91 protein-coding genes and 1 pseudogene are annotated in these 104,215 nt (G+C 74.8%); 48 read left to right on the forward strand and 44 right to left on the reverse strand.

Annotation, left to right across the window (positions count from 1 at the left end; genetic code table 11):
- Positions 1-94 (forward strand): annotated as a pseudogene (locus AB0E83_RS08670) (TetR/AcrR family transcriptional regulator); the annotation flags it as partial.
- 15 nt (positions 95-109) lie between these two features.
- On the opposite strand, the gene AB0E83_RS08675 reads toward AB0E83_RS08670, so the two are convergent.
- Complete coding sequence (locus AB0E83_RS08675; RefSeq protein WP_030222399.1) at positions 110-436, reverse strand: plasmid stabilization protein; 327 nt, start codon at positions 434-436, stop codon at positions 110-112.
- A 252-nt stretch (positions 437-688) separates the two neighbouring features.
- Between AB0E83_RS08675 and AB0E83_RS08680 the strand changes: the two genes are divergently transcribed.
- From AB0E83_RS08680 to AB0E83_RS08695, 4 genes are all read left to right on the forward strand, one after another.
- Positions 689-937, forward strand: coding sequence for a DUF5133 domain-containing protein (locus AB0E83_RS08680; protein ID WP_362107960.1), 249 nt, complete (start codon positions 689-691; stop codon positions 935-937).
- A 23-nt stretch (positions 938-960) separates the two neighbouring features.
- Positions 961-1,425 (forward strand): DUF6098 family protein, encoded by a 465-nt coding sequence (locus AB0E83_RS08685; protein ID WP_362107963.1) that lies wholly within the window; start codon positions 961-963, stop codon positions 1,423-1,425.
- Between the two features lie 247 nt (positions 1,426-1,672).
- A complete protein-coding gene (locus AB0E83_RS08690) occupies positions 1,673-1,873 on the forward strand; it encodes a hypothetical protein (RefSeq protein ID WP_362107966.1) in 201 nt (66 codons plus the stop codon).
- A gap of 569 nt (positions 1,874-2,442) precedes the next feature.
- A complete protein-coding gene (locus AB0E83_RS08695; protein ID WP_362107969.1) occupies positions 2,443-2,901 on the forward strand; it encodes an alcohol dehydrogenase catalytic domain-containing protein in 459 nt (152 codons plus the stop codon).
- Here the strand turns inward: AB0E83_RS08695 and AB0E83_RS08700 are convergent.
- Positions 2,855-3,403, reverse strand: coding sequence for a winged helix-turn-helix domain-containing protein (locus AB0E83_RS08700; protein ID WP_362107972.1), 549 nt, complete (start codon positions 3,401-3,403; stop codon positions 2,855-2,857). The genes AB0E83_RS08695 and AB0E83_RS08700 overlap by 47 nt on opposite strands.
- A gap of 484 nt (positions 3,404-3,887) precedes the next feature.
- Between AB0E83_RS08700 and AB0E83_RS08705 the strand changes: the two genes are divergently transcribed.
- Both AB0E83_RS08705 and AB0E83_RS08710 read left to right on the forward strand, forming a co-directional pair.
- Positions 3,888-4,346, forward strand: a complete 459-nt coding sequence (locus AB0E83_RS08705) for an Rrf2 family transcriptional regulator (RefSeq protein WP_362107975.1) — start codon at positions 3,888-3,890, stop codon at positions 4,344-4,346.
- Positions 4,347-5,317: 971 nt separating this feature from the next.
- Positions 5,318-6,424, forward strand: coding sequence for an ABC transporter substrate-binding protein (locus AB0E83_RS08710; protein WP_362107977.1), 1,107 nt, complete (start codon positions 5,318-5,320; stop codon positions 6,422-6,424).
- A gap of 199 nt (positions 6,425-6,623) precedes the next feature.
- On the opposite strand, the gene AB0E83_RS08715 is transcribed toward AB0E83_RS08710, so the two are convergent.
- The 5 genes from AB0E83_RS08715 to AB0E83_RS08735 all read right to left on the reverse strand — a co-directional run bounded on the left by AB0E83_RS08715 (position 6,624) and on the right by AB0E83_RS08735 (position 11,091).
- Complete coding sequence (locus AB0E83_RS08715) at positions 6,624-7,691, reverse strand: LLM class flavin-dependent oxidoreductase (protein ID WP_362107980.1); 1,068 nt, start codon at positions 7,689-7,691, stop codon at positions 6,624-6,626.
- A gap of 15 nt (positions 7,692-7,706) precedes the next feature.
- Positions 7,707-7,913 (reverse strand): hypothetical protein, encoded by a 207-nt coding sequence (locus AB0E83_RS08720; RefSeq protein ID WP_362107983.1) that lies wholly within the window; start codon positions 7,911-7,913, stop codon positions 7,707-7,709.
- 45 nt (positions 7,914-7,958) lie between these two features.
- Complete coding sequence (locus AB0E83_RS08725; protein WP_362107986.1) at positions 7,959-8,726, reverse strand: amino acid ABC transporter ATP-binding protein; 768 nt, start codon at positions 8,724-8,726, stop codon at positions 7,959-7,961.
- A complete protein-coding gene (locus AB0E83_RS08730; RefSeq protein ID WP_362108175.1) occupies positions 8,723-9,661 on the reverse strand; it encodes an ABC transporter substrate-binding protein in 939 nt (312 codons plus the stop codon). The genes AB0E83_RS08725 and AB0E83_RS08730 overlap by 4 nt, the downstream gene beginning before the upstream one ends.
- Positions 9,662-9,963: 302 nt before the next feature.
- A complete protein-coding gene (locus AB0E83_RS08735) occupies positions 9,964-11,091 on the reverse strand; it encodes an LLM class flavin-dependent oxidoreductase (protein ID WP_362107989.1) in 1,128 nt (375 codons plus the stop codon).
- Positions 11,092-11,664: 573 nt separating this feature from the next.
- Here AB0E83_RS08735 and AB0E83_RS08740 point away from each other — a divergent pair.
- The 13 genes from AB0E83_RS08740 (at position 11,665) to AB0E83_RS08800 (ending at position 26,478) form a co-directional block, all read left to right on the forward strand.
- A complete protein-coding gene (locus AB0E83_RS08740; protein ID WP_362107992.1) occupies positions 11,665-12,663 on the forward strand; it encodes an amino acid ABC transporter permease in 999 nt (332 codons plus the stop codon).
- Positions 12,660-14,699 (forward strand): FAD/NAD(P)-binding protein, encoded by a 2,040-nt coding sequence (locus AB0E83_RS08745; protein ID WP_362107994.1) that lies wholly within the window; start codon positions 12,660-12,662, stop codon positions 14,697-14,699. Before AB0E83_RS08740 ends, AB0E83_RS08745 begins: the two co-directional genes overlap by 4 nt.
- Positions 14,700-14,865: 166 nt before the next feature.
- Positions 14,866-15,633 (forward strand): GntR family transcriptional regulator, encoded by a 768-nt coding sequence (locus AB0E83_RS08750; protein ID WP_362107997.1) that lies wholly within the window; start codon positions 14,866-14,868, stop codon positions 15,631-15,633.
- A gap of 82 nt (positions 15,634-15,715) precedes the next feature.
- Positions 15,716-15,943: a ferredoxin family protein gene (locus tag AB0E83_RS08755; RefSeq protein WP_362108000.1), complete on the forward strand. Its 228-nt coding sequence runs from the start codon at positions 15,716-15,718 to the stop codon at positions 15,941-15,943.
- 13 nt (positions 15,944-15,956) lie between these two features.
- Positions 15,957-17,297: an ABC transporter substrate-binding protein gene (locus tag AB0E83_RS08760; RefSeq protein ID WP_362108003.1), complete on the forward strand. Its 1,341-nt coding sequence runs from the start codon at positions 15,957-15,959 to the stop codon at positions 17,295-17,297.
- Positions 17,294-18,193: an ABC transporter permease gene (locus AB0E83_RS08765; RefSeq protein ID WP_362108006.1), complete on the forward strand. Its 900-nt coding sequence runs from the start codon at positions 17,294-17,296 to the stop codon at positions 18,191-18,193. The genes AB0E83_RS08760 and AB0E83_RS08765 overlap by 4 nt, the downstream gene beginning before the upstream one ends.
- A complete protein-coding gene (locus AB0E83_RS08770) occupies positions 18,190-18,945 on the forward strand; it encodes an ABC transporter ATP-binding protein (RefSeq protein WP_362108009.1) in 756 nt (251 codons plus the stop codon). Before AB0E83_RS08765 ends, AB0E83_RS08770 begins: the two co-directional genes overlap by 4 nt.
- A gap of 12 nt (positions 18,946-18,957) precedes the next feature.
- Positions 18,958-21,702 (forward strand): fumarate reductase/succinate dehydrogenase flavoprotein subunit, encoded by a 2,745-nt coding sequence (locus AB0E83_RS08775; protein WP_362108012.1) that lies wholly within the window; start codon positions 18,958-18,960, stop codon positions 21,700-21,702.
- 146 nt (positions 21,703-21,848) lie between these two features.
- Positions 21,849-22,979 carry a PIG-L deacetylase family protein gene (locus AB0E83_RS08780; RefSeq protein ID WP_362108014.1) on the forward strand — a complete coding sequence of 377 codons (1,131 nt, stop codon included), beginning with the start codon at positions 21,849-21,851 and terminating at the stop codon, positions 22,977-22,979.
- Between the two features lie 10 nt (positions 22,980-22,989).
- Entirely contained in the window at positions 22,990-24,039 is a 1,050-nt protein-coding gene (locus tag AB0E83_RS08785) for an ATP-grasp domain-containing protein (RefSeq protein ID WP_362108016.1), read from the forward strand.
- Complete coding sequence (locus AB0E83_RS08790; RefSeq protein WP_362108018.1) at positions 24,036-24,830, forward strand: PHP domain-containing protein; 795 nt, start codon at positions 24,036-24,038, stop codon at positions 24,828-24,830. The genes AB0E83_RS08785 and AB0E83_RS08790 overlap by 4 nt, the downstream gene beginning before the upstream one ends.
- The gene (locus tag AB0E83_RS08795) at positions 24,818-26,311 is read left to right on the forward strand and encodes a glycosyltransferase family 2 protein (protein WP_362108021.1); all 1,494 of its coding nucleotides are present in this window, start codon (positions 24,818-24,820) and stop codon (positions 26,309-26,311) included. The genes AB0E83_RS08790 and AB0E83_RS08795 overlap by 13 nt, the downstream gene beginning before the upstream one ends.
- Positions 26,308-26,478, forward strand: a complete 171-nt coding sequence (locus AB0E83_RS08800) for a hypothetical protein (protein WP_362108024.1) — start codon at positions 26,308-26,310, stop codon at positions 26,476-26,478. The genes AB0E83_RS08795 and AB0E83_RS08800 overlap by 4 nt, the downstream gene beginning before the upstream one ends.
- 4 nt (positions 26,479-26,482) lie before the next feature.
- On the opposite strand, the gene AB0E83_RS08805 is transcribed toward AB0E83_RS08800, so the two are convergent.
- On the reverse strand, positions 26,483-27,682 hold the full coding sequence (locus AB0E83_RS08805; protein WP_362108027.1) for a hypothetical protein: 1,200 nt from the start codon (positions 27,680-27,682) through the stop codon (positions 26,483-26,485).
- A 263-nt stretch (positions 27,683-27,945) separates the two neighbouring features.
- Between AB0E83_RS08805 and AB0E83_RS08810 the strand changes: the two genes are divergently transcribed.
- The 4 genes from AB0E83_RS08810 (at position 27,946) to AB0E83_RS08825 (ending at position 38,230) form a co-directional block, all read left to right on the forward strand.
- Positions 27,946-30,501, forward strand: coding sequence for a S8 family serine peptidase (locus AB0E83_RS08810; RefSeq protein WP_362108177.1), 2,556 nt, complete (start codon positions 27,946-27,948; stop codon positions 30,499-30,501).
- On the forward strand, positions 30,498-33,431 hold the full coding sequence (locus AB0E83_RS08815) for a VCBS repeat-containing protein (RefSeq protein ID WP_362108030.1): 2,934 nt from the start codon (positions 30,498-30,500) through the stop codon (positions 33,429-33,431). The genes AB0E83_RS08810 and AB0E83_RS08815 overlap by 4 nt, the downstream gene beginning before the upstream one ends.
- Before the next feature lie 152 nt (positions 33,432-33,583).
- Entirely contained in the window at positions 33,584-36,922 is a 3,339-nt protein-coding gene (locus tag AB0E83_RS08820; RefSeq protein WP_362108033.1) for an AAA family ATPase, read from the forward strand.
- 129 nt (positions 36,923-37,051) lie between these two features.
- A complete protein-coding gene (locus AB0E83_RS08825; protein ID WP_362108036.1) occupies positions 37,052-38,230 on the forward strand; it encodes a glutamate--cysteine ligase in 1,179 nt (392 codons plus the stop codon).
- A 17-nt stretch (positions 38,231-38,247) separates the two neighbouring features.
- Here AB0E83_RS08825 and pntB read toward each other — a convergent pair whose 3' ends face one another.
- Positions 38,248-39,666, reverse strand: a complete 1,419-nt coding sequence (pntB, locus tag AB0E83_RS08830) for a Re/Si-specific NAD(P)(+) transhydrogenase subunit beta (protein ID WP_362108038.1) — start codon at positions 39,664-39,666, stop codon at positions 38,248-38,250.
- A 1-nt stretch (position 39,667) separates the two neighbouring features.
- The gene (locus tag AB0E83_RS08835; protein WP_362108041.1) at positions 39,668-41,191 is read right to left on the reverse strand and encodes a Re/Si-specific NAD(P)(+) transhydrogenase subunit alpha; all 1,524 of its coding nucleotides are present in this window, start codon (positions 41,189-41,191) and stop codon (positions 39,668-39,670) included.
- A gap of 275 nt (positions 41,192-41,466) precedes the next feature.
- Here AB0E83_RS08835 and AB0E83_RS08840 point away from each other — a divergent pair, with 275 nt between their 5' ends.
- The 3 genes from AB0E83_RS08840 to AB0E83_RS08850 all read left to right on the forward strand — a co-directional run bounded on the left by AB0E83_RS08840 (position 41,467) and on the right by AB0E83_RS08850 (position 44,923).
- A complete protein-coding gene (locus tag AB0E83_RS08840; protein ID WP_362108044.1) occupies positions 41,467-42,441 on the forward strand; it encodes an acetylxylan esterase in 975 nt (324 codons plus the stop codon).
- A gap of 49 nt (positions 42,442-42,490) precedes the next feature.
- Positions 42,491-43,420: a LysR family transcriptional regulator gene (locus AB0E83_RS08845; protein ID WP_362108046.1), complete on the forward strand. Its 930-nt coding sequence runs from the start codon at positions 42,491-42,493 to the stop codon at positions 43,418-43,420.
- A 132-nt stretch (positions 43,421-43,552) separates the two neighbouring features.
- On the forward strand, positions 43,553-44,923 hold the full coding sequence (locus AB0E83_RS08850) for a carbohydrate-binding protein (RefSeq protein WP_362108049.1): 1,371 nt from the start codon (positions 43,553-43,555) through the stop codon (positions 44,921-44,923).
- A 66-nt stretch (positions 44,924-44,989) separates the two neighbouring features.
- On the opposite strand, the gene AB0E83_RS08855 is transcribed toward AB0E83_RS08850, so the two are convergent.
- Genes AB0E83_RS08855 through AB0E83_RS08865 form a run of 3 tightly spaced genes read right to left on the reverse strand, consistent with a single transcriptional unit; the run spans position 44,990 to position 46,912 of the window.
- Positions 44,990-45,331 (reverse strand): VOC family protein, encoded by a 342-nt coding sequence (locus tag AB0E83_RS08855; protein ID WP_362108052.1) that lies wholly within the window; start codon positions 45,329-45,331, stop codon positions 44,990-44,992.
- Between the two features lie 40 nt (positions 45,332-45,371).
- Positions 45,372-46,286 carry a glucose-6-phosphate dehydrogenase assembly protein OpcA gene (opcA, locus tag AB0E83_RS08860; protein ID WP_362108055.1) on the reverse strand — a complete coding sequence of 305 codons (915 nt, stop codon included), beginning with the start codon at positions 46,284-46,286 and terminating at the stop codon, positions 45,372-45,374.
- A gap of 50 nt (positions 46,287-46,336) precedes the next feature.
- Positions 46,337-46,912: a DoxX family protein gene (locus AB0E83_RS08865; protein ID WP_362108058.1), complete on the reverse strand. Its 576-nt coding sequence runs from the start codon at positions 46,910-46,912 to the stop codon at positions 46,337-46,339.
- A gap of 277 nt (positions 46,913-47,189) precedes the next feature.
- Between AB0E83_RS08865 and AB0E83_RS08870 the strand changes: the two genes are divergently transcribed.
- Both AB0E83_RS08870 and AB0E83_RS08875 read left to right on the forward strand, forming a co-directional pair.
- Positions 47,190-47,804 (forward strand): HdeD family acid-resistance protein, encoded by a 615-nt coding sequence (locus AB0E83_RS08870; protein ID WP_362108061.1) that lies wholly within the window; start codon positions 47,190-47,192, stop codon positions 47,802-47,804.
- 144 nt (positions 47,805-47,948) lie between these two features.
- On the forward strand, positions 47,949-48,371 hold the full coding sequence (locus AB0E83_RS08875) for a DUF350 domain-containing protein (RefSeq protein ID WP_362108064.1): 423 nt from the start codon (positions 47,949-47,951) through the stop codon (positions 48,369-48,371).
- Between the two features lie 47 nt (positions 48,372-48,418).
- Here the strand turns inward: AB0E83_RS08875 and AB0E83_RS08880 are convergent, their stop codons facing one another.
- The 5 genes from AB0E83_RS08880 to AB0E83_RS08900 form a co-directional block, all read right to left on the reverse strand.
- Positions 48,419-48,913 carry a hypothetical protein gene (locus tag AB0E83_RS08880; RefSeq protein ID WP_362108067.1) on the reverse strand — a complete coding sequence of 165 codons (495 nt, stop codon included), beginning with the start codon at positions 48,911-48,913 and terminating at the stop codon, positions 48,419-48,421.
- Complete coding sequence (locus AB0E83_RS08885) at positions 48,910-50,361, reverse strand: WGR domain-containing protein (protein WP_362108070.1); 1,452 nt, start codon at positions 50,359-50,361, stop codon at positions 48,910-48,912. The genes AB0E83_RS08880 and AB0E83_RS08885 overlap by 4 nt, the downstream gene beginning before the upstream one ends.
- Positions 50,362-50,481: 120 nt before the next feature.
- Positions 50,482-51,183, reverse strand: coding sequence for an ABC transporter ATP-binding protein (locus AB0E83_RS08890; protein ID WP_362108073.1), 702 nt, complete (start codon positions 51,181-51,183; stop codon positions 50,482-50,484).
- 79 nt (positions 51,184-51,262) lie between these two features.
- Positions 51,263-52,726, reverse strand: a complete 1,464-nt coding sequence (locus AB0E83_RS08895) for an ABC transporter permease (RefSeq protein ID WP_362108076.1) — start codon at positions 52,724-52,726, stop codon at positions 51,263-51,265.
- Between the two features lie 106 nt (positions 52,727-52,832).
- On the reverse strand, positions 52,833-53,528 hold the full coding sequence (locus AB0E83_RS08900; RefSeq protein WP_362108078.1) for a type 1 glutamine amidotransferase domain-containing protein: 696 nt from the start codon (positions 53,526-53,528) through the stop codon (positions 52,833-52,835).
- 119 nt (positions 53,529-53,647) lie between these two features.
- Here AB0E83_RS08900 and AB0E83_RS08905 point away from each other — a divergent pair, with 119 nt between their 5' ends.
- Entirely contained in the window at positions 53,648-54,610 is a 963-nt protein-coding gene (locus tag AB0E83_RS08905) for a LysR family transcriptional regulator (RefSeq protein ID WP_362108081.1), read from the forward strand.
- A 13-nt stretch (positions 54,611-54,623) separates the two neighbouring features.
- Here the strand turns inward: AB0E83_RS08905 and AB0E83_RS08910 are convergent, their stop codons facing one another.
- The gene (locus AB0E83_RS08910; protein ID WP_362108084.1) at positions 54,624-55,709 is read right to left on the reverse strand and encodes a S66 peptidase family protein; all 1,086 of its coding nucleotides are present in this window, start codon (positions 55,707-55,709) and stop codon (positions 54,624-54,626) included.
- 60 nt (positions 55,710-55,769) lie between these two features.
- Positions 55,770-56,966 carry an ROK family transcriptional regulator gene (locus AB0E83_RS08915; protein WP_362108087.1) on the reverse strand — a complete coding sequence of 399 codons (1,197 nt, stop codon included), beginning with the start codon at positions 56,964-56,966 and terminating at the stop codon, positions 55,770-55,772.
- A gap of 357 nt (positions 56,967-57,323) precedes the next feature.
- On the opposite strand from AB0E83_RS08915, the gene AB0E83_RS08920 reads away from it, so the two are divergent.
- Both AB0E83_RS08920 and AB0E83_RS08925 read left to right on the forward strand, forming a co-directional pair.
- Positions 57,324-57,968, forward strand: a complete 645-nt coding sequence (locus AB0E83_RS08920; RefSeq protein ID WP_362108090.1) for a phosphoribosylanthranilate isomerase — start codon at positions 57,324-57,326, stop codon at positions 57,966-57,968.
- Positions 57,965-58,204, forward strand: coding sequence for a hypothetical protein (locus tag AB0E83_RS08925; protein WP_362108093.1), 240 nt, complete (start codon positions 57,965-57,967; stop codon positions 58,202-58,204). The genes AB0E83_RS08920 and AB0E83_RS08925 overlap by 4 nt, the downstream gene beginning before the upstream one ends.
- Positions 58,205-58,445: 241 nt before the next feature.
- Here the strand turns inward: AB0E83_RS08925 and xylB are convergent, their stop codons facing one another.
- Complete coding sequence (gene xylB, locus AB0E83_RS08930; RefSeq protein WP_362108096.1) at positions 58,446-59,930, reverse strand: xylulokinase; 1,485 nt, start codon at positions 59,928-59,930, stop codon at positions 58,446-58,448.
- Positions 59,931-60,051: 121 nt separating this feature from the next.
- Here xylB and xylA point away from each other — a divergent pair, with 121 nt between their 5' ends.
- Entirely contained in the window at positions 60,052-61,221 is a 1,170-nt protein-coding gene (gene xylA / locus AB0E83_RS08935; protein WP_362108098.1) for a xylose isomerase, read from the forward strand.
- A gap of 21 nt (positions 61,222-61,242) precedes the next feature.
- On the opposite strand, the gene AB0E83_RS08940 is transcribed toward xylA, so the two are convergent.
- Together AB0E83_RS08940 and AB0E83_RS08945 are read right to left on the reverse strand one after the other, a co-directional pair.
- The gene (locus AB0E83_RS08940; RefSeq protein ID WP_362108179.1) at positions 61,243-62,271 is read right to left on the reverse strand and encodes a LacI family DNA-binding transcriptional regulator; all 1,029 of its coding nucleotides are present in this window, start codon (positions 62,269-62,271) and stop codon (positions 61,243-61,245) included.
- A 95-nt stretch (positions 62,272-62,366) separates the two neighbouring features.
- Positions 62,367-62,687 (reverse strand): L-rhamnose mutarotase, encoded by a 321-nt coding sequence (locus tag AB0E83_RS08945; RefSeq protein WP_362108101.1) that lies wholly within the window; start codon positions 62,685-62,687, stop codon positions 62,367-62,369.
- Positions 62,688-62,880: 193 nt separating this feature from the next.
- Between AB0E83_RS08945 and rhaI the strand changes: the two genes are divergently transcribed.
- The 6 genes from rhaI to AB0E83_RS08975 all read left to right on the forward strand — a co-directional run bounded on the left by rhaI (position 62,881) and on the right by AB0E83_RS08975 (position 70,525).
- A complete protein-coding gene (gene rhaI, locus AB0E83_RS08950) occupies positions 62,881-64,047 on the forward strand; it encodes an L-rhamnose isomerase (protein ID WP_362108181.1) in 1,167 nt (388 codons plus the stop codon).
- A 155-nt stretch (positions 64,048-64,202) separates the two neighbouring features.
- Positions 64,203-66,248 carry a bifunctional aldolase/short-chain dehydrogenase gene (locus AB0E83_RS08955; protein ID WP_362108104.1) on the forward strand — a complete coding sequence of 682 codons (2,046 nt, stop codon included), beginning with the start codon at positions 64,203-64,205 and terminating at the stop codon, positions 66,246-66,248.
- The gene (locus AB0E83_RS08960; RefSeq protein ID WP_362108107.1) at positions 66,245-67,729 is read left to right on the forward strand and encodes a rhamnulokinase family protein; all 1,485 of its coding nucleotides are present in this window, start codon (positions 66,245-66,247) and stop codon (positions 67,727-67,729) included. The genes AB0E83_RS08955 and AB0E83_RS08960 overlap by 4 nt, the downstream gene beginning before the upstream one ends.
- Positions 67,729-68,445: a (Fe-S)-binding protein gene (locus tag AB0E83_RS08965; protein WP_362108110.1), complete on the forward strand. Its 717-nt coding sequence runs from the start codon at positions 67,729-67,731 to the stop codon at positions 68,443-68,445. Before AB0E83_RS08960 ends, AB0E83_RS08965 begins: the two co-directional genes overlap by 1 nt.
- Entirely contained in the window at positions 68,442-69,890 is a 1,449-nt protein-coding gene (locus AB0E83_RS08970; protein ID WP_362108113.1) for a LutB/LldF family L-lactate oxidation iron-sulfur protein, read from the forward strand. The genes AB0E83_RS08965 and AB0E83_RS08970 overlap by 4 nt, the downstream gene beginning before the upstream one ends.
- Positions 69,887-70,525, forward strand: a complete 639-nt coding sequence (locus AB0E83_RS08975; RefSeq protein WP_362108115.1) for an LUD domain-containing protein — start codon at positions 69,887-69,889, stop codon at positions 70,523-70,525. The genes AB0E83_RS08970 and AB0E83_RS08975 overlap by 4 nt, the downstream gene beginning before the upstream one ends.
- Positions 70,526-70,540: 15 nt before the next feature.
- Here the strand turns inward: AB0E83_RS08975 and AB0E83_RS08980 are convergent, their stop codons facing one another.
- The 4 genes from AB0E83_RS08980 to AB0E83_RS08995 are packed head-to-tail and all read right to left on the reverse strand — an operon-like array spanning position 70,541 to position 74,848.
- The gene (locus tag AB0E83_RS08980) at positions 70,541-71,566 is read right to left on the reverse strand and encodes a LacI family DNA-binding transcriptional regulator (RefSeq protein WP_362108117.1); all 1,026 of its coding nucleotides are present in this window, start codon (positions 71,564-71,566) and stop codon (positions 70,541-70,543) included.
- Between the two features lie 29 nt (positions 71,567-71,595).
- Positions 71,596-72,504 carry a carbohydrate ABC transporter permease gene (locus AB0E83_RS08985; protein WP_362108119.1) on the reverse strand — a complete coding sequence of 303 codons (909 nt, stop codon included), beginning with the start codon at positions 72,502-72,504 and terminating at the stop codon, positions 71,596-71,598.
- Complete coding sequence (locus AB0E83_RS08990; RefSeq protein ID WP_362108121.1) at positions 72,501-73,535, reverse strand: sugar ABC transporter permease; 1,035 nt, start codon at positions 73,533-73,535, stop codon at positions 72,501-72,503. The genes AB0E83_RS08985 and AB0E83_RS08990 overlap by 4 nt, the downstream gene beginning before the upstream one ends.
- On the reverse strand, positions 73,532-74,848 hold the full coding sequence (locus AB0E83_RS08995) for an extracellular solute-binding protein (RefSeq protein ID WP_362108123.1): 1,317 nt from the start codon (positions 74,846-74,848) through the stop codon (positions 73,532-73,534). The genes AB0E83_RS08990 and AB0E83_RS08995 overlap by 4 nt, the downstream gene beginning before the upstream one ends.
- 197 nt (positions 74,849-75,045) lie before the next feature.
- Between AB0E83_RS08995 and AB0E83_RS09000 the strand changes: the two genes are divergently transcribed.
- Both AB0E83_RS09000 and AB0E83_RS09005 read left to right on the forward strand, forming a co-directional pair.
- On the forward strand, positions 75,046-77,067 hold the full coding sequence (locus tag AB0E83_RS09000) for a beta-galactosidase (protein ID WP_362108125.1): 2,022 nt from the start codon (positions 75,046-75,048) through the stop codon (positions 77,065-77,067).
- A 163-nt stretch (positions 77,068-77,230) separates the two neighbouring features.
- Complete coding sequence (locus AB0E83_RS09005) at positions 77,231-78,811, forward strand: arabinogalactan endo-1,4-beta-galactosidase (protein WP_362108127.1); 1,581 nt, start codon at positions 77,231-77,233, stop codon at positions 78,809-78,811.
- A gap of 63 nt (positions 78,812-78,874) precedes the next feature.
- Here the strand turns inward: AB0E83_RS09005 and dgoD are convergent, their stop codons facing one another.
- The 5 genes from dgoD to AB0E83_RS09030 are packed head-to-tail and all read right to left on the reverse strand — an operon-like array spanning position 78,875 to position 83,362.
- Positions 78,875-80,020 (reverse strand): galactonate dehydratase, encoded by a 1,146-nt coding sequence (dgoD, locus tag AB0E83_RS09010; protein ID WP_362108129.1) that lies wholly within the window; start codon positions 80,018-80,020, stop codon positions 78,875-78,877.
- Between the two features lie 34 nt (positions 80,021-80,054).
- Positions 80,055-80,807 (reverse strand): SDR family oxidoreductase, encoded by a 753-nt coding sequence (locus tag AB0E83_RS09015; RefSeq protein WP_362108131.1) that lies wholly within the window; start codon positions 80,805-80,807, stop codon positions 80,055-80,057.
- A 25-nt stretch (positions 80,808-80,832) separates the two neighbouring features.
- Positions 80,833-81,798, reverse strand: a complete 966-nt coding sequence (locus AB0E83_RS09020; RefSeq protein ID WP_362108133.1) for a sugar kinase — start codon at positions 81,796-81,798, stop codon at positions 80,833-80,835.
- A complete protein-coding gene (locus AB0E83_RS09025; RefSeq protein ID WP_362108135.1) occupies positions 81,795-82,436 on the reverse strand; it encodes a bifunctional 4-hydroxy-2-oxoglutarate aldolase/2-dehydro-3-deoxy-phosphogluconate aldolase in 642 nt (213 codons plus the stop codon). The genes AB0E83_RS09020 and AB0E83_RS09025 overlap by 4 nt, the downstream gene beginning before the upstream one ends.
- A gap of 20 nt (positions 82,437-82,456) precedes the next feature.
- The gene (locus AB0E83_RS09030) at positions 82,457-83,362 is read right to left on the reverse strand and encodes an SMP-30/gluconolactonase/LRE family protein (protein WP_362108137.1); all 906 of its coding nucleotides are present in this window, start codon (positions 83,360-83,362) and stop codon (positions 82,457-82,459) included.
- 210 nt (positions 83,363-83,572) lie between these two features.
- On the opposite strand from AB0E83_RS09030, the gene AB0E83_RS09035 reads away from it, so the two are divergent.
- A complete protein-coding gene (locus AB0E83_RS09035; protein ID WP_362108139.1) occupies positions 83,573-84,829 on the forward strand; it encodes an ROK family protein in 1,257 nt (418 codons plus the stop codon).
- 18 nt (positions 84,830-84,847) lie between these two features.
- Here the strand turns inward: AB0E83_RS09035 and AB0E83_RS09040 are convergent, their stop codons facing one another.
- Complete coding sequence (locus tag AB0E83_RS09040) at positions 84,848-85,621, reverse strand: IclR family transcriptional regulator (protein ID WP_362108141.1); 774 nt, start codon at positions 85,619-85,621, stop codon at positions 84,848-84,850.
- A gap of 104 nt (positions 85,622-85,725) precedes the next feature.
- Here AB0E83_RS09040 and AB0E83_RS09045 point away from each other — a divergent pair, with 104 nt between their 5' ends.
- Entirely contained in the window at positions 85,726-85,947 is a 222-nt protein-coding gene (locus tag AB0E83_RS09045; protein ID WP_362108143.1) for a hypothetical protein, read from the forward strand.
- 271 nt (positions 85,948-86,218) lie between these two features.
- Complete coding sequence (locus AB0E83_RS09050) at positions 86,219-87,250, forward strand: LacI family DNA-binding transcriptional regulator (protein ID WP_362108145.1); 1,032 nt, start codon at positions 86,219-86,221, stop codon at positions 87,248-87,250.
- On the opposite strand, the gene AB0E83_RS09055 is transcribed toward AB0E83_RS09050, so the two are convergent.
- The 5 genes from AB0E83_RS09055 to AB0E83_RS09075 are packed head-to-tail and all read right to left on the reverse strand — an operon-like array spanning position 87,240 to position 95,083.
- Positions 87,240-89,447, reverse strand: coding sequence for a glycoside hydrolase N-terminal domain-containing protein (locus tag AB0E83_RS09055; protein ID WP_362108147.1), 2,208 nt, complete (start codon positions 89,445-89,447; stop codon positions 87,240-87,242). The two genes, AB0E83_RS09050 and AB0E83_RS09055, sit on opposite strands and share 11 nt — an antisense overlap.
- The gene (locus AB0E83_RS09060; RefSeq protein WP_362108149.1) at positions 89,444-91,441 is read right to left on the reverse strand and encodes a beta-galactosidase; all 1,998 of its coding nucleotides are present in this window, start codon (positions 91,439-91,441) and stop codon (positions 89,444-89,446) included. Before AB0E83_RS09060 ends, AB0E83_RS09055 begins: the two co-directional genes overlap by 4 nt.
- 29 nt (positions 91,442-91,470) lie before the next feature.
- Positions 91,471-92,427, reverse strand: a complete 957-nt coding sequence (locus AB0E83_RS09065) for a carbohydrate ABC transporter permease (protein ID WP_362108151.1) — start codon at positions 92,425-92,427, stop codon at positions 91,471-91,473.
- The gene (locus AB0E83_RS09070; RefSeq protein ID WP_362108153.1) at positions 92,424-93,383 is read right to left on the reverse strand and encodes an ABC transporter permease subunit; all 960 of its coding nucleotides are present in this window, start codon (positions 93,381-93,383) and stop codon (positions 92,424-92,426) included. The genes AB0E83_RS09065 and AB0E83_RS09070 overlap by 4 nt, the downstream gene beginning before the upstream one ends.
- Positions 93,380-95,083 carry an extracellular solute-binding protein gene (locus tag AB0E83_RS09075; RefSeq protein ID WP_362108155.1) on the reverse strand — a complete coding sequence of 568 codons (1,704 nt, stop codon included), beginning with the start codon at positions 95,081-95,083 and terminating at the stop codon, positions 93,380-93,382. The genes AB0E83_RS09070 and AB0E83_RS09075 overlap by 4 nt, the downstream gene beginning before the upstream one ends.
- A 396-nt stretch (positions 95,084-95,479) precedes the next feature.
- Between AB0E83_RS09075 and AB0E83_RS09080 the strand changes: the two genes are divergently transcribed.
- A complete protein-coding gene (locus tag AB0E83_RS09080; RefSeq protein ID WP_362108157.1) occupies positions 95,480-98,332 on the forward strand; it encodes a glycoside hydrolase family 3 C-terminal domain-containing protein in 2,853 nt (950 codons plus the stop codon).
- Positions 98,333-98,481: 149 nt separating this feature from the next.
- Positions 98,482-99,027: a hypothetical protein gene (locus tag AB0E83_RS09085; protein WP_362108159.1), complete on the forward strand. Its 546-nt coding sequence runs from the start codon at positions 98,482-98,484 to the stop codon at positions 99,025-99,027.
- Here AB0E83_RS09085 and AB0E83_RS09090 read toward each other — a convergent pair.
- The 5 genes from AB0E83_RS09090 to AB0E83_RS09110 form a co-directional block, all read right to left on the reverse strand.
- The gene (locus AB0E83_RS09090; protein ID WP_362108183.1) at positions 98,987-100,132 is read right to left on the reverse strand and encodes a Cmx/CmrA family chloramphenicol efflux MFS transporter; all 1,146 of its coding nucleotides are present in this window, start codon (positions 100,130-100,132) and stop codon (positions 98,987-98,989) included. The genes AB0E83_RS09085 and AB0E83_RS09090 overlap by 41 nt on opposite strands.
- A gap of 435 nt (positions 100,133-100,567) precedes the next feature.
- A complete protein-coding gene (locus AB0E83_RS09095; protein ID WP_362108161.1) occupies positions 100,568-101,413 on the reverse strand; it encodes a hypothetical protein in 846 nt (281 codons plus the stop codon).
- 109 nt (positions 101,414-101,522) lie between these two features.
- A complete protein-coding gene (locus AB0E83_RS09100) occupies positions 101,523-101,969 on the reverse strand; it encodes a pyridoxamine 5'-phosphate oxidase family protein (RefSeq protein ID WP_362108163.1) in 447 nt (148 codons plus the stop codon).
- Complete coding sequence (locus tag AB0E83_RS09105; protein ID WP_362108165.1) at positions 101,966-102,139, reverse strand: DUF397 domain-containing protein; 174 nt, start codon at positions 102,137-102,139, stop codon at positions 101,966-101,968. The genes AB0E83_RS09100 and AB0E83_RS09105 overlap by 4 nt, the downstream gene beginning before the upstream one ends.
- Positions 102,136-102,975 (reverse strand): helix-turn-helix transcriptional regulator, encoded by an 840-nt coding sequence (locus AB0E83_RS09110; RefSeq protein WP_362108167.1) that lies wholly within the window; start codon positions 102,973-102,975, stop codon positions 102,136-102,138. The genes AB0E83_RS09105 and AB0E83_RS09110 overlap by 4 nt, the downstream gene beginning before the upstream one ends.
- 101 nt (positions 102,976-103,076) lie before the next feature.
- On the opposite strand from AB0E83_RS09110, the gene AB0E83_RS09115 reads away from it, so the two are divergent.
- Positions 103,077-103,514, forward strand: coding sequence for a hypothetical protein (locus AB0E83_RS09115; RefSeq protein WP_362108169.1), 438 nt, complete (start codon positions 103,077-103,079; stop codon positions 103,512-103,514).
- The gene (locus AB0E83_RS09120; RefSeq protein WP_362108171.1) at positions 103,511-103,774 is read left to right on the forward strand and encodes a hypothetical protein; all 264 of its coding nucleotides are present in this window, start codon (positions 103,511-103,513) and stop codon (positions 103,772-103,774) included. The genes AB0E83_RS09115 and AB0E83_RS09120 overlap by 4 nt, the downstream gene beginning before the upstream one ends.
- A gap of 58 nt (positions 103,775-103,832) precedes the next feature.
- Here the strand turns inward: AB0E83_RS09120 and AB0E83_RS09125 are convergent, their stop codons facing one another.
- Positions 103,833-104,120 carry a hypothetical protein gene (locus tag AB0E83_RS09125; RefSeq protein WP_362108173.1) on the reverse strand — a complete coding sequence of 96 codons (288 nt, stop codon included), beginning with the start codon at positions 104,118-104,120 and terminating at the stop codon, positions 103,833-103,835.
- Between the last annotated feature and the right edge of the window lie 95 nt (positions 104,121-104,215).

The following is a 104,215-nucleotide window of genomic DNA, read 5'->3' on the forward strand; positions in this document are numbered from 1 at the left end:
GCGGATCTCCGCCCGCTTCGCGAGCGCCCCGGCCCTCGACGCGCGCGGCGCGATCGACGGCGTCCTCGACGAGTTCCTCGCGATGAAGCGGAGCGCGGCCGGGCCGGGTTCAGCGGCCGAGGGCCTTCTTGAGCTCCTGCTTGTTCATGGACGAGCGGCCCTCGACCCCGCGCTTCTTCGCCTCGGCGTAGAGCTGGTCCTTCGTCGGCCCCTGGGAGCCGCTGTGCGAGCGCTCCCCGCCGCGCTGCGAAGCCGACTTCCGGTCCCGCGTGGAGGTCTTGCTCGCGGTCGCGGACTCGCCGGAACGGGCCCGCTCCTTGTTCACGGTGCGCGCGGCGATCTCCTTCGCCCGCTTCTCGGAGGCGCCGCGCTTCTCGGCACCCTCCTTGATGTGCTCGTACTGGCGCTCGCGCTTCGCGTTCGATCCTGCCGGCATCACATGTCCCTTTCCGTGGGTCGCGGCCCGTCCGGCCGCACGTGCCCGTCCGGCTACCCGGCGGCCGGTGCCTCACCCGGCACCGTTCCCATCCCACCCGAAGTCCCCGCACCGCGCGAACGGGAGCGGGAGGTGCGCGGCACGGAGAGACGCGGGGCGCCGCGGTCGCGAGCCGCGTGATTGCCGTGGTGAGGCCGGGGCAGACGAGCGGCACGGGACACGTGCCCCCTGTTCGGAGCAAGGAGACGGCTGATGCTGATGCCCCGCCCCGCGGTACCGAGGGACCTCGTCGAACAGTACGAGGCGCTGCTCCCGCACGCGGGGGACGGTTCGACCGGGGCCCATAGGCGGCTGGAAGGCGTCGCCTCCACGCTGTGCGTGTCCACCGGCACCCGTGACGTCGAGACCGCGCCGGCCACCGCCCGCCGTCAGCTGTCCGGCACCCGGTCCGGCCCCGGAACCGGCGCCGCGACCGAGAGCGGTTTCGCGCTCGCCCGCTGACCCACGAACTCCGCAGGACACCCATGAGCACCACCCGCATGGCGTCTCTCTCCCGTCTGGACGACCTCGTCCGCCTGGTGGCCGACCGCCGCGACCTCTATGTGCGCTGGTCGCGTGGACCGGATCCGGATCTCCGGAGCACCTCCAGCGCGGACGACCTGACAGGCGTCCGTCTGCCGGGTCTGTCGGCCAGCGCACTCGGCGTCGAGGACTGGTGGGGGGAACGCCCGGCCCGCCTGTGGATCGCCCGGCGCCTGTACGACTACTGCCACCTCCCCCGGCTGAAGGACCCGGGCACGAGGCCCTGGGTGCTCCGCGGGAGAGAGGTGGGCAGGGGCCCGGACAACGAACCTCTGGTCACGGGCGTGGAGCCGCTCGCCTGGATCGGCGACGACGTCATCGCCGAAGCCGTCGGCCTCGTAGAGCGGCAGCCCGGACGCTGGGGAACGCTGGATCGCCGCGGAACCCCCGAGCAGCGGCGGAGGTGAGGGCCTCCCTCTCGTGCGCCGACACGGCGCGCACCGGCCCGGTGAGCGCCGTGTCCCATGACCCTCCCGCCCACCGCGTCCGGCAAACGGCTTTCGACAGGGCGCGGGACGACCCGTCCGTACGGCGCTCCTTCACGGAACGAAGCGAGTGCGTCCGGCGAGGACCTCCTGTCCAGTTTTGCGCGTCGGGGGGTGGGCACGCGCCGGGCGACGGCATGCGACGACGAACCGAGAGAGGTGGCCCGTCATGCCCGAACCCGGAAGCAAGAAGTACGACACCCGGCGTGCCAGATTGCGGAAGGACGCCGAGCAGGGGGGCGTACCGGACGCGAAGGCGAACGACGAAGCCAACGAGTCGCTGCAGGAGGACCCCCAGTGGCGCAGCAGCGGTCCGCGGACCGAGCGTGGCCTCGGCCCGAAGGGCGAGAGGCGGAAGGAGGCCGAATGACCCGGTGGCGGCTGCGGGAGAGTTCGGCGGCCGGCCGGACCACCTCGCGGCGCACCGCTCGGTGACCGGTGCGCCGGAAGCGCCCGGCGGCCCGCGCGAAACGCCGGAGGGGTTCGTCCGCCGGCCTCGGTGGAGGCGGACGGACACCGGGGCGGCCGACTTCGCCCGCCGGCTGCGGCGGCACGACGACCGTCTCCCGGACGACGACCGCGCCGGCTTCTTCGGCCCCGGCGTCCAGAGGCGTCCAGAGCCTGTGGGAGTCCCTGCACGCGCACGACCGGGCCCATCGGCGTCGTCCACCCCCGGGCCGCGAGCGCTGGGGCGATCACCGCCGTTTGAGCCCGCCTCGGGAGGAGAGCCGCACCAGAGGACGAGATCCGAAGCCCGGCCGCCGTCGGCACGCACGGCGACCGGACGCGGAGCTCCGAAGTCCCGGCAGCAGGCCGCGCCCGGGCCGGAACGGCGTGACGTCCGGAAGCCGGCAGCGGCGCCCGGGCGGAGCGGCTCGCGTCTCCGGCCGCGGCGCACCGGAACGGATCCCCCGGGTCATCCACCGAAGGAGCGTCCACATGAAAGCCGTCGTCTGGCGCGGAATCGGAGACATCGGTGTCGAGGATGTCCCTGAGCCGACGGTCGAGGACCCGTACGACGCGATCGTACGGATCACGACGTCCGCCATCTGCGGCACCGATCTCCACTTCGTCCGCGGCACCATGCCCGGCATGCGAGAAGGCCGCGTCCTCGGTCACGAAGCGGTCGGGGTCGTGGAGGAGGTCGGGCCCGGGGTGCGCAACCTCCGCCCCGGCGACCGCGTGGTCGTGCCTTCCACGTACGTGCCGGACTGCTCGGCAGTCACCGCCGGGGCACCGGCCGGGGCGGCGACCGCACGTTCGCCTCGCGGTCGGCCCGCCCCTCGCCGCCCCGGGTGGCGGAGGCGCCAGCCTGCCCGTCGCCCCTTGGAGGAACGGGAGAGGAGAGGGGCTACCGGTGGTCGGGGACGTACTTGTAGCCGACCCTGCGGATGGTGACGATCCGGTCCCGGTAGGCGGGGCCGAGCTTGCGGCGCAGCCGGGCGACGTGGACGTCGACGGTCCGGCCGTCGCCGATGTGGTCGTAGCCCCAGATGGTGGCCATGAGGGCTTCGCGCGTGTGCACGGCGTGGGGGTGCGTCAGGAGGTGGGCGATGAGCTCGAACTCCAGGTACGTGAGGTCGAGTTCGCGTCCGTCGACCTCGATGGTCCGGCGCGTCCCGTCGATGCGGAGGCCGTCGGCCGGGTCCGGGGCCGCGCCGGGAGCGGGCTCCGGTTCGGGGGCCGGGCGGGGTGGTGTCCGCGCGACGAGCGGATACACCTCCGGCCGCACGCCGTGGGTACGGAGCAGTGCCACGGGGTCGACGGTCTCCGGCAGGTACACGAGGTACCCGACCGTTCCGGAGCCGGGCGTGGCGGGCGCGATCCTCGGTCGGTCGCCGACGAGGCGGAGACGCGGTTCGGGAACGGGACGCGTGGGGGTGGGAACGGCGGTGGTCACGGGAAGCCCCTTCGGCTGGTCAGGGTGGAGTGCGATCGGACACCGGGAACATCGGGCCCGCCCGCGGCGCACAGGCGCGGCGGCGCACGGGGCGCGGCGGCGGCGTCGGCATCGGCGGCGACGCGTGAGGGTCGAGCCCGTGCCGCCTCGCGGGAGGCCGGCCGGTCACGAAAGGAGAAGGAGAAGAGAGGGGCGCAGGGAAGGCGGACGCGGCGGAAGCTCTGCCGCGCGCGGGGCGGACACCCCGGCGAGAAGCCCTGGCGAAGAAACCCTAGCCGCGCCGGCAGGCCGCACTGGCCACGAGACGGAAGTCAACGTGCCTGCGGCGTACGAGCAACGGCTGCGACGGGGACATGCCGCAATCGTGGTGCGCGTGACGGCAACCCGTCAAGAGTTTCCTACAGATTTCATGGGAAAAGGAGCCCGCATGCGCCCGGACCTGCGGGAAGCGGTGCGGGACGGTGCGGTACGGGATAATGCCCGCATGCGGATCTCAGCCCGAGCGGACTACGCGGTACGCGCAGCCCTCCTCCTCGCCGGCGCCCAGGAGGACACCCCCCTGAAGGCGGAGTTCCTCGCCGAGACGCAGGAGATCCCGCACAAGTTCCTGGAGAGCATCCTCAACGACATGCGGCGTGACGGGCTGGTGATGAGCCAGCGCGGCGCCCGCGGCGGGTACCGGCTGGCGAAAGCACCGGAGGACATCTCGGTCGCCGACGTGGTGCGCGCGGTCGAGGGACCACTCGTCTCGGTGCGGGGCGTGCGCCCGCCGGACCTGACGTACCAAGGCCCCGCCGAGGCGCTGCTCCCGTTGTGGATCGCCCTGCGGGCGAACGTCCGCCAGATCCTCGAAGGGGTCTCGCTCGCGGACATCGCCTCGGGCCGGCTGCCCGATTTCGTCCACACCCTGGCGGACGACCCCGCCGCCTGGTCCAATCCCTGAGACGTCGGCCGGCTCGGCACGCCCCGGGTCCCGCATCGCGAGGCGGGACCGTCCGACATGTGATCAGGCCCCGGTCGGCCGGAACCTCCGTCGAGCGGTCTTCCCGCTCATCCGACGCGGCCGACGCCGACGCCCGCGACCAGGCGGGGAAACCACCTGACGACGAGACCGCCGGGCTGCGCGGGGCCGGCGTCCCGGCACCCCTGACCCCGTGGAGTCGGCGACGACGGTGGCAGGCTGAAGCGCCGTCGACGCACGTCGCTCCGCGACCCGCGACCGGGGACATCCCGGCCGTCCGCGTTCCGCGCGCCCTTGATGGGCTGAGCCCCGCACCGGCTCGGGTCGCGCCGAACGTGACCACCCGAGTGCCGGAACTCGCCGACGACCCGTGCTCGGAGCGGTTCTGACGTGGCGTCCTAGCCCTGAACGCCCGCGGCTCGCCTGTCGGCCGGTTGCGCGCCGCCGGGGACCGCACCTCGACGGTCCCCCCACCGCGCGATGGCCGCGGCCTGCCCCTGAGGGGCGTCACGCGCGAGGGGAACGCGCTCCGATCCGACCCGCGCATATCAAGAAGCGAGACGCCTTCGTCCACCATTCGAACAGCCTCTTGGGGCGGCAGCCTCTTTCTGCCACGATCCCTATCAACCGACTGGGAAAGCTAGGGATTGCGAGGGAGTCATGCGAACGGCGCATCACCCGGCCCTCCCCCGTCTCACGTCGCGTCGCCACATCGACCTCGGCCACACGTCCAGCGCCATCTGTCAGCGCGCCTGAGACCGCCCCACGGAACCGGCACCCGCCCCAGCCCGTGCCCCACGCCTTCGGGCGGGGCATGGGGTGGCCCTGGCGTGCGCGACGTCCGCGCCCTGCCGTTCCCGCCGGCTTTCCCCGCTCTCCCGCATTTCCCGCATTTCCTGCATTTCCTGCATTTTCCATACCTGCCGATCGCCTCATCCTCGAGAGGACACCCCGTGTCTGCCGCAAGACCGCTCTCCACCCTGCGCGCCCTCGCCGCCCTGTCCGCCCTCCCCCTGCTCCTGACCGCCTGCGGCTACGGAACCGCGTCCACGGACGACGACAAGAAGACCGAGGTCGCGGCAGGCGGCAAGAAGCTCTCCGCCGACGAGGTGCGGCTCGGCTACTTCCCCAACCTCACGCACGCCACCGCCCTGATCGGCGACCAGCAGGGCATCTTCCAGAAGGAGCTCGGCGGCACCCGGCTGAAGGTCTCCACCTTCAACGCCGGCCCGTCCGAGATCGAGGCGCTCAACGCCGACTCGATCGACATCGGCTTCATCGGCCCCTCCCCCGCGATCAACGGCTACACCAAGTCCAAGGGCAAGAACCTGCGCATCATCGGCGGTTCGGCCTCCGGCGGGGTGAAACTGGTCGTGAACCCCGACAAGATCAAGACCCTGGACGACGTCAAGGGCAAGAAGATCGCCACGCCGCAGCTCGGCAACACCCAGGACGTCGCCTTCCTCAACTGGGTCTCCGAGAAGGGCTGGAAGGTCGACGCCCAGAGCGGCAAGGGCGACGTCTCCGTGGTCCGCACGGACAACAAGGTGACCCCGAACGCCTACAAGTCCGGCTCCATCGACGGTGCCTGGGTGCCGGAGCCGACCGCGTCCAAGCTGGTCAGCGAGGGCGCGAAGGTGCTCCTCGACGAGTCCGACCTGTGGCCGGACAAGAAGTTCGTCATCACCAACATCATCGTGTCGCAGAAGTTCCTCAAGGAGCACCCGGACGTCGTCGAGGCGGTCCTGCGCGGCTCGGTGAAGACCAACTCCTGGATCAACGCCAACCCGGAGAAGGCGAAGACCGCCGCCAACGCCAAGCTGAAGGAACTCACCGGCAAGCCGCTCGGCGACGCGGTGATCAACGGCGCCTGGCCGTCCATCACCTTCCTCGACGACCCGCTGGCCGCCACCCTCGACGCACAGGCACAGCACGCCGTGAAGGCCGGCCTGCTCAAGCAGCCGGAGCTGAAGGGGATCTACGACCTCAGCACGCTCAACAAGGTCCTCAAGGCCGAGGGCAAGGCCGAGATCGGCGACGCCGGCCTCGGCGTGAAGTAGCTTGCCGAGCAAGCGAATTCCCTGAGGGTGACGACACGTTCGTCACCCTCAGGGCGTGCCCGGGCCGCGGCCGGGTTCTCGTCGGCCGGAGCGCTCTTCGAGCGGGGCGAAGCGTTCGAGGACCCGTCGGCCCGCGTGCTCGGCCGACGGCGGCCATGGGCGGACCTCTCGGCGCCGGGCGGGAGTCGCGGACGGGGATTCACTGCTGCTGCCACAGAGTGGTGGGGGCCTCGCGCCGCACCACCGGGGCGATCTCCTCGGCGAATCGGCGCAGTTGGTCGATCTGCTCGGCCGGCGAAAGGCCCGAGCCGTCGACGGTGATGGACTGAAGGTCGTGGCGGTACGCCTGGTGGAAGCCCAGGATCTTGTCGATGATCTGCTGCGGACTGCCGATGAGATGAGGGCCGTCCGCGACGGCCTCCTCGATGGTGCGGAAGGGTGTGTTGTAGCCGGGCTTGCCCTCCAGCCGCGGCTTGTAGGTCTGCCGGACCCTGGCCTCGTAGAAGTCCTTGAAGCGGGCGATCGCCTCCTGGGTGGTGTCGGCGACGAACAGTCCTCCCGATCCCGCGCCGACGTGGGCGGTACGCGGGTCGTGACCGTACGCCTCGAAGCGTTCGCGGTAGTGCCCGATGAGCCGGGTGTACGCCTCGCGGGGCTGGACGGCGTTGGCGCTGAACAGCGGGTCGCCGTGCCTGGCGGCCAGCTCCGGGGAGTGGAGACTGGTGGCCGAGCCGTGCCAGACGCGCGGCGGGCGGCCTTCGTAGGGTCGGGGCACGGTGGTCGTGTCCGTCAGCGGCGGGCGGAACTCGCCCCGCCAGGTGACCTTCTCCTCCCGCCAGAGCCTGCGCAGCAACTCGTACTTCTCGGCCTGGTACTCCCACTGGAGGCCCTCGTCGAGGCCGAAGAGGTCGAAGTGGCCCGCTTCCGCGCCCTTGCCGATGACGAGTTCGAGCCGGCCGCGGGAGAGCTGGTGCAGAGTGGCGTAGTCCTCGGCGACGCGCACCGGGTCCGCGATGGCCAGGACGGTGACGCCGGTGAGCAGCCGGATGCGGGAGGTGCGGGCGGCGAGGGCGCCGAGCAGCGCCGTGGGGCTGGACGACAGGAACGCCCCGGCGTGCCGTTCACCGACCGCGTACGCGTCGAAGCCGAGCTCCTCGGCGGCGACGCCCGTCTCCACGACCTCCGCCAACCGGTCCGCGGCGGAGCCGAGTTCACCGGTCAGCGGGTGGGGGGCGTGGCCGACGAGGGTGAGGACCTGGAATCTCATCGAAGCCTCCCTCGCCTACTCGCCGGTCCTGGGCGGGCCGGGCGGGCCGGGCGGGCTGATCCGGGACGAGGTCACGGCCTCGCCGGAGGGGCCCCACCGCTCCGGGGCCTCGGCGTACGTGCCGTTCTCGATGATCTGCTCCAGGGCGTCGGCGAGCGGCTCGGCCAGGCCGTCGCCCTTCTTCGTGGTGGCGACGGTGCGGCGGGCGAGGGTGGTGGACACGGTGGTTCTCCTTGCGTGGCGTGGTGGCGCGTCGGTGGTCGCCGGTCAGAGGACCTTGGAGAGGAAGGCGCGGGTGCGTGCGTGCCGCGGGTCGTCCAGGACGGCCGCGGGCGGGCCCTGCTCCACGACGGTCCCGCCGTCCATGAACACGACCGTGTCGGCGGCCTCGCGGGCGAAGCCGATCTCGTGGGTGACGACGATCATGGTGGTGCCGGTGCGGGCCAGGTCCTTGATGACGTCGAGGACCTCACCGACGAGTTCCGGGTCGAGCGCCGAGGTGGGCTCGTCGAAGAGCAGCACCTTCGGTTCGAGCGCGAGGGCGCGGGCGATGGCGACGCGCTGCTGCTGGCCGCCGGAGAGCTGCCGGGGGTAGGCGTCGGCCTTGTCGGCGAGGCCGACCCGCGCGAGGAGCCGGCGGGCGGTCTCCTCCGCCTCCTTGCGCGGGCGGCGCAGTGCGGAGACGGGGGCCTCGACCAGGTTGTCCAGCACGTCCAGGTGCGGGAAGAGGTGGAAGTTCTGGAAGACGAACCCGATGCGGGTGCGCTGTTCGAGGACGTCCTTCTCCTTCAGCTCGTACAGCCTGTCGCCGTGGCGGCGGTAGCCGATGAGCTCGCCGTCGACGCTGATCCAGCCCCGGTCGACCTTCTCCAGGTGGTTGATGGTGCGCAGCAGGGTGGACTTGCCGGAGCCGGACGGGCCGAGGATCACGGTGACCTCTCCGGCGCGTACCCGGAGGTCGACGCCGCGCAGCACCTCCAGCGGGCCGAAACTCTTGTGGACGGAGCGGACGTCCACCATCACGTCGGTGCTCATCGGTTGTGCTCGGGCGGGTTGATCCTCGACGCGTCGATCGCGGAGGCGGTGGTTCCCCACTTCTTCAGGATCCGGGCGTAGGTGCCGTCCTCGATCAGCCGGTCGACCGCGGCCCGGAAGGCCGGGGTGAGCGGGGAGCCCTTCTTGAAGGCGAAGCCGACGTCGAGCCGGTGGTACTCGCCGAGGAAGACGGTCTGGGCGGCGGGCTGGGCCGCCTGGTACCGCAGGCCGTTGATGGTCGACATCACGACGTCGATGCGGCCCTGCTGGAGCGCGGTGAGGGTGGCCGCGTTCTCCGAGTAGACCTTCACCTCGTACGGCTCCTTGCCGGACTCGGCGCAGACCCCCTTGCGGGCGGTGAGGGTGGCCTCGAAGGTCGTGCCGGCGCCCGTGCCGATCGTGAGCCCGCACAGCTGGGTCAGGTCGGTGACCCTGCCGCCGAGCGCCGCACGGCCCTTCTTCACGGCGAAGCCCTGGCCGTCGTTGATGTAGGTGACGAAGTCGATCGTCTTCAGGCGCTCGGTGGTGACGCCGAAGTTGCCGGTGCCGACGTCGTACTTGCCGCTGGCGAGGGCGGGCAGGATCGTCTCGAAGGAGGCGTCCTGTCGTTCCAGCCTCACGCCGAGGACCTTCGCCACCGCGTCGGCGAGGTCGATGTCCTGGCCGGCGGGCGCCTTGTCCGTGCCGTCGGGGTAGTACGCGCCGGGCGGGAAGCCGATCGAGCTGCCGACCCTCAGCACACCTGCCTCGCGGACGTCCGCGGGCAGCAGGGCGGCGACGGCGTCCGCCTTCCGTACGCCGGCGACCGGGTCGTCGGCCGTCGCGGCGGGTGCCTGGGCCCCCGCCGTCACCGTGCCGCCGGAGCCGCAGGCGGTCAGGGCCAGGAGCGGCAGCAGGGCGAGGGCGGCCGCGGCGCGCAGGCGGTCGATGGTCACGGGTTTCACAGGTCGGCGCCCCTTCCTGTACGTGCTCGGGCTCGGCTTCGGCTCGGCCGTCGCCGTGTCGTACCGGCGGAAGGCGCCGCCCGCGACGGCCCGGCCGCGCTCCAGGAGGAGGAGCGGGGCGCCCCCGTGCGGAGCGGTGAACTCCTCGTCGGGGTGACGGGCGAGTGCGGCGCGGGCGCCCTCGCCGTAGCGGGTGGTGCACTCGTCGCCGAGTTCCCGCAGCGGGGGCTCCACACGGGGGCCGGAGACCGGGACGTGGATGACCGTCGGCCCGGGGAGCGGTGCCGCGGGGCTCACTCGCCCACCGCCGCGAGGGTCCGGGGGCCGCGTGCCGCCCGCTCGGCGTCGCGCTTGGCGACCTCCTCGCGGACGAGGGGGATCACGTACCGGCCGAAGTCGATCGCGTCGTCCAGCAGGTCGTAGCCGCGGGCGGAGAGGATGTCGACGCCGAGGTCGTAGTAGTCGAGCAGCGCCTGGGCGACCGTCTCGGGAGTGCCGACCAGGGCGTTGGAATTGCCGGCTCCGCCGGTCGCGGCGGCGGTCGGGGTCCACAGGGCGCGGTCGTAGCGCTCCCCCGCCTCGGCGATGGCGATCAGCCGCTGCGACCCGGTGTTCTCGGGGACGTCGCCGCGGTGATGTCGGACGAGTCCCGTCCCGCGCCGCTCCCGGATGGCGCCGACCGTGCAGTGGGCCTTCTCCCACGCCAGGTCCTCGGTCGGGGCGATGATCGGGCGGAAGGCCACCTGGATGCGCGGCACGTCGGTCCGCCCGGCCGCCCGGGCCGCGGCCTTCACGGCCTCGATCTGCTCGGCGGTCTTCGCCAGCGGCTCCCCCCACAGGCAGTAGACGTCGGCCTCGGCGCCTCCGGCGGCGTACGCGGCGGGTGAGGATCCGCCGAACGAGACGCCGGGGCGGGGCTGTTGGAAGGGGAAGACGTCGCTGACGAAGTCGTGGAAGCGGTAGTGCTCGCCCTCGTGGTCGAAGGGCTCGTGAGTGGTCCAGATCTTCTTGACGAGCCGGATGTACTCGCGGGTGCGGGCGTACCGCTCGTCCTTGGTGAGGGTGTCGCCCTCGCGGCCCTGCTCGTGGTCGTTGCCGCCGGTGATGAAGTGCACGGTGAGCCGGCCCTCGCTGATCTGGTCGAGGGTGGCGAAGGTCTTGGCGGCGAAGGTCGGGTAGGAGACGTTGGGCCGGTGGGCGAGCAGGATCTGCAGCCGCTCGGTCCGGCTCGCGACGTACGCGGCGGCCGGAGCGGGGTCCGGGGAACCGGAGCCGTAGGCGAACAGCACCCGGTCCCAGCCGTGGTGCTCGTGCGCCAGGGCGAGCCGGAGCGTGTACTCCTTGTCGAAGGCGGCGCCGGAGCGGGGGGTCGTTTCGGATCCGTCGTTGGTGGCGGCGATGCCGAGGAACTCCACGGGCATGACAGAGGGGCCTTTCGGAAGCGTTGCCGGACGCGAGCAGGGCGAAGCGGCCTGACGCGGGGCACGGGTGATGGACCGTCAGGAAGACGGGGACGACGGTGAGCGGGCGTGACGACGGAGGGCGTCGGGGTCAGCGGGGCCGCGGCAGCGCGCGTGCGGGGAGGGATCGGCCCGCGACGGGGTCACCGGGGGAGGGAAGGGCCGGTCGGACGGCCCGCTGCCGAGTCAGGCGGGACAGGAGGCGGACCACACCCGACCGAAGTCGATGTGGTCGCGCGAGACCAAGCGCTGCTGGGCGTCCATGCGATTACTTGAGCAGCACACCGTGCGTTCCGTCAACCGCCGGCCGGACGGCGGAGCGGTGTTCACAGGCCCGTCATGCGCGGTTGACAGAGCGCCGGCCGGCCGCGCGTACGATCGGCGCAGGACGGGCTCCGCTGCGCGCGTGGCCCCGTCCGGCCGCGTTGAGGGGCGCGGCGAGCGTGACGACACCGTTCCCGGCGCACCGTACCCGCGTACGGGTGCCCGCATGATCACCCACGCACGCACCTCCCTTCCCCGGAGCGCCTCACCATGGTCACGTCCACCGGAACCCCCGTTCAGAAGCCTCCGAAGACCGCCGGCCCGCGCGGAGCCGACCTGCCGCGGATCGTGCCGCGCCGCCGCGTCGGCCGCTGGGCGGCCACCGCCGTGGCGTTGTCGCTCTTCGCCATGGTGCTCGACTCCGTCGTCCGCAACGACGCGTTCCAATGGGACGTGGTCGGACGGTACTTCACCACCGCCGCCGTGCTCGACGGACTGCTGCTGACGCTGTGGCTGACCGCCGTGGTGATGGTGCTCGGCTTTCTGCTCGGCATCCCGCTCGCGGTCATGCGGCTGTCCGGCAACCCCGTTCTCCGCACGCTCGGTTGGGGTTACGTGTGGATCTTCCGGTCCACGCCGCTGCTGGTGCAGCTGCTGTTCTGGTTCAACATCGGCGCCCTCTATCCGACGCTCGGCCTCGGCATCCCGTACGGGCCGCAGTTCCTCACCGTCCAGACGGTGAACCTGCTCGGTCCCTCCCTCACCGCCGTCATCGGCCTGACCCTGCACGAGGCCGCGTACGCCGCCGAGGTCGTGCGCGGCGGCATCCTCTCCGTGGACCCGGGCCAGACCGAGGCCGCCCAGGCGCTCGGCCTGAGCAGGGCCCGTACGCTGCGCCGGATCGTCATCCCGCAGGCGATGCGCTCCATCGTCCCGACCGCCGGAAACATGCTGATCGGCACGCTCAAGGGCACCAGCATCGTCAGTGTCCTGGCCGTGCACGACCTGCTGTACTCGGTGCAACTGGTCTACAACCAGACCTACCAGGTGATCCCCCTGCTGATGGTCGCCACGCTCTGGTACGTCGCGGTGACCTCCGTGCTCGGCGTCGGGCAGTACTACGTGGAGCGGCACTACGCCCGGGGCTCCGCGCGCGGGCTTCCGCCCACCCCGCCGGAGCGGCTGCGCGCCCGTGTCACCGCCCTGCGCGCACGGCCGCGCCGGACGGCGTCCGCCGGCGCCCGTCCCGCCCTCGGCGGTGACCGGTGAGCACGGGGTCCCCCGCCGTCCTGGTCGTCGTCGGGGCGGGACCGCGCGCCACCGGGCTGCTGGAACGCATCGCCGCCAACGCCCCCGAGCTGTGGCGGGGCGACAGGGAGGTGCGCATCCACCTCGTCGACCCGCATCCTCCCGGCCCGGGGCGGATCTGGCGGCACGAGCAGTCCCCGCTGCTGCGGATGAACTCCATGGCCGAGGACGTCACCCTGTTCACCGACGAGACGTCCACCCTCGACGGCCCCGTGCGGCCGGGACCCTCCTTGGCGGAGTGGGCCGCCCAGTTCGCCGACCCGCGCAACCCGCGCTTCGCGCCGTACGCGGAACCGGCCGACCGGCAGGTCCTGGCCGAGCTGCGCACGCTCACCGGGACCGACTTCCCCACCCGGCGGGCCCAGGGCGCCTACCTCGACTGGGTGTTCCGGCGGGTGCTGGCCGAGCTCCCCGCGTCGGTCACCGTCACATGGCACCGCACGACCGCCACCTCCGTCACGGGCCCTCCGGACGGCCCCCAGCACGTCCACCTGGCCGATCGGGCCACCCCCCTCCGTGCCGACCTGGTGGTCCTCGCCCAGGGCCACCTGGCGTCCGCGCCGGGCCCCGCGCACCGCGCCCGCGCGGCCTTCGCCCGCCGGCACGGCCTCTTCCACCTCCCGCCGGACTTCTCCGCCGACGCCGACCTGTCCGCGCTGCGGCCCGGCGAACACGTCGTCCTGCGCGGATTCGGGCTCGCCTTCATCGACCTGATGGTCCTGCTCACCGAGGGCCGGGGCGGCGCCTACCGCACGGAGCCCGACGGCACGCTGACCTACCTCCCCTCCGGCCGCGAGCCGATCCTGCACGTCGGATCACGGCGCGGAGTCCCCTACCACGCCAAGACCGGCTACCGGCTCCAAGGCCCTCGGCCTCCGCTGCCCCGGTACTTCGGCCCCGGGACGATCGACGCCCTGGGCGCGGAAGGGCGTGCGCTGGACCTCGGCCACGACGTGTGGCCGCTGATGGCCAAGGAGATCGGCTTCGGCCACTACCACGAGCTGTTCCACGCCCACCCGGAGCGAACGGCGATGCCCTGGGACGAGTTCCTGATCGCCTACGACCGCCTCGACTGGTACTCCGGCGCGATGACGGACCTGGTCGCCGCCGCGGTCCCCGACCCGGCGGACCGCCTGGACTTCGAGGCCCTGGACCGTCCCCTGGACGGACTCGTCTTCCCCCATACGGACGCCTTCCAGGCCCATCTGCGCGACCGCGTCGCCCAGGACGTCGCCCGCCGCCAGGACGCCGGGTTCAGCGCCGACCTCGGGGCGTTCCTCGCCCTGCTCTCGGTGTACGGGCAGCTGCCGCGGCTCGTCTCCACGGGCCGGCTCACGGCCCGCTCGCTCGGCGAGGGCCTCGACGGCTGGTGGCACGGCTTCTTCAGCTTCCTCGCCTCCGGCCCGCCCGGCTTCCGGCTGCGCCAGCTCCTCGCCCTCTCCCGTGCGGGGATCGTCCGCTTCCTCGGCGCCGGCCTCCGCGTCGCCGTCGACGAGGCCACGGGCACGTTCCGCGCGACGAGCCCCACGGTGCCCGGCCACACGGTCCGCGCCACGGCGTTGATCGAGGCGTACCTGCCCGGCCCGGACCTCGACGGCACCGAGGATCCGCTGCTCCGGCGTCTGCACCGCGCGGGCGCGCTCGCGGAGGAGGTCGTCACCGATCCGGACCACACCCACCGCTCCGGGCGCTTCGCCGTCACCCCCGCGGACGCCCGCGTCATCGACCCGGGACTCGGCGGCCCCCACCCCCGCCGCCTCGCCCTCGGCGCCCCCACCGACCACCGCGCCGTGGCCGCCTTCGCCCGCCCCCGCACCGATGCCCCCGCCTTCCGCCAGAACGACGCGGTCGCCCGCGCCCTGCTGCGGGCGCTCGCCGCGGATCCGCTCCCCGGCCCCGAGGGAAGCGGACCGGACGCCGGACACCGCCGTCAGGGGGAGACGGCCCGGTCCGGCGCCGACCGCGTGCTGACCACGCACCGGCCGCCAGGGCTCTGACCGGCGCACCCGCCCCTCGCCGGGCCGTCCACATGGTGGGCGGCCCGGTGGCGTTTCTCGCTCCTCTTCCTTCGAAACCGCAGGTCAGACCCGGTACGTGCGGTCCATCAGGTGGCGCAATACTGCGGCAACACCGTGGGGACCGCCGAGCCGCTACGTTCCTGTCATGCCCTCCGAATCCGCCCCCGCCGCCCTCCCGGTCGCCGCCGCGCGCCGCCGTCGGCTGCGTGCGGACCGGGCCCGGCAGCTCGCCGACCTCCTGCGCCACCAGATCCTGGCGGGCGGCTTCCCCGGCGGGGTCCTGCCCCTGGAGGACGTGATCGCCACCGACTACCGGGCCAGCCGCAACACCGTCCGGCAGGCCCTGGACCTGCTGCGCGGCGAGCAGCTCATCGACCGGCACCCGGGCGTCGGCACCGTGGTGGTCTGCGAGAAGTACCCCCACGGCCTGGACCGCCTCCAGGGACTGGCCGAGACCCTGCACGAGCACGGCCGGGTCACGAACGAGGTCCGTACCGTCGGTCCGGTGACCGCCCCGGGCCCGGTGGCGCACCGGCTGGGCCTGCCGGAGCACGCCGATGTGCTCTGCATCGAGCGGCTGCGTCGCCTCAACGGCCTGCCGCTCTCCCTCGACTCGTCCTACCTGCCCATGGACGTGGGCGGTGAGCTGCTCGGCTGCGACCTCGAGAACACGGACGTGTTCCGGCTCCTGGAGTCCCTGACCGGCGGCCCGCTGGGCCACGCCGAGATCACACTCGAGGCGGTCAACGCCGACGCGCACTCCGCCGCGGTGCTCCAGGCCCCGCGCGGGGCCGCCGTGCTGATGCTCGAACGGCTGACCCATCTGCCCGACGGGCGGCCGGTGGACCTGGAGTTCATCCGGTTCCGCGGCGACCGCATCACCATGAGCGGCGTGCTGCGCCGCTCCCTCTGAGCACTGAGCTCCCCCCTTCCTCCCCTTCCTCCCCTTCCCCCCTTTCTCCCTTCCCCGCCCCTCCGGACCCTTGGAGCCGGCCATGCCTCTTGTTCCCCAGCGCGCCGACGTGCCCGTGACCATCGACGAGTCCCGGTGCATCGACGGCTGCACGCTCTGCGTCGACATGTGTCCGCTCGACTCGCTCGCGATCCGCGAGGACGACGGCAAGGCGTACATGCACGTGGACGAGTGCTGGTACTGCGGCCCGTGCGCCGCGCGCTGTCCCACCGGCGCGGTCACCGTCAACATGCCCTACCTGCTCCGGTGAAAGGCCCCTTCTCATGCGTCGCGGAATCATCTCCCCCGCCGTCACCGTCGCCCTGCTCCTCCCCCTGGCCACCGCCTGCGCCGGCGACGGCGGGGCGGGCGGAGCGCCGAGGACGGTCACGGTGACCGTCGGCTACCAGTCCAGGACCATCAACACCGTCACCGCCGGCACCCTGCTGCGCTCCCTCGGTTACTTCGAGGAGGAGCTGGCGGCGCGCGGCGAGAAGGAGGGCGTGACGTACAGGGTCGACTGGCAGGACTACGCGACCGGCGCCCCCATCACGGCCCAGATGACCGCGGGGAAGGTCGACATCGGTTCGATGGGCGACTTCCCGCTGCTGATCAACGCCGCCCGGGGCGAGGAACTGAAGCAGCCGACCCGGCTGGTCTCGGTCACCGGTTACAACCTGCGCGGCGGCCTCAACACCGTGGTGACCGCGCCGGACTCCCCCCTGGAGTCGCTGGCCGACCTGCGCGGCAGGAAGGTGTCCACCAGCGTGGGCTCCGCCGCCGACGGGACGCTCGTACGGGCCCTGCGACGCGCGGGAATCGACCCCGACAAGGACGTCCGGAAGCTCAACCAGCAACCCAGCGTGGGCGCTTCCGCCCTGCAGGCGGGCAGCGCGGACGCCCTGTCGCAGTTCGTGGCCTGGCCCGGCCAGTTGGCCTTCGAGGGCCGGGCGAAGGCTCTGTACGACGGGGCCGAGCTGAACCTGCCGACCTTCCACGGAGTGACCGTGCGGAAGAAGTTCGCCGACGAACGGCCGGGTGTGCTCGACGACTTCCTGAAGGCGCAGAGGCGGGCGACCGACCACCTGCGGGCGAAGCCGGTGGCGGCCGCCGAGTCGGTGGCGAAGGAGACCGGGCTGCCGCCCGAAGTGGTCTACCTCTACAACGGCGCGAACGGCATCGCCACCTTCGACCCGGCCCTGCGCCCGGAGCTGATCGCCGCGCTGAAGGAGGACGTGCCGGTGCTGAAGGCCGCCGGGCTGGTGGGTGACGTCGACGTGGACGCCTTCGTCGACCCGGCGCCGCTGAAGCGGGCCGTGCGGGCCGCCGCGTACCCGAAGGCGGGCGCCGCCAAGCCCGAACTGTGGCTGAAGGGCCGGGCCACCACGCGCACCTTCGACAGTCCCGAGGACCTGCTGAGGGCCGCCGGGGGCGCGGACGTGCGGGCCGCCTACGTGCCGGACGCGCTGACGGGCACCCTGTGGTTCGCCGACAGGGCGGTGTGGGTGGCGGACGGCGCCGAGCTGCGCGCCTTCGTCACTCCGGCCAGTGCCGAGAGGTACGTCGACGGTCACGCCGGGGCGCGGATCATCCGCTACGCGGAAGCCGTGGAGCTCGCGTCATGAGCGCGGGCCGCCGGCTGATCCGCGCCGCCTCGCCGGCCGTGGCCCTCGGGCTCTGGCAGCTGCTGACCTCGCTGGACGTCAACGCGTGGCTGCGGTTCGAGCAGTTCCCGACGGTCGACGAGGTGGCCTCCGCCTTCGCCGACCGCCTCGGCACCGGTCCGTACTGGCAGGACCTCGGCCACAGCCTCCGCCGGATCGCGGTCGGCTTTCTGCTGGCCGCGGTGGCGGGGGTGGCCGTCGGTACCGCGATCGCCCGGTCCCGGTGGGCCGCCGACCTGCTGGGCCCGCTGGTGGAGGCGGTGCGGCCGGTGCCGGCCATCGCCCTGGTACCGGTCGCCATCCTGCTCCTGCCCACCAACGAGCAGGGCATCGTGTTCATCACCTTCGCCGCCGCCTTCTTCCCGGTGGTGGTCTCGACCCGGCACGCGGTCCGTGCCCTCGCCCCGGCCTGGGAGGAGGCCGTGCTCACCATGGGCGGCGGCCGGCTGCGGGTGCTGTTCTCGGTGGTCCTGCCCGGCGCCCTGCCGGGCGTCTTCGGCGGCCTCTCGGTGGGCATCGGCGTCTCGTGGATCTGCGTGATCTCCGCGGAGATGATCTCCGGCGAGTACGGGGTGGGCTACCGCACCTGGCAGGACTACACGATCCTCGACTACCGGGGCGTCTTCGTCGGCATGGCCACCATCGGAGCCCTGGGGTGGCTCACCTCGACCGCGGTGGAGCTGCTGGGCCGCCGCGCCACCGCCTGGCTGCCCCGCCCGGCCGCACGGGGAGCCGCCGGAGCGCGGCGTCCGGCGTTCCGCGGGGCCGGCCGCACCCCCGAGCGGACCGGTTCCGGACGGGCCGCCGGGCCCGCCCCGGCGGTCACCGCCGTCCCCCGGAAGGAGCCCGTCCCATGAGTACCGCGACCCTGTCCACCACCCCCGCCCGGCCGGGCGCCGAACTCGCCCTGCACGGCGTGCGGCTCGGCCACCCGGACGGCGCGGCGCTGCCGGGCGAGGTCACGCTGCGCATCGCGCCGGGGGAGCTGCTGGCCGTGGTCGGACCGTCCGGCTGCGGGAAGTCCACCCTGCTGCGCACCCTCGCCGGCCTGCTGCCCCCGCTGGAGGGGCGGGTCACCCAGGACGGTGAGCCGGTCGCCCGGCCCGGCGCCGACCGGGCGCTGGTCTTCCAGCACGACGCCCTCCTGCCCTGGCGCACGGTCCGCGCCAACGTGGAACTGCCGCTGGCGATCCGCCGGATCCCCCGGGCCGAGCGGCGGCGCACCGCGGCCGGGTGGCTGGACCGGGTCGGGCTGGCCGAGCACGCCCACAAGCTGCCGCACCGGCTGTCCGGCGGTCAGCGGCAACGGGTCCAGCTGGCCCGCGCGCTGGCCGGCCGGCCCCGCGCGGTCCTCATGGACGAACCCTTCGGCGCACTCGACGCGCACACCCGCGCCGGGATGCAGGACCTGCTGGTGGACATCCTGCGGGACACGGGCGCGACCGTCGTCTTCGTCACCCACGACGTGGACGAGGCCCTGCACCTCGGCGACCGGGTCGCCCTGCTGGGCTCCGGCCGGGTGCTGGACGTCCCGCACCCGCGCCTGCGCGACGCCCAGCACGCCCCCGCGACCGCCGCACTGCGCCGCCGCATCCTCGAATCCCTCTGAAAGGCACTTCCCGTGGAGACCCTGGTGGACACTCCCCTGCCCGTTCCCGCCCTCGCCGACGCGACCGAGCTGTCCTGTGACGTCCTCGTCATCGGCGGCGGGACCGCCGGCACGATGGCCGCGCTGACCGCGGCCGGACGCGGTGCGCGGGTCCTGCTGCTGGAGAAGGCGCACGTACGGCACTCCGGCGCGCTCGCCATGGGCATGGACGGGGTCAACAACGCGATCGTCCCGGGCCGTGCCGAACCCGACGACTACGTCGCCGAGATCACCCGCGCCAACGACGGCGTCGTCGACCAGTCCACCGTGCGCCAGACCGCGACCCGCGGCTTCGCGATGGTCCAGCGCCTGGAGTCGTACGGGGTGAAGTTCGAGAAGGACGAGCACGGCGAGTACGCGGTCCGCCAAGTGCACCGGTCCGGGTCCTACGTCCTGCCCATGCCGGAGGGGAAGGACGTCAAGAAGGTCCTCTACCGGCAGCTGCGGCGGCGCGAGATGCGGGAACGGATCCGCATCGAGAACCGGGTCATGCCGGTCAGGGTGCTCACCCACCCGGACGACGGCCGGGCCGTCGGCGCGGCGGGGTTCCACACCCGCACCGGGGCGTTCGTCGTCGTCCGGGCGGGCGCGGTGATCCTGGCCACCGGAGCCTGCGGCCGGCTCGGCCTGCCCGCCTCCGGCTACCTGTACGGGACGTACGAGAACCCGACGAACGCGGGCGACGGCTACGCCATGGCCTACCACGCGGGGGCCGCGCTCACCGGCATCGAATGCTTCCAGATCAACCCGCTGATCAAGGACTACAACGGGCCCGCCTGCGCGTACGTCGCCAACCCGTTCGGCGGCTACCAGGTCAACCGGCACGGCGAGCGGTTCGTGGAGTCGGACTACTGGTCCGGGCGGATGATGGCGGAGTTCGCGGAGGAACTCGCCTCCGACCGGGGCCCGGTGTACCTGAAGCTGAGCCACCTCCCCGAGGAGACGATCGGCGCCGTCGAGACGATCCTGCACTCGACGGAACGGCCCACCCGCGGCACCTTCCACGCGAACCGCGGCCACGACTACCGCACCCACGACGTCGAGATGCACATCTCGGAGATCGGACTGTGCGGAGGGCACTCCGCCTCCGGCGTACGGGTGGACGCGCACGCGCGCACCACCGTGCCCCGGCTGTACGCGGCCGGCGACCTGGCCTGCGTGCCGCACAACTACATGATCGGCGCGTTCGTCTTCGGCGACCTGGCCGGGGAGGACGCCGCGCAGTACCGGGCGTACGAGGGCGTACTGCCACCGGACCAGGTGGCCGCCGCCCACGAGCTCGTCTACCGGCCGCTGCGCCATCCCGACGGGCCGCCCCAGCCCCAGGTGGAGTACAAGCTGCGGCGGTTCGTCAACGACTACGTGGCGCCGCCGAAGTCGGGGGCGAAGCTCTCCCTCGCCGTGGAGGCGTTCACCCGCATGTCGCGGGAGATCGCCGGGATGGGCGCGCGCACGCCGCACGAGCTGATGCGGTGCGCGGAGGTCACCTTCATCCGGGACTGCGCGGAGATGGCCGCCCGGGCCTCGCTGGCCCGGACCGAGTCCCGGTGGGGCCTGTACCACGAGCGGACGGACCACCCGGAGCGCGACGACGCGGGCTGGCTGCACCACCTCGACCTGCGCAAGTCGCCTTCCGGGGCGATGGAGTTCACCGCCCGGCCGGTGGAGCCGTACGTGGTCCCGGTGCCGGAGTTCGCGCCGGCGCCGGGGCCGGAGCGCCCTCTGGGCGAGGTCGCGCTGGTGCCGGTGGCCACGGCCGGTCCGCGCGACGCCGCCCCCGCCGCCCGCCGGGCGGAGCCCGCGGCGGAGCCCGCCCCGGCCCCGGTCCCGGAGGCCCTCGCGGCCGGCCCGTCCCTGCTCCGCCTCCTCGCCCTCGCCGAGGAGTCCCCCGACCTGGACGCGCTCCGCCCCTACCTGGCCGATGCCGATCCCGGGGTGCGGGCGGCGGCGGTGGCCGTGCTCAGCGAGACCACGCCCGCCGGCGCCGGCCCCGCGCTCGCCGCGTGTCTGCGGGACACCGCGCCACGGGTCCGGGCGGCCGCCGCGGCCGCGCTGCGCGAGCTCGTCGAAGTGCTTCCCGCCGAGCCGGAGTCGGGGGCCGCGCTGCGGGCGGCGCTGGACGTCGCCGACCCGGTCGTCCGCGCCGCCGCGCTCGACGTGCTGCGGGCGCTGCGGCTGGGCGACGCCGGGGTGTACGCCGCCGCGCTCGCCGACACCGACGTCGAGGTCCGCACCACCGCCGTCCGCGCCCTCGTCTCGGTGGACGCGGTGCCGGAACTGGCGGCGGCGACCGCCGACCCGGCCCGTGAGGTCCGGGTCGCGCTGGCCCGCGGCCTCGCGGCCGTGCAGGACCCGGCACCGGGTCCGCTCGATCCGCTCCTCGACGACGCCGACCCGCTGGTCCGGGGCGCCGCCCTGGCGGCGCTGGCCGCCACCGGCTGCCCGCCCCGCTACGCCGCGCGGGCCGTGGCGGCGCTCGCCGACCCCGCGTGGCAGGTCCGGTCCGGCGCCGCGACCGCCCTGCGGGCGGCGCCGCCCGCCGAGGCGGTCCCCGCCCTCGCCGGGACCTTGGCCGACCCGAACCCGGACGTCCGCAAGGCCGCCGTCCTGTCCCTCCTCCGCCACCGCGCCGACCCCGGAGCACGCGCCGCCCTCGCCACGGTCACCGCGGACCCCGACGCCGACGTCCGCGCCTACGCGTCGCGCGCGGCCGGCTGACCCCCGCGGCGGCAGGGCCGGCGCCTCCTCCACGGAGGCCGGCCGCCGGGCCCCGGTCCCGAACGGAGCGCGGCTCCGCCGCAGGTGAGGGGGGGTGGTGGCGGTCGAGCCGGTGGGGTGCCGCACGAGCCGATAGAGTACCCGTTATGTCTGAAATGTCGGATCTTGGTGAGGGTGATCCGGACCGCCACGGCATCGGGGCGGAGGCCGGTGGCGGGCTCGTGGGGGCGCACGTCCTGCTCGGCGAGCGGGAACCGGACGCCGCCCGGCGGATCGCCCGGGTCCTGCGGGCGCACGGGGCGGCCACCGTGTACGCCGTCGACTCGCCGGCCGGCTTCCTGCGGGCCGGGGCCGACCCGCCGCCACCCGTGAGGTTCTGGGACGCGGCGGTCTGGGACGCGGGGCTGAGCGAGGACGACGCCGCGCTGACCGAGGTCCTCGGCCGGTGGCGGGCCCAGCGCCCGGGCGTCCCCGTCGTGGTGACCGACGACGCGCCCAGTGCCCGCCTCGCGGTCGCCGCGCTGCGCGGGCGCGCCGCCGACCTGGTCGAGCGCGCCGACCCCGAGGGACTGGCCGGCGTCGTGGCCCGGGTCATCGCCGAACGCGCCGACCCCCTGGGCGTCGAGGGGGCCGGGCGGAGCGCCCTGCGCATGCTGGTCGTCGGCGCCCACCCCGACGACGTCGAGATCGGCGCCGGCGGCACCATCCACCGCCGCACCCGCGGCGGCTGGGACGTCACCGTCCTGACCATGTCCCGGGGCGGGGGCGGCGGCGACCCGGCCCGGCGCCGCAAGGAGGCGCACCGCGCCGCCGAGGTGCTGGGGGCCCGGCTCCTCATGGAGGACCTGCCCGACGGCTCCATGGCGGACGACCGCGCCACGGTGCAGGTCGTGGAGCGCGCGGTCGCCGAGGTGGAGCCGGACGTGGTCTTCGTCCACTCCGAGAGCGACACGCACCAGGACCACCGGGCGGTCCACCGGGCCACGCTCGTGGCCTGCCGCAAGGTGGCCCGGCTCGCCTGCTACCAGTCGCCCTCCGCCACCGTCTCCTACCGGCCGAACCGTTTCGTCGAGCTGAGCGAGGCCGACGTGGAGGCGAAGCTCGCGGCCATCGCGGCCCACCGCTCGCAGGCGTCGAGCCGCTGGTACCTCGACGAGGACCTGCTGCGCTCCACCGCCCGCTACTGGGGCCGCTTCTCCCAGACCCGCTACGCCGAACCCCTGGAGCTCGTCCATGACAGCACCCCTCTCGGCTACTACCACGCCGACTACTCCTGAGCGCTCCCCCGTGCCGGACCTCGCGCTGCCCCTCGGCAGACCGCCCCGGGTGCTGGTCACGGGCGCCGGCGGACCGTCCGGGGTGTGCTTCCTGCGCGCCCTCGACGGGGTGGCGGAGCGGTACGCGGCGGACCTCGACCCCAACGGCGCGGGCCTGTACCTCGTCCCGCGCGCGTACCGGATGCTGGTGCCGCCCGGCATCGTCCCCGGGTACGCGGAGGCCGTGCTGCGCCTGTGCGAGCGGCACGAGATCGACGTCCTGGTGCCGACGGTGGACGTCGAGCTGGTGGCGCTGTCCCGCGCGGCCGGCGCCTTCGAGGCCGCCGGGATCCGGGTGCTGGTCTCCCCCGCCGACGCCCTGGAGGCCTGTCTGGACAAGTGGCGGCTCGCGGAGGCCTGCCAGGGCGCGGTGCGGCTGCCGGACACCCGGCTCGTCGGCGCCGGCGAGCCGCCGGAGGTGGAGGGCGGCTTCCCCGCCGTCGCCAAGCCGCGCAGCGGTTCCGGCTCGCGCGGCATCGTCGTCATCCGCTCGGCGGACGAGGTGGCCGGGCTCCCGCGGGACGGCTCGTACCTGCTCCAGGAGTTCCTGCCGGGCACCGAGTACTCCGTCGACGTGCTCACCGACGGGAACGGCAGGGTCGTGGCCGCGGTCCCCCGGGCCCGGGACAAGACCGACTCCGGCGTCGTCGTGGCCGGCCGGGTCCTGGACCTGCCGGAGCTGTCCGGGCTCGCCGGGGACACCGTCCGCACCCTCGGGCTGCGCGGGGTCCTCAACGTCCAGGTCCGCGAGAACAGGGCCGGGAAGGCCGCCCTCCTGGAGGTCAATCCGCGCCCGCCCGGCGGCATGTCGCTGACGGTCGCCGCCGGGGTGGACATGCCGAAGTGGGCGGTGGCGGCGCTGCTCGGCCTGCCGCTGCCGGAGCGGATCGCGCACCGCGAGACCGCCGTCGTCCGGCACTGGCAGGACGTCGTCCTCGCCCCGCGCGAACTCGGCGACATGGGCGACGCCACCGAGGCGGCCCGCCGCGGCGCCGAGGGGGACCGGGAGACGGCGGGGTGACCGGCCCGTCGTCCACCCCCGGGGGCCCCCGCCCCCCGGAAGCGGGGCCGGGGCCCGGGCCGGATCCGCTCCGCACCGACCTCCACGCGCACACCGACTTCTCCGACGGGCACGACCCGCTCGGCGCCGTCGTCGAGGCGGCCGCGACCGCCGGTCTCGGCACGCTCGTGGTCACCGACCACGTCCGCGCCGACACCACCTACCTCCCGGCCTACACCGCCGCCGTCCGCGCGGCCCGCGCCACCGCGCCCCTCGGCCTGGTCTGCGGGGTCGAGGCGAAGATCCTCGACACGGAGGGCCGGATCGACCTCCCCGGGGACCTGACGGGCGTCGAGCACATCGCCCTGGCCGACCACCGGTTCCCGCTGCCCGACGGGCCCGCCCACCCCGACACCGTACGGGCCCTGCTCGACGAGGGACGGCTCGCGCCGGACGAGGCCCTGCGGCTGCTCGTCCGCGCGACCGCCCGGGCCGTGGCGCGGGTCCCGGCGGGCCGGACCGCCCACGTGGCGCACCTGTTCAGCGTGCTGCCCAAGGCGGGGCTCGACGAGGACGCCGTGGACGCGGCCCTGCTCGCGCCGCTGGCGCGGGTCTGCCGGGAGCGCGGCGTGGCGGTGGAGCTGAACGAGAAGTGGCGGTGCCCCTCCGTCCGTACGGCCCGGCTGCTGCACCGCGCCGGGGTCCGGATCGCGGCCGGCAGCGACGCCCACCGCGCCGGAGCGGTGGGCCGCTTCCGCTGGGTCGCCAGGGCGCTCGCCGAGGCGACGACGGAGGCACGGTGCACGTCCTGAACCAGATCCTGCACGTCGTGGCGACCGTCCTCGTCTTCCTCGGCGCGGTGCCCCTCGTGGTCGCCATCGTCCAGTTCCTGCTGGTCGGCCTCCAGCGGTTCCGGCACCTGTACGAGGACCGCCCGCCGTGCGTGCCCCGCACGGCCGTCCTCATCCCGGCCTGGAACGAGGCGCCGGTGCTCGCCTCGTCCGTCGAGGGGCTGCTCGCCATGCGCTACCCGCCGGACCGCATCCGGGTCGTGGTCGTGGACGACGCCAGTACCGACGCGACGCCGGAGGTGATGCGGGAGCTGATGGCCCGTCACCCCGGTCAGGTGGTGCACCTGCGCCGGGAGGACGGCGGGCAGGGCAAGGCCCACACCCTCAACCACGGCCTCGCCCACGTCCTGGACGACGACTGGGCCGAGGCCGTGCTCGTGATGGACGCCGACGTGGTCTTCGACCGCGACGCCCTGCTGCGGATGACCCGTCACCTCGCCGATCCCGGGGTCGGCGCCGTCACCGCGTACATCAAGGAGGGCAGCGGGAGGCAGGGCAACTACCTGACCCGCTACATCGCCTTCGAGTACATCACCGCGCAGGCCGCCGCCCGGCGCGCGCAGAACGTCCTCGGCGTCGTGGCCTGCCTGGCCGGCGGGGCACAGCTGCACAGCCGGGCGAGCCTGGAGGCGATCGGCGGCCGGATCGACACCTCGACCCTGGCCGAGGACACCGTCACCACCTTCGAGACCCAGCTCGCCGGCCGCCGGGTCGTCTTCGACGGGTACGCCACCGTGCTCGCCGAGGAGCCGGGCGACCTGGCCGGGCTGTGGAAGCAGCGGCTGCGCTGGGCGCGCGGCAACCTGCAGGTGACCCACCGCTACCGCCACCTGTGGTTCCGCCCCTGGAAGCGGCGGGAGGGGCACCGGCTCGGCTCGGTCCTCTTCGGCCTGATCTGGTACTCGCTGCTCGCGACCCCGGTGCTGCTGACGGTCTGTTCGGCCGCGCTGCTCTTCCTCTACTTCACCGACTCGGACCGCTCGTGGGAGCTCTTCCACTGGCTGTGGGTGATCAACCTCGTCTGCTACCTGCTGATCATCCTGATGGCGGCGGCCGTGGACCCGGGGACCTTCCGGCGGTGCTGGCGGGAGGCGCTGCTCTACCCGGGGATCGTCTCCGCCTGCATCCTCGTGGTCACCGCTCTGCCCGGCATCTTCCTGCCGCTCCTGGAGCGGGCCGGGCTGTTCACGGACGACGGCTCGCCGCAGCTCCTGATGATCGCGGTCTACGCCTGGACGGTCCTCGCCCTGCCCCTCGCCTGGCTCGCGAAGCTGCTCACCGGAACCCGGATGCGGTTCCTCGCGCCGGTGCTGCTGCACCTGGTGGGGTACGGCTCGCTGCTCGCGGCCTGCCTGGTGGCGGCCTGGGCGCAGGAGCGGCGGAACGCGGAACTGACCTGGGACAAGACCGAGAAGACCGGGAAGGTGGCGGCGGGGCGATGAGGGCGGCGGACCCCGGGGAGCCGGGCGCGGACGAGGACCTGGCGCGGCACGTGGCGGAGCTGACCGCCGAGGACCGGCGGCACGACCGGCGGCTGCTGTGGTGGGAGCTGCTGGCGGTGCTGCTCGTCGCCGCGCTGCTGACGGTCCGCGCCCTCTGGCTGACCTGACCCCTCACTCCAGGAGGAAGGGGTCGGCGCCCTGCGCGGCGAGCGCGAACCACGCCGTCGTGCCGGTGTGGAGGCTGGCGTACAGGGTGTCGCCGTCGCCGGTGCGGAGCCCGTCCGAGGAGGCCGAGACGATGCCGTACCCGTCGGCGTTCGGGGCGTGGGCCTGGGCCGCGCGGAGGGTGGCGAGGAGGTCGCCGGCCCGCTCGCCGTCGCCGTCGCCGGCCCGGCGGCGGAGGGCCGCCGCCATGTGGGCGGTGCCCTCGAACCACACCTTGGAGGTGTCGGCGTCGCTCACCGACACGCCGGCGAACCCTCCGTCCTCGGCGGCCAGGTGGTCGAGCGCCCAGTCCAGCGAACCGGCGTGCCGGGCGTCCCCGGTCGCCAGGTAGGACCAGCTCTGCGGGTCCTCCGGGACCGGCGAACGGTTGACGGTGGCGCCGTCGGTGCCGGTGCCGGTCCAGAAGGCGCCGGCGTCCGCGTCCCACAGGGCGTCGAGGAAGCCGGTCGCGACCGCCGCCCGGTCGGACCAGGCCGGGTCGCCGGTGACGCCGGCGAGGCGGCGGAAGAGGGCGGCGACGTCGATGTTGTGCTCGGTGGACTTCCAGGTGAGGGCGGCGCCGGAGGCGGGGACGCCACCGGTGTAGCCCGGGATGCCGCGGGCCCCCTCGGCGTGGTCCTGGATCCACCGGGCGAGCCGCAGCGCGCCGTCCCGGTACCCCGTCCCGCCCGTCGCCCGGTGGACGTGGAGGAGGGCCAGCCCGGTCCAGGCCTGCGCGCCGGTGAAGGCGTCGGCGGCGGCCACGGCGGGCAGCCCGTCCGCCGCGGTGACCTTCCCGGAGGCGTACGACTGGCGGATCCGGCCGTCGCCCGCCGCGTCGCCGTCCTGGAGGGCGAGCAGGGTCCCGGCCAGGGCGCGGGCCCGTCCCAGGTCGGCGTCGCTCCCGCGGGCGCAGTACGCGATGACGGTGAGCGCCACGTCGTAGGTGAAAGCCACGGTGGAGTGGTGGGTCTCCATCCGGCCGCCGGTGTAGCTGCGCGGCAGCCCCTGCCGGACGCCGCCCGCCGCCTCGTCCACCCGCCGGTCGAGGAAGACGTACGCCCGCTCGACCGCCTCCTCCTCCCCCACGCCGGGGCCCGGGCCCCCGGACGCCTCCGGCGAGCAGCCGCCGGCCGCCGCCGCCGTGCCGCCCGCCAGGAGAGCCACGAACGCCCGGCGGCTGAACGCTTCCCGGGGAAGACCCCCGTGCCTCGACACCATCAGGCCATCCTGGATCACCCGCGCGGACGGCGGGCGGCGACGCGCGGAACGCGCCCGCTCCGCGGTCGGCCGGGGGACGGCCCCCTCGGAAAGCCCGGTAATGCCCTGGTAACGCGCTCCTCCTAGCGTGTGGCACCGCCCGGTCCGTGCCGGTGAGAACCACTCGGCCGACTGGCGGTCCCCCCGTCATGAGAAGCGAGTTCCCCTTGATGAATGTCTCCCGCACACCACGGCGCCGGGGCGGTGCCTGGGCGGCGGTCGCCCTCGCCGCCGTGCTCGGCGGTTCGGCCGTCGCGCTCCCCCCGTCCGCCGCCGCCACCTCCCCCCGGCAGGCGCGGGTCGACGCCGCCGTGCTCGACGCCGTCGCGAACGGCGAGGAGTCGCGGTTCTTCGTCGTCCTGAAGGACCGGGCCGACCTCTCCGCCGCGAAGAGGGCGAAGGGCCACGGCGCCCGGGCGAAGGCCGCCTTCGAGGCGCTGCGGACGGAGGCGGCGGACAGCCAGAAGCCGCTGCGTTCGTTCCTGGACCGCGAGAAGGTCGGGTACGAGTCCTACTGGATCGCCAACGCCCTGCTGGTGACCACCGCCGACCGGAGCGTCGTCGAGGAGCTCGCCGCCCGCTCCGACGTGGCCCGCATCGTCGAGGAGCGGGAGTACGCGCTCGACGAGGTGGAGGCCGCCTCGGCGGCGGACAGCGCCGCCGACGTCACGACCGCTCCGGAGTGGGGCGTCGCCGACATCAAGGCCGACCAGGTCTGGGACCAGTACGGCGACCGCGGCGAGGGCGTCGTCATCGCCAACATCGACTCCGGCGTGCAGTACGACCACCCGGCGCTCGTCGGCAACTACCGCGGCAACCTGGGCGGCGGCGCCTTCAGCCACGACTACAACTGGTACGACCCGACCGGGCAGTGCGGCACCTCCGGCACCCCGTGCGACAACAACGGCCACGGCACCCACACCATGGGCACCATGGTCGCCTCCGGCGGCATCGGCGTCGCCCCCGGAGCCACCTGGATAGCGGCCAAGGGGTGCGAGTCCTCCGCCTGTTCGGACGCCTCGCTGCTCGCCGCGGGCCAGTGGATCCTCGCGCCGACGGACCGCGACGGGCGGAACCCGCGCCCGGACCTCGCGCCGGACATCGTCAACAACTCCTGGGGCGGCGGCGACACCACCTTCTACCAGGACATCGTCGAGGCGTGGAACTCCGCCGGCATCTTCGAGGCCTTCGCCGCCGGCAACGACGGCGACGGCGTGACCTGCTCCACCGCCCACGCCCCGGGCGCCCAGGCCCCCTCCTACGGCGTCGGCGCCTACGACGCCGCCGGGAAGATCGCCTCCTTCTCCGGCTTCGGCCCGTCCCTGGTCGACGGCTCGGCGAAGCCGGACATCTCCGCCCCGGGCGTCGACATCCGCTCCACCTGGCCCGGTTCGGCGTACAAGGCCCTCAACGGCACGTCGATGGCCACCCCGCACGTCGCGGGCGCCGTCGCCCTGCTCTGGTCCGAGGCCCCCTCCCTCATCGGTGACATCGACACCACCCGCGCGCTCCTGAACGGTTCCGCCCGCGACGTGGACGACACCCACTGCGGCGGCACCGCCGGGATGAACAACGTCTGGGGCGAGGGCAGGCTCGACGTCCTCGGCGCCGTCGACGCCGCCCCGCACACCGCGGCCGTCGTCACCGGCCGCGTCACCGACGGGGCCACCGGCGCGGGCCTCGGCGGCATCACCGTCAAGGCCGCCGGCGACACCGTCACCCGCACCGTCACCACCACCGCGGAGGGCTCCTACCGGCTGACCCTGCCCGCGGGCCGCTACGCCCTGACCCTCGGCGGCTACGGCTACGCCGGCGCCGGCGTGACCGGGTACGAGGTCGCCGCGGGCGGCGACGCGACGAAGGACTTCGCGCTCGACGCCGTACCGCACCACGCCGTCACCGGCACCGTCCTCGACGTCACCGGCAAGCCGCTGCCCGGCGCCACCGTGAAGGTCGCGGGCACCCCGGTCGCCGCCGTCACCACCGACGCCGCCGGCCGCTTCACCGTCCCGGACGTCGCCGAGGGCTCCTTCACCCTCACCGCCGACCCCGCCGCACCGGTCCGCTGCGACGGCCCCGCCGCCCGGCCCCTGACGGTCGACGGGGACGAGACCGCCACCGTGCGGCTGCCGAACCGCACCGACGCCGCCGGCACGTACAGCTGCGCGCCGGTCGCCTCCTCCTGGATCGCGGGCCGCACCAAGGTGGCCCTCACCGGCGACGAGGACGCGACCACCGTCGCGCTGCCCTTCCCGGTGCGCTTCTACGGCGCCGAGTACACCAGCGCCTCGGTCACCACCAACGGCCTGATCGGCTTCCTGGAGCCGCGCCTGGGCGACTACGAGAACGGCGCCCTGCCCGGCACCACCCGGCCGGACGGCGTCGTCGCCGCCTTCTGGGACGACCTGGTCCTGGACAAGAGGTCCGGCGTCCAGACCGCCACCACCGGCACCCCCGGCGCCCGCCGCTTCGCGATCGTCTGGAACGACGCGGCCTTCGTCGCCGCCCCCACGGTCCGGATCTCCTTCGAGGCCGTCTTCGACGAGGCGACCGGCGCGATCACCCTCCAGTACGAGGGCGCCGGCCCGCACCCGCTCCAGCGGGGCGCGTCGGCCACCACCGGCATCGAGAACCAGGCCGGCACCGACGGCCTCGGCCACTCCTTCGACTCGGCCGTCCTCTCCGACGGCACCGCGATCCGCTTCACCCCGAAGGACGCACGATGAACAGCACCGACCGACGGGGCCTGCGCCTCGCCTCCGCCCTGATGGCCGCCGGTCTGGTCCTCGGCGCCGCCCCGGCCGCCGCCCGGGCCGACGACAGCGGGCTCCTGGCCCTCACCGACGCCCAGGCCGGAGCGCTGGCCGGACGCTTCCAGCCCGACGTGTACGGCGACGGGGCCCACGGCCTCGACGCGCTGGACACCGCCCGGGCCGCGCGGGAGGCCGCCGGCACGGCCGGCGAGACCGGTACGGAGACGGCCGGCACCACCGCCGGCACCGACGCCCTCAAGCTGACGAACCGCTCGGCCGTCGAAGGCGTCCAGGGCGCCGCCCGGACGATCGCGGTCGGCGGCACCGACGGCGACTACTTCACCGTCCACGCGCTGGGCGTCCTCCAGCGCATGAGCGCCGACGGCGAGCGGCGGTGGAAGCGGGACTCGGCCTCGCTGCACGCCGACTGGCAGGTCACCCCGGCCCCCCGGGCGGCGAAGGAGCCGTACCCCGCGGCGGTCGTCATGGGCTTCAACGCCGTCAGCCCCTTCGACGCCTCCTCCGACGACGGCTACGCGACCGGGGACCTGACCGGCGACGGCGTCGACGACCTCGTCTTCACCGCCAAGGTCGGCGTGTTCCCCTACCGGCCCTTCACCTCGCCGGGCTCGACCCTGCCCAACGGCACCTTCGTGACGGTGCTCGACGGCTCCACCGGCACGACGCTGTGGTCGAAGCTCTACGCCGCCGCGTACAACGTCGAACTGGTCGGCAGGACCCTCGTGGTCGCGGACTCGGCGTTCTACAACCTCAACTCCCCGGCCGGTTCGAGGACCACGCTCCACGGCATCCGCTTCTCCCACGCCGACGGCAGGCTCACCCCGGCCGAGACGTGGACGTACGACGCGGGCACCTACACCGGCGTCGCCTGGGGCTCCCTGGAGCCCCTCGGCGACGGCCTGCTCGCCGCCTCCTGGAACCAGTCCCGCCGCTACGCCCCCGGCCTCACCCCCAGCGGCCACACCCTGGTGATCGACACCGAGGACGGCGGCCTCCGGTGGGAGAAGTCGGGCCGGAACTACGTCCGCCAGCTGCGCCTCGACGCCTCCCGCGGCCGGGTCGTCGCCCTGGAGCAGTCGGACTACAGCGAGGGCATGCGGTACGAGATCGCCGCGTACGCCCTCGGCGACGGCGGCCGCACCGGCCTCGGCACCCGCGTCAACGCCGTCGCCACCGCGCTGGAGATCGGCGACCTCCGGGGCGACGCCGAGCCGGAGTACACCGTCGCCGAAGCCACGCTCTCCGCCTCGGGCCCGTTCCTCGACTCCAGCAGCGTGCGCGCGCTGAACGGCGACGACGCGTCCCCCCTGTGGGCCCGCACCGTCAAGCCGTCCGAGAACGCCGGCTCCGACGCGAGCGTCCCGTGGGACCTGCGGGCCGTCGACGGCAGGATCGTCGCCTCCTACCTCGACGACCGGGACTCCGCCGTCGCCGCCAACCGCGGCGGCGCCCACCACGCCCGCCTCGCGGTCCTCGCCGGCAACAACGGCGCCGTGAAGTGGGAGAAGCGCGGGATCGTCGGCGCGCAGATCGGCGCGCAGGTGTTCGCGAAGGACGGCGGTCGGCGCCTGCGGACCGTCGACACCCACCACAACGTCCACGTCTACCACCTCGCCAACGGCAAGGAGGAGAGCCTCACCCCGCTGCAGGGCCCGGTCTCCTCGGCCGTGGCGCTCGACCTCACCGGCGACCGGAAGCAGGACGTCGTCGTCGGCGGCGTCTCCCGGGGCCTGTTCGCCTACGACGGCCCGTCGACGGTCGCGGGCACGCCGAAGCCGCTGTGGACGGCCACCCTGCCCGGACAGGTCCACCGGATCGTCAAGGCCGACACCGACGGCGACGGCGACGACGAACTCGTCGTCGCCGCCGACACGGCGGCCGCGATCGTGGACGCCGCCACGGGCGAGGTGCTCACCACCATCGACGGCGGCGGCGCGTACGTCCGCGACGTGGTCGCCTCCGACCTCGACGGCGACGGCGCCGCCGAGGTGGCCGTGGCCACCGACAAGGTCCGCGCGTACGAGGGCACCGGCGCCCTGAAGTGGGAGTGGGCCGCACCCGCGGAGATCGGCACCCCGGCCTTCGCCGACCTGTCGGCCTCCGAGGGCAAGGTCTACGCCCAGTACCAGACCCGGGGCATGGGCCCGGCGAGCCCCGCCGTCCCCGTGGGCGGGGTCGGGCTGAACGGCGCGGACGGTTCGGTCGCCTGGTCGTTCGCCCAGAAGGCGCCCGCCACCGGCACCACCGGCGCCGTCCTGGGCATCCCGCTGCGCGCCGGCACCTTCGCCGGCCCGGGCATCCCCTACGCCGGCGGCCACGCGGTCGTCTTCACCTACGTGGTCCGCGGCGACTCCGCCCAGACCCCGCCGAACCAGCTGGCCACCATGGTCCAGATCCGCGACAGCCGCACCGGCGAGGTGCTGCACGAGTCCAAGGCGGGCGGCTACGCCACCCTGGCCAACTGGTACACGGCTCCCGAGGGCCTGATCGGCAGCAGCCTCGTCTCCCTGCGCGCCTACACCGGAGACCCGACGGCCTTTCAGCAGGTCCTCACGCTCGCCGAGATCCGCAGCAGCGCCCTGGTCACGGGCCCGGACGGCCGGCGCCTCGTCGTGGCGGGCGGCGAGACCTTCGCGTCCGTCTACGACGCGTCGATCCTCACGTCCGGCGCCCGCTACCCGGCGGCCGCCGCCACCCACAACGCCCTGGGCGCCCGCGAGTTCCTCGCCGCCGACCTCGACGGCGACGGGCGCGAGGAGGTCGTCCTGCTGAACTGGGACGGCTACGGCGCGGACCGCGCCGCCGCGCTCACCGGCAGCGCGGTGAGCGGCTCGTACACCGCGCTCCGGTCGATGATCACGCTGACCGTCGACAAGGCCTGATCCGGCGGGACCGCCCCGTACGCCCGCCGTCCCCTTCCCGTGAGCGCGAAGGGGACGGCGGGCGTGCGGCGGAGCCCGTCGCGCGCGGGACCCGAGCCGGACGCGGGCCCGCGTCCGGGCGCACAGGAGCGGGCGTTAGTCTGTTGCGCCTCATGCACACGGCACACCCACCCAGCACCACCGGCCCGGCCGCTCCGGCCCCGCTGCTCCGTCTGCACCTGCTCGGCGGCTTCCGGGTGACCCGTGACGGCGGCCCGCCGCTCGCCGACCGCTGGCCCCGGCCCAGTGCCCGGGCCCTGGTCAAACTGCTCGCGGTCGCGCCCGGCCACCGGCTCCACCGCGACCAGGCGATGGAGGCGTGCTGGCCCGGCGCGGACCGGAAGGCGGCCCTCGGGAGCCTGCGCGTGGCCCTGCACGCCGCCCGGCGCGCGCTGGAGCCGGAGCTGGCGCCGCGCGCCGCCTCCTCGTACCTCACCGGCGACGGCGCCATGCTCCGGCTGGAGCCGGACACCGTGTGGGTCGACGCCGACCACGCCGAGCGGCTCGCCGCCGAGGCCCTGGAGCGGGGGCGCGCCGACGGGCTCGCCGAGGCCCTCGCCGCGTTCACCGGCGAGCTGCTGCCCGAGGACCGGTACGCCGACTGGGCCGGGGAGCGCCGGCGGCGGATCGGCGAGCTCCGCGACCGGCTGCGGCTGGCGCACGGGACCGCGCTGCTGGAGAAGGGCGCCGCCGAGGAGGCGGCCGACGCGGCCCGGGAGGTCCTCGCCGCCAGTCCCGCCGAGGAACGCGCCCACCAGCTGCTGATCGGCGCCTATCTGCGGCAGGGGCTGCGGCGCCAGGCGATCGCGCAGTTCCACGCCTGCCGCGAGGCCCTCGACGCCGAGCTGGGCATCCGGCCCGGTCCGCGGACCGAACGGCTGCATCTGCTCGCCCTCGACGGGCCGGGCGGCGGGGCGTGGACCGCCCGGCCGTCCGGCACCGCCCTGCCCCCCGCGCTCCGCACGCCGCCGCCCGGTCCGCTGCACGGCCGCGCGAGCGCCCTCGCGGAACTCCTCTCCCCCGACGCGTGCCCCGTGCAGCTCCTCGGCGGGGAGGCGGGCCTCGGCAAGACCCGGCTGGTCACGGAGGCCGCGCGGCGCGCCGCCGAGGAGGGTGCCGCGGTGCTGTGGGGCGCCGGTCACGACGCCGAGGGGCACACCCCGTACGGGGCGTTCGTCGAGGCGCTCGACGGCTGGCTCGCGGACCGGCCGGCCGCCGAACGCGCCCGCGCCGGCGCCGACTACCCGGAGCTCGCCGCGCTCCTGCCGTCCCTCGGCCGCACCGGCTCGGACGCCGCCCGCAGCCCCGAGGAGGAGCGCGACCGCCTCTTCGCCGCCACCGCCGCCCTGCTGCGCGACCTGGCCGCCACCGCGCCCGTGCTCGTCGTCCTCGACGACCTGCACGCCGCCGACGCGGGCTCCTTCCACCTGCTCGGCCATCTCGCCCGGCGCTCGGCCGGCGCCCTGCGCTTCGCCGTGACCTACCGCCCGGAGGAGCTGCCCGAGGACGATCCCCGCCGTGCCGTGCTCGCCTCCCTGCGGCGCGCGGGTCTGGCCCGGGACGTCGCTCTGGACCGGCTCGTACGGGACGACTGCCTGGCCCTCGCGGCCGGCGTGCTCGGTCTGCCGCCGGGGGCGCCGGTGCCGGAACGGGTGTGGGACCTGTCGCTGGGCAACCCGCTCTTCGCGCTGGAGCTGGCCCGCGAGCTGAGGGACGGCGGGGGGAGCGGGACGCCCCGGGGCGTGCGGGAGCTCGTCGCGGCGCGGCTGTCCCGGCTCGCGCCCGCCGCGCGGGGCGTCGTCGAGGTCGTCGCCGTCGCCGGGGGGCACGCGGCGCTCTCCGAGGTCCTGGACGTCGCCTCCTCCCCCGCGCTCTCCCCGGGGGGCGGGCTCACCGCCGCCGAGGCCGCCGCCGGAGCGGAGGCCGCGGTCTCCGCGGCGGTCCTCACCGAGCGCGACATCGTTGTCGACGGCCGCACCGTGGACGGTCTCGCCTTCCGTCATCCGCTCGTCCGGCTGACCTGCCGCGAGCGGCTCACCGCCGCCCGCCGCCGGGTGCTGCACGCCGCCTACGCGGACGCCGTGCGCAGTCGCCGTCCCGACGCCGTCGACACGCTCGCCGCGCACCTCACCCGGGCCGGTGACCCGCGCGCCACCGCGTATCTGCGGCAGGCCGCCGAGCGGGCCGCGGCGCTCTACGCCAACGACACCGCCGACCGCTACTACACGGAGCTGACCGACCGGCTGGACTCGCTGGCCGCCGAGGCCGCCTGGGCGCGCATCGACCGCGGGGCCGTACTGCGGCGGATGGGCCGCTTCGAGGAGGCGGCGGCCGTGCTGCGCGAGGCCGTGGCGGACCTCCGGCGGCGCGGCGACGAGGACGGCCTGGTCCTGGCCACCGGGCGCCTCGCGGAGGTGCTCGTCGGCCTGCGGAAGGCCCGGGAGGGCCTGGACCTGCTCGGCGCGCGGCCGCCGGCCGCCGGCGTCCGGCCCGAGTCCGCCGCCGCCCACCACGGCAGCCGGGCCCTGGCCCTGCTGGTGCTGGGCCGTTACGAGGAGGCGAGGGACGCGGCCGGGGTGGCGACCGCGTACGCGGATCAGGTCGTGAGCGCCGAGCGACGGGCCCTGCTGGCCCGCGGCCTGTCCCTGCGGGCGACCTCGCTCGCGCTGGCCGGGCGGTTCGCCGAGGCGGGGCCGGTGGCCGAGGAGGCGCTTCCGCACGCCGAGGCGTTCGGCGAGCCATGGCTGCTGGGGTCGGTGCTGTCCGTGCTGCGCGAGCAGGCCCGCCGGTCCGGCCGGCTGCGCGAGGCCGTCGCCACCGGCCGGCGCGCGCTGGCCCTCTCCGAGCGGACCGGCGACCGGTCGGGCGTCGCCTTCGAGCAGGCCAACCTCTCCGAGCTGCACCTCATGCTGGAGGAGACGGCCGAGGCCGCCGAGCTGGCCCGGGCGGCCGTACGCGCTCCGTCCGGCCGGTCGACCCCGTACGCCCAGGTGGCCCTGGCCCGGGTCCTGATGCGCGGCGGGGACGGCGATCCCGGGGAGCTGTGCCGGTCCGCCCTCGCCGCGGCGCGGGACAACGCCGACCGGCAGGCCGAGAACGAGGCGCGCACCGCGCAGGCCGAGTGGTCGGTCCGCTCCGGCCGGCCCGACGAGGCGCTGGTGCTGCTCGGCCGGGTCACGGGCCACACCCACGTCACCGCGTGGGCGCACCTGGCGGCCGGCCGGTGGGACCGGGCGGTGGCGCTGGCCCGGGCGGAGGCCGAGCGCGCGGCCCGGACGGGGGAGCGGATCGCGGAGACCGAGGCCCGTACCGTCCACGCCGCCGCGCTCGCCGCGCGCGGTGACGCCGCCCGGGCGGAGGAGGCGTTCGCGAAGGCCGCGCGCCTGGCCGAATCGCTTCCCTACCCGGCGGCCGTCCGCAGGCTCCAGGAGGTCCGGGCGCTCGGCGGCTGACCCCGGCCGCCGGGGGTCCCGGCCCCGCGCGGGCTTCTCCCGCCGCACGGCGGCGCGGGCCGCGATCGCGCCGAGGATGCCGCTTTCGCGCCGTACCGCGCCGTCACCGGCCGTGACAGCATGGTCACCATGACGAGCAGCGGTCCCTCACCGTCCGGCGCACGCCCCCTCGCCACCGGCCCCGGCCGGGCCCGGCCCCGCTCCGCCGCTCCGCTGACCGTGGGGGCCGAGGAGGAGTACCTGCTCGTCGATCCCGTCTCCCGCGAGGTGAGCGCCGACGCCGAGAAGGTGGTGGCCGAGGCCGCGCGCGAGCTCGGCGACCGGGTGGGGCCGGAGCTCACCCGGTACCAGGTCGAGACCCGCACCGACCCGCACACCGGTCTGTCCGACCTCGCCGACCAGCTCCGCGGGACGCGGCACGCCGTCGCGCGCGCCGCCGCGCGCCGGGGTCTGCGCGTCGTCTCCACCGGGACCCCCGTCCTCGCGCCGCCCGGTCCGCCGCCGCTGACCGACGACCCCCGCTACGCCCGGAGCGCCGCGACGTTCCGCGCCCTGGACGACGAGCAGGTCGCCTGTGCCTGCCACATCCACGTCGGGGTCCCCGACCTGGCCACCGCGCTGCGGGTCAGCAACCACCTGCGCCCGTGGCTCCCGCTCCTGATCGCCCTCACGGCCAACTCCCCGTACTGGGCGGGGCGGGACACCGGTTACGCGAGCTGGCGCACCACGCTCTGGGGCCGCTGGCCGGTCGCCGGTCCCCCGCCGTACTTCGAGTCCCCCGCCCACTTCGAGGACCTCGTGGCCGGTTTCCTCGCCACCGGCTCCGTCATGGACCGCGGCGGCCTGTACTGGGACATCAGGCCCTCCCACCACCTGCCCACCCTGGAGGTCCGGGCGGCCGACGCCACCGCCACCGCCGACGACACCGTGCTCCTCGCGGGCCTCGTGCGCGCCCTGGTCGCCACCGCCCTGACGGCCGACGCCGCGGGGGAACCCGCGCCCCGGCCGCGCCCCGAGGAGCTGCGGGCCGCCTGCTGGCGCGCGGCCCGCGACGGCCTCGCCGGCCGGGCCGTCGACCTGTCCACCGGCCGTCTGGCACCGGCCGCCGCCCAGGTCGACGAGCTCCTGGCCCGTCTCCGGCCCGCCCTCGACGACCACGGCGACACCGCGCTCGTCCACGCCCTCTGGGCGCGGCTGCGCGCCCGGGGCGGCCGCGCCGACGCCCAGCGCGCCGCCTACCGGCGCCGCGCCCGCCTCACCGACGTCGTCGACCACCTGATCTCCGTCACCGCCGGCGGTGACGCCTGACGCGGCCGGCGGGCCGGTCACAGGGCGCTGACGATGTCCTCCACGCGGTCCCTGGCGTCGCCGAAGAGCATGGCGGTGTTGGGGCGGAAGAAGAGGGGGTTGGGGACGCCGGCGTAACCGGAGGCCATCGAGCGTTTGAAGACGATGACCTGGTCGGCCTCCCAGACGGTGAGGACGGGCATGCCGGCGAGGGGGCTGGCCGGGTCCTCGGCGGCGGCCGGGTTGACGGTGTCGTTGGCGCCGATCACGAGGACGACGTCGGTGTCGGCGAAGTCGCCGTTGATCTCGTCCATCTCCAGGACGATGTCGTACGGCACCTTGGCCTCGGCGAGGAGGACGTTCATGTGGCCGGGGAGGCGGCCGGCGACGGGGTGGATGCCGAAGCGGACGTCGACGCCCTTGGCGCGGAGCTTGGAGACAAGTTCGGCCACCGGGTACTGGGCCTGGGCGACGGCCATGCCGTAGCCGGGGGTGATGACGACCGAGCGGGCGGCGCCGAGGAGTTCGGCGGCGGCCCGGGCGGTGATCTCCTGGTGCTCGCCGAGGTCGGCGGCGGAGCCGGCCGGGGCCTCGACGCCGAAGCCGCCGGCGAGGACGGCGAGGAAGGAGCGGTTCATCGCCTTGCACATGAGGTAGCTGAGGTAGGCGCCGGAGGAGCCGACGAGGGCGCCGGTGACGATCAGCAGGTCGTTGCCGAGGAGGAAGCCGGAGGCGGCGGCCGCCCATCCGGAGTAGCTGTTGAGCATCGACACGACGACGGGCATGTCGCCGCCGCCGATGGAGGCGACCAGGTGCCAGCCGAGCGCCAGCGCGAGGACCGTCGCCGCGACGAGCGGCCAGAGGGCGGGCGCGGCGGTGAACCGGACGGCCAGGGCGGCGAGGAGGACGAGCGCGCCGAGGTTGAGGACGTTCCTGCCGGGGAGCATGAGCGGCCTGGAGGCGATCCGGGCGGCGAGCTTGAGGTAGGCCACGATCGAGCCGGTGAAGGTGACCGCGCCGATGAAGACGCCGATGAGGACCTCGGCGTGGTGGATGCCGAGGAGGCCGACGGCGTCGAGGGCGGCGGCCTCGGGGCCGTCGGGGCGGTGCTCCACCTCCAGGTAGCCGTTCCAGCCGACGAGGACGGCGGCGAGGCCGACGAAGGAGTGGAGCAGCGCGATCAGTTCGGGCATGCCGGTCATCTCGACGCCCCGGGCGCGCCACAGGCCGATGAGCGCGCCGGCGAGCAGGGCGGCGGCGAGCAGGCCGGCGGCGCCGGCGCCGATGCCCCGGTCGGCGGCGAGGACGAGGGTGGCGACGAGGGCGACGCCCATGCCGAGCATGCCGAAGGCGTTGCCGAGGCGGGCCGATTCGTGCTTCGAGAGGCCGGCGAGGGCGAGGATGAACAGCAGGGCGGCGACGAGGTAGGCCGCCTGTGCGGCGTGGGTGGCGGACATGTCAGCTCCTGGTGAACATTCCGAGCATGCGGCGCGTCACCGCGAAGCCGCCGAAGACGTTGATGCCCGCGAGCAGGACGGCGACGGCCGCGAGCACGGTGACGAGGGTGCCGCCGTGGCCGATCTGGAGCAGCGCGCCGACGACGATGATCCCGGAGATCGCGTTGGTCACCGACATCAGCGGGGTGTGCAGGGCGTGGTGCACGTGCCCGATCACGTAGTAGCCGATCACGACGGCGAGGACGAAGACCGTGACGTGGGGCAGGAGCGCGGCGGGGGCGAGGGCGACGGCGAGGAAGAGCGCGAGGGCGGCGAGGGCGACGCCGGTGAAGCGGCGCCCCGCCGTCATGGGCTCCTTCGCCGGCGGGACGGGCCGCGGGGAGGCGGCGGTGGCCGCGGGGGCGGCGGAGACCGGGACGGGCGGCGGCGGCCAGGACGGCTCGCCGTCGCGCACGACGGTGATCGAGCGCTGCACGGGGTCGTCCTGATCGAGGATCAGGACGCCGTCCTTGCCGGGGGTCAGCAGCGCGAGGAGGTTGAGGAGGTTGGTGCCGTAGAGCTGGGAGGCCTGGGCGGGCAGGCGGCCGGCGAGGTCGGTGTAGCCGAGGATCGTCACGCCGTTCTCCGTGACGGTCCGCTCCCCCGGTACGGTGCCGGCCACGTTGCCGCCGTTGGCGGCGGCCATGTCCACGATGACCGAGCCCGGCTTCATGGAGGCCACCATCCCGGCGGTGATCAGGCGGGGGGCGGGGCGGCCGGGGATCAGGGCGGTGGTGACGACGATGTCGGCGGCGCGGCACTCCTCGGCGTAGAGGGCGGCCTCGCGCGCCTTGTAGTCGTCGCCCATCTCCTTGGCGTAGCCGGTCGCCGAGACCTCGGTCTCGGGGGACTCGATCGCCAGGTACTCGCCCCCCAGCGAGCGGACCTGGTCGGCCACTTCGGGGCGGGGGTCGGTGGCCCGGACGACGGCGCCGAGCGAGCCGGCGGTGCCGATCGCGGCGAGGCCGGCGACGCCCGCGCCGACGACGAGGACCCTGGCCGGCGGCACCTTGCCGGCGGCGGTCACCTGGCCGGTGAAGAACCGGCCGAACTCGTGGGCCGCCTCCACGACGGCCCGGTAGCCCGCGATGTTCGCCATCGACGACAGGACGTCCATCGACTGGGCGCGGCTGATGCGGGGCACCGCGTCCATGGACAGGACGGTGAGCGGGCGCCGGCCCAGCTCCTCGACCGCCGCCGGGTCGGTGGCGGGGGCGAACATCGCGATCACGGTGGTCCCGGGCCTCATCCGGTCCAGCCGCCGCGCCTCCGGGGCGTTCACCCCGAGCACCACGTCCGCCGCCGTCGCCTCGCCGACGCGCGCCCCGGCCTCCTCGTAGGCGCGGTCGGTGAAGCCCGCCGCTGCGCCCGCGCCGGGGTCGACGACGACGTCGTACCCGAGTCCGCGGATCCTCTCCACCGTGGCGGGCGTGGCCGCCACCCGTCGTTCGCCGGTCCGTGTCTCCCTGAGGACTCCGACCTTCACCAGGCTCCTCCGTTCGCCGCTCTCGCCCCCACCTTGGCCCCCGCGGGCGACTCCGGGAAGAAGGCTCGCGCGCGGTCGTCCTTATGCTGCCCGCCGGGACGGCGGAGCGGTTGCGGGGGCGGCCGGTGCGCCGGGCCGGGGGGCGGGTCCGCTTCCGTGGGGGAGGACGAAGGTTGTTCACGTATATGAATGTGGCGGGTGGGCGGGCTAGGGTGGGGCGGACCGGCGCGGGCCGGTCGGGATTTCGGACGTGAAGATCTGACCTGGCGGTGTACATGACCCTGTTCGACATGCCCCTCGACCGGCTCCGTGAGTACCGGAGCGGGTCGGTGGAGCCGGAGGACTTCGACGCGTTCTGGGCGAAGACGCTGGGCGAGGCGCGGGAGCACGGGCTGGACGCGCGGTTCGAGCGGGTGGCGACGGGGCTCTCGACGGTGGAGACGTACGACGTGACGTTCTCCGGGTTCGGCGGGCAGCCGGTCAAGGGGTGGTTCGTCGTCCCGGCCGGGGTCACCGAGCCGGTGCCGGTGGTCGTGGAGTTCCTGGGGTACGGCGGCGGGCGCGGGCTGGCGCACAGTCACCTGCTGTGGGCCTCGGCCGGGTTCGCGCACTTCGTGATGGACACCCGCGGGCAGGGCAGCGGCTGGGCGCCGGGCGACACCGCGGACCCGGTGGGCAGCGCGCCGGCGTTCCCGGGGTTCATGACGCGGGGCGTGGAGGCCCCGGAGACGTACTACTACCGCCGGCTGTACACGGACGCGGTGCGCGCGGTGGAGGCGGCCCGGTCGCATCCGCTGGCGGACGCGGCCCGCACCGCGGTCACCGGGATCAGCCAGGGCGGCGGCATCACGATCGCCGTCTCGGGGCTGGTGCCGGACCTGGCGGCGGTCGCGCCGGACGTGCCGTTCCTCTGCGACTTCCCGCGCGCGACGACGGTCACCGACCGCACGCCCTACCGGGAGATCGGCAACTACCTGAAGACGCACCGGGGCCGGCTGGAGAGGGTGCGGGAGACGCTCGCCTACTTCGACGGGGTGCACTTCGCGTCCCGGGCGACCGCGCCCGCGCTGTTCTCCACCGCGCTGGAGGACCAGACGTGCCCGCCGTCGACGGTGTTCGCCGCGTTCAACGCGTACGCGCACGAGGACAAGGCGATCGAGGTCTACGACTTCAACGACCACGAGGGCGGCGGCGCGTTCCAGCAGGCCGCGCAGTTGCGCTGGCTTCCGGAGCGGCTCCGCGCCCGATAACCCCTCCCTTGGTCTGGACCTGTCACGCGGAGGGCGTCAAGCTGGGCGCATGGACTTGGAGTTGCGGCATCTGAAGACGGTCCGGGCCATCGCGGAGGCGGGCAGCCTCACCCGCGCGGCCACCGCCCTCGGACTGGCGCAGCCCGCCCTGAGCGCCCAGCTCAAGCGGATCGAACGGGCCCTGGGCGGGCCCCTGTTCACGCGCGGCCGGGACGGCGTGCGGGCCACCGCCCTGGGCGATCTGGTCCTGGACCGGGCCCGGGTGGTGCTGCCCGCCGTCTGCGAACTCCAGGAGGAGGCCGTCCGGTTCGCCCGGGACGGCGCCGCGGGGTACCGGCTCGGCGGGACCCACGGGCCGCTCCTCGGCGGCCTCGTGGACCGGCTCGCCCGGGCCGAGCCGGACGTGCGGGTGACCACGTACACCTCCTGGTCGGAGCGGGAGGTGGCCTGCGGGGTGGTGGCCGGGCGGCTCGACTTCGCGCTCGTCGGCGTCTGCGGCGAGAGCCCGCCGCCCGAGGCGGGGCGGCTCGCCTGGACGGAGGTGGCCCGCGACCCGGTGTACGTGATGCTGGCGACCGGCCATCCGCTGGCCTCCCGCCCGCAGGTCGCGCTCGCCGAACTCGCCGCCGAGGACTGGGCGGACGTGCCCGGCGACGGCTGCTTCGGCGACTGCTTCGCCGCCGCGTGCGTGCGGGCCGGCTTCACCCCGGCCCGGGTGTACGAGACGGACACCGCCTCCTGCGTCCACCTGGTCCAGGTGGGCCGGGCGGTGGGCCTGTGCCGGGCGACCTTCCCGGCCACCCCCGGCGTCGTGACCCGCCCCCTGGCCGGCGCCCCGCTCCTCTGGCGCCACCTCCTCGGCTGGCACCCGGAGGGCCGCGCGGCCGGCCGCGCCGCGGCCGTGCTCGCCCACGCGCGCGACGCCCACGCGGAGGCCCTGGCCCGCAGCGCGGGCCGGACGGCGGACGCGGCCGTCTGAGGCCCCGCCCCCGGCGGTCCGGGGACGCGGGGCCATAACGCGGGGGAAGGGGCCGTCCGGGAGCTCCCCCGGAGGCGGCGCCGTTCCTACGGTTCTCGGCAGATCCCCCACCGAGAACCGAGGAGACTCCCCATGCTCCGACGACACGCCCGCGCGGCGTGTACCGCGCTGGCCGCCGCCGGGATGGTGCTGGCCGGGCTTCAGACCGGATCCGCCACCGCCGCGCAGCCCTCCCCCGGCACCGGGCCCGCCGTCCAGAGCGCCGCCCGGGCGCTCGGGGCGGACGGGGCCCGGCCCGAGCTGCTCGCCGCCATGGGCCGCGACCTGGGGCTGACCCGGGCGCAGGCCGAGCGCCGCCTCGTGAACGAGGCCGAGGCGGGCGCCACCGCCGCCCGGCTGCGCGACCGGCTCGGCGGCTCCTTCGCCGGCGCCTGGGTCGCGGGCGCCGAGTCCGGCTCCCTGACCGTGGCCACCACCCGCGCCGCCGACCTCGCCGCGATCCGGGAGGCCGGGGCGACGGCCCGGCTCGTCCGGCACGACCTGGCCGCGCTGGAACGGGCCAAGGAGGCCCTGGACCGGGCGGCGACCGCCGACGCGCCGGTGCGGTACGTGGACGTGCGCGCCAACGCGCTGGTCGTCGAGGAGACCAGGGCCGGTGCCGGCGCGCGGCTCGCGGCGGAGACCGGCGTGGCGCGGGAGCTGGTGCGGGTGGTGCGGTCCGCCGAGGCGCCGCGCCCGCTCTACGACATCCGGGGCGGCGACGCGTACTACATGGGCGGCGGCGGGCGCTGCTCGGTCGGCTTCGCGGTGACCCGGGGCACCACCCAGGGCTTCGCGACGGCGGGCCACTGCGGCCGGGCCGGCCAGTCCACCAGCGGCTACAACCAGGTCGCGCAGGGCACGTTCCAGGCGTCCGTCTTCCCGGGCAACGACATGGCGTGGGTCGCGGCCAACAGCAGCTGGACCGCGACGCCGTACGTCAAGGGCGCCGGCGGCGCCAACGTGCAGGTGACGGGCTCGGTGCTGCAGCCGGTCGGTTCCTCGGTGTGCCGCTCCGGCTCGACGACGGGCTGGCACTGCGGCACGATCCAGCAGCACAACACGAGCGTCACCTACCCGGAGGGCACGATCAGCGGGGTGACCCGGACGACCGTGTGCGCCGAGCCGGGCGACTCGGGCGGCTCGTACATCTCCGGCAGCCAGGCGCAGGGCGTGACCTCGGGCGGCTCGGGCAACTGCTCCAGCGGCGGCACCACCTACTTCCAGCCGCTGAACCCGATCCTGTCGGCCTACGGCCTGACGCTGAAGACGACCGGCACCGACCCGGGCCCCGGCCCCGGCCCGGGCGAGCCGGAGCCGGGCGGCACGTGGAAGGCGGGCACGGTGTACGCGGCCGGCGCCACCGTCACGTACGGCGGCTCCACCTACCGCTGCCTCCAGGCCCACCAGGCCCAGGCCGGCTGGGAGCCGCCGAACGTCCCGGCGCTCTGGCAGCGGGTCTGACACCGGGAGCGTCCGCGTCCCCGGCGCCCCGGAAGGGGGCGCCGGGGACGGTCGTCCTTCGGTCCCTCAGGCCCCGACGTACTCGAACACCCCGCCCTGGGGGTGCCGGAGGACCGCGCGGCGGCCGTTCGGGGCGGGCGACGGGGGCGCCACGACCTCCGCGCCCGCCGCCACCGCCTCCGCGACGGCCGCGTCGAGGTCGGGCACGGTCAGGGTGGCCGCCACCCCCGCGACCCGCCGGACGGCCTCGTCCGGACCGCTGAACAGCAGGAAGGGGCCGACGCCCGCCAGGTCGACGCCGGCGAAGGAGAAGCGGGAGGCGCCGCTTCCCGTCAGCTTCTCGTAGAAGGGCACGGCGGCGTCCAGATCCTCGACGCGCTGTCGTATCACCACGGATTCGATCGTCATGACCCCATCCTCCCCCGGGCGCGCGGAGGGTGACGGCGGATCAGGAGGAACGGCCCTCCAGGGCCGCCGCGTAGGCGTCGTCGGGGTCGAGGTGGCGGAGCTCCTCGGCGATGAGTTCCGCGGTCGTGCGGACCTTGAGGGCCATGACGCGGCTCGGCTGACCGGGGATGGCGAGGTGGGCCACCGGGCCCTCGGGGCGGTCGATGCGGACCTCGCCCTGCGGGGTGCCCATCCGGACGGCGGTGACGACCGGGCCCTCGGAGACGATCCGCTCCACCGGGACGCCGAGCCGGACCTCGAACCAGCGGGCCAGCAGCTCGGCGCTGGGGTTGGCCTCCTCGGCCTCCACCGCGGCCGAGACGACGTCCGTCCCGGCCTGGTCGAGGGCGGCGGCCAGCATGGAACGCCAGGGGGTGAGCCGGGTCCAGGCGAGGTCGGTGTCCCCGGGGGCGTACGAGGCGGCCCGGGCGCTCAGCGCGCCGAGCGGGTCCTCGACCGCGTACGCGTCGGTGATCCGCCGCTGGGCGAGGGCGCCGAGCGGGTCCTTGGAGGGGACGGCCGGCGCGTCCACCGGCCACCACACGACGACGGGGGCGTCGGGCAGCAGCAGCGGCAGCACCACGGAGTCGGCACGGGCGCCGAGTTCGCCGTGGAGGCGGAGCAGCACCGTCTCGCCGGAGCCGGCGTCGGTGCCGAGGCGGACCTCGGCGTCGAGCCGGGTCACGTGGCGCTCGCGGGGCGAGAGCGCCCGGCGCCGGATGACCACGAGGGTGCGCGAGGGGTGTTCCTTCGACGCCTCGTTGGCGGCCCGCACGGAGTCGTAGGCGTTCTCCTCGTCGGTGACGATCACCAGGGTGAGGACGACGCCGACGGCGGGGGTGCCGACGGCCCTCCGGCCCTCCAGGATCGCCTTGTTGATCGCGCTGGAGTTGGTGTCCGTGAGATCGATCTTCATTGCCCCGCGTCCGTCCCTTCCTCTGTGACGAGCCTATCGCCCCCGCGGGTTCACCGGTCGTCCGGCTCCTCGGTGCCGTCGCCCGCCGGGGACAGGTCGGCCTCGGTGGCGGCGGCCGCCGCCGCCCGGTTCTGGGCGCGGCGTCCGACCACGGCCGCGGCGGCGATCGCCGTGCCGGCGAAGGCGACGGCCACCACCCAGGGGCGGTCGAGGACGTGGCCGGTGGCGTGGTCCAGGGAGTAGCGGCCGGCGCCGGTGATGCCGATGGCGGCGGCGGTGAAGCCGAGGAAGGCCGGGTACTCGTAGCCGCCGGCCTGGGCGAAGAAGCCGGCCGGGGCGTGCACCGAGACGGCGCCCGCCATGGCTCCGGCGGCCGCCGCGCCGGCGGCGGGGGTGGCGAGGCCGAGGGCGAGCAGCACGCCGCCGCCCGCCTCGCCGAGGCCCGCGGCGACGGCGGACTCGCGGGGCGGGTGGAAGCCCATGGCCTCCATCGCCTTGCTGGTGCCCTCGATCCCTCCGCCGCCGAACCAGCCGAGGAGCTTCTGGGTGCCGTGCGCGGCGAGCACGGCACCGGTGCCGACCCTCAGCACGAGCAGCCCGAGGTCGCGCCGGTTGGGGTGAGCCATGACGTTCTCCAGATGCGGGAGGGGACGCGTACCCCTCCACTGTCGGCGCGCGGCGCCTCTCCCGCCGCCCGGGACGCCGCCCGCTACTCCCCTTGAGTCATCTTTTGCGGCGTTTGCCCGGCATTGCTTGACTGGCGTCGACCCTCCGGGGTCGAGCGGACGGCACGGGCCGAGGCGCTCTTCCCCGGCTCCCGCGCCGGGGCGTTCGCGCGCGGCGGCGGGCGGAAGGGGACGGACGGAAGGTGACAGGCCCCATGAACCGAAGGAGACGGACCCCATGACGCGGACACAGGACAGGCCGCACGACCGATCCGTGCGGAGCGACGTGCCGCCCGGCCCGCTGGGGACGCTCGCCGGGGCGGCCTGGCAGGCCCTGCTGCTGGCCGGGATCGCGGCCCTCGTGCTCGGCGTGCTGGTGCTGGTGTGGCCGGGCGCCTCGCTGGTCGCGGCCGGTGTGCTCTTCGGCCTCTACCTGCTCTTCAGCGGCGTGACGCAACTGGTCGCCGCCTTCGGCACGCACGCCACCACCTCGCTGCGGGTGATGGCCTTCATCAGCGGCGCCCTGTCGATCCTGCTGGGCCTGTTCTGCTTCCGGGGCGCGACGCAGTCGATCCTGCTGCTGGCGCTGTGGATCGGCATCGGCTGGCTCTTCCGCGGCATCACGCAGACCGTGGCGGCGGCCTCCGACCCGGCGATGCCGGCCCGGGGCTGGCAGGTCTTCCTCGGCCTCGTCAGCGCCCTCGCCGGAGTGGTGCTGATCGTCTCCCCGCTGGAGTCGGTCGCGGTGCTGACCCTGCTCGGCGGGATCTGGCTGCTGGCGGTCGGCGCGGCCGAGATCGTCACCGCCCTCATGGTCCGCTCCCGGGCCGGGGACCTGCCGCCCGGCGCCTGATCCGCCCGCTGTGCTCCCGCTCGTCCGGTCCGCCGTCCGCCCGATCTCCGGGCGGACGGCGGACCGGCTCGATCCGTGCGCTAGATTTTGCCGGTCCATGACCGTCGATCGCTCGCGATCACCACTCTCCGGAGCCGGCTTCCCATGACCGACATCGTCAACGGCCTCGGCCGTGCCACCGCCTACGGCGCCCTCGGCGTGGTCCTGCTGATCCTCGGCATCGTCCTGGTGGACGTCCTGACCCCGGGCAAGCTGGGCCGGCAGATATGGGAGGACCGCAACCGCAACGCGGCCGTCCTGCTGAGCTCCGCCCTGCTCGGCATCGGCGGGATCGTCTTCACCTCCATCTGGACCACCTACGACAACTTCGGCAAGGGCCTGGCCTCCACGGCCGCCTTCGGCCTCCTGGGCCTGGTGATGATGGCCGTCGCGTTCCTGGTGGTGGACCTGGTGACGCCCGGCAAGCTGGGCGCCACGCTGGTGGACCCGGAGCCGCACCCGGCGGTCTGGGTGACCGCCTCCTGCAACATCGCCGTCTCCGCGATCGTCTCCGCCTCGATCGCCTGACGCGCCCGGCCGCGCCCGCGGCCCCCGCCGGCCCGGTGTCCGTCCGCTCAGGACGGGCCCGGGCCGGCGGCCGTTCCGGCCGGTTCCACCTCCAGGAAGCGGCGGCCGCGGGGCCCCTTGTAGAGGAGCGCCTCCCAGCCGAGCCGGGCGAGCGCCGCGGCACACGCCTCCAGGGCCCCGGTCTCCTGTCCGGCGGCGCCGGAGCCGGGCGGTCCGAGCCACTCGACCACGGCGGTGGCCGGCCGCTCCCCCGCCCGCACCCGGTACCCGGTCGCCGTCCGCGCCCCGGCCGCGTCCACCGCCGACGGGGAGAGCCCGCCGGCCTCCAGGGCCAGGGCCACCGCCCGTACCGGCTGCCGGCGCTCCCACAGCGCCGGTACGTCCCCGGCGGCGCCCGGGGCGCCGGTCAGCCGGCGGATCTGCCGCAGCCCGTCGAGCGCGGACCGCACCTCGCGGGAGCGCTGCTCGGCGTCGCCCGTGAACGGCGGCCCGTCGCCCGTCGCCGCCTCGAACGCGCCCTCGCCGGCCGGGCCCCGGCTCACAGCAGCCGCCGGATCTCGCCGCGGACCCGGTAGAAGCCGCCCGCCGCCGGGTGCAGCGCCTCCACCACGAACCGCGCGCCGGGCTCCCGGATGGCGCGGGGGAACTGCACGTTCCACGACGGCTCGTAGCCGGGGCTGACCACCCGGACCCGGCTGCGGCCGCCCTCCAGGGCGCACTCGACCACGATCGAGCCGGCCGGGGCCTCGCCCGCGGCGCCGACGGAGGCGACGGAAGCGACGGCGGAGACGGTGGTCGCCGGGGTGTACGTGGGCAGCGCGGCGGCCAGCTTGACGTCGCGGACGACCGGGACGCTGCCCTGCTGGGCGGCCTCGATCGCCGCCTCGCTCGCGTCCACGCAGACGAGCGAGCCGTCGGTGGTCACCAGGTACAGCCGCTCGTCGCGGTACTGCATGGAGAGCGCGGAGCCGCCGCCGGTGCCCAGCTTCCACAGCCGGGTGCCGTCCTCGGCGAAGCAGTAGACGGAGGAGGCCGAGTCGCCCGCGAAGACGAAGCGCCCACCGGGCGAGGTGGCGCACGAGTACACCGTCGCGTCGCAGCCGTAGACGGCTTCGATCCGGCCGTCGCGCTTCGCCAGCCGCTGCACCTTGCGGTGGCCGGTGCCCGCGTAGACAGCGGTCTCCTCCTGCCAGCCGAAGAGCACCGCGCCGTCGGCGCGGGTGTGCCACAGCTCGCCCGAGCCGTCCGCGGCGTACGCGGTCACGCCGCTCGTGTCGCCGTAGTAGACCGCGCGGGCGTCCGCCCGGACCATCCAGGCGTACTCGCCGCGGCCGGAGCGGGACCACTGGTGCTCGTCCTCGTGGTCGATGACGGTGAGCCGGCCGGAGCGGTCGGCCACGTCGAGGACGCCCTCGTGGATGTCGAGCCAGAAGATGTCGACGTCGGCGGTGATGTCGTAGGCGGCGAACGGCAGCTTGGAGGAGAGGTCGTAGACCTTGCCGTCGTCACAGCCCGCGTAGATCCAGAAGTCGTCGGCGACCAGGCACTTCACGCCGTCCGGCAGGCTGAAGCGGGCCAGCACCTCGCCGCCGTGGGCCAGGGTGAAGACGTCCCCCGCCTGGTTGCCCACCCAGATGCGGTCCTCGTCCACGTGGATGCCGAAGGCGGCGGAGCCGGTGCGGAAGCGCCACAGGACGGGGGCGACCGCCCGGGCCGTGGAGGGCGCGGAGCTGACCGCCCGGCGGGTGACGGGCCGGGCGGCGCGCTGCCCGGGGACCGCCGGGGCGTAGCCCTTGCGGACCTTCTCGCCGATCTTCTTCGCCGCCGCGGCGTGGGCCTTCTCGGCGGTCGCGAAGGAGGAGCGCTGGGTCTGCCCGGCCGCCCCGATGCGGCCGTAACGGACCGCCACCTCCAGACCGTCGACGGTCACTTCGTAGAACTTGTGGGCACCGCCGCCGTCCTGCGACAGCTCCAGATAGGTCGTCGTCATGTTCCGAACGGTAGGCGCCGCCACTGACAACGGCCCGCCGCGGCGTCACGGCCGGGGGCGACGGGCCGGGTGACCGGTCCGCACCCGCGCTTCGCGGTGCGGACCGGTCCGTCCTCCGGCTCACGCCTCCGCGGGGGCGGCGGGCTCCGGGCGCTCGGTCAGCGCGATCCGGCCCTTGCGGAGGGTGGCGAGGCGCGGGGCCCGGCGGGCGAGGGCGCTGTCGTGGGTGACCATGACGAAGGTCAGGCCGTGTTCCCGCCAGATCCCTTCGAGGAGGTCGGCGATCTCGTCGCGGGTGGACTCGTCGAGGTTGCCGGTGGGTTCGTCGGCGAGGAGCACCTGCGGCCGCTTGACCAGCGCGCGGGCGATGGCGACGCGCTGCTGCTGGCCGCCGGAGAGTTCGGAGGGCAGGTGGCCGGCGCGCTCGCCGAGACCGACCGACTCCAGCGCCTCGGCGGCCCGGCGGCGGCGCTCGGCGGCCTTGACGCCGAGCGGGACGAGCGCGGTCTCCACGTTCTCCTGGGCGGTGAGCGTGGGGATGAGGTTGAAGCTCTGGAAGACGAAGCCGATGCGGCGGCCGCGGACGGCGGTGAGCCGGCTCTCGGAGAGCGTGGCGAGGTCGGTGCCGTCGAGGAGGACGCTGCCGGCGGTGGGGCGGTCGAGGCCGCCGAGCATCTGGAGCAGGGTGGACTTGCCGCCGCCGGTCGGGCCCTGGATGACGAGGCGGTCGCCCTGCGCGATCTTCAGGTCGATCCCCGCGAGGGCGTCGACCCTCGCCCGGCCGCGCCGGTACTCCTTGGTGACGCCGATGAGTTCGTACATGGATGGCACTCCTGGGGTGCGGGAGGTGGGACTCCCGCGGTACGGGAAGGGGGGCTTCGGTACGGGGCGGGCGGGGCCGCTACTCGACGCGGCGCAGCGCGTCGGCGGGGCGCAGCCGGGCGGCGCGCCAGGCGCCGAAGGCTCCGGCGACGAGGCCGCCGGCGAGGGCGAGGAGGACGGCGAGGCCCACCGTGGCGAGGCTGACGGGGGCGGTGAGCGCGATGTCGAGGCTGCGGCCGGTGGCGGTGCGCGCCAGGCCCGGCCCGCCGGGTCCGCCGCCGAGGACCATGCCGCCGCGTCCGCCGAACCCGCCGTCGGCGACGCCGAGTTCGGCGGTGAGGGTGGGGCCGGCGGCGGTGACGGCGTAGGCGCCGGCGAGACCGGCCGCGATGCCGAGGGCGCCGCCGACGACGCCGTTGACGAAGGCCTCGCCGACGACCTGGCGGGTGACGCGGCCGCTCTTCCAGCCGAGCGCCTTGAGGGTGCCGAACTCGCGGACGCGGCGGCTGACGGCGGAGGAGGTGAGGAGGCCGGCGACGAGGACGGCGGCGAGCAGGACGGCGTACGAGAGCCACCTGCCGACGCCGGCGGCGAGCCCCGCGGCGGTGTCGAGGGAGCCGGAGACCGTCCGGGCGAGGTCGGCGGAGGTGGTGACGGTGGTGCCGGGGACGTTCTTCTGGACGGCTGCCTTGACGGCGTCGATCTTCGTCGAGTCGGTGGCCCGGACGTAGACGGTGGTGACCTTGCCGGCCGAGCCGGAGAGGGTCTGCGCCCGCTTCAGCGGGAGGTAGACCTGGGCGGCGGACTGGCCGCTGTCGGCGGTGACGATGCCGATGACCTCGAACGTCACGCCCTTGACGGTGAGTTCGTCGCCGACGGCGAGGCCCTGCTGCTGGGCGTAGGCGCTGTCGACCACGACGACGGCGGCGTCGGTCTCGGTGGTCCTGAAGGTGCGGCCCCCGCTGAGGGTGGAGGTGGTGAGGGGGCCGAGGTCGGGGGCGGTGACGTCGGTGCCGTAGAGGGTGAAGGAGTCGACGTCGAAGGCGGCGCCGCCGCCGGTGACGGTGTCGCCGGGGCCGCCCGGGCCGGAGCCCTGCCCCTGCGTCCGGCCTTCGCCGCGCTGGATCTCGCCGCGCCGGAACTCGCCGTCGATCTTCAGGTTGACGAGGCTGAGGCCGCCCACCGCCCGGTCGACGCCGGGCTGCCGCGCGACGGTGGCGACGGTGGAGTCGGCGAGGGTCTGGAGGCCCTGGACCATGAGCCGGTCGCTGCTCTGCTCCTCGCCGTCGCCCCGGCCCTGGAACTCGAACCGGGGCCGGGCCGGCCGCGCGCCCTCGGCGGGCCGCTCCTGGGCCTTGGTCACCGTGAGGTCCGTGCCGAGTCCGTAGAGGGATTCGAGGACCTTGCCCTGGGCCTGCTTCATGCCGGCGGAGATCGAGGTCACGACGATGACCAGCGCGATGCCGAGCGCCAGGCCGGAGGCGACGACGAGCGCCGCCTTTCTGCGGCGGCGCAGTTCGCGCCGGAGGTAGGTGAGGAACATGGCGCGAAGGTAGGGGCGCCGTGTGAGGCCGGGATAAGGCCCGCGTGAGAGGGGGATGAGAGCGCCGGTCCCGGCACCGTCACGGGTGCCGGGACCGGGGGCGGTCTCAGGCCAGCTTCTTCAGGACCTCGGCCGCCAGGGGGGCGGAGGAGGCGGGGTTCTGGCCGGTGATCAGGTTGCGGTCGACGACGACGTTCGGGACCCACGGCTCGCCGGCCCGGACGTCCACGCCGGCTTCGCGCAGCCGGGTCTCCAGGAGCCACTTCGCCCGGTCGGCGAGGCCGGCCTGCTTCTCCTCGGCGTCCGTGAAGGCGGCGACGCGGTAGCCGGCGAAGGCGTTGGCGCCGTCCTCCCGCACGGCGGCGAGGAGGGCGGCGGGGCCGTGGCAGACGACGGCGAGCGGCTTGCCGGAGGCGAGGGCGTCGACGAGCAGGCGGCCGGAGACGGCGTCCACGGCCAGGTCCTCCATCGGGCCGTGGCCGCCCGGGTAGAAGACCGCCGCGTACTCGGCGAGGTCGACGTCCTCCAGGCGGATCGGGGCGCGCAGCGCGGCGAAGGCGTCGAGGGTGGCGGCGACGCGGTCGGCGCCCTCCCGGCCGCCGTTGGCCTCGGGGGCGAGGCTGCCGCGGTCGACGGTGGGGACGACGCCGCCGGGGGTGGCGACGACGACCTCGTGGCCGGCCGCGGTGAACGCCTCGTAGGGGGCGGCGGCCTCCTCGGCCCAGAAGCCGGTGGGGTGGCGGGTGCCGTCGGCGAGGGTCCAGTGGTCGGCGCCGGTCAGCACGAAAAGGATCTTCGACATGGGGTGCGGGGCCTCTCGGTCGCGGGAGCGGGTGGCCGCGCCGGCCCCGGGAGGGGCCGTGGCGGCGATGATCCGACCGTAGGCGCCGCGACCCCCGGGATTCCAATAGGCTCGGGCATGTGGACGATAGGAATGCCGATGGGTCGCCGGGAATACCGGCGGGGCCGGGCGCCGGGCCGCCGGACCTGAACCTGCTGCGCACCTTCCTCGCCGTGTACCGGGCCGGGGCCTTCACCGCGGGCGCCCGCGTCCTGGGCCTGTCGCAGCCGACGGTGACCGCGCAGATCCGGGCCCTGGAGGGCCGGCTCGGGCGGGAGCTGTTCGAGCGGCGGCCGCGCGGGGCGGCGCCGACGCCGTTCGCGGACGACCTGGCGGCGCGGGTCGCGGAGCCGCTGGACGCGCTGGGCGCCGTCGCCGGCGCCGTGGCCGGGGCGCCGGACGGGGACGGCCCGGCGGAGCCGGTCCACCTGGCGGGCCCGGCCGAGTACCTGTCGGTCGCCGTGCTGCCGACGCTGGCGCCGCTGGTGGAGCGCGGGGTGCGGCTGCGGATCGCCTTCGGCCTCACCGACGGCCTCCTCGACGAGCTGCGGGCGGGCCGGCACGACCTGGTGGTGTCGACGGTGCGTCCCCGGGGCCGCAGCCTCGCCTGGCTGCCGCTCTCCGACGAGGAGTTCGTGCTGGTCGCGGCGCCGGTGTGGGCGGAGCGGATCGGCGGCCGGGTCGCCGCGGAGGGGCCGGCCGCGCTGCGGGACGCGCCGCTCGTCTCGTACGCCGAGGACCTGCCGATCCTGCGCCGCTACTGGCGGCACGTCTTCGGCCGGCGGCTGACGGCCGTGCCCGCGGTGACCGTGCCGGACCTGCGGGCGGTGCGGGCGGCGGTGGCGGGCGGCGCCGGGGTGAGCGTACTGCCCCGCTACCTGTGCGCCGCGGAGCTGGCCTCGGGCGCCCTGGTCCCGCTGCACCTGCCGGAGGACCCGCCGATCAACACGGGTTTCCTGGTGCACCGCCCGGGCGCGCCGGCCCACCCGCACGTGGCCCTGGTCCGGGACCACCTGGTCCGGCACGGGCGGGAGGCCGGCTGACGCCGGCGCGCCGTCAGTAGGTGACGGTGACGCGGCGGGCGGGGCCGTCGACCCGGACGATCCCGCCGTACGGGATCACCACCTGCGGGTCGGTGTGGCCGAGGTCCACGTCGAGGACGGCCAGGGTGTCGGGGGCGTACGCGTCGAGGGCGCGGAGCACGGCGGCGCGCTGGGCCTCGCGGTGGGCGGCCCGGGCGGCGGGGCCGTTCGGGGCGTCGAAGGACCAGGCGCGGGCCCGGCCCATGAGGAGGGCGGAGAAGCGGCCGAGGAGGCCCCGCTCCCCCATGGCCCGCAGGACGCGGAAGACCTCGTCGGCGGTGGGCAGCAGTTCGGAGGTCTCCAGGAACAGCACCCCGCCCTCGTACGCCTCGGGCTCCGCGATCTCCCTTCCGGCCATGAGGAGTTGGGCGACGACCTCCAGGCAGCCGCCCCAGCTGCGGCCCTCGACGACCCGGTCGGCGCGGTGCCAGTGCCAGGGGCCGGCGGGCTCCATGACGGGGGCGGAGTCGAAGGTGCGGGGGTCCTCCCAGGGCCGCTCGACGTCGTTGGTCTCGGTCGGGGCCGGGAGTTCGTAGGGGCCGGAGCCGAGGAGCGCGGCCCGGACGGAGGCGTCGGTGACCGGGTGGACGGCGCCGGGCCGCCCGAACTGGGTCATCAGGGAGGCCCCGTGGTAGCCGACCACGCCGAGGTTCCACAGCCTCATGAGCAGGTTGGTGTTGTCGCTGAACCCGAAGAACGGCTTGGGGTGGGCGCGGATCAACTCGTCGTCGAGGTACGGGAGGAGGGTGATCTGGTCGTCGCCGCCGATGCTGGCGACGATCGCCTTGACGGTGGGGTCGGCGAAGGCGGCGTGCAGGTCGGCGGCCCGGTCCCGGGCGGACGCGCCGAGCTTGCGCGTGGTCGGGTACTCGACGGGCACGAGGCCGTACTCCTCGGAGAGCCGGCGCAGCCCCAGCTCGAAGGGGAGCGGGAGCACTTCGGGCAGCCCGGCGGCGGGCGACAGGACGGCGACCCGGTCGCCGGGGCGCGGTTTGGGAGGGACGACGACCCCGCCGGGAGGCGTGGCGGTCCTGCCGGAAGGGGTGGTGATCTCTGTCATCCGCGCACCCTAGTCGGGCCGCCTCCGCCGCCACCCGCCCTTTTCTCCGGCGTCCGGCCGTCAGCGGGTGTGGGCGAGGGGGTCGGCGAGGATGTCGTGGAGGACGAGCGCGGCGGCACCCCGGGCCGCGTCCGCGGCGGGGGAGGCGGCGCGCAGCCGGAGGGCGTCGGCGGACCAGAGGCCGGAGACGACCCGCTCGGCGAGCTCGGCGGTGACGGCCGGCGCCAGCCAGGTCATCAGGCGGGGGTAGACGCCGCCGAGGACGACCGCCTCGGGGTCCAGGAGGTTGACCGCGCCGGAGAGGGCGCGGCCGAGCATGCGGCCGGCCTCGGCGAGGGCCGCGAGGGCGCGGGGATCGCGCCGTTCGGCGCGGGCCGCGAGGTCGTCGACGTCGGCGGCGTCCGCCGCGCCCAGCAGCGCGGCCTGTCCGGCGTACTGCTCCAGGCAGCCGCGCGAGCCGCAGCGGCAGCGGGGCCCTTCGGCGTCGACGACGAGGTGGCCGATCTCGCCGGCGAAACCGTGGGCGCCGCGCAGGAGTTCGCCGTGGACGACGACGGCGCCGCCGACGCCGGTCTCGCCGGTGAGGTGGAGGAAGGTGCGGGGGGTGCCGGGGGCGCCGAAGCGGAGTTCGGCGAGGGCCGCCATGTTGGCCTCGTTGTCGGAGGCGACGGGGAGCCGGCGGGCGGCGGGGCGCAGCGCGGCGAGGGCGTCGCCGAAGAGGCGCTCGGCGGGGGTGTCGTGCCAGCCGAGGTTGGGGGCCTGGCGGACGGTGCCGCCGGAGACCAGGCCGGGCAGGGCGAGGGCGGCGCCGGTCGGGGCCAGACCGAGGGCCTCGGCCTCGGCGAGCGCCTCGGCGGCGACGGCGGCGGCGCGGGCGAGGACGTCGGGGGCGGCGGCGCGGTTGTCGAGCCGTACGGTGCGGCGGATCCGGTCGGTCCCGGTGAGGTCCACGAGGCAGACGGCGACGTAGGCGACGTTGATCTCGACGCCGAGGCCGGCGGGGCCGGTCCCGGCCGGTTTGAGGACGGTGCCGGGGCGGCCGGCCTGGCCGCTGAAGGTCTTGCCCGACTCGACCAGGAACCCGAGGTCGAGGAGCTGCTCCACGAGGGAGGAGACGGCGGGCCGGGTGAGGCCGACGCGGGCGGCGACGGCGGCCCGGGTGGTCTCGCCGGCATCGTGGACGGTCCTGAGGACGAGGCTCAGGTTGTGCCGGCGCACGCCCGACTTGTCGGCCTTGGGTTCCGTGGGCTGGTTCATGGTGAGCGAGAGCCTAGTCGCCCCTTTCGCTCGAACAGAAATGGTCGTCCGGTGAAGGGAGAAGGGTGCCCGGGCGGCCCTCCGGAGACGCCGGTTCCACGAGCGAACCGTCTGGGTCGCGCCGCGCCCCCCGGCTCCCCGAGGCCCCCTCCCTCCGCCGGGGCCCGGCGGAGGGCCGGCCGGCCGAGGTCGGGCACCCCTTCGGCGGCCTGGCCGCGCGGGCCCGCGCCCGGGGCGGGCCGGCCCCGTTGCCCGGCCCGGCCGCCCTCCGCCCGCGGGATCACCGGCGGCGGATCGACGCCGCCGGACGCGGTCAGTAGGCTCGACGGCGCCGGACGGGAGCAGAGGAGCGACAGAGTGTTCGTCAAGGTGTGCGGGCTCGCCACGACCGCCGACATCGACGTGGCCGCGGAGGCGGGCGCGGACGCGGTCGGCCTGGTGATCAGCGGGACCAGCGTCCGCGGGCTCGACCGGGACCGCGTGCCGGCGCTCGCCGCGCACGTGCCGGACGGCGTGGTCTCCGTGCTCGTCGTCAACGACACCCCGGCCGCCGAGGCGGCCCGGATCGCCGCCGACCTCGGCTTCGACGCGCTCCAGCTGCACGGGCGCGCGTACGGCCGCGCGGAGTTCGAGGCCGCCGCCGGCGTCTTCCCCCGCCTGTGGCGGGCGACCGCGCTCGCCGACGGGCCGGACACCCGTGTGGGCGCGCTGGGCGAGGAGGTCCTGCTGCTCGACTCGCCCAGGGCCGGCTCGGGCGCGCGCTGGGACCTCTCGCTCCTGGACGCGGCCCGCCCGGAGGGCCGCTGGCTCCTCGCCGGCGGCCTCGCCCCCGCCAACGTCGCCGAGGCGATCGCCACGGCCCGCCCCTGGGGCGTGGACGTCTCCAGCGGCGTCGAGTCGGCGCCCGGCGTGAAGGACCACGACCTGGTCCGCGCCTTCGTCGCCGCCGCGAAGTCCGCGCCCGCTCAACCTTCCGGCGCCCCCGCGCGTCAGGAGGGGTGAAGCAGGACGCACAACCGAAGGACGAGGGGGCCGTGATGGTGGAGGAACTGGCGGAGGTCGTGGCGAGGGCCGCCGGCTGGACGGCGCGGGGCGTGACCGCCCTGCTCAGCATCCCGGAGACGTACTCGGCGGCGGCGGAGTACGCCGCCGCGAAGGGCGAGCGCCCCCGCGCCCGGCGGGACGACGGGGACGGCCGGGACGACCGGGGCGCGAAGTCCCCCGGGAAGGCTCACTGACCGTTCCGGAACGTGCCGGCTCCGGGGCCCGCACGCGTGGGTCCCGGTTCCGGACCGGGCCGGATCCGCTCGGATCCCGGGTGATGGATCCTGGATCCAACATCCCGGATGTTGGATCCAGGATGTTGGATTCACCCTGCTGGATATTGGATCCGACATCCGAGCCCTGGAACGTGGATCCAACCTCCAACATCCCTGATCCAAACTCCAGCATCCGGGATCCGGGATCAGGGGTCAGGGATCAGGACAGCAGGGTCGGTCCCGCCGTCGTCAGCACGTCCTCGATCCGCCGCCAGGTCTCCTCGTCGCGGGGAACGGCCTCCAGGACCTCCCCCGCCCCGGTGCCCCAGGCGGTCGCGACGGCCACCGGGTCCTCGCCGGTGGCGGCGCCCGCGGCGAGGGCGGCGGCGCCGAGGGCGACGAGTTCGTCGGCGGCGGGGACGACGAGGGGGCGGCCGGAGAGGCGGCGGACGGTGTCGGTCCAGGTCCGGCCGCGGGCGCCGCCGCCGATCAGGCGGAGCGGCCGGTCGCGGACGGCGGGATCGGCGGGGTCGAGGCCGCAGGCGGCCAGGAGGCCGTCGAGGGCGCGCAGGACGGTGAAGGCGGCGCCCTCGTAGGCGGCGCCGAGGAGCGCGCGGGGGTCGGTGGTGTGGCGCAGGCCGGTGACGAGGCCGGAGGCGGCGGGGAGGTCGGGGGTGCGTTCGCCGTCGAGGTACGGGAGGACGACCGTCTCCCCGCCGGGACGGGCGTCCTCGCGGTCGAGGCCGAGGAGGGCGGCGAAGCGGTCGACGGCGAGCGTGCAGTTGAGGGTGCAGCCGAGCGGGAGGCGGGTGCCGTCGGTGGCGGCGAAGCCGGCGAGGGCGGGGTCGGCGGGGCGGGCGCGGGTGGCGGCGAAGACGGTGCCGGAGGTGCCGAGGCTGACGACCGGGTGGTCGAGGAGGCCGGCGGCGCCGAGGCCGAGGCCGACGGCGGCGGCCATGTTGTCTCCGGTGCCGGCGGCGACGGCGACCGTGCGGGGCAGGCCCAGGGCCTCGGCGGCGGCCGCCGTCAGGCCGCCGGCGCGGGTGGCGCCGGTGGGGGCGACGGCGGGCAGCCGGGCCGGGTCGAGGCCGAGGAGGTCGAGGAGACCGGGGTCGTAGGCGCCGTCGGCGGTGGCGTACCAGCAGGTGCCGGAGGCGTCGCCGGGGTCGGTGACGGCCTCGCCGGAGAGGCGTTCGGTGAGCAGGTCGTGCGGGAGGCGGACGGCGGTGGCGGCCTCGGCGTGGTGGGGTTCGTGCTCGCGCAGCCACTGCCACTTGGCGGCGGTCATGGAGGCGACGGGAACGGAGCCGGTCCGGTCCAGCCAGGCCTTCGGCCCGCCGAGGCGCTCGGTGAGGGCGGCGGCCTGGGGGGCGGAGCGGGTGTCGTTCCAGAGGAGGGCGGGGCGCAGCGGCCGCCGGTCGGCGCCGAGCGCGACGAGCCCGTGCTGCTGGCCGGCGACGGCGATGCCGGTGACGGTGACGGCGGGGCCGGCGGCGGTCGCGTCGCGGACGGCCGCGCGGACGGCGGCGACCAGGGCGGTCCACCACTCCTCGGGGTCGCTCTCGCGGGCGCCGCCGGTGCCGGTGACGGTGTGGGGGGCGCGGCCGAGGCCGAGGACCTCGCCGGTGGCGGCGTCGACGGCGACGGCCTTGGTGGACTGCGTGGAACTGTCCACGCCGATCACGACGGAGCGGCTGACGGGCACGCCCTCACCTCTTCCCAACTCTGCGGTCCTCGTCCGGGTCTGGCGTCCCGGGGCGCCGGTGGCGTATTAGTTATCTCAGAAAACAAATCCGGCCGCCAGCAGCCCCAGAAGAAGGATCACCATGCCCGAGCGCTTCTCCCCCACCCCCGAGGACCGGTTCACCTTCGGTCTGTGGACCGTCGGCTGGCAGGGCCGCGACCCCTTCGGCGAGGCGACCCGCCCCGCCCTCGACCCGGTCGAGTCGGTCGAGCGGCTGGCCGCCCTCGGGGCGTACGGCGTCACCTTCCACGACGACGACCTGATCCCCTTCGGCGCGCCGGAGGCGGAGCGCGAGGCCGTGGTGAAGCGGTTCCGGGACGCCCTGGACCGCACCGGCCTGAAGGTGCCCATGGCCACCACCAACCTCTTCACCCACCCGGTCTTCAAGGACGGCGCCTTCACCGCCAACGACCGGGACGTGCGCCGCTACGCGCTGCGCAAGACGATCCGGAACATCGACCTGGCCGTGGAGCTCGGCGCGCGGGTGTACGTCGCCTGGGGCGGGCGCGAGGGCGCCGAGTCGGGCGCGGCCAAGGACGTGCGGGTGGCGCTGGACCGGATGAAGGAGGCCTTCGACCTGCTCGGCCAGTACGTCACCGAGCAGGGGTACGACCTGCGCTTCGCCATCGAGCCCAAGCCGAACGAGCCGCGCGGCGACATCCTCCTGCCCACCATCGGCCACGCCCTCGCCTTCATCGAGCGCCTGGAACGGCCCGAGCTCGTGGGCGTGAACCCGGAGACGGGCCACGAGCAGATGGCGGGGCTCAACTTCCCGCACGGCATCGCGCAGGCCCTGTGGGCGGGCAAGCTCTTCCACATCGACCTCAACGGCCAGTCCGGCATCAAGTACGACCAGGACTTCCGCTTCGGCGCGGGTGACCTGCGCCAGGCGTTCTGGCTCGTCGACCTGCTGGAGTCGGCCGGCTACGAGGGCCCGCGCCACTTCGACTTCAAGCCGGTGCGCACCGACGGCTTCGACGGCGTGTGGGAGTCGGCGAAGAACTGCATGCGCAACTACCTGGTGCTCAAGGAGCGGGCCGCCGCCTTCCGCGCCGACCCGGAGGTCCAGGAGGCCCTGGCCGCCTCCCGGCTGCCGGAGCTGGCCGTGCCGACCGCCGCCGAGGGGCTGGCCGGGCTGCTGGCCGACCCGACCGCGTACGAGACCTTCGACGTGGACGCGGCCGCCGCCCGCTCGATGGCCTTCGAGCGCCTCGACCAGCTCGCCCTCGACCACCTGCTCGGGGTGCGCTGAGCGCGGGCTCCCGAGGGGGCGTCAGCGGGTGGTGAGGGTGGAGCGGCGGACGACCAGCTCCGGCTGGAGCACCACCTGCTGGTGCCGGTGGTCCGCCGCCGCCTCGCCGGTCTCCTCCAGGAGCAGTTCGGCGGCCCGGGCCCCCAGGGTCAGGGCCGGCTGGCGCACGGAGGTCAGCGGCACGGTGGCGGCCGCCGCGAACTCGATGTCGTCGTAGCCGACGATCGCCATGTCTTCCGGGACCCGGACCCCGGCCGCGTACAGCGCCTGGAGGACGCCGAGGGCCAGCAGGTCGTTGGCGCAGAAGACGGCGGTCGGCCGGTCGGCGAGGCCGAGCAGCCGGGAGCCGGCGTCCCGGCCCGAGGCCACGTCGAGCCGGTCGGCGGGGATCTCCCGCAGGGCGTCGGCGGGCAGGCCCGCCTCGGCGAGCGCGAGCAGCGCGCCCTCGCGGCGGTCCCGCACCTGCTGGAGGTGGGCGGGGCCGCTGACGTACGCGAAGGAGCGGTGGCCGGCGGCGGCGAGGTGGCGGATCGCGAGGGAGCCGCCGACGACGTCGTCGACGGAGACCGAGCAGCCGCCGCCGTCCCCGCCGACCCGGTCGACCAGGACGTAGGGGATGCCGTGCCGGCGGAAGTCGCGGAGGTTGCCGCCGTCGGCGTCGGCGGGCGTGACGAGGACGCCCCGCACCCGCTGCTCGGCGAAGAGGGAGAGGTAGTCGGCCTCGTCGCCGGGGTTCTGGTCGCTGTTGCAGACCATGACGCCGAGGCCGGCGGCGCGGGCGGTGCGCTCGGCGCCGCGCGCGATGTCCACGAAGAAGGGGTTGCCCATGTCGAGGACGAGCAGCGCCATGATCCGGCTGCGCCCCGCCCGCAGCTGGCGGGCGGACTCGCTGCGCACGTAGCCGAGCCGGTCGATGACCCGGCGGACGTGCTCCAGGGTCGCCGGGGAGACCCGGTCGGGCTGGTTGATCACGTTGGAGACGGTGCCGACGGAGACGCCAGCCTCCCGGGCCACGTCCTTGATCCCGACCGTCCGCGCGGTGCCCGTCACCCGTCCCACCTGGCCGTCCGTCCTGCCCGTACCGCCCCGTCCGTTCGGGGTGGCCGCCACCTGTCGCATCCTATGCGGCTCCGCTCACGCGAGGCTCACGCGAGGTGGAAGACCTCGGTCAGCGGGCGCATCGCCTCGTCCGGCCGGCGGCCGTCGAGCTCCTCGAAGAAGCCGCCCATCCCGGCCTGCCAGCGGGCGTTCACCTCGGTGGCCTCCATGGCGGCCTTCGCCCGCGCGAAGTCCTCGGTCTCCAGGTAGCCGACGAGGAGGCCGTCCTCGCGCAGGAAGAGCGAGTAGTTGCGCCAGCCGGCGGCGGTGAGGGCGTCGCGCATCTCCTGCCACACCTCGGCGTGGCGCGCCCGGTACTCCTCCGTCCGCTCGGCGCGGACCTTCAGCAGGAAGCAGACCCTCTGCACGGCGGACTCCTCGATCTCCTCGACACATCTCCTCGGCGCGCGGATCCGAATGAAATGTTTCAGATCCCCTCCCGCCGGACGCTAGATCCACCTCCCCATGGCGGTCAAGAACCTTGACGACACCTTGGGTGTGGACTAGCTTCCGTCTCGAATGAATCGATTCATTGAACGTTCTGAACTCACCGAGGTGGACATGCCCGACATCGCCGCCGTGAAGGCCGCCCTCGCCGCCCAGCGGATCGAGACCCCCTCCTGGGGCTACGGGAACTCCGGGACCCGCTTCAAGGTGTTCGCCCGGGCCGGCGTGCCCCGGAACCCGTACGAGAAGCTCGACGACGCGGCCGAGGTGCACGCCCGCACCGGCGTCGCCCCGAGGGTCTCCCTGCACATCCCCTGGGACCGGGTCGACGACTACGCCGCCCTCGCCGCGTACGCGAAGGAGCGCGGTCTGGAGCTGGGCGCGATCAACTCCAACACCTTCCAGGAGGACGACTACCGGCTCGGCAGCGTCTGCCACCCGGACCCGCGGGTCCGCCGCAAGGCGGTCGACCACCTGCTGGAATGCGTCGACATCATGGACGCGACCGGGTCGACGGACCTGAAGCTGTGGTTCGCGGACGGCACCAACTACCCCGGGCAGGACGACGTGACGGCACGTCAGGAGCGGCTGGCCGCCTGCCTGGAGGAGGTGTACGGACGGCTCGGCGACGGCCAGCGGATGCTGCTGGAGTACAAGCTCTTCGAGCCGTCGTTCTACACGACCGACGTGCCGGACTGGGGCACCTCGTACGCCCACTGCCTGAAGCTCGGCCCCAAGGCGCGGGTGGTGGTGGACACCGGGCACCACGCGCCGGGCACCAACATCGAGTTCATCGTCGCCTTCCTGCTGCGGGAGGGGAAGCTCGGCGGCTTCGACTTCAACTCCCGCTTCTACGCCGACGACGACCTGATGGCCGGGGCCGCCGACCCCTTCCAGCTCTTCCGGATCATGCACGAGGTCGTGAAGAACGGCGGCCTGGACCCGGCCGCCGACGTGGCCTTCATGCTCGACCAGTGCCACAACGTCGAGGCGAAGGTCCCGGCCGTCATCCGCTCCGTGATGAACGTCCAGGAGGCCACCGCCAAGGCCCTCCTCGTCGACGCCGACGCCCTCGCCGCCGCCCAGGCCGCCGGTGACGTGCTCGCCGCCCACGCCGTCCTGATGGACGCCTACGACACCGACGTGCGCCCGCTGCTGCGCGAGCTCCGCGAGGAACGGGGCCTCGACCCCGACCCCGTGGCCGCCACCCTCCGCTCCGGGCGCCTGGAGCGCGTCGCCGCCGAGCGCGTCGGCGGCGCGCAGGCCGGCTGGGGCGCGTGACCGTCGCCCCCGTGTGACCGTCCCCGCCCGTGTGACCGTCGCCGCCCGTGTGCCCGCCGCCCCGCGTGACCGTCCGCCCCGCGTGACCGTCAACCCCGTGTGGCCGTCCGCCCCGCCCCGCAAGGAACCCCTCCTCTCCGCGAAGGAAGACCCTCATGACTTCCGGCACCCACCCCGAGGTCGCCGCGCTCCTCGCCCGCGCCCACCGCCTCGGCGCCGACCCCACCGTCACCAACTACGCGGGCGGCAACGCCTCCGCCAAGGGCTCCGTCACCGACCCGGTCACCGGCGGCGACATGGAGCTGATGTGGGTGAAGGGCTCCGGGGGCGACCTCGGCACCCTCACCGAGGACGGCCTCGCCGTCCTCCGCCTCGACCGGCTCCGCGCGCTGAAGGACGTCTACCCCGGCGTCGGGCGCGAGGACGAGATGGTCGCCGCCTTCGACCACTGCCTGTACGGCAGGGGCGGCGCGGCCCCGTCGATCGACACCGCCATGCACGGCCTGGTCGACGCGCCGCACGTCGACCACCTCCACCCGGACGCGGGCATCGCGCTGGCCTGCGCGGCCGACGGCGAGAAGCTGACGGCGGAGTGCTACGGCGGGAGGGCGGCCTGGGTGCCGTGGCGCCGCCCCGGCTTCCAGCTCGGCCTGGACATCGCCGCGGTCAAGGAGGCGCGCCCCGGGGCCGTCGGCGTCGTGCTCGGCGGGCACGGCATCACCGCGTGGGGCGCCACCTCCGAGGAGTGCGAGGCCAACGCCCTGTGGATGATCCGCACGGCCGAGGCGTTCCTCGCCGGGCGGGGCCGCCCCGAGCCGTTCGGGCCGGTGGTCGAGGGGTACGCGGCGCTGCCCGCCGGGGAGCGCCGGGAGCGGGCCGCCGCGCTCGCCCCGTACGTCCGCGCGCTCGCGTCCCAGGACCGCCCGCAGGTCGGCCACTTCACCGACTCCGAGGCCGTCCTCGACTTCGTGTCCCGGGCGGAGCACCCGCGCCTGGCGGCCCTCGGCACCTCCTGCCCGGACCACTTCCTGCGGACGAAGGTCCGCCCGCTGGTCCTGGACCTGCCGCCGACGGCCCCGCTGGAGGAGGCCGTGGCCCGGCTGAAGGAGCTGCACACCGCGTACCGCGAGGAGTACGCCGCCTACTACCACCGCCACGCCACCGCCGGCTCCCCCGCGATGCGCGGCGCCGACCCCGCGATCGTGCTGCTCCCCGGCGTCGGCATGTTCTCCTTCGGCAAGGACAAGCAGACGGCCCGCGTGGCGGGCGAGTTCTACGTCAACGCGATCAACGTCATGCGGGGCGCCGAGGCCGTCTCCGCCTACTCCCCCATCGAGGAGGCGGAGAAGTTCCGCATCGAGTACTGGGAGCTGGAGGAGGCCAAGCTGCGGCGCATGCCGGAGCCGAAGCCGCTCGCCACCCGCGTCGCGCTCGTCACCGGGGCCGGGTCCGGCATCGGAAAGGCCATCGCCCGCCGGCTGGTCGCCGAGGGCGCCTGCGTGGTCGTCGCCGACCTGAACGGCGACAGCGCCGAGGCCGTCGCGGAGGAGCTGGGCGGCCCGGACAAGGCCGTGGCGGTCACGGTGGACGTGACGGACGAGGAGCGGATCGCCGCCGCGTTCCGCGAGGCCGTCCTCGCCTTCGGCGGCGTCGACCTCGTCGTCAACAACGCCGGCCTCTCGATCTCCAAGCCCCTGCTGGAGACGACCGCGAAGGACTGGGACCTCCAGCACGCCGTCATGGCCCGCGGCTCCTTCCTCGTCTCCCGCGAGGCCGCCCGGATCATGACCGCGCAGGGCCTCGGCGGCGACATCGTCTACATCGCCTCCAAGAACGCCGTCTTCGCCGGGCCGAACAACATCGCGTACTCCGCCACCAAGGCCGACCAGGCCCACCAGGTACGCCTCCTCGCCGCCGAGCTCGGCGAGCACGGCATCCGCGTCAACGGCGTCAACCCCGACGGCGTCGTCCGCGGCTCCGGCATCTTCGCCGGCGGCTGGGGCGCCCAGCGGGCCGCCACCTACGGCATCGAGGAGGGGAAGCTCGGCGAGTTCTACGCCCGGCGGACCCTCCTCAAGCGCGAGGTGCTCCCCGAGCACGTCGCGAACGCGGTCTTCGCCCTCACCGGCGGCGACCTCACCCACACCACCGGCCTGCACGTCCCCGTCGACGCGGGCGTCGCCGCGGCCTTCCTGCGATGAGCGCGGCGCGCGGCGCGTTCGCCGCCGTCGATCTGGGCGCCACCAGCGGCCGGGTGATGGTCGGTCACATCACCTCGGATTCCCTGGGGTTGACGGAGACGCACCGCTTCCCCAACCTGCCGGTCCGGCTTCCGGACGGGCTGCGCTGGGACGTGCTCGGTCTCTACCGGGGGGTGCTCGACGGGCTCCGCGCGGCCGCCCGGGCGGGCGGCGTCGCCTCCGTCGGCGTGGACACCTGGGCCGTGGACCACGGGCTGCTCGACGCCGACGGGGCCCTCCTGGGCGCCCCGTTCCACTACCGGGACGCCCGGACGGACGGGGTCGCGGAGGGGGTGTGGGCGCGGGCCGGGGGCGCGGCGGAGCTGTACCGGACGACGGGGCTCCAGCACCTGCCGTTCACCACCGTCTTCCAGCTGGCGGCCGCCGCCGGCAGCGCGCAGCTGGGGGCGGCGCGGACGCTGCTGCTGATGCCGGACCTGATCACGTACTGGCTGACGGGGACGGTCGGCGCGGAGGAGACCAACGCCTCGACGACCGGCCTCTTCGACGTGCGGTCCGGCACGTGGGCGCGGGAGCTGGCGGCCCGGCTGGGGATCGATCCGGGGCTGCTGCCGCCGCTGCGGGCCCCCGGCGACCCGGCGGGGACGCTGCTGCCGCACGTCGCCGCGGAGACCGGGCTGCCGGAGGGGACGCCGGTGACGGCGGTCGCCTCGCACGACACGGCGTCGGCGGTGGTGGCGGTGCCCGCCACCGGTCCCGACACGGCGTTCGTGTCCTGCGGCACCTGGTCGCTGGTGGGCCTGGAGCTGCCGGCGCCGGTGCTGTCGGAGGAGGCGCGGGCGGCGAACTTCACCAACGAGCGGGGCGTGGACGGCACGGTCCGGTTCCTGCGGAACGTCATGGGGCTGTGGCTGTGGGAGGAGTGCCGCCGGAGCTGGGAGGCCCGGGGGCACGCGGTGGACCTGCCGGAGCTGCTCGAAGAGGCGGTCCGGGAGCGGCCTTTCGCCTCGCTGGTCGATCCGGACGCGCCGGAGTTCCTGGCGCCCGGGGACATGCCGGGGCGGATCGCGGAGTTCTGCCGGCGCACCGGGCAGCCCGTGCCGGAGTCCCCGGCGGCGGTGCTGCGCTGCGTCCTGGAGTCGCTGGCCCTGGCGCACCGCCGGACCCTGCGGCGGGCCGCCTCGCTCACCGGGCGGGACGTCCGCCGGATCCACCTGGTGGGCGGCGGCGCGCGGAACGCGCCGCTGTGCCAGTGGACGGCGGACGCGACGGGGGTGCCGGTGACGGCGGGCCCGGTGGAGGCGACGGCGCTGGGGAACGTGCTGGTGCAGGCGCGGGCCGCGGGCCTCGCCGGCGACCTCGCCTCCGTGCGTCGCCTGGTCGCCCGGACCCAGCCCCTGCGACACTACGAGCCGCGGGGCGACCGCTCCGCCTGGGACCGGGCCGCCGCCCGTCTCGAACCGTCCCCGAGGAACTGCTGATGCGCGTCGCCCTCTTCGTCACCTGCGTCAACGACGCCGTCTTCCCGTCGACCGGGGTGGCCACGGTCCGCCTGCTCGAACGGCTCGGCGTGGCGGTGGACTTCCCGGCGGCACAGACCTGCTGCGGGCAGCCGCAGTTCAACACCGGCTACCGGCGGGAGACCGGGCCGCTGGTGCGGCGCACGGTCCGCGCCTTCGAGGGGTACGACCACGTGGTCGTCCCGTCGGGGTCGTGCGCGGCCATGGTCCGCCACCACTACCCGGCCTTCGGGCCGGAGGCGGCGGCGCTCGGGCCGCGGACGTACGAGCTGACGGAGTTCCTGGTGGACGTCCTCGGCGTGACCGACGTCGGCGCGTACTTCCCGCACAGGGTCACGTACCACCCGTCCTGCCACGGACTGCGGATGCTCGGCCTGGGCGAGCGGCCGCGCCGCCTCCTGGAGGCGGTGAAGGGGCTGGAGCTGGTGGAGCTGCCGGGCGCGGAGGAGTGCTGCGGCTTCGGCGGCACCTTCGCGGTGAAGAACCCGGACGTGTCGGCGGCGATGGGCGCGGACAAGGTCGCGAACGCGGTGTCGACCGGCGCCGAGGTGCTGTGCGGCGCGGACAACTCGTGTCTGCTGCACGTGGGCGGCATGCTGAGCCGGCGGGGGGCGCCGCCGCGGGCGGTGCACCTGGCGGAGGTCCTGGCGAGCACGGAAGAGGAGCCCTGGCGGTGAGCGGAGTCTTCATGGGGATGCCGGCCTTCCCCGAGGCGGCGCGGGAGGCGACCCGGAACCCGACGCTGCGGGCGAACCTGCGGCACGCCACGCACACGATCCGCGACAAGCGGGCGCGGGCCGTGGCCGAACTGGACGACTGGGCCGAGCTGCGCGAGGCCGGCAAGCGGATCAAGGACCGGACGCTCCGTCACCTCGACTCCTACCTCCTCCAGTTGGAGGAGGCGGTGACGGCGGCCGGCGGGACGGTGCACTGGGCGGCGGACGCGGCCGAGGCCAACCGGATCGTCGCGGAGCTGGTGAGGGCCACCGGCGAGAGCGAGGTCGTCAAGGTCAAGTCGATGGCGACGCAGGAGATCGGGCTCAACGAGCACCTGGAGGCGGAGGGGATCCGGGCCTACGAGACCGACCTGGCCGAGCTGATCGTGCAGCTCGGCGAGGACCGGCCCTCGCACATCCTGGTCCCCGCGATCCACCGCAACCGGGGCGAGATCCGCGACATCTTCCGTGAGGAGATGGTGAGTTGGGGCAGACCGGCCCCGGAGGGGCTCTCCGACTCCCCGGCCGAGCTGGCGGAGGCGGCCCGGCTGCACCTGCGGGAGAAGTTCCTGCGCGCCAAGGTGGGGATCTCCGGGGCGAACTTCATGGTCGCCGAGACCGGCACCCTCGTCGTCGTGGAGTCGGAGGGCAACGGGCGGATGTGCCTGACCCTCCCCGAGACGCTGATCTCCGTCGTCGGCATCGAGAAGGTGGTGCCGACCTGGCGGGACCTGGAGGTCTTCCTCCAGACCCTCCCCCGCTCCTCCACCGCCGAGCGGATGAACCCGTACACGAGCACGTGGACCGGCACCACCGACGGCGACGGCCCGAGCGCCTTCCACCTGGTCCTCCTCGACAACGGGCGCACCGACGCGCTCGCCGACGAGGTCGGCCGGCAGGCGCTGCGCTGCATCCGCTGCTCGGCCTGTCTCAACGTCTGCCCGGTGTACGAGCGGGCCGGCGGGCACGCGTACGGCTCCGTCTACCCCGGCCCGATCGGCGCGATCCTCACCCCGCAGCTGCGGGGCACCACCAGCGCGGTCGACGCCTCGCTGCCGTACGCCTCCTCGCTCTGCGGGGCCTGCTACGAGGTGTGCCCGGTCGCCATCGACATCCCCGAGGTCCTCGTCCACCTCCGCGAGAAGGTCGCCGGCCGGGGCGGGAAGGGGCACCGGCTGGAGAAGGCGGCGATGAAGGCCGCCGGGTGGGTCCTCGACCACCCCGGCGTCCTCGCCGCCGGCGAACGCCTCGCGTCCAAAACCCGCGGGCTGCACCCCAGGAAGCTGCCGGGCCCCGGCGCCCGCCAGTGGACGGACCACCGCGACCTGCCCGAACTGCCCGCCGAGCCCTTCCGCGACTGGTGGAAGAAGAACCGCCCCGCAGACCCGCCAGGAGACCGCACATGAGCCAGAACTCCCGGGAGCGGATCCTCGCCCGGATCCGGTCCGCCGTCGCGGACGCTCCCGAGGCGCCGGACGTCCCCCGGACGTACCTCGCCCGTCACGTCCCGGACGACCCGGACGCGGTGCTCGACCTGCTGCACGAGAACCTGGCCGACTACCGGGCCCGCGTCCACCGCGCCGGCCCGGCGGGGCTGCCCGCGCTGATCGCCCGGCTGCTCGACGAGCGGGGGGCGCGGAGCGTCGCCGTGCCGCCGGGGCTGCCGGAGGAGTGGCTGGCGGAGTCGGGGGCCGAGCGGATCGCGGACGGGCCGGGGCTGACGCCGGCGGTGCTCGACGGGGTGGACGCCGTGGTCACGGGGTGCGCGCTGGCCGTCGCCGAGACCGGGACGATCGTCCTGGACGGCGGCCCGGGGCAGGGGCGGCGGGCCCTCACCCTCGTACCGGATCTGCACCTGTGCGTCGTCCGGGCTCCGGAGCAGGTGGTGGCGTCGGTGCCGGAGGCGCTGCCGCGGCTGGAGCCGGCGCGGGCGCTCACCTGGATCTCGGGTCCCTCGGCGACGAGCGACATCGAGCTGGACCGGGTCGAGGGCGTGCACGGGCCCCGGACCCTGGAGGTGATCCTGGTCCGGGGCGCGTAGCGCACGGGCGGGCGGTCAGGCGGAGTCGCGGACCACCAGTTCCGTGGGGAGGATGACGGTCGCCGGGTCCTCGCCCGCTATCCGGGCGAGGAGGGTGCGGACCATCTCGGCGCTGATCCGGTCCCAGGGCTGCCGGATGGTGGTCAGCGGCGGCTGGGAGGAGAGCGCGGCCGGGGAGTCGTCGAAGCCGCCGACGGCGATGTCCTCGGGGACCCGCTTCCCGGCGCGGGCGAGGGCGTCGAGGACGCCCTGGGCCATCAGGTCGGAGGCGACGAAGACGGCGTCGGTGTCGGGGGCCCGCTCCAGGAGGGTGCGGGCGGCCTCGGCGCCGCTGGCGCGGCTGTAGTCGCCGGTGACGATCAGGTCCTCGTCGGCGGGGAGGCCGCAGGCGGCGAGGGTCTCGCGGTAGCCGGCGAGCCGCTCGACGCCGCCGGGGGTGTCGAGCGGGCCGGTGACGGTGGCGATGCGGCGGCGTCCGGTGGCGTACAGGTGGCGGACCATCTCGCGGGCGCCGTCGCGGTCGTCGGCGGCGACGTACCCGATGCGGGTGGTCTGGCCGAGCGGCTTGCCGCAGGCGACGACGGGGACGCCGGCCTCGTGGAGCCGGGCCACGACGGGGTCGCCGGAGTGGCTGGAGACGAGGAGGACGCCGTCGACGTGGCCGGCCTCGATGTAGCGGAGGTTGCGGCGGCGTTCGTCCTCGGTGCCCGCGATCATCAGGATCAGGGGGATGTCGCGGTCGGCGAGGGCCTGGGTGCAGGCGCGCAGGAGGACGTTGAAGTTGGGGTCCTCGAAGAAGCGCTCCTGCGGTTCGGTGAGGAGGAAGGCGACCGAGTCGGACTTGCCGGTGATCAGCGAGCGGGCGTGCCGGTTGACCACGTACCCCGTTCTTCGGATCGCGGCGTCGACGGCGGCCTTCGCCGCCGGGCTGACGTAGTGGCCGCCGTTGAGGACGCGGGAGACGGTTCCGCGGGAGACGCCGGCCTCGCGGGCCACGTCGTGGATGGTCACCGGCCGGCGCCTGCTCGCTGCTGTGCTCATGCTGTGTGTTTCCCCTCGTTCCCCTGTGCTCAGGACTTTACGGCGCCCGACAGCAGGTCGAGGCTCCAGAACCGCTGGATGACGAGGAAGAGGGCGATCAGCGGGAGGACGGCGAGCATCGCGCCCATGATCACCAGGGTGTAGAGGGAGGGCTGGCTGGCACCCTGATTGAGGAGGGTGAACAGGCCGACGGTCATCGGGAACTTCTCGTCGTCGCCGAGCATGATGAACGGCAGCAGGAAGTTGTTCCAGATGGCGACGAACTGGAAGAGGAAGATCGTCACCAGGCCGGGGGCGAGCATCGGCACGGCGATCCGGGTGAAGATCCGCCATTCGCCGGCGCCGTCCATGCGGCCGGCCTCGACCAGCTCCATGGGGATGGCGGCCTCGGCGTAGATGCGGCCGAGGTAGACGCCGTACGGGGAGAGGATCAGCGGCAGCAGGACGGAGAGGTGGCTGTCCGTCAGGTCGGCCTCGGCCATCAGCAGGTACTGCGGGATGGCGAGGATCACCGGGGGCATGAGGACGCCGGTGAGCATGACGTTGAAGAACGCCTCGCGGCCGGGGAAGCGGTAGACGGCGAGGGCGTAGCCGGCGGAGGCGGAGACGGCGGTCGACAGGAGGGCGCCGAGGCCGGCGTAGAGGACGGAGTTGCCCATCCACGTCCAGTAGATGCCGTCGCGGTAGGCGGTGAGTTCGCCGAGGTTGTCGGAGAAGCCGCTGCCGGGCAGGAAGGTGAAGGTGGAGAAGAGCTCGTCGTCGGCCTTGGTGGCGGCGACGACCACCCAGGCGACCGGGAGCAGGCAGTAGAGGGCGCCGAGGACCAGCGCGGCGGTCGGCAGCAGGGCGGTGCGGCGCGGCGGGGCCTGCGCGGTGCCGGGGGTGCTGCCGGCGGCGGGGGCCGCCTTGCGGAGCGTGGGGGAGGCGAGCCCGGTCATCGGCTGGCTCCTTGCGTGGTGCGGCGGTTGGAGATCCTGAGGAGGGCGAAGGAGAGCGCGAAGGTGGCGAGGGCGAGGACGACGGCCGTCGCGGAGGCCGCGTAGATGTTCCCGCCGGTGAACGCGTCGTTGTAGACCTTCATCAGGGGGCTCCAGGTGGAGGGGATGCCGTTGGTGAGCGGCTTGAGCGTCATCGGCTCGTTGAAGACCTGGAGGGTGGCGATGATCGAGAAGAAGAAGGTGAGGACCAGGGAGGGCGCCACCATCGGGATCTTGATGCGGAGCGCGATCTGGAGCTCGGAGCAGCCGTCGAGCTTGGCCGCCTCGTACACCTCGGCGGGCAGGGCGCGCAGCGCGGTGTAGATGACGATCATGTTGAAGCCGGTGCCGCCCCAGACGGCGATGTTGGCCATCGCCAGGTAGAGCGGGCCGCCGTCCATGAGGTCGGGCTGCGGGAGGCCGGCCTTCTCCAGGAGGAAGTGGAAGGGGCTGACGGCGGGGAGGTAGAGGAAGCCCCAGAGGACGGCGGCGATGACGCCGGGCACGGCGTACGGCAGGAAGATCGCCAGCCGGGCGAAGGACCGGCCCCGGACGCGCTCGGAGTCGAGCAGGAGCGCGAAGAAGAGGGCGAGGCCGAGCATGACGGGGACGACGACGGCGCCGTACCCGAGGACGCGCAGGGCGCTCGCGAGGAACTCGGAGTCGGTGAGGGAGGAGGCGTAGTTCTCCAGGCCGGCCCAGACCTCGGTCTTGGCGCCCTTGCCGAGGCCGAGTCCCTTGATCTCGACCTTGTGGAAGCTGAGCCAGACCGCGTAGCCGATGGGCAGGGCGAAGAAGAGGGCGAAGAGGACGGCGGCCGGAAGGAGGAAGAAGTAGGGGGCGCTTCGCGCTCGCTTGAGGGTGGTGGTGGGCGACGGGAAGAAGGAGGGGGCGCTTCGCGCTCGCTTGAGGGTGGTGGTGGGCGACGGGTGGGCGTACGGGGCCGTCTTGACCCCGTACGGCCGGCGCGCGCCCTTGGGGGGCTGCGTCACTTGGCGACCTCGAAGCCCTGCTTGTCGAGGTCGTTCACCGTGGTGTCGCGGACGGCGGTGAGGGCCTGGGCGAAGGCGGCGGCGGTCTTGGCCTTGGCGGCCTTGCCGAACTCGTCCTTGAAGGCGGTGTAGGCGACGTTCACATTGGGGCCCCAGGCGGCGGGGGCGGTGGTCTTCGCGATCTCGGCGGCCTTGGTGTAGAAGTCGGGCTGGTTGGCGAAGTAGTCGGGGGCCTTGGCGAGGGCGCCGCTGGTCTGGGCGGCGGTGGCGGCCGGGTAGATGCCGCTCTCCTTGACGAGGGCGGCGAGCGCCTCGGGGTCGGTGTTCAGCCAGACGGCGAACTTCGCGGCGGCCTCCTTGTGCTGGGAGTCGGTGGTGACGGCGGTGGAGGAGCCGCCCCAGCTGCCGGTGGCGTTCTCGCCCTCGGTCCACTGCGGGAGGGGGGCCATGGCCCACTTGCCCTTGGTGGCGGGGGCGGCGGTGGTGAGGGTGCCGGGGGCCCAGACGGCGGAGACCCAGGCGATCTGCTCGCCGGTGTCGAGGGCCTTGTTCCAGGCGGGGGTGTACATGGGCTGGTTGTCGATGGCGCCCTCGGCGACCAGTCCGCCCCAGAAGTCGGTGACCTTCTTGGTGGCGGCGTCGTCGACGCCGACCTTCCAGGTGTCGCCCTCGAAGGTCCACCACTTGGCGCCGGCCTGCTGGGAGAGGCCGGCGAAGAGGCCGGCGTCGTTGGCGGAGAAGGTGGTGAGGGACTTCTTCGGGGCCTTCTTCTTCAGCGCGCGGGCGGTCTCGGCGAACGCGTCCCAGGTGGTGGGGACGGTCAGGCCGTACTCCTTGAAGAGGTCCTCGCGGTAGAAGAACATCAGCGGGCCGGAGTCCTGCGGGAGGGCGTAGACCGCGTCGCCGCCGAGGGTGGTCTGCTGCCAGATGCCGGGGGCGAACTCCTTCTCGACGCCCTGGACCTCCTTGGCTATGTCGGCGAGGGCGTCGTTGCTGACCAGGGTCGGCAGGGCCTGGTACTCGGCCTGGACGAGGTCCGGGCCCTTGTGGGCCTTGGCGGCCGTGATGATCTTGGTGACGAGGTCGTCGCCGGAAGCCTGCTTCTGCACCGTGACCTGGATGTCGGGGTGTTCGGCGTTCCAGAGGGCGGCGACCTTGTCCATGCCGGGCGCCCAGGCCCAGTAGGTGAGCTTGACGGGGCCGGATGCGGCGCCCGCCTCGTCGCCGGAGTCGGATCCACAGGCGGTGAGCGCGGTGGCGCCGAGGAGGACGGCGGTGGCGGCGGCGAGGCTGCGGCGCGTGATCTGGGGCATGGGTGGGTTCTCCCTGACCGAAAGGGGCCTCTCCTTCGGACGGAGAGGCCGACCATGCATCTGTGAGCGTTCACAGTAGAGAAACGTTCCGGACACTTGTCAATGGTTGTTCCTGTGCGGTTATGTTGCGTTGCCACATCGAAACCGGATGTGTGAACGTTCCCAAACATTCGCTTCAGCGCGTTCAGGAGAGACTCATGTCGCCGACGACCCCCAAGGGCCTGACCCGGCTCGCGTTCGGCGGGGACTACAACCCCGAGCAATGGCCGGAAAGCGTCTGGCAGGAGGACGTGCGGCTGATGCGGGAGGCCGGCGTCACCCTGGTGAGCGTCGGGATCTTCTCCTGGGCGCTCCTGGAGCCCGAGCCGGGCCGGTACGACTTCGACTGGCTCGACCGGGTCCTCGACCTGCTGCACGCCCACGGCGTCCGGGTCGACCTCGGCACCCCGACGGTCGCCCCGCCCGCCTGGTTCTACCGCGCGCACCCCGAGGCGCTGCCCGTCACCCCGGACGGGGTCCGCCTCGCCTACGGCTCGCGCGGGGCGATCTGCCACAGCTCCCCCGCCTACCGCGAGGCCGCCGTCCGGATCACCACCGAGCTGGCCCGCCGCTACGCCGACCACCCGGCGCTCGCGCTCTGGCACGTCCACAACGAGTACGGCGTGCCCGTCAGCGCCTGCTACTGCGACGGCTGCGCCGCGCACTTCCGGCGCTGGCTGGACCGGACGTACGGCTCCGTCGAGGCCGTGAACGAGGCGTGGGGCACCGCCTTCTGGGGCCAGCGGTACGGCACGTACGAGGAGATCCTGCCGCCCCGCGCCACCCCGACCGTCGGCAACCCCGCCCAGCGGCTCGACTACCGGCGCTTCGCCGATGCCACGATCCGGGAGAACTTCCGCGCCGAGCGGGACGTCCTCCACGCGCTGTCCCCGGGCGTCCCGGTCACCACCAACTTCATGACCGCCCTCAGCCAGTGCGACTCGATCGACTACTGGGCGTGGGGCCGCGAGGTCGACCTCGTCACCAACGACCACTACCTGATCACCGACGGCCGCCGCACCCACGTCAACCTCGCGATGGCCGCCGACCTCACCCGGTCCGTCGCCGGCGGCGCCCCCTGGCTGCTCCTGGAGCACTCCACCTCGGGCGTGAACTGGCAGCCCCGCAATCCGGCCAAGCGCCCCGGCGAGATGGCCCGCAACTCCCTCGCGCACGTCGCCCGCGGCTCCGAGGGCGCGATGTTCTTCCAGTGGCGGCAGTCCCGGCGCGGCGCCGAGAAGTTCCACTCGGCGATGGTCCCGCACGGCGGCACCGACACCCGGATCTGGCGCGAGGTCGTCGAACTCGGCGCGGACCTCGGCGCCCTGGAGGAGGTCCGGGGCAGCCGGACCGTGCCGGACGTGGCGATGCTGTGGGACTGGCACTCCTGGTGGGCGCAGGGCCTGGAGTGGCGGCCGAACGAGGCCCACGACGCCCGGGAGCGCGCCGACAGCTTCTACGAGACCCTCTACGACCGGCACCTCACGGTGGACTTCGCCCACCCCGAGGCCGACCTGTCCGCCTATCCGCTGGTCGTCGTCCCGGCGCTCTACCTGATGACGGAGGCCGCGGGGCAGAACCTGCGGGAGTACGTGGAGAACGGCGGCACCCTCGTCGTCTCGTACTTCTCCGGGATCGTCGACGAGCACGACGCCGTCCACCCCGGCGCCTACCCGGGCGCCCTGCGGGACGTCCTCGGCCTCACCGTCGACGAGTGGTCGCCGCTCCTGGACCACCAGCGGGTCGGGATCACCGGCCCCGGCGGCGCCGCGCTCACCGGCGACGTGTGGACGGAGTTCGTCCGGCCGCGCGGCGCCGAGACCGTCTGGACGTACGCGGACGGGCCGGCCGCGGGCGGTCCCGCCGTCACCCGGCACCGCCTCGGCCGCGGCACCGCCTGGTACGTCTCCACCCGCCTCGACGCCGCCTCGCTGGACGCGATCGTGGCGGCGGCCGCGGAGGACGCCGGCGTCCCGAGCCGCCCCGCCCTCCCGCGCGACGTGGAGGTCGTGCGGCGGGCCGGCGCGCACGGCCACTACCTCTTCGCGCTCAACCACACCGGCGCGGAGGCGAAGGTGCCGCTGGACGGCCCCGGCACGGAACTCCTCGAAGGCGCGCGGGTGAGCGGCACGCTCGCCGTCCCCGCCGGAGCCGTGCGCGTCGTCCGCCTCGACGGCTGACGCCCGCGCCCCTCCCCCCTGATCTCCCCGGGGGCGGCCCGCACCCGCTGCGCCGCCCCCGGGTGAGCCGTACCACCTCCCGCACCACCCGGTCCCCGTCCCCGAGGAACAGCGCCACCGCACCACACTTCCCCCGTCCGTCACCGTCGAAGGGACATCGGCGATGCGCACCACCAGAGGCCGTTTCCGGCTCCGCTCCGCCGCTCTCGCCACCGCGCTCGGCGCGGGGCTGCTGCTCGCCCCGCTGCCCGCGCGGCAGGCCGTGGCCGCGAGCACGCTCACCAACACCGGCTTCGAGGCCGACGGCACCGGCACGGCCACGCCGTCGGGCTGGTCGACCTACTCGGCCACCGGACAGAACTCCGCCTCCTTCACCGAGGCCGGCGGCCGCGGCGGGGGCCACCGCCTCTCGCACTGGTCGTCGTCCGCCTACAAGGTGGAGACGTACCAGTACCTCAGCGGCCTCGCCGACGGCACGTACACGCTGAGCGCCTGGGTGCGCTCGGGCGGCGGCCAGAACGCGGCCTACCTCGCGCTGCGCAACTGCGGCTCCGCCGAGCAGCGCACCGACCTGCCGGTGACGACCAGTTCCTGGATACGGGTCGTGACCTCCGTCAAGGTGGTCGGCGGCGACTGCACGATCAGCGTCAACTCCGATGCCAAAGCGGGCAATTGGCTGAACGTGGACGACCTGACCTTCACCCCGGGCTCGACCGGGCTCACCGTGAAGGGCGTGGACCTGTCCGCCCTCGAGAAGAACGAGGACTTCGGCGCCACGTACAAGAACGCCTCGGGGACGGCCGGCGACCCGGTCGCGCTCCTCAAGGGCGCGGGCGCCAACTACGGCCGGCTGAAGGTGTGGGTGAACCCGGCCGACGGCTACAACACCAAGGCCCAGGTCCTCGCCACCGCGAAGCGCATCAAGGCGCAGGGCATGAAGCTGCTCGTGGACTTCCACTACTCGGACGTCTGGGCCGACCCGGGCGCCCAGACCAAGCCGGCGGCCTGGGCGGGCCACTCGTACGCGCAGCTGAAGACGGACGTGTACACCCACACGTACGACGTCCTCGACGCGCTGAAGGCGCAGGGCACCACGGCCGACATGGTGCAGATCGGCAACGAGATCAACACCGGCATGCTGTGGCCCGAGGGGTCGACGTCCAACTGGACGCAGCTCGCGGGGCTGCTCGGCTCCGGTATCTCGGCGGCGAAGGCGGTGTCGCCGACGACGCAGATCGCGCTGCACCTCGCGAACGGCGGCGACAACGCGCTGTACCGGAACTGGTTCGACAACGCCCGGGCGCAGGGCGTGAGTTACGACGTGATCGCGCTGTCCTTCTACGGCTACTGGCACGGGGCGCTGTCCTCGCTCCAGGCCAACCTGGACGACATCTCGGCGCGTTACGGCAAGAAGGTGATGGTCGCGGAGACGGCGTACCCCTTCCGGCTGGACAGCGAGGACGCGCACGAGAACATCATCGACCTGTCGTCGGAGCTGGTCTCCGGCTACCCGGCCTCCCCGGCCGGCCAGTCGGCGTGGCTGCGTGACGTGATGAACGTGGTGGAGGCCGTCCCGGGCGGCCGCGGCCTCGGCGTCGTCTACTGGGAGCCGGCCTGGACGGCGGTCACCGGCAACGGCTGGGACCCGACGGACCCGTCGTCGGGCAACGCCTGGGAGAACCAGGCCCTGTTCGACTACGACAGCCGGCTGCTTCCGGCGGCGGGCTGGTTCGCCCACCGCTAGGACGCCCGACGGGTGAAGGGCCGGACTCCGTCGGGGAGTCCGGCCCTCGCTCGTGTTCCGGGACTACCACTCCGCCAGGGAGCCGTCGTCGCGGCGCCAGGCGGGGTTGCGCCAGCGGTGGCCGGTCTCGGCGGCCCGCTCCACGGCCTTCGCGTCGACCTCGATGCCGAGGCCGGGGCCGGTCGGCAGGGCCACGTGCCCGTCCTCGTACCGGAAGACCGAGGGGTCGACGAGGTAGTCGAGGAGGTCGGAGCCGGTGTTGTAGTGGATGCCGAGGCTCTGTTCCTGGATGAGCAGGTTCGGGGTGGCGAAGCCGACCTGGAGGCAGGAGGCGAGCGCGATGGGGCCGAGCGGGCAGTGCGGGGCGAGGGAGACGTCGTACGCCTCCGCCATGGCGGCGATCCGGCGGGTCTCGGAGATGCCGCCGGCGTGCGAGAGGTCCGGCTGGGCGACGGCGATGCCCTGGCCGAGGACCTTCTTGAAGTCCCAGCGGGAGTAGAGGCGTTCGCCGGTGGCGACGGGGATCGAGGTGGAGCGGACGACCTCGCCGATGTGGTCGCTCATCTCGGGGACGACCGGTTCCTCCACGAAGAAGGGGAGGTACGGCTCCAGGAGCGGCAGGACCCGGCGGGCCATGGGGAGGGTGAGCCGGCCGTGGAAGTCGATGGCGATGTCGAACGCGTCGCCGACGGCCTCGCGGATGGAGGCGACCCGGTCGACGATCGCCTGGGTGGCGGCCGGGGTGTCGATGAGCCGCAGCTGGGCGGAGGCGTTCATCTTGATGGCGGTGAAGCCCTCGTTCTTGCGGGCCAGGGCCTCGCTCGCGACCTCGTCGGGGCGGTCGCCGCCGATCCAGCTGTAGACCCGGACGCGGTCGCGGACGTGGCCGCCGAGGAGCTCCCAGACGGGGACGCCGAGGGCCTTGCCCTTGATGTCCCACAGGGCCTGGTCGATGCCGGCGACGGCGCTGGAGAGGACCGGTCCGCCGCGGTAGAAGCCGCCCTTGGTGAGGACCTGCCAGTGGTCCTCGATCCGCGTCGGGTCCTGCCCGACCAGGTAGTCGGAGAGCTCGTCGACGGCGGCGGCGACGGTGTGGGCGCGGCCCTCGACGACGGGCTCGCCCCAGCCGGTGATCCCCTCGTCGGTGTCGATCCGCAGGAAGCACCAGCGGGGGGCGACGAGGTACGTCTTCAGGGAGGTGATCTTCACGGGTGGTCCTTCACGGGGGTGTCTCGGCGGTCCTTCACTTGGAGTCCTTCTTGACGGTCCAGCCGCCGTCGACGACGAGGTTGGTGCCGGTGATGTAGGCGGCGTCGGCGGAGGCGAGGAAGGCGACGGCGGCGGCCACCTCCTCGGGGCGGCCGAGGCGGGCGAGGGCGGTGGCGTCGGCGGAGAGCCGGCGGCCCTCCTCGTCGACGTCGTTCCAGACGTCGGTGAGGATCGGGCCGGGCAGCACGGAGTTGAAGCGGACGTCGGGGCCGTACTCGACGGCGAACTGGCGGACCAGCGCGCACATGCCGCCCTTGGAGGCCGCGTAGGCGGGGTAGCCGGGGAGGCCGAAGTCGGCGTGGACACTGGAGGTGGCGACGAGGCTGCCGCCCTCGGCGCGCAGGTCGTCGAGGAAGGTCCGGGTCGCGAGGTAGAGGGAGCGCAGGTTGACGGCGAGCTCGCGGTCCCAGGAGTCGACGGGGAGTTCGTGGGCGGCGCCCGGGGTGTGGACGAAGGCGTTGCTGTGGAGGACGGAGACGGGGCCGAAGCGGTCGTGGGTCTCCTCGCGCAGCGCGGCCCAGTCGGCCTCGGAGGAGACGTCGCAGCGGACGTAGGCGGCGCGGCCGCCCTCCTCGCGGATGCGGGCGGCGACGGCCTCGCCGGCGGCTGCGGCGATGTCGGCGACGACGACGGCGGCGCCCTCGCGGGCGAGCCGGGCGGCGCTGGCCGCGCCGATTCCGGAGGCGGCGCCGGTGACGACGGCGGTCTGCCCGGAGAAACGGTTCATGGGAGGGGCTTTCTGGGACGGGGGGTCAGCGGGTGATGTCCTGGGCGGCCAGGAGGCCGAGTTCGGCGCGGTGCGGGATGCCCTCCCAGTCGCCGGGGACGGAGACGGCGAAGGCGCCGCAGAGGGCGGCGAGCCGGAGGCGTTCGGGGACCGGGGAGCCGTCGAGGAGGGCGGCGAGGTAGCCGGAGACGAAGGCGTCGCCGGCGCCGACCGGGTCGACGGCGGTGACGGGGACCGCGGCCTGGCGGTGGGTGCCGTCGGCGGTGGCCGCGAGGGCGCCGTCGGCGCCGAGCTTGAGGACGGCTTCGGCGGGGCCGAGCCGGGTGAGGGCGCGGGCCGTCTCCTCCGGTGCGCCGTCGGGGACGAAGAGGGTGGCCTCCTCGGGGCCGGCGAAGACCAGGTCGGTGTGCGGGAGGAGGCGGCCGAGCGTCTCGGCGGCCTCGGCGCGGCTCCACAGGCGCTCGCGGTGGTTGACGTCGAGGGAGACGGTGACGCCGGCGGCCCGGGCGAGGGCCACGGCGTGCTCGACGGCGGCGCGGGCGGTGGCGCCGAGCGCCGGGGTGATGCCGGTGACGTGGAGGATCCGGGCGCCGGTGATCCGGGCCTCGTCGAGGTCGCCGGGGGCGAGCCGGGAGCCGGCGAGGCCGGCGCGGTAGTAGGAGACGCGGAGCCGGTCGGCGGTCCGGCGCTCGCGGAGCATCAGGCCGGTGGGGGCGCCGGGGTCGGTGCGGGCGCCGGAGACGTCGACGCCCTCGGCGCGCAGTCCGGCGAGGATCATCGCCCCGGCGGGGTCGTCGCCGACGCGGCCGGTCCAGGCGGCGGTGTGGCCGAGCCGGCTGACGCCGACGGCGACGGTGGCCTCGGCCCCGGCCCAGCCGAGCCGCAGCGGGGCGCCGTTGGCGAAGGGCCCGGGTCCGGTGGCGGCGGCGACGGCCATGGCCTCGCCGAGGGTGACGAGGGCGGGTCCGCGGGTCTCTGCCGGGTGCGTCATCGGAGCCGTGTCCCGTCCAGGAAGGCGGCCGCCCGGTCGGCGAGGGCCGCGAGGGAGCCGCCCTCGCAGGCGTCCCCGACGAGGGGGCCGCCGATGCCGAGGGCGGTGGCCCCGGCGGCGAGGTAGGCGGGGGCGTCGGCGGCGGAGATGCCGCCGGTGGGGACGAGCGGCACGTCGGGGAGCGGGGCGCGGACGGCCTTGAGGTACGCGGGGCCGCCGGCGGCGGCCGGGAAGAGCTTGACCATGGTCGCGCCGGCCCGCCAGGCGGTGAGGATCTCGGTCGGCGTGTACGCGCCGGGCAGCACCGGCACGTCGAGGCGGACGGCTTCGGCGATGACGTCGACGCAGGTGGCGGGGGTGATGAGGTAGGTGGCGCCGGCTTCGACGGCGGCCAGGGCCTCGGCGGGGGTGGTGACCGTGCCGGCGCCGAGGGCGAGGCCGGGCGGGGCGTCGGCGGCGTACTCGCGGAGGGCGTCGAGCACCCCGGGGGTGGTGAGGGTGAACTCGGCGGCGCGGACGCCGGAGGCGAGGAGGGTGTCGGTGACCTCGGCGAAGCGGTCGGCGGAGGAGGAGCGGAGGATGGCGATGACGGGGGCGGCGGCCAGGGCGGCGCGCAGCCCCTCGTACGGGCTGGTCATGGTGGGCTCCTGGGAGCGGGTCAGCGGTCGGCGTACGGGGTGGCGGGCAGGCCCGTGACGCCCGGGCGGCAGACGAAGAGGCGGCCGGCGTCGGGTTCGGCGCGGCGGCGCTCTTCGGGGAGGTGGTGGGTGGCGGTGGTGATGACGAGGACGTCGAGGTCGGGGCCGGCGAAGGCGCAGCTGGTGACGTGGGAGGCGGGCAGTTCCACGCGCGCGCGGAGGACGCCGCCGGGGGTGAAGGCGAGGACCTCGCCGCCGCCCCAGACGGCGACCCAGACGTTGCCCTCGGCGTCGACGGTGAGGCCGTCGGGGTAGCCGCTGTCGAGGACGGCGAAGGGGCGGCGGCCGGAGAGGGCGCCGGTGGCGGGGTCGTAGTCGAGGACGTCGACGCGGCGGGTGGGGCTGTCGGCGTAGTAGAGGAGGGTGCCGTCGGGGCTCCAGCCGAGGCCGTTGGAGATCGAGACGGGCTCGACGAGGGTGGTGAGGCCGTCGGCGTCGAGGCGGTAGAGGGCGCCGGCGCCGGGCCGTTCGTCGAAGGCCATGGTGCCGCCGAGGAGGCGGCCGGCGGGGTCGACGGAGGCGTCGTTCAGCCGGCGGGGCACCCCGTCGTCGGGGAGGGCGGGCGCGGCGAGTTCGACGGCCTCGGCGGGCGGACGGCCGTCCTCCAGCCGGACGAAGGCGGTGCCGACGGCGGCGAGGAGGGCCCCGGAGGCGCAGGGGACGGCCGCGCCCACGGGGCGGTCGAAGCGGAGGGCGGCGGTGGGCACCAGGTCGGTGCGGCCGTCCTCCCGGGTGAGGGCGGCCCGGTGGACGAGGCCCTCGGTGATGTCGACCCAGAGGAGCTCCTGGCGGGCGGTGTCCCAGACGGGGCCCTCGGGCAGGCGGCCGGGCGCGGGGGTGCAGGGCACGGCCCTGAGCTGGAGCATCGCTTCTCCTTCGGGAGGGGTTCCGGGGAGCCTCGGGGCGCTGGGACCCCTGGGGAATCGTGATTGATTCTGGTGAGTTCTGTTCGTTCCGAGGTGGCGGGAGAAAAACTACGGCTTCGTCTAACCGTTGTAAATATCCCGGCGCCGACTTCTTCCAACCCTTCGAATAAGATCCCGTGGACGACCGCGCACCGACGGAGGGCAGCAGGGATGATCAGGCGCACCTCGCAGGACATTCGCCGCCTCAACCGCTTCGAGGTGCTGCGCCGGGTCTACGCGGGCCCGGGCGCGATGAGCCGGCAGGACCTCGCGGCCGCCACGGGCCTCTCCTTCGCCACCGTCGCCAACCTCACCGCCGAGCTCCTGGAGGCCGGCGTCCTGGCCGAGGCCGGGCACGAGGAGTCCGGCGGCGGGCGGCCGCGCGCGCGGCTGGCGGTGAACGCCGAGCGGGGCGCGCTGATCGGCGTCGACATCGCCGAGACCTCGGTCCACGCCGAGCTGTTCGACCTGGCCCTGACGGTCCGCCACTCGGTGGAACGGCCCCTCCCGCCCGGGGACGTGCGGCCGGCCGACGTGGTCGAGGCGGTCGGAGGGGCCGTCGAGGAGCTGCTCGCCGCCTCCGGGACCGACCGGGCCCGGGTCCTCGGGGCCGGGGTGAGCGTGCCGGGCATGGTCGAGCGGGAGGGCGGGGTGTCGTCGTTCTCGCCGTACTGGTCCTGGCACGAAGTGCCGCTGCGGGCGCTGCTCGACGAGCGGCTGGGGCTGCCGCTGTGGCTGGACAACCCGCTGCGGGCCAGCACGGTCGCGGAGATGTGGTGGGGCGCGGGCCGCGAGGTCGACGACCTGGTGGTGCTGACGCTGCGGGCCGGGGTCGGCGCGGGCATCGCGATCGGCGGGCAGCTGTACCGGGGCTTCACCAACAGCGCGGGCGAGTGGGGCCACACCTGCATCGCCCTCGACGGGCGCCCGTGCACCTGCGGCAACCGGGGCTGCGTGGAGGCGTACGTGTCGCTCCGCGGGATCGCCGCGACCTGGCGCGAACTCGCCCCGGACGACGAGCGGGCGACCGGCCCGGACGACGCGGCCACGGTCGCGGCGCTGGCCCGCGCGGCCGACGCGGGCGACCCGGTCGCCGCCGCCGCCGTCGAGCGCACCGGGCGCTGTCTGGGCGCCGCCGTCGCCAATCTGATCAACCTGGTCAACCCCCAGGTCGTCGTGGTGGGCAACCAGGTCGTCGACCTGCTCGGGGAGCGGCTGCTGCCGGCCGCGTACGAGGCGGTGGGGCGGCACGCGCTGGCGCTGCCGCACCGGGCGGCGACCCTGCGGCGCAGCGCCGTACCGCACAACGCGGTGACCCGGGGCGCGGCGACCTTCGCCCTGGAGGGCTTCCTGGAGGACCGGGAGGTCTTCGGTCCGGTGAGCCGGATGCGGAAGGCCGCCAAGGGGGGCGGCGGTGCGCGCGGCTGAGCCGGCCGCGCGGCCGGCTCAGCGGGGCGCCCCCCGGTACCCCAGCCGGGCGGAGAGTTCGCCGGCGCCCCGGACGGCGAGGGCGGTCAGCTCGTTCTCGCGGTCCTCGTCCCAGCGGATGACCGGGACGGAGACGGAGAGCGCGGCGACGACCCGGCCCGAGCGGTCGCGGACGGGGGCGGCGACGCAGGAGACGTCCGGGTTCGACTCGCGCTGCTCGACGGCGACGCCGAGGACGGCGATCTCGGCGAGGGCGGCGCGCAGGACGTCCGGGTCGGTGATGCTCTCCGGCGTCATGGCGGTCAGCTCGCGCCCGTCGAGGAGTGCGTCGAGCTCGGCGGCGGGGAGCATGGCGAGGAGCATCTTCCCGACGGCCGTGCAGTGGGCGGGAAGGCGGCGGCCGGCCGCCGAGACCATGCGCACCGCGCGGGTGGAGTCCACCTTGGCGACGTAGATGACGTCCGCGTCCTCCAGGAGGGCGACGTGGACGGTCTCGCCGCAAGCCTCGGCGATCTCGTGGGCGACCCGGCGGCCCTCGGCGGCGAGGTCGAGCTGCTCCGCGTACCGGCTGCCGAGCTGGTACGTGCGCACGCCGAGCCGGAAGCGGCCGGGCTGTTCCGGCACCGGGACCAGGTAGTTGCGGGCGGCGAGCGTGGAGACCAGCTCGTGGGTGGTGGTGCGGGGCAGGCCGAGCCGGCGGGTGATCTCGGGCGCGGAGAGCGTGCCGTCCCCCTGGAGGAAGAGCTCCAGAATGTCGAATGCCCTGGTCACCGCGGGTACGAGTCGCCCCATGCCCCCACCTCACCCTCACGTCGTTCGATATGCCGTACCACGGCCGAAATCGCGGACAGAGACTAGCGGCGCGCCGGGGGGCGGGCAACGGGCGCGGACCGGCCGTGAGGGGCGACTGCTCCGGCAGCGCCTCCTCGGTGAACCTCTTCCTCGCCGCCGTCGACGACGACGCCGCCCTGAGGGCGGAGACCGGGGTCGACACCGCCTGGCTCGCGCCGCTGCACGAGCTGGTGCGGCGGGCCGCCGAAGCCGGACACGGCGAGGACAGCATCGCCGCGCTCACCGAGGTGCTGCGCAAGCCGGCCGGGGAGACCGACGCGCCCTGACCGCGCCCGGCCGACGCCCCGTACCGGACCGCCGGCCGGGCGGTCCCCGGTTCGGCGAGGAGGTCACCGACCGGTTCGGGGTCGGGGCTGGACGGTTCGGGATTCCGGCCCCGCTCCCCTTCCCGCCTCCTCCGTCGAAGCGCTTCGATCTTTCCCCGCCCACAGTCTGGACACGTCAACTCCCCCGCGTTACCGTCTCGCTGAGCCGGCCGAAGCGACTTTCGACGGTTCCGTCGAAGCGATTCACCAGTCCTGGCCGCGGGGAGATCGGATGGTCACGCTTGCCGAGGTCGCCCGGCACGCCGGGGTGTCGGCCAGCACGGTGAGCTATGTCCTCAGCGGCAAGCGGCCCATCTCCGACCGCACCCGCCGGCGGGTGCGCGCCAGCATCGAGCGGCTCGGCTACCAGCCGCACGCCGGGGCCCGGGCGCTCGCCAGCAGCCGGTCGCGGATCATCGCGCTGATGGTGCCGCTGCGCACCGACATGTACGTGCCGGTGATGCTGGAGATCGCGGTCGCCGTCGCCACCACCGCCCGCGCGCACGGCTACGACGTCCTCCTCCTCACCGGCGAGGAGGGGCCGTCGGCGCTGCGCCGGGTCACCGGCAGCGGGCTCGCCGAGGCCGTGATCCTCATGGACGTGCAACTGGACGACGGGCGGCTGCCGTTGCTGCGCGGCGCCGCGCCGCCGGCCGTCCTCGTCGGGCTGCCCGCCGACCCGACCGGGCTGAACTGCGTGGACCTGGACTTCGCCGCGGCCGGGGCGCTCTGCGTGGAGCACCTGGCCGGGCTCGGGCACCGGGAGATCGCCGTCGTCGGCGGCTCGCCCGGGGTGTACGCCCGGCACACCGGCTTCGCCGAGCGGACCCTCGGCGGGCTGCGCGAGCGGGCCGCCCGGCTGGGCGTCGGGCTGCTGCACCGGCCGTGCGACGGCAGCCACGACGCGGTCGCCGGGGTGCTCGCCCGGATCCTCGACGAGCGCCCGGCGGTCAGCGCCTTCGTGGTGCAGAACGAGACGGCCGTGGAGCCGCTGCTCGCCCTGCTGCGGCGGACCGGCCGCGCGGTCCCCGAGGACGTGTCGGTGGTCGCGGTCTGCCCCGAGGCGGTGGCCGAGCGGGCGTCGGTGCCGCTGACCTCGGTGGCGATCCCGGCGCAGGAGCTGGGCCGGCGGGCGGTGGAGCGGCTCTTCGCCCGGCTCACCGACCCGGACGGCCCGCACGCGCGGGGGGTGGAGCTGCTCCCGCCGGTGCTGACCGCCCGGGAGAGTTCGGGCCCGCCGCCGGCCCGCCGGTTCACGGACTGACGAGGACGTGCTCCTCGCCCGCCCGCAGCGTCAGCCGCCGCCGGCCCTCGGGCGCGCGCAGTTCGACGTCGGCGTCGCGGGCGGGGCGGAGGACGGCCCGGTACTCCCCCGGCGCCCAGGCGAGGTCGAGGCGGGCGCCGAAGCGGGTGCGGATCCCGGTGAGCCGGCCCCGGTCGCAGAGGCCGGGCGGGGGCGCGGGCAGCAGGACGAGCCGGGCCGGGGTGGAGCGGACCAGCGCCTCGACGACCAGGGCGGGCAGGGCGTGGGCGGCGTCGGCGTTGTAGACGTTCCGCCGCGGGTAGTGCGCGCTCATCAGGGAGGGGTGGAAGTAGTCGCCGGCGAGGACCCGCCGCAGGGCGTCGCCGGTGCGGCCGGCGTCGCCGAGACGGGCGGCGACGAGCCCCTGGTGGAGGTGGCCGTGGGCCGACTCGTTCTCGTGGCCGCGCAGTTCGAGGGCGCGGGCGGCGGCGCGGGCGAGGCGGGGGGTGTCGTACGGGGTGATCGCGTCGAGCGGCCAGACCGGGTAGAGGTGGCTGAGGTGCCGGTGGTCGTAGCGGTCGCCGAGGCCGGGCCGGGCCCATTCGGCGAGCGCCCCGTCCCCGTTGGTCCGGTAGGGCGGCAGGCGGTCGGCGAGGGACCGCAGCCGGGCGGCCCGCTCCTCGGGGGCGCGGTCGGCGGCGGCGGTCAGCGCGTGGCGGGCGGCGGCGAGGTCCATGGTGGCGTCGACGGCGCCCGGGCCCCCGCCCCGCGGGCGGTTCTCCGGCGAGTAGGAGGGGACGACGGCGAGGTGCCCGTCGGGTCCGGTGCGGGTGAGGAACGACGCGTAGAAGTCGGCGAGTTCGTCGAGGAGGCCGGTGAGCCAGGGGTCGTGCCGGCCGTCGGCCTCGTCCTCCTCGACGAGCGGGAGGAGGAGCCAGTCGGCGGCGGCCGTCCACAGGTGGAGGGGGTACGCGCGGTCGAAGTGGTACGCGTGGCCCCTCTCGCCGTCGGTGTGGGCGGGGGCGACGATGCCGCGGGTGCCGAAGACGGCCCGCGCGTTGTCCCGCCAGTCGGCCGACTGGCCGCGGATCAGGGCCCGGTGGGCCTCGGTGACCTCGGGCAGGTCGGCGGCGACGGCGGAGGCGGTCTGGAGGCCGAGGTTGGCGTCGGTGGTGAAGCCGCCTTCCCAGGCGGTGTCCCAGTCGCCGGTCCACAGTCCGCACAGGCGGGGCGGGAGCAGGCCGGAGGAGGAGAGCAGGTGGTGGCGGCCGGCCGCGAAGAGGCGTTCGAGGAGGGCGGGTCCGGCGGGGCGGGCGAGCAGCTCCGAGCCGGACAGGGCCCGTTCGGCGGGGTCGGCGCCGAGGTCGAGGACGACCCGCAGGTAGGCGGTGCGGTGGAGGGCGGTGTGCCGGTCGAGGAGCCGGGCGTACGCGGCGGCGGGGCCGTCCTCCCCGGCGAGGGCGCGCAGCGCGGCGGCCTCCCCGGCGGGGTCGTACGGGCCGTCGTGGCGGTGGACCCGGGTGAGCAGGAGGAGCCGGCCGGCGCCCTCGACGCGGATGCCGCGGTCGGTGAGCGCGGTGCGGCCGGTGTCGGCGACGACGAGGGTGAGGCCGGTGTAGCCGAGGGTGGAGTCGGGGTAGCGGGCGCGCAGGGTGAGGAGGGTCTCGCCGTGGGCGGTGGCGGCGCCGCGGCCGGTGGTGAGGCCGGCCGGCACGCCGTCGAGGCGGTGGTCGAGCTCGACGCGGACGCGGGGGCCGGGCGCCGTCACGTACTGGACGAGGACGTCGTCGGCGCGGGAGGCGAAGACCCGGCTGACGCGGTCCCCGGCGGTGGCGGTGACGACGCCGGTGGTGAAGTCCGCCGCGCGGCGCGTCCCGGGGCCGGGCGCCGGGGCCTCGTTCCCGACGCGGGTGAGGAAGCCGGGGTGGAAGGGCTGGATCCGGCGCAGCGGGCGGCCGTCGGTGAAGGTCTCGGCCGCCGTGGGGTCGCCGGCGAGCAGGGCGTCCTGGAGGGCGGGGAGCCGGTCGGCGAGGCGGGGCGGGTCGGTGTCGCCGGGCCGGTGGTGGGGGCGGACGAGGGCGTGGTGGGTGACGATCACCCGGTCGTCCACGGGGTCGCCGTACACCAGGGCCCCGTGCCGGCCGTTCCCGACGGGGAAGGCGTCCTCCCAGCGGGCGGCGGGCGCGGGTTCCCAGGTGCCGTGCGCGGGTCCGGTCACGGGTGCTCCTCCAGGACGGCGGCGCCGAAGCGGTCGAGGGTGAGGGCGGAGTCGACGGTGGTGCCGGTGAGCAGGTCGCGGTGGCGGCCCGGCACGGGGACGGTGACCGGGTCGCGGCCGTGGTGGAGCAGGAAGAGGAGGTCGCCGCGGCGGACGGCCTCGACGCCGTCGGGGAGGCCGTCGAGGACGGGCCGGATCCCGGCCTCGTGGGCGGCCTCGGCGAGCAGGGCGCGCAGGGCGGCGGGTTCGGGGAGGGTGGAGAGGTAGCGGGCGCGGCCGCGGCGGAGGACGGCGGGGCGGCCGTCGAGGTCGCCGCCCCGGTAGGCGGCCAGGGTCTCGGTGCCGGGGGCGGGGACCAGTTCCTCGGACCACAGGGTGCCGTGGAAGGTGCCGCAGTCGACGCGTTCGCCGGGGGCGAGGGGCCACCACTCGTCGATCCGGTCGATGCCGAGGAGGGCGCGGAGGCGGGCGTCCATGCCGCCGGGGCGGATCCGGTCGTCGGGGTCGGCGACGCCGGTGAAGAAGCCGCAGACGAGCCGGCCGCCGGCGGCCGCGTACCGCTCCAGGTTCGCGAGGGCGGTGTCGTCGAGGAGGTAGAGGTGGGGGACGACGACGAGGGGGTGGGCGGTGAGGTCGTGGTGGGGGTGGGCGAAGGCGGTGGGGAGTCCGGCCTCCCAGAGGGCGCGGTGCCAGGCGCGGACCAGGTCGCCCTGGTCGAGGCGGTCGGAGAGGGCGCCCTCGTGGCGGCCGGCCCACCAGGAGTCCCAGTCGTGGAGGAGGGCGATCCCGCCGGCGGGGAGGCGGCCGCCGGCGACGCGGGGGCCGATGCGGGCGAGGTCGGCGCCGAGGCGGACGGTCTCGCGGAAGACGCGGCCGTCTTCGCCGGAGTGGCCGAGCATGCCGGAGTGGAACTTCTCGGCGCCCTGCCGGGAGGCGCGCCACTGGAAGTAGTGGACGGCGTCGGCGCCGCGGGCGACGGCCTGGAGCGCCCACAGCCGGTTGAGCCCCGCGGGCTTGGGGCGGTTGACGGGGCGCCAGTTGACGGCTCCGGCGGCCTGTTCCATGACCATCCAGGGGCGGCCGCCGGCCTCGGCGCGGGTGAGGTCGGCGACGAGGGCGTTCTCGTGGGCGCCGGTGAGCGGTGCGGCGGGGTCGGGGTAGACGTCGACGGAGACGACGTCCTCCTCGGCGGCCCAGGCCCAGCCGTCCTGGCCGGACCAGAAGGGCATGAAGTTGGTGGTGACCGGCAGGTGCGGGGTGTGTTCGCGGACGATGTCGCGTTCGGCGCGGTAGCACTCCAGGAGCAGGTCGGAGGTGTGGCGGCGGAAGTCGAGGACGTGGGCGGGGTTGCGCAGGTAGTGGGCGCGGCGCGGGGGCAGGACCTCGGCCCAGTCGGCGTACCGCTGGCCCCAGAAGTCGCCGCCCCAGGCGGTGTTGAGGGCGTCGAGGGTGCCGTACCGGCGCCGGAGCCAGGCGCGGAAGGCGCGGGCGGCCTCGTCGCCCCAGTCGTGGGTGCAGTACTCGTTGTTGACGTGCCACATCACGAGCGCCGGGTGGCGGGCGTAGCGGGCGGCGAGGTCCCCGGTGATCGCGGCGGCGTGCCGGCGGTAGGCCGCGCTGGCGGGGGCGAAGTGCTGGCGGGAGCCCCACCATTCGGTGCGGCCGTCCTCGTCGCGGGGGAGGGTCTCGGGGTGGCGGTGGCCGAGCCAGGGCGGCGGGGAGGCGGTGGGGGTGGCGAGGACGACGTCGACGCCGTGCGCGTGGGTGAGGTCCATGAGCCGGTCGAGCCAGCCGAACTCCCGTGCTCCCGGCTCGGGTTCCAGCCGGGCCCAGGAGAAGACGCCGAGGGTGACGGTGGTGACGCCGGCCCGGCGCATCAGCCGCAGGTCCTCGGTCCAGGTCTCCTCCGGCCACTGCTCGGGGTTCCAGTCGCCGCCGTACAGGAGGCGGGGCGGGCGGCCGGGCGGGTGGGTGAGGTCGTCGAGGCTCGGCATGCGGGTTCTTCCGTGAGGAGGGTCGGGGGTCAGCCCTTGACGGCGCCGGTGAGCATGCCCTTCTTGAAGTGCTTCTGGACGAAGGGCGAGAGGACGGCGACGGGCAGCAGGGCGAGGACCATGACGGCCATCTGGACGGCGAGTCCGGAGAGGTTGCCGGCCTTGACGGCCTGGCCGAGGCCGACGGGGATCTCCTGCTTCTGGGCGAGCTGGATGAGCACGTTCTGCAGCGGCATCATCGTCTGGTCGTTGAGGTAGAGGGAGGCGTTGAACCAGGCGCTCCAGTAGCCGACCGCGTAGAAGAGGGTGATGACGGCGATCACCGCGCGGGAGAGCGGCATGACGATCGTCCACAGGATCCTGAGGTCGCCGGCGCCGTCGATGCGGGCGCTGTCGACGAGTTCGGGCGAGATGCCCATGAAGAAGGCGCGCAGGACGAGGATGTTGAAAACGCTGACGGCGCTGGGGAGGATCAGCGCCAGGTAGGTGTCGGTGAGGCCGAGGGTCTGCACGAGCAGGTAGGTGGGGATGAGGCCGGCGCCGAAGAACATGGTGCCCATCAGCGTGAAGAGGATGAAGCGGTGCCCGACGGAGCCGGGCCGGGAGAGCCCGTACGCGCAGAGCACCGAGACCGTCGTCGAGAAGAGGGTGCCGGCGAGGGTGACGCCGAGGCTGACGAGGACGGCGCGGGTGACCTGTCCGCCGCCGAGCAGCTCCCGGTAGGCGATGAGGGTGAGGTCTCCGGGGACGATGACGAGGCCGCCGGCCTCGGTGATCGCCTGTTTGGTGGAGAGGCTGGTGACGACGACGATCCAGAGCGGGAAGAGGACGGCGAGGCAGGCGAGGACGAGGAGGGTGCCCTTGGCGGCGAGTCCGGCGCGGGTCGGCGGTTCCTCCCAGACGGGGCGGGCGGGTGCCGCCCACCGGGAGGGCCGGGCGGCTCCGCGGCCGGGGGGCGCGGGTCGTTCGAGGACGCGGGTGGTCATTTCCGGTACACCCCCTGCTCGCCCATGAGGTGGGCGGCCTTGTTCGCGGAGAGGACGAGCGCGAGGCCGACGATCCCCTTGATGAGTCCGGCCGCGGCGGCGTAGCTGAAGTCCTGGCTGCGCAGGCCGGTCCACCAGACGAAGGTGTCGAGGACCTCGGCGGCGGCGGGTCCGACGGCGTCGCGCTGGAGCAGCAGCTGCTCGAAGCCGACGGTGAGGGCGTCGCCGACGCGGAGCACGAGGAGCAGCGCGACGACGGGCCGCAGGGCGGGCAGGGTGACGTGCCACATGCGGCGCCACCGGTCGGCGCCGTCCATGGCGGCGGCCTCGTACAGCGACTGGTCGACGGCGGCGAGCGCGGCGAGGAAGACGATGACGCCCCAGCCGGCGTCCTTCCAGATGCCCTCGGCGGTGACGAGGAACTTGAAGACGCCGGGGTCGGTCATCAGGTCGAAGCCCTCGTGGCCGTGCTCGCGCAGGGTCTGGGCGATGATGCCGGCGCCGCCGAAGATCTGCTGGAAGACGGTGATGACGATGACCCAGGAGAAGAAGTGCGGCAGGTAGAGCACGGCCTGCACGAAGGCGCGGACGCGGGGGCGCAGCACGCTGTGCACGAGGAGGGCCAGGGCGATGGGGACGGGGAAGAAGAGCAGCAGCTGGAGGACGAAGAAGACCAGGGTGTTCTCGACGGCGTCCCAGAACGCCGGGTCGGACAGGACCCGTTCGAACTGGGCGAGGCCGACCCAGGGGGACTCCAGGACGGCGGCGGCGCCGTTGGCGGAGAGGTAGGGGTCGTACTCCTGGAAGGCGATGACGTTCCCGAGGACCGGGACGTAGTGGAAGAGGAGGACGAGGGCGAGGGCGGGGACCGTCATCAGCAGGAGGGTGCGGTCGCGCCGGAGCCGCCGGCCGAGGGGGGTCCTCGGCCGGCGGCCGGTGGTGTCGCGGGTCTTCACGGTCGGCTCGCCGCGGAGCCTGTGGTGTCGAGGAGCTTCTTGTACCAATCGCGGAGCTGGTCGCCGCCCCCGGTCTTCCACTCGGAGACGGCCTGCTGCATGTCGGAGACCTTCTTGCGGCCGCGGACGATGTCCTTCTCCAGCTGCTCGAAGTCGTTCATGAGGCCGGTCCACCGCCCGGGTTCGGCGACGGTGAGGCCGTAGAAGGAGGACTTGCGGGTGAAGGCGCCCATCCGCCGCTGCCACGCGACCTGCGCTTCGGCGATCTCCGGCAGGTCGGGGTGGGCGATGTAGGGGGCGGGGCTGGCGATGAACATCCAGGAGCTGCCGACCTCCTGGTTGCCGGCGTCGGTCTTGACCGGGAGGCCGTCCTTGACGGTGTGGTGGACGCCTTCGACGCCGTAGTCGGTGAGCATGCGCTCCTTGGTGCCGTAGGGGGCGGCGGTGAAGTCCGCGATGGCGAGGGCGTCCTCGATCACGGACCGGGGAGCGCCCTTGCGGACGAAGGACCAGATGTTGGCGGGGTTGGTGGCCCACAGCCGCGGGGGGCCGCCGGCGTGGCCGGGGATGTCCATGGCGGCCATCGCGAACTCCGGGTTCCGCGCGGCCATCTCCGCGGTCTTGCCGTACCAGTGGGCGAGGTCGTTGTTGTAGACGAGGCACTGGCCGGAGGTGAAGCGGACGCTGGTGTCGCCCTGGTTCTGGGCCTTCTCGTCGGGGTGGACGACGCCGGCGTCGTAGAGCTTGCGGGTCCACGCCAGGGCTTCGAGGTACTCGGGGGTCTCGACGCGGTTGACCAGCTTGCCGTCGACGAGGTTCCAGCCGAGCGCCTTGTCGCCGCCGTTGAGGACGCCGAACATGTTGTACGCGGTCCAGGTCATGTCGGCGCAGGCCCACACCTTCGCCCTGGCGCTGGTGATCTCCTTGGCGAGGGCGAGGAACTCGTCGGCGCTCCTGGGGAGTTGCCAGCCCTTCGCGTCGAAGACGTCCTTGCGGTAGAAGGGCGCGATGTTGGTGACGTACGAGGCGGGCATGGGCAGGCCGCGGAGCTTGCCGCCGAAGATGGAGCGCTGCCAGGCGTCGGTGGGGATGGCGGCGAGGTTGGGGTAGGCCTTGACCCTGTCGCCGGAGAGGTACGGGCCGAGGTCCTCGAACTTGGCGTCGACGGCGCTCGGGATCTTGCCGCCGAGGTTCCAGCCGGGGACGACGACGAGGTCGGGGACGGTGGAGGAGGCGAGGACGGCGCCGAGCTTCTGGTCGTAGACGTTGCCGTCCTGGTTCTGCCAGGTGGCCCGGACGCCGATGGCCTCGTTCATGGCCCGGTAGTACGGGTTGTCGGCGGCGGGCGGGGTGCCCCAGAACGGCGCCATGACGGTGAGGGCGCTGCCCTGGCCCTTCTTCTCCACGGACGCCTTGAGCCCGGAGTTCGGGATGGCGCGGGTGTAGCCGGCGGCGGAGCCGTTCTCGGCGGGGATGTCGGCGGGGACGACGCCGCGGGCGACGAACGCGGGGAGGATCTTGGCGGCGTCCTTGCCGCTGGTGGTGCCGTCCTTCTTGCCGGTGTCGCCGTCGCCGCCGCAGGCGGTGAGCAGCGGGGCTCCGCCGGCGACCGCGACGGCGGCGACGGCGCCGGTGGCGAGGAAGCCCCTCCGGCTCGGTTCGGTTCTCCGGGAGCCCGTGGAGACGGCGTTCGGCGTCATTGCGTCAACCCTTCATGGCACGCGCCAGGACACGCGGCGCCCGAGGGGTCGCCGGCCGGCTGCGGTGGTGGAGGTGGAGCACGGTGCGGGGTGCGGGCGGGGCGGGGCCCCGGGGCGCGGCGACGGCGCGGCGGGAGGACACCGGCGGGTCGAAGCGCTTCGATGTTGCTGTGAGGTTAAGTGACGCCCCCAGGCGCGGCAAGGGTCGTTCAGGAGTTTCTCGCAGCACCGCCGGGAAAGGCCGAATGCCTTCAACTCCTGTGACCAGTAGGGGAGGTGAATCGGCCGGGAGCCTTGACACCCTCCCCCGGCGGCTTGAGCATCGAAGCGCTTCGAAACTTCCGGCCGCCCTCCGGCGACCGCCCTCCCCACCGTCCACGCCGTCAAAGGGATCCCGTGACCGCAGACCGGCCGCCCTTCCGTGACCCGTCCCTCCCCGTCGACGCACGCGCCGCCGATCTCCTCGGCCGTCTCGCCCCCGCCGAACGCCTCGCCCTCCTCCACCAGTTCGCGCCCGGCGTCGACCGCCTCGGGCTCGCCGCCTTCCGCACCGGCCAGGAGGCGCTGCACGGCGTCGCCTGGATGGGTCCGGCGACCGTCTTCCCGCAGGCCGTCGGCCTCGGCGCGAGCTGGCACCCGGAGCTGGTGCGCCGGGTCGGCGAGGCCGTCTCGCGCGAGGCGCGGGCGATGCGCGCGAAGGACGAGCGGGTCGGCCTCAACGTGTGGGCGCCCACCGTCAACCTGCTGCGCCACCCGCTGTGGGGCCGCGGCGAGGAGGGCTACTCCGAGGACCCGGCGCTCACCTCCGCGATCGCCGTCGCCTTCACCCGGGGCCTGCGCGGCGACCATCCGGCGTACTGGCGCACCGCGCCCGTCCTCAAGCACTGGCTGGCGCACAACAACGAGACCGCCCGGGACACCTCCTCGGCCTCCGTCCGCCCGCGCGTGCTGCGCGAGTACGACCTGCGGGCCTTCCGGGGCGCCGTCGAGGCGGGCGCGGTGGCCGGCGTGATGCCCGCGTACAACCTGGTCAACGGGCGCCCCAACCACCTGTCCCCGTACCTGGGGTCGGAGCTGCGGACGTGGACGGAGCGGGAGCTCCTCGTCTGTTCCGACGCGGGCGCGCCGAGCAACCTCGCCGACTCGCAGGGCTACTTCGACACCCACGAGGAGGCCGTCGCGGCGGCGCTGCGCGCGGGCGTCGACTCCTTCACCGACCACGGCACCGACAGCTCGATCGTCCTGGGACGGCTCGAACGGGCCCTGGAGCGGGGCCTGATGGACCAGGAGGACGTGGACCGGGCGGTGCGCCGGCAGCTGACCGTGCGGTTCCTGCTCGGCGAGTTCGACCCGGAGCTCGACCCGTACGCGCACGAGACCGCGTACGACACGGCCGCCCACCGCGCGCTGGCCCGCGAGGCGGCGGAGGCGGCGATCGTCCTGCTGCGCAACGAACCCGCCGGTGGGGCACCGCTGTTGCCGCTGCGGCAGGGCGGCCGGATCGCGGTGGTCGGGCTGCTCGCGGACGCCGTCAAGCTGGACTGGTACAGCGGCGCGCTGCTGCACCGCTCCTCCCCGCTGGACGGGCTCCGGGAGCGGTTCGGCGCGGACCGGGTGGACTTCGCGGAGGGCGTGGACCGGATCCGGCTGCGGACCGCCGACGGGCGCGCGCTGCGCGTCCCGGAGAACGCGGACGGGGAGTCCGCACGGGGCGCGGAGGTCGCCCTCGACCCGGCGCTGCTCGCCGGCCGCACCGACCTGCCGCCGCTCACCGCGGACGCGGAGGGGACCCTCCTCGACCTGATCGACTGGGGCGACGGGGTGCTGACCCTGCGCGCGCCCGACGGCCGGTACCTGTCGGTGGCCGGGGACGGCCTGGTGCGCGCCTCGGCGGACGAGCCCGGCGGCTGGGTCGTCCAGGAGACGTTCCGCTTCGAGGCCCACGGCGACGGTCACCTCCTCCTGCACCTCGGGACGGGGGGCTACGTCTCTGTCGCCGCCGACGGCGTGAAGGTTGCCGCCGGTCGCGAGACGGCCGCCGTCCTCTCGGTGGAGACCGTCGAGCGGGGCGAGGAGGCGGTGGCGCGGGCCGCCGCCGGGGCGGACACGGTGATCGTGGTCGCCGGGAACGACCCGCACGTCAACGGGCGGGAGACCGAGGACCGGACGACGCTGGCGCTCCCGCCGCACCAGGACCGCCTGTGGCGGGCCGCGCACGCCGCGAACCCGCGCACGGTCCTCGTCCTCGTCTCCTCCTACCCGTACGCGGTGCCGGACGCGGCGGCGACGCTCCCGGCGCTGCTGTGGACCGCGCACGGCGGGCAGGCCGCGGGCACCGCCCTCGCGCGGGTCCTCGCCGGGGACGTCTCCCCCGCCGGGCGCCTGCCGCAGACCTGGTACGCCTCCGACGACGACCTGCCGGACCTGTTCGACTACGACGTCATCGGCGGCCGGCAGACGTACCTCTACTCCGACCGGACCCCGCTCTTCCCCTTCGGCCACGGCCTGACGTACACGGCCTTCGGGTACGAGGGCCTGACGGCGGCCGTGGGCGCGGAGGGGGTGCGCCTCTCCTGCACCGTCACCAACACGGGCGCCGTCGCCTCGGACGAGGTCGTCCAGGTGTACGCGCGGGCGGTCGCCCCGTCGGTGCCGCGCCCGCACCGCGAGCTCGTCGCCCACGAGCGGATCCACCTGGCGCCGGGCGGCACGGCGGCGCTCGCGTTCACGGTGCCGCTGTCGGCGCTGGCGTACTGGGACGTGGCGCACGGGCGGTGGGCGGTGGAGCCGGGGGCGTACGAGTTCCTGGCGGGCCCGTCCTCGGCGGACGCCCGCCGCACCGTCCGCGTCGAGCTGGCGGGCGAGGCGCCGGGGCCCCGCCCGGTCCTGGAGGCCGGTCTGGCGGCGGTCGACTACGACGAGCAGACGGGGACGGTGATCGTCGACCGGTCGAAGGTCTCCGGCGACGCGGTGACCCCGGCGGCGGACGCTCCGGGCACGCTCCTCTACCGGGCGTGCGACTTCGGGGACGGGGTCACGGAGCTGGCGGTGACGGCCGCCGGGACGGGCGAGGTGACGTTCTACGCCGGTGCGGGCTCCGCCGAGCTGGCCCGCCTCGCGGTGGCGCCCACCGGCAGCCCGTACGCCTACGCCACCGTGGGGGCGCCCTGTCACGTCCGGGACGTGACGGACCTCCGCGTCGAGCTGCGCGGGCCGCTGCGCCTCGCGCACGTCGCCTTCTCCTGCTGAGGGACCGGGGAAGGCGGCGCACGGGCGCCCCCGCCGGCCTCCTCCGGGCCCGGCGGGGCCGCCCCCGGGGCCCGGCACCGACGCCTTTCGGTGCCGGGCCCCGGCCCGCCGGGGTAGGGTCGCGGGACTGTCCGTCTGGGGGGGCCGCCATGACCAGCACGTCGTCCGCACACCGCTTCGCCCTGCTCGCCGCGGCGCTCGCCGCGCTCGCCGTCGCCTGCGGCACGACCCCCGAACCCGACCGCGCGGCGGGAGGCCCGGTGCCGGCCACGACCACGGCGGCGGCACCGCGGGCCGCCGGATCCTCGGCCGCGCCCGGGGACCCCGGCGCCCTGCCCGACGACTCCACGCCCGCCGCCGCGCCCACCGCGAACCCGTCCGCACCCGTCCCCGGCGAGGACGTCCGCGGCGCCTTCGCGAGCCTCCAGGCGACGTACTACGGCTCCTGCGACACGGACTGCGCCTCCTTCCTGGGCCGCGTCCACAAGGAACTCCAGGAACTGGGCATGGCGATGAAGGCCGACCCGAAGGGCCCCGGCCACTTCCCCGAGCCGCTCGCCCGGATCGCGGAACTGGAAGGGACCCTCGCCGGGGACGGCTCCTCCGAGAACCTGACGAAGCACAAGAAGGAGCTGATCGGCGCCCGCGACTTCGTCAACACGTGGATGCAGGGCCACCCGGACGACTACCGCTGACGGCGGCGAACGCCAGCGCGGCGGCGACGAGCCCCGCGCTCAGCAGGAACGGTCCCGTGGGCCGCTCCAGGACCGGCGCCGCGAGCAACGGCCCCGCCACGGCCCCCGCGTTGAGGGCGGCCGTGGCGTAGGCCCCGGCGAGCGCGGGCGCCCCGGCCGCCTCGTACAGGATCCGGGCGATGAGCGTCCCGCCGAGGGCGAACGACAGGGCGCCCTGGACGAGCAGGAGCGCCAGCAGGACCGCCGGGCGGTCCGCCAGCGCGGCGAGCGCGAGCCAGCCCGCGAGGAGCAGCGGTCCGCCGACGGCGAGGAGCCGGGCGGAGTGCCGGTCGGCGAACCGGCCCGCGGCCGTGACCCCGGCGAAGGAACCCGCGCCGAACAGGACGAGGGCCGCGGATACCCAGGGGGCGGTGAGCCCGGCCGGTCCCGTGACGACCGGCGCGAGGAAGGTGAAGGCGCCGAAGGTGGCGGCGTTCACCAGCGCGGCCAGGACCAGGACGCGGAGGAGCCGCGGCGCCCGCAGGACGCCGAACTCGCCCCGCAGCGGGGTCCGTTCGGTCCGGCCGTCGGGTACGCCCCGCAGGACGCCGAGCGCGGCGGGCACGCACAGTACCGCCACGGCCCAGAACGCGGCCCGCCACCCGGCGAGGGCCCCGAGCAGCGCCCCGCCGGGGACTCCGGCGACGGTGGCGGCGGTCGTCCCGCCGAGGAGGACGGCGAGCGCCCGGGCCTTGCGGTCGGCCGGGACCATGGCGGTGGCCGTGGTGAGGGCGAGCGCGAGGAAGCCCGCGTTCGCGAGGGCGGCGGCGAACCGGCTGAGGAGCAGGACGGGGAAGCTGGCCGTCACGGCCCCGACGACGTGCGCGGCGAGGAAGACCAGGACGAACGCGAGCAGTCCGGCGCGGCCGGACCGGCCCCGGGCGAGGACGGCCATGAGCGGCGCGCCGACCACCATGCCGACGGCGAACGCGGAGGTGAGCGCCCCGGCGGCCCCGACGCTCACCCCCAGGTCGCGGGCGAGGTCCGGCAGCAGACCTGCGAGCATGAACTCCGAGGTGCCCATGGCGAAGACGGCCAGGGCGAGCAGGTACAGGGGGAGGGGCAGTGGAAGGGGAAGGGGAAGGGGAAGGGGCATGGAAGCTCCGAGGAGGGCGGGGGGGAACGAGGACGTCGTCTCGTCGCCGCCGTCCGCCCGCTCCCTCCCCCTCGCCCCGGAAACACGCGGGCACGCGCAAGGACGCGCGCACGCGTGACCGGCCGGTGGCCTGTGGCCGTCACCGGATCATCGGACACGGAGGCTCAGGGGGTGCGGAGGCTCAGGGGCTGACGGCGGGACCGAAAGCCCCCCGCTCTGGATGCCTCGGGGCTGGACATGCGGGGCACCCTACGCCCCGGCCCGCTCCCCCGCACCTGATTTTCCGTGGCCGTCCCCGTGACCGCCGCTCCTCGGCGCCGGCTCCGCCGAGGGACCGAGCGCTTCGGCAAGGAGTCGGTGGGGGGTGCGCTTCGGCAAGGAGTCGGCGGGGGCGTGCGCTCCGGGCTAGGAGCCGGCCTGGTCGTCGTTGGCCTCGAACACCGTGTCGCCGGCGCACGGCTCGCCGGCGAACCGCTCGGAGCTCCCGCCGCCCAGCCCGACCCTGTCGCCCTCCCGGGCGAAGAGCCTGCCCTCGGGGCTGTACACGGCGGCCTTGCCGTTCTCCTCCTCGACCGACCAGCCGTGCCCCCGGACGACGGCCGTCGGCCTGTCGCCCCAGGCGGTCCTCACCGCGACGCAGCCGTCGTCGGTGACCACGAGCGTTCCCGGGAGGTGCGCGTAGAGGCCGGGGGAACCGTCCCCCGCACGGCGGGTGAGGATCCTCACGGGGGGCTCCCCGTCCGCGGTGGGCCGGGCACGGTCCGGGCGCTCGGGCACGGGGGGTGTGGCTGCCCGCACCGCGCACGCCTCCGGCGGCAGTTCCCGGCTGGAGGGCCGCGAACCCCCTGGCGAAGGGAGATCGAAGGCGTAACCCCCCGTCACCGACCGCTGCGTCACGAAGATGAACGCGCTCGACGGCCCCAGGCCGAGCACCTCCGCGACCACGGTGACCGCCTCGCCCCTGCGGGTCACCCCGACGACGCCCTCGGCGGGTTTCGAAGGAGGGAAGACCTGGGCGATCTCCGCATCGGAAAGACGGCCGTCGGCCGCAGCCTCGCCCAGCCGCGCGCGGAGCCGCTCGACGCTCTCCCGGAGGTTCTCGCGCGCCTGGGCCTCCTCGCGCGCCGGCCGCGTCTCCAGCCAGACCATCCCTCCGACGACGGCCACGAGGAGCAGTCCCAGCACGGTCAGGCATCCGCTGAACAGGCGGCCACCGGGCGTGCCGGCCCGGACCTTCGGTCGTCTCGCCATGGGCACAGCGTGCACCGCGGGTACGCGACGGGCCCAGCCCTTCGCCCCGGTCGTGACCGAAACGCGTCCACGGCGTCCACGGCGAGGGGCGCGGGGGCGCCGCCTCCCCTCAGCCGTCCGCCCACTCCCCGTCCGTCATCAACCGCCGCCCCGCCAGCTCCGGTTCCTCGTGCCACGCCTGCACGTCCGTGGGCCGGACGGAGAACCAGCGGTAGGCCGGCCCGGAACGGCACGCGTCCCACCCGGTCTTGACGCGGAAGGCGTCGGCGACCGCCGCCGGGACCTCGTCGTGGCGGTACGCGGTGACCTCGCCGTCGATCAGGACGACGTCCCGGGTGTCGCCGAGGGCGAGGCGGGTGCGGGGGTGGGCGGCGAGGTTGCGGCCGGTGGGGTTGGAGAGCCGGGTGACGAGCCAGACGGCGGACCCGTCCCAGAGGAAGGAGAGCGGTACGAGGTACGGCGTCCCGCCGGGCCCGGCGGAGGCGACCCAGAGGTCCGTCTCCCGTTCCAGGCGTTCGCGTACGTCCTTGATGCGTTGCGCGGTGTCGCGGATCACTGCTTGACGGATTCGATGAAGGTGGTGAACGCGGTGGCGGAGACGGTGAGGGTGGGGCCGGCCGGGGCCTTCGAGTCACGGAGGGGGACGAGGTTGTGGGCGACCTCGACACAGGTGCCGCCGTCGTCGCCGTAGGAGGACTTGAACCTGCTGGGGGACTCGGTCGTCACAGCATGCCCTTTCGTATGTCCTTGATCATGGCCACGGTGTCCGTCGGCGAAAGCGATTCGGCGACGAGCTGATGGTAGGCGGTGATCATGGGGGTGACGAACGAGACGTCCCGCTCCAAGTTGCCCTGCGCCTGTGATTCGGTGTACGAGAACACGGACCGGTCCGGCAGGGTCAGAAGGGTGAGGGCCCGATTGAGCGGCCGCCGCTCGCCCATGACGAACGGCGCCACCTGAAGCACCGTGTAGGGGCAGGCGGCGAACTCCACCAGCCGGTCGAGCTGAGCGGCCATGACCTGGGGACCGCCGACCAGGTTCCGAAGACAACTCTCGTCCAGCACGGCGAAGACCATCGGCGGTCGGCGCCGTTCCAGAATCTGCTGCCGCTCTACCTGGAACGCCACGCGCCCGGCGGCCTCGTCCTCCGTGACGGCCCCGCGCCCCACAGACGCCCTGGCCAGGGCCTGGGCGTATCCCGGCACCTGGAGGAGACCCGGCACGATCCCGATCTCGAACATGCGGATCTCCACAGCGCGCCGCTCGTGGTGGGCGTACTCGGGGAACCCCTCCATGAGCACACCGTTCCGCGCCTTCCGCCACTCGCTCTCGAAGGAATCCGGGCTTCCGGCCAGACCGAAGGCGGTATCAAGCTCTTTGGAGAGTTGGAGAGTTGCCGATCGGCGGGTGGTTTCCACGGCGGAAATATGCTTGCCGGAATACGACGTCCGCTCGGCCAGATCCTCCTGCTTCCAGCCCCTTTCCTCCCGCAGCCTGCGCAAACGCGCCCCGTAAGCGGCCTCAGGGCTACTGCCGGGGTCCAGCACCTTTCGATTGGCCATAACTCTCATCTCGAAACCGGGATTTGGAGATTTGAAGACTAGCCCTTTTTGGGTCACGCTGATGACTCCTGGTGGCGCATCCGCTACGGAAAGGAGCCCCCATGCCCGCAAACGACCGCCCAGGTCCCGTCCCGGACCTCGGGACGTTCATGGCGGCGGACACACCTGATGGCCGGCCCCGGCTCGGGAAGGTGACCGCCTGGGACGGCGAGTTCGTGCACCTGCAACGGCCCGGCGGCGGGGCCGAATGGACGGCCGCGCCGGCCGAGCTGCGGCGGCCGACGGAGGACGAGCGGGCGCTGATCCGCGTCCTCACCACCCCGGTTCCGGCGACGGGCCACGCGCGCTACGACCACCTGGAGTGTTCGGTGCCGCCGGCCGTGCCGGTGCCGGGCTGTCCGACGTGCGAGCTCGCGGCCGTGTGGGAGCGGAACTGCCTGCGCAGGCACGACCACTCCCGGGCGGCGGACTTCCGGGTCGAGATCCGCAACCACCCGCACGACGAGCCGAAGTTGGCGCTGCCCGGGGAGTGGCCGTGACCACGGCGCCGGCGGCGGTGACCGCCGTACCGGTCTACCGCGTGGCCCCGCATCCCGGGCCGGAGTCCGAGGTCACCGTGACCGCGCGCTGTATGGACGGCGGGTGCGGATGGGAGTCGGAACCGGTACCGCGACCGGAGACCGGCGCGGCCGACTGCGCGGCGCACACCGCCGCCACGGGCCACGCGGTGTTCGCCGTCCTCGTGGAGTACGTCGCGCTGGTGACCGCCACGTTCGGGGGCGAGGAAGGCAGTGGCTGACCGAGCCGCCGACGCCACCTCGCCGCGCGTGTTCCCGCCACGGGCCGACGGACGCCGTTCAGCCGCCGCCGGGTCGGCGCCCATCCGCCGGGCGGCGTGCAGGAAGAGCGGGCGCGGGCTTGTCGCGGGGCGCCTCGCCCGCGCCGTGGAACCGGCCCTCGAAGGAGCCGTACAAGCTGGTACGGCCCAGGGTGTGGCGCGTCTTCTCGTGCGAGCCGCCGGAGGCGGCGCAGGTCGGCGGGGTGGGGGCGGCGAGCGCCTCGGGCACGCCGTCGACCGGGGCGAGGCCGAGGTCGACGGCCTCCCGGTGGCGCCGGACGAGCATGTCGAGTGTCACGAGTTCCACGGGTCTGATCATTCCCGTGGGGCGGGCGCGGCCGGCCGCGCCCGCCCCGGCGCGCCCGCCGGCGGCGGGGGGCGGTGCGTCATCCGTACATCGCC

Source organism: Streptomyces sp. NPDC035033 (assembly GCF_040636735.1).
Lineage (GTDB): Bacteria > Actinomycetota > Actinomycetes > Streptomycetales > Streptomycetaceae > Streptomyces.

Excerpts from the sequence above, each read along its gene's own strand:
- AB0E83_RS08675 (WP_030222399.1), bottom strand. The coding sequence starts at position 436 with ATGCCGGCAGGATCGAACGCGAAGCGCGAGCGCCAGTACGAGCACATC.
- AB0E83_RS08680 (WP_362107960.1), top strand. The coding sequence starts at position 689 with ATGCTGATGCCCCGCCCCGCGGTACCGAGGGACCTCGTCGAACAGTAC.
- AB0E83_RS08685 (WP_362107963.1), top strand. The coding sequence starts at position 961 with ATGAGCACCACCCGCATGGCGTCTCTCTCCCGTCTGGACGACCTCGTC.
- AB0E83_RS08690 (WP_362107966.1), top strand. The coding sequence starts at position 1,673 with ATGCCCGAACCCGGAAGCAAGAAGTACGACACCCGGCGTGCCAGATTG.
- AB0E83_RS08695 (WP_362107969.1), top strand. The coding sequence starts at position 2,443 with ATGAAAGCCGTCGTCTGGCGCGGAATCGGAGACATCGGTGTCGAGGAT.
- AB0E83_RS08705 (WP_362107975.1), top strand. The coding sequence starts at position 3,888 with ATGCGGATCTCAGCCCGAGCGGACTACGCGGTACGCGCAGCCCTCCTC.
- AB0E83_RS08715 (WP_362107980.1), bottom strand. The coding sequence starts at position 7,691 with ATGAGATTCCAGGTCCTCACCCTCGTCGGCCACGCCCCCCACCCGCTG.
- AB0E83_RS08725 (WP_362107986.1), bottom strand. The coding sequence starts at position 8,726 with ATGAGCACCGACGTGATGGTGGACGTCCGCTCCGTCCACAAGAGTTTC.
- AB0E83_RS08735 (WP_362107989.1), bottom strand. The coding sequence starts at position 11,091 with ATGCCCGTGGAGTTCCTCGGCATCGCCGCCACCAACGACGGATCCGAA.
- AB0E83_RS08740 (WP_362107992.1), top strand. The coding sequence starts at position 11,665 with ATGGTCACGTCCACCGGAACCCCCGTTCAGAAGCCTCCGAAGACCGCC.
- AB0E83_RS08750 (WP_362107997.1), top strand. The coding sequence starts at position 14,866 with ATGCCCTCCGAATCCGCCCCCGCCGCCCTCCCGGTCGCCGCCGCGCGC.
- AB0E83_RS08755 (WP_362108000.1), top strand. The coding sequence starts at position 15,716 with ATGCCTCTTGTTCCCCAGCGCGCCGACGTGCCCGTGACCATCGACGAG.
- AB0E83_RS08760 (WP_362108003.1), top strand. The coding sequence starts at position 15,957 with ATGCGTCGCGGAATCATCTCCCCCGCCGTCACCGTCGCCCTGCTCCTC.
- AB0E83_RS08765 (WP_362108006.1), top strand. The coding sequence starts at position 17,294 with ATGAGCGCGGGCCGCCGGCTGATCCGCGCCGCCTCGCCGGCCGTGGCC.
- AB0E83_RS08770 (WP_362108009.1), top strand. The coding sequence starts at position 18,190 with ATGAGTACCGCGACCCTGTCCACCACCCCCGCCCGGCCGGGCGCCGAA.
- AB0E83_RS08780 (WP_362108014.1), top strand. The coding sequence starts at position 21,849 with ATGTCTGAAATGTCGGATCTTGGTGAGGGTGATCCGGACCGCCACGGC.
- AB0E83_RS08800 (WP_362108024.1), top strand. The coding sequence starts at position 26,308 with ATGAGGGCGGCGGACCCCGGGGAGCCGGGCGCGGACGAGGACCTGGCG.
- AB0E83_RS08810 (WP_362108177.1), top strand. The coding sequence starts at position 27,946 with ATGAATGTCTCCCGCACACCACGGCGCCGGGGCGGTGCCTGGGCGGCG.
- AB0E83_RS08815 (WP_362108030.1), top strand. The coding sequence starts at position 30,498 with ATGAACAGCACCGACCGACGGGGCCTGCGCCTCGCCTCCGCCCTGATG.
- AB0E83_RS08820 (WP_362108033.1), top strand. The coding sequence starts at position 33,584 with ATGCACACGGCACACCCACCCAGCACCACCGGCCCGGCCGCTCCGGCC.
- AB0E83_RS08825 (WP_362108036.1), top strand. The coding sequence starts at position 37,052 with ATGACGAGCAGCGGTCCCTCACCGTCCGGCGCACGCCCCCTCGCCACC.
- pntB (WP_362108038.1), bottom strand. The coding sequence starts at position 39,666 with ATGTCCGCCACCCACGCCGCACAGGCGGCCTACCTCGTCGCCGCCCTG.
- AB0E83_RS08840 (WP_362108044.1), top strand. The coding sequence starts at position 41,467 with ATGACCCTGTTCGACATGCCCCTCGACCGGCTCCGTGAGTACCGGAGC.
- AB0E83_RS08845 (WP_362108046.1), top strand. The coding sequence starts at position 42,491 with ATGGACTTGGAGTTGCGGCATCTGAAGACGGTCCGGGCCATCGCGGAG.
- AB0E83_RS08850 (WP_362108049.1), top strand. The coding sequence starts at position 43,553 with ATGCTCCGACGACACGCCCGCGCGGCGTGTACCGCGCTGGCCGCCGCC.
- AB0E83_RS08855 (WP_362108052.1), bottom strand. The coding sequence starts at position 45,331 with ATGACGATCGAATCCGTGGTGATACGACAGCGCGTCGAGGATCTGGAC.
- opcA (WP_362108055.1), bottom strand. The coding sequence starts at position 46,286 with ATGAAGATCGATCTCACGGACACCAACTCCAGCGCGATCAACAAGGCG.
- AB0E83_RS08865 (WP_362108058.1), bottom strand. The coding sequence starts at position 46,912 with ATGGCTCACCCCAACCGGCGCGACCTCGGGCTGCTCGTGCTGAGGGTC.
- AB0E83_RS08870 (WP_362108061.1), top strand. The coding sequence starts at position 47,190 with ATGACGCGGACACAGGACAGGCCGCACGACCGATCCGTGCGGAGCGAC.
- AB0E83_RS08875 (WP_362108064.1), top strand. The coding sequence starts at position 47,949 with ATGACCGACATCGTCAACGGCCTCGGCCGTGCCACCGCCTACGGCGCC.
- AB0E83_RS08885 (WP_362108070.1), bottom strand. The coding sequence starts at position 50,361 with ATGACGACGACCTATCTGGAGCTGTCGCAGGACGGCGGCGGTGCCCAC.
- AB0E83_RS08890 (WP_362108073.1), bottom strand. The coding sequence starts at position 51,183 with ATGTACGAACTCATCGGCGTCACCAAGGAGTACCGGCGCGGCCGGGCG.
- AB0E83_RS08895 (WP_362108076.1), bottom strand. The coding sequence starts at position 52,726 with ATGTTCCTCACCTACCTCCGGCGCGAACTGCGCCGCCGCAGAAAGGCG.
- AB0E83_RS08900 (WP_362108078.1), bottom strand. The coding sequence starts at position 53,528 with ATGTCGAAGATCCTTTTCGTGCTGACCGGCGCCGACCACTGGACCCTC.
- AB0E83_RS08910 (WP_362108084.1), bottom strand. The coding sequence starts at position 55,709 with ATGACAGAGATCACCACCCCTTCCGGCAGGACCGCCACGCCTCCCGGC.
- AB0E83_RS08915 (WP_362108087.1), bottom strand. The coding sequence starts at position 56,966 with ATGAACCAGCCCACGGAACCCAAGGCCGACAAGTCGGGCGTGCGCCGG.
- xylA (WP_362108098.1), top strand. The coding sequence starts at position 60,052 with ATGCCCGAGCGCTTCTCCCCCACCCCCGAGGACCGGTTCACCTTCGGT.
- rhaI (WP_362108181.1), top strand. The coding sequence starts at position 62,881 with ATGCCCGACATCGCCGCCGTGAAGGCCGCCCTCGCCGCCCAGCGGATC.
- AB0E83_RS08955 (WP_362108104.1), top strand. The coding sequence starts at position 64,203 with ATGACTTCCGGCACCCACCCCGAGGTCGCCGCGCTCCTCGCCCGCGCC.
- AB0E83_RS08960 (WP_362108107.1), top strand. The coding sequence starts at position 66,245 with ATGAGCGCGGCGCGCGGCGCGTTCGCCGCCGTCGATCTGGGCGCCACC.
- AB0E83_RS08965 (WP_362108110.1), top strand. The coding sequence starts at position 67,729 with ATGCGCGTCGCCCTCTTCGTCACCTGCGTCAACGACGCCGTCTTCCCG.
- AB0E83_RS08975 (WP_362108115.1), top strand. The coding sequence starts at position 69,887 with ATGAGCCAGAACTCCCGGGAGCGGATCCTCGCCCGGATCCGGTCCGCC.
- AB0E83_RS08980 (WP_362108117.1), bottom strand. The coding sequence starts at position 71,566 with ATGAGCACAGCAGCGAGCAGGCGCCGGCCGGTGACCATCCACGACGTG.
- AB0E83_RS08985 (WP_362108119.1), bottom strand. The coding sequence starts at position 72,504 with ATGACCGGGCTCGCCTCCCCCACGCTCCGCAAGGCGGCCCCCGCCGCC.
- AB0E83_RS08995 (WP_362108123.1), bottom strand. The coding sequence starts at position 74,848 with ATGCCCCAGATCACGCGCCGCAGCCTCGCCGCCGCCACCGCCGTCCTC.
- AB0E83_RS09000 (WP_362108125.1), top strand. The coding sequence starts at position 75,046 with ATGTCGCCGACGACCCCCAAGGGCCTGACCCGGCTCGCGTTCGGCGGG.
- AB0E83_RS09005 (WP_362108127.1), top strand. The coding sequence starts at position 77,231 with ATGCGCACCACCAGAGGCCGTTTCCGGCTCCGCTCCGCCGCTCTCGCC.
- AB0E83_RS09015 (WP_362108131.1), bottom strand. The coding sequence starts at position 80,807 with ATGAACCGTTTCTCCGGGCAGACCGCCGTCGTCACCGGCGCCGCCTCC.
- AB0E83_RS09020 (WP_362108133.1), bottom strand. The coding sequence starts at position 81,798 with ATGACGCACCCGGCAGAGACCCGCGGACCCGCCCTCGTCACCCTCGGC.
- AB0E83_RS09025 (WP_362108135.1), bottom strand. The coding sequence starts at position 82,436 with ATGACCAGCCCGTACGAGGGGCTGCGCGCCGCCCTGGCCGCCGCCCCC.
- AB0E83_RS09030 (WP_362108137.1), bottom strand. The coding sequence starts at position 83,362 with ATGCTCCAGCTCAGGGCCGTGCCCTGCACCCCCGCGCCCGGCCGCCTG.
- AB0E83_RS09035 (WP_362108139.1), top strand. The coding sequence starts at position 83,573 with ATGATCAGGCGCACCTCGCAGGACATTCGCCGCCTCAACCGCTTCGAG.
- AB0E83_RS09040 (WP_362108141.1), bottom strand. The coding sequence starts at position 85,621 with ATGGGGCGACTCGTACCCGCGGTGACCAGGGCATTCGACATTCTGGAG.
- AB0E83_RS09050 (WP_362108145.1), top strand. The coding sequence starts at position 86,219 with ATGGTCACGCTTGCCGAGGTCGCCCGGCACGCCGGGGTGTCGGCCAGC.
- AB0E83_RS09060 (WP_362108149.1), bottom strand. The coding sequence starts at position 91,441 with ATGCCGAGCCTCGACGACCTCACCCACCCGCCCGGCCGCCCGCCCCGC.
- AB0E83_RS09065 (WP_362108151.1), bottom strand. The coding sequence starts at position 92,427 with ATGACCACCCGCGTCCTCGAACGACCCGCGCCCCCCGGCCGCGGAGCC.
- AB0E83_RS09075 (WP_362108155.1), bottom strand. The coding sequence starts at position 95,083 with ATGACGCCGAACGCCGTCTCCACGGGCTCCCGGAGAACCGAACCGAGC.
- AB0E83_RS09085 (WP_362108159.1), top strand. The coding sequence starts at position 98,482 with ATGACCAGCACGTCGTCCGCACACCGCTTCGCCCTGCTCGCCGCGGCG.
- AB0E83_RS09095 (WP_362108161.1), bottom strand. The coding sequence starts at position 101,413 with ATGGCGAGACGACCGAAGGTCCGGGCCGGCACGCCCGGTGGCCGCCTG.
- AB0E83_RS09110 (WP_362108167.1), bottom strand. The coding sequence starts at position 102,975 with ATGGCCAATCGAAAGGTGCTGGACCCCGGCAGTAGCCCTGAGGCCGCT.
- AB0E83_RS09115 (WP_362108169.1), top strand. The coding sequence starts at position 103,077 with ATGCCCGCAAACGACCGCCCAGGTCCCGTCCCGGACCTCGGGACGTTC.